This is a genomic window from Bacillus sp. AFS029533 (assembly GCF_002585125.1).
In the GTDB taxonomy this organism is placed as follows: domain Bacteria; phylum Bacillota; class Bacilli; order Bacillales; family Bacillaceae_G; genus Gottfriedia; species Gottfriedia luciferensis_B.
On record NZ_NUQC01000013.1, the window covers coordinates 1 to 115343 of the forward strand.

General features: G+C 32.2%; 108 protein-coding genes, 1 pseudogene, 1 riboswitch and 1 other annotated feature. Of the genes and pseudogenes, 92 read left to right on the top strand and 17 right to left on the bottom strand.

The features are described 5' to 3' along the window. Positions 1-401 precede the first annotated feature (401 nt). Complete coding sequence (locus COE53_RS06360) at positions 402-590, bottom strand: hypothetical protein (RefSeq protein ID WP_069032488.1); 189 nt, start codon at positions 588-590, stop codon at positions 402-404. A gap of 262 nt (positions 591-852) precedes the next feature. Here COE53_RS06360 and ilvE point away from each other — a divergent pair, with 262 nt between their 5' ends. The 9 genes and pseudogenes from ilvE to leuD all read left to right on the top strand — a co-directional run bounded on the left by ilvE (position 853) and on the right by leuD (position 11183). Beyond that, the gene (gene ilvE, locus COE53_RS06365; RefSeq protein ID WP_091021407.1) at positions 853-1743 is read left to right on the top strand and encodes a branched-chain-amino-acid transaminase; all 891 of its coding nucleotides are present in this window, start codon (positions 853-855) and stop codon (positions 1741-1743) included. A gap of 6 nt (positions 1744-1749) precedes the next feature. Continuing rightward, positions 1750-3417: a dihydroxy-acid dehydratase gene (ilvD, locus tag COE53_RS06370; RefSeq protein WP_069032490.1), complete on the top strand. Its 1668-nt coding sequence runs from the start codon at positions 1750-1752 to the stop codon at positions 3415-3417. Then, positions 3416-3652, top strand: a binding site (T-box leader). (Overlaps the previous gene by 2 nt.) A 99-nt stretch (positions 3653-3751) precedes the next feature. Continuing rightward, the gene (gene ilvB, locus COE53_RS06375; RefSeq protein ID WP_254664547.1) at positions 3752-5440 is read left to right on the top strand and encodes an acetolactate synthase large subunit; all 1689 of its coding nucleotides are present in this window, start codon (positions 3752-3754) and stop codon (positions 5438-5440) included. Then, positions 5440-5955, top strand: a complete 516-nt coding sequence (gene ilvN / locus COE53_RS06380) for an acetolactate synthase small subunit (RefSeq protein ID WP_025671139.1) — start codon at positions 5440-5442, stop codon at positions 5953-5955. Before ilvB ends, ilvN begins: the two co-directional genes overlap by 1 nt. A 39-nt stretch (positions 5956-5994) precedes the next feature. Continuing rightward, on the top strand, positions 5995-7005 hold the full coding sequence (ilvC, locus tag COE53_RS06385) for a ketol-acid reductoisomerase (protein WP_069032491.1): 1011 nt from the start codon (positions 5995-5997) through the stop codon (positions 7003-7005). A 3-nt stretch (positions 7006-7008) separates the two neighbouring features. Beyond that, positions 7009-8130: pseudogene (locus COE53_RS06390) on the top strand (2-isopropylmalate synthase); the annotation flags it as partial. 41 nt (positions 8131-8171) lie between these two features. Next, on the top strand, positions 8172-9239 hold the full coding sequence (leuB, locus tag COE53_RS06395; protein WP_069032492.1) for a 3-isopropylmalate dehydrogenase: 1068 nt from the start codon (positions 8172-8174) through the stop codon (positions 9237-9239). Then, positions 9236-10630 (top strand): 3-isopropylmalate dehydratase large subunit, encoded by a 1395-nt coding sequence (gene leuC / locus COE53_RS06400; RefSeq protein WP_069032493.1) that lies wholly within the window; start codon positions 9236-9238, stop codon positions 10628-10630. Before leuB ends, leuC begins: the two co-directional genes overlap by 4 nt. Next, entirely contained in the window at positions 10608-11183 is a 576-nt protein-coding gene (leuD, locus tag COE53_RS06405) for a 3-isopropylmalate dehydratase small subunit (protein ID WP_098947571.1), read from the top strand. The genes leuC and leuD overlap by 23 nt, the downstream gene beginning before the upstream one ends. Positions 11184-11331: 148 nt before the next feature. Here the strand turns inward: leuD and COE53_RS24265 are convergent, their stop codons facing one another. Further along, a complete protein-coding gene (locus COE53_RS24265) occupies positions 11332-12351 on the bottom strand; it encodes a barstar family protein (protein WP_254664539.1) in 1020 nt (339 codons plus the stop codon). Between the two features lie 315 nt (positions 12352-12666). Here COE53_RS24265 and COE53_RS06415 point away from each other — a divergent pair, with 315 nt between their 5' ends. The 11 genes from COE53_RS06415 to COE53_RS06475 all read left to right on the top strand — a co-directional run bounded on the left by COE53_RS06415 (position 12667) and on the right by COE53_RS06475 (position 22866). Next, the gene (locus tag COE53_RS06415) at positions 12667-13515 is read left to right on the top strand and encodes a DegV family protein (RefSeq protein ID WP_069032495.1); all 849 of its coding nucleotides are present in this window, start codon (positions 12667-12669) and stop codon (positions 13513-13515) included. Between the two features lie 909 nt (positions 13516-14424). Continuing rightward, positions 14425-15429 carry a zinc-dependent alcohol dehydrogenase family protein gene (locus tag COE53_RS06420; protein ID WP_069032496.1) on the top strand — a complete coding sequence of 335 codons (1005 nt, stop codon included), beginning with the start codon at positions 14425-14427 and terminating at the stop codon, positions 15427-15429. 187 nt (positions 15430-15616) lie between these two features. Next, positions 15617-16765, top strand: a complete 1149-nt coding sequence (locus COE53_RS06425; protein ID WP_025568442.1) for an acyl-CoA dehydrogenase family protein — start codon at positions 15617-15619, stop codon at positions 16763-16765. 29 nt (positions 16766-16794) lie between these two features. After that, a complete protein-coding gene (locus COE53_RS06430) occupies positions 16795-17946 on the top strand; it encodes a thiolase family protein (protein ID WP_025568443.1) in 1152 nt (383 codons plus the stop codon). 30 nt (positions 17947-17976) lie between these two features. Further along, positions 17977-18747, top strand: a complete 771-nt coding sequence (locus COE53_RS06435; protein ID WP_025568444.1) for a 3-hydroxyacyl-CoA dehydrogenase — start codon at positions 17977-17979, stop codon at positions 18745-18747. Positions 18748-18947: 200 nt separating this feature from the next. Continuing rightward, a complete protein-coding gene (locus COE53_RS06440; RefSeq protein WP_025568445.1) occupies positions 18948-19376 on the top strand; it encodes an SMI1/KNR4 family protein in 429 nt (142 codons plus the stop codon). Positions 19377-19547: 171 nt separating this feature from the next. After that, on the top strand, positions 19548-19769 hold the full coding sequence (locus COE53_RS06445) for a hypothetical protein (RefSeq protein WP_025568446.1): 222 nt from the start codon (positions 19548-19550) through the stop codon (positions 19767-19769). Between the two features lie 519 nt (positions 19770-20288). After that, on the top strand, positions 20289-20594 hold the full coding sequence (locus COE53_RS06455) for a hypothetical protein (RefSeq protein WP_069032497.1): 306 nt from the start codon (positions 20289-20291) through the stop codon (positions 20592-20594). A gap of 718 nt (positions 20595-21312) precedes the next feature. Further along, positions 21313-21738 carry an SRPBCC family protein gene (locus COE53_RS06465; RefSeq protein ID WP_069032498.1) on the top strand — a complete coding sequence of 142 codons (426 nt, stop codon included), beginning with the start codon at positions 21313-21315 and terminating at the stop codon, positions 21736-21738. Between the two features lie 218 nt (positions 21739-21956). After that, positions 21957-22163, top strand: coding sequence for a hypothetical protein (locus COE53_RS06470; protein ID WP_069032499.1), 207 nt, complete (start codon positions 21957-21959; stop codon positions 22161-22163). A 40-nt stretch (positions 22164-22203) separates the two neighbouring features. Then, a complete protein-coding gene (locus COE53_RS06475; protein ID WP_025568452.1) occupies positions 22204-22866 on the top strand; it encodes a DUF4085 family protein in 663 nt (220 codons plus the stop codon). Between the two features lie 258 nt (positions 22867-23124). Here COE53_RS06475 and COE53_RS06480 read toward each other — a convergent pair whose 3' ends face one another. Beyond that, positions 23125-23967 carry a hypothetical protein gene (locus tag COE53_RS06480; protein ID WP_069032500.1) on the bottom strand — a complete coding sequence of 281 codons (843 nt, stop codon included), beginning with the start codon at positions 23965-23967 and terminating at the stop codon, positions 23125-23127. A gap of 412 nt (positions 23968-24379) precedes the next feature. Between COE53_RS06480 and COE53_RS06485 the strand changes: the two genes are divergently transcribed. The 23 genes from COE53_RS06485 to COE53_RS06600 all read left to right on the top strand — a co-directional run bounded on the left by COE53_RS06485 (position 24380) and on the right by COE53_RS06600 (position 43588). Then, positions 24380-25405 (top strand): alpha/beta fold hydrolase, encoded by a 1026-nt coding sequence (locus COE53_RS06485; protein WP_098947572.1) that lies wholly within the window; start codon positions 24380-24382, stop codon positions 25403-25405. 35 nt (positions 25406-25440) lie between these two features. After that, positions 25441-26019 (top strand): TetR/AcrR family transcriptional regulator, encoded by a 579-nt coding sequence (locus tag COE53_RS06490; protein WP_254664540.1) that lies wholly within the window; start codon positions 25441-25443, stop codon positions 26017-26019. Positions 26020-26214: 195 nt separating this feature from the next. Further along, on the top strand, positions 26215-27435 hold the full coding sequence (locus COE53_RS06495; RefSeq protein WP_025568803.1) for a phospholipase D-like domain-containing protein: 1221 nt from the start codon (positions 26215-26217) through the stop codon (positions 27433-27435). 178 nt (positions 27436-27613) lie between these two features. After that, positions 27614-28645 carry an N-acetyl-gamma-glutamyl-phosphate reductase gene (gene argC / locus COE53_RS06500; RefSeq protein ID WP_029715327.1) on the top strand — a complete coding sequence of 344 codons (1032 nt, stop codon included), beginning with the start codon at positions 27614-27616 and terminating at the stop codon, positions 28643-28645. Positions 28646-28658: 13 nt separating this feature from the next. Further along, positions 28659-29882 carry a bifunctional ornithine acetyltransferase/N-acetylglutamate synthase gene (gene argJ, locus COE53_RS06505; protein WP_069032503.1) on the top strand — a complete coding sequence of 408 codons (1224 nt, stop codon included), beginning with the start codon at positions 28659-28661 and terminating at the stop codon, positions 29880-29882. Positions 29883-29896: 14 nt separating this feature from the next. After that, on the top strand, positions 29897-30667 hold the full coding sequence (gene argB, locus COE53_RS06510; protein ID WP_098947573.1) for an acetylglutamate kinase: 771 nt from the start codon (positions 29897-29899) through the stop codon (positions 30665-30667). Beyond that, complete coding sequence (locus COE53_RS06515) at positions 30660-31823, top strand: acetylornithine transaminase (RefSeq protein ID WP_098947574.1); 1164 nt, start codon at positions 30660-30662, stop codon at positions 31821-31823. Before argB ends, COE53_RS06515 begins: the two co-directional genes overlap by 8 nt. A gap of 157 nt (positions 31824-31980) precedes the next feature. Next, positions 31981-32448, top strand: a complete 468-nt coding sequence (locus COE53_RS06520; RefSeq protein ID WP_098947575.1) for an NUDIX domain-containing protein — start codon at positions 31981-31983, stop codon at positions 32446-32448. 143 nt (positions 32449-32591) lie between these two features. Then, positions 32592-33500, top strand: coding sequence for an aminoglycoside phosphotransferase family protein (locus tag COE53_RS06525; RefSeq protein WP_098947576.1), 909 nt, complete (start codon positions 32592-32594; stop codon positions 33498-33500). 536 nt (positions 33501-34036) lie between these two features. Then, positions 34037-34378: a hypothetical protein gene (locus COE53_RS06535; RefSeq protein WP_098947578.1), complete on the top strand. Its 342-nt coding sequence runs from the start codon at positions 34037-34039 to the stop codon at positions 34376-34378. A gap of 220 nt (positions 34379-34598) precedes the next feature. After that, on the top strand, positions 34599-35159 hold the full coding sequence (locus tag COE53_RS06540) for an SMI1/KNR4 family protein (RefSeq protein WP_025568793.1): 561 nt from the start codon (positions 34599-34601) through the stop codon (positions 35157-35159). 125 nt (positions 35160-35284) lie between these two features. Next, on the top strand, positions 35285-35464 hold the full coding sequence (locus COE53_RS06545) for a hypothetical protein (protein WP_025568792.1): 180 nt from the start codon (positions 35285-35287) through the stop codon (positions 35462-35464). 138 nt (positions 35465-35602) lie between these two features. Continuing rightward, positions 35603-35935: a hypothetical protein gene (locus COE53_RS06550; RefSeq protein WP_025568791.1), complete on the top strand. Its 333-nt coding sequence runs from the start codon at positions 35603-35605 to the stop codon at positions 35933-35935. A 163-nt stretch (positions 35936-36098) separates the two neighbouring features. Then, complete coding sequence (locus COE53_RS06555) at positions 36099-36674, top strand: suppressor of fused domain protein (RefSeq protein WP_069032512.1); 576 nt, start codon at positions 36099-36101, stop codon at positions 36672-36674. Positions 36675-36839: 165 nt separating this feature from the next. Further along, positions 36840-37190: a hypothetical protein gene (locus COE53_RS06560; RefSeq protein ID WP_069032513.1), complete on the top strand. Its 351-nt coding sequence runs from the start codon at positions 36840-36842 to the stop codon at positions 37188-37190. A 183-nt stretch (positions 37191-37373) separates the two neighbouring features. Beyond that, positions 37374-37841, top strand: a complete 468-nt coding sequence (locus COE53_RS06565) for a hypothetical protein (RefSeq protein ID WP_098947579.1) — start codon at positions 37374-37376, stop codon at positions 37839-37841. 171 nt (positions 37842-38012) lie between these two features. Further along, a complete protein-coding gene (locus tag COE53_RS06570) occupies positions 38013-38876 on the top strand; it encodes a hypothetical protein (RefSeq protein WP_069032515.1) in 864 nt (287 codons plus the stop codon). A gap of 219 nt (positions 38877-39095) precedes the next feature. Continuing rightward, entirely contained in the window at positions 39096-39707 is a 612-nt protein-coding gene (locus tag COE53_RS06575) for a hypothetical protein (protein WP_069032516.1), read from the top strand. A 435-nt stretch (positions 39708-40142) separates the two neighbouring features. Continuing rightward, positions 40143-41147, top strand: coding sequence for a serine hydrolase domain-containing protein (locus COE53_RS06580; RefSeq protein ID WP_098947580.1), 1005 nt, complete (start codon positions 40143-40145; stop codon positions 41145-41147). A 180-nt stretch (positions 41148-41327) separates the two neighbouring features. Further along, positions 41328-41996, top strand: coding sequence for a Type 1 glutamine amidotransferase-like domain-containing protein (locus COE53_RS06585; protein WP_069032518.1), 669 nt, complete (start codon positions 41328-41330; stop codon positions 41994-41996). A 162-nt stretch (positions 41997-42158) separates the two neighbouring features. Further along, a complete protein-coding gene (locus COE53_RS06590; RefSeq protein WP_025568784.1) occupies positions 42159-42383 on the top strand; it encodes a hypothetical protein in 225 nt (74 codons plus the stop codon). Positions 42384-42777: 394 nt separating this feature from the next. Then, positions 42778-43155 (top strand): barstar family protein, encoded by a 378-nt coding sequence (locus COE53_RS06595; RefSeq protein WP_084006753.1) that lies wholly within the window; start codon positions 42778-42780, stop codon positions 43153-43155. 94 nt (positions 43156-43249) lie between these two features. After that, positions 43250-43588: a hypothetical protein gene (locus COE53_RS06600; protein ID WP_084006754.1), complete on the top strand. Its 339-nt coding sequence runs from the start codon at positions 43250-43252 to the stop codon at positions 43586-43588. A gap of 500 nt (positions 43589-44088) precedes the next feature. Here the strand turns inward: COE53_RS06600 and COE53_RS06605 are convergent, their stop codons facing one another. The 4 genes from COE53_RS06605 to COE53_RS06615 form a co-directional block, all read right to left on the bottom strand. Further along, positions 44089-44574: a DinB family protein gene (locus COE53_RS06605; protein ID WP_098947581.1), complete on the bottom strand. Its 486-nt coding sequence runs from the start codon at positions 44572-44574 to the stop codon at positions 44089-44091. 87 nt (positions 44575-44661) lie between these two features. After that, the gene (locus tag COE53_RS06610) at positions 44662-45327 is read right to left on the bottom strand and encodes a nucleoside/nucleotide kinase family protein (protein WP_098947582.1); all 666 of its coding nucleotides are present in this window, start codon (positions 45325-45327) and stop codon (positions 44662-44664) included. Positions 45328-45354: 27 nt separating this feature from the next. Continuing rightward, a complete protein-coding gene (locus COE53_RS23870; RefSeq protein ID WP_175403445.1) occupies positions 45355-45531 on the bottom strand; it encodes a hypothetical protein in 177 nt (58 codons plus the stop codon). 301 nt (positions 45532-45832) lie between these two features. Next, a complete protein-coding gene (locus tag COE53_RS06615; RefSeq protein WP_098947583.1) occupies positions 45833-46912 on the bottom strand; it encodes a site-2 protease family protein in 1080 nt (359 codons plus the stop codon). 260 nt (positions 46913-47172) lie between these two features. Between COE53_RS06615 and COE53_RS06620 the strand changes: the two genes are divergently transcribed. The 5 genes from COE53_RS06620 to COE53_RS06640 all read left to right on the top strand — a co-directional run bounded on the left by COE53_RS06620 (position 47173) and on the right by COE53_RS06640 (position 56088). Continuing rightward, positions 47173-48642, top strand: coding sequence for a long-chain-fatty-acid--CoA ligase (locus COE53_RS06620; RefSeq protein WP_098947584.1), 1470 nt, complete (start codon positions 47173-47175; stop codon positions 48640-48642). 461 nt (positions 48643-49103) lie between these two features. Beyond that, positions 49104-49691 (top strand): M10 family metallopeptidase domain-containing protein, encoded by a 588-nt coding sequence (locus tag COE53_RS06625; RefSeq protein WP_025568465.1) that lies wholly within the window; start codon positions 49104-49106, stop codon positions 49689-49691. A 13-nt stretch (positions 49692-49704) separates the two neighbouring features. Then, complete coding sequence (locus tag COE53_RS06630) at positions 49705-50493, top strand: hypothetical protein (protein WP_139116333.1); 789 nt, start codon at positions 49705-49707, stop codon at positions 50491-50493. Between the two features lie 85 nt (positions 50494-50578). Then, on the top strand, positions 50579-51310 hold the full coding sequence (locus COE53_RS06635; RefSeq protein ID WP_025568463.1) for a hypothetical protein: 732 nt from the start codon (positions 50579-50581) through the stop codon (positions 51308-51310). Positions 51311-51924: 614 nt separating this feature from the next. Then, complete coding sequence (locus COE53_RS06640; protein WP_180242393.1) at positions 51925-56088, top strand: S8 family serine peptidase; 4164 nt, start codon at positions 51925-51927, stop codon at positions 56086-56088. Positions 56089-56107: 19 nt separating this feature from the next. On the opposite strand, the gene COE53_RS24270 is transcribed toward COE53_RS06640, so the two are convergent. Then, positions 56108-56236 carry a hypothetical protein gene (locus COE53_RS24270; RefSeq protein WP_286162542.1) on the bottom strand — a complete coding sequence of 43 codons (129 nt, stop codon included), beginning with the start codon at positions 56234-56236 and terminating at the stop codon, positions 56108-56110. Positions 56237-56493: 257 nt separating this feature from the next. Here COE53_RS24270 and COE53_RS06645 point away from each other — a divergent pair, with 257 nt between their 5' ends. Together COE53_RS06645 and COE53_RS06650 are read left to right on the top strand one after the other, a co-directional pair. Then, positions 56494-57942, top strand: a complete 1449-nt coding sequence (locus COE53_RS06645) for a HAMP domain-containing sensor histidine kinase (RefSeq protein ID WP_025568461.1) — start codon at positions 56494-56496, stop codon at positions 57940-57942. Beyond that, complete coding sequence (locus COE53_RS06650; protein ID WP_025568460.1) at positions 57939-58625, top strand: response regulator transcription factor; 687 nt, start codon at positions 57939-57941, stop codon at positions 58623-58625. Before COE53_RS06645 ends, COE53_RS06650 begins: the two co-directional genes overlap by 4 nt. Before the next feature lie 230 nt (positions 58626-58855). Here COE53_RS06650 and COE53_RS06655 read toward each other — a convergent pair whose 3' ends face one another. Continuing rightward, positions 58856-59797 (bottom strand): S66 peptidase family protein, encoded by a 942-nt coding sequence (locus COE53_RS06655; RefSeq protein WP_049813523.1) that lies wholly within the window; start codon positions 59795-59797, stop codon positions 58856-58858. 166 nt (positions 59798-59963) lie between these two features. Here COE53_RS06655 and COE53_RS06660 point away from each other — a divergent pair, with 166 nt between their 5' ends. The 8 genes from COE53_RS06660 (at position 59964) to COE53_RS06690 (ending at position 67492) form a co-directional block, all read left to right on the top strand. After that, the gene (locus COE53_RS06660; RefSeq protein WP_098947586.1) at positions 59964-61148 is read left to right on the top strand and encodes an amidohydrolase; all 1185 of its coding nucleotides are present in this window, start codon (positions 59964-59966) and stop codon (positions 61146-61148) included. 112 nt (positions 61149-61260) lie between these two features. Further along, on the top strand, positions 61261-62895 hold the full coding sequence (locus COE53_RS06665; protein WP_025568457.1) for a peptide ABC transporter substrate-binding protein: 1635 nt from the start codon (positions 61261-61263) through the stop codon (positions 62893-62895). A gap of 355 nt (positions 62896-63250) precedes the next feature. Further along, positions 63251-63925 carry an ankyrin repeat domain-containing protein gene (locus COE53_RS06670; protein WP_025568456.1) on the top strand — a complete coding sequence of 225 codons (675 nt, stop codon included), beginning with the start codon at positions 63251-63253 and terminating at the stop codon, positions 63923-63925. 68 nt (positions 63926-63993) lie between these two features. Then, positions 63994-64965 carry a DUF4822 domain-containing protein gene (locus COE53_RS06675; protein WP_098947587.1) on the top strand — a complete coding sequence of 324 codons (972 nt, stop codon included), beginning with the start codon at positions 63994-63996 and terminating at the stop codon, positions 64963-64965. A gap of 287 nt (positions 64966-65252) precedes the next feature. Next, a complete protein-coding gene (locus COE53_RS23875) occupies positions 65253-65402 on the top strand; it encodes a hypothetical protein (RefSeq protein ID WP_175403446.1) in 150 nt (49 codons plus the stop codon). A gap of 155 nt (positions 65403-65557) precedes the next feature. After that, positions 65558-66292: an SIMPL domain-containing protein gene (locus COE53_RS06680; protein ID WP_139116335.1), complete on the top strand. Its 735-nt coding sequence runs from the start codon at positions 65558-65560 to the stop codon at positions 66290-66292. Between the two features lie 392 nt (positions 66293-66684). Continuing rightward, complete coding sequence (locus COE53_RS06685; RefSeq protein ID WP_069032532.1) at positions 66685-67029, top strand: Na-translocating system protein MpsC family protein; 345 nt, start codon at positions 66685-66687, stop codon at positions 67027-67029. A gap of 52 nt (positions 67030-67081) precedes the next feature. Next, the gene (locus tag COE53_RS06690; protein WP_084006757.1) at positions 67082-67492 is read left to right on the top strand and encodes a phosphate-starvation-inducible protein PsiE; all 411 of its coding nucleotides are present in this window, start codon (positions 67082-67084) and stop codon (positions 67490-67492) included. 100 nt (positions 67493-67592) lie between these two features. Here the strand turns inward: COE53_RS06690 and COE53_RS06695 are convergent, their stop codons facing one another. Further along, on the bottom strand, positions 67593-68543 hold the full coding sequence (locus COE53_RS06695) for a glycine-rich domain-containing protein (protein WP_069032533.1): 951 nt from the start codon (positions 68541-68543) through the stop codon (positions 67593-67595). A 354-nt stretch (positions 68544-68897) separates the two neighbouring features. Between COE53_RS06695 and COE53_RS06700 the strand changes: the two genes are divergently transcribed. From COE53_RS06700 to COE53_RS06735, 8 genes are all read left to right on the top strand, one after another. Beyond that, positions 68898-69332 (top strand): VOC family protein, encoded by a 435-nt coding sequence (locus COE53_RS06700; protein WP_069032534.1) that lies wholly within the window; start codon positions 68898-68900, stop codon positions 69330-69332. A 244-nt stretch (positions 69333-69576) separates the two neighbouring features. After that, positions 69577-70008 (top strand): histidine utilization transcription antiterminator HutP, encoded by a 432-nt coding sequence (hutP, locus tag COE53_RS06705; RefSeq protein ID WP_025671549.1) that lies wholly within the window; start codon positions 69577-69579, stop codon positions 70006-70008. A gap of 107 nt (positions 70009-70115) precedes the next feature. Beyond that, positions 70116-71624 carry a histidine ammonia-lyase gene (gene hutH, locus COE53_RS06710; RefSeq protein WP_069032535.1) on the top strand — a complete coding sequence of 503 codons (1509 nt, stop codon included), beginning with the start codon at positions 70116-70118 and terminating at the stop codon, positions 71622-71624. A 17-nt stretch (positions 71625-71641) separates the two neighbouring features. After that, complete coding sequence (gene hutU, locus COE53_RS06715) at positions 71642-73300, top strand: urocanate hydratase (RefSeq protein ID WP_069032536.1); 1659 nt, start codon at positions 71642-71644, stop codon at positions 73298-73300. Between the two features lie 54 nt (positions 73301-73354). Then, entirely contained in the window at positions 73355-74578 is a 1224-nt protein-coding gene (hutI, locus tag COE53_RS06720) for an imidazolonepropionase (RefSeq protein ID WP_069032635.1), read from the top strand. After that, positions 74559-75518: a formimidoylglutamase gene (gene hutG, locus COE53_RS06725; RefSeq protein ID WP_069032537.1), complete on the top strand. Its 960-nt coding sequence runs from the start codon at positions 74559-74561 to the stop codon at positions 75516-75518. The genes hutI and hutG overlap by 20 nt, the downstream gene beginning before the upstream one ends. Positions 75519-76184: 666 nt before the next feature. Continuing rightward, positions 76185-76754, top strand: coding sequence for a dihydrofolate reductase family protein (locus COE53_RS06730; RefSeq protein ID WP_098947588.1), 570 nt, complete (start codon positions 76185-76187; stop codon positions 76752-76754). 57 nt (positions 76755-76811) lie between these two features. After that, positions 76812-77255, top strand: a complete 444-nt coding sequence (locus tag COE53_RS06735; protein ID WP_069032539.1) for a hypothetical protein — start codon at positions 76812-76814, stop codon at positions 77253-77255. A gap of 172 nt (positions 77256-77427) precedes the next feature. Here COE53_RS06735 and COE53_RS06740 read toward each other — a convergent pair whose 3' ends face one another. Then, positions 77428-78036, bottom strand: a complete 609-nt coding sequence (locus COE53_RS06740) for a hypothetical protein (protein WP_069032540.1) — start codon at positions 78034-78036, stop codon at positions 77428-77430. Between the two features lie 192 nt (positions 78037-78228). On the opposite strand from COE53_RS06740, the gene COE53_RS06745 reads away from it, so the two are divergent. The 6 genes from COE53_RS06745 (at position 78229) to COE53_RS06775 (ending at position 83964) form a co-directional block, all read left to right on the top strand. Then, positions 78229-78663 (top strand): hypothetical protein, encoded by a 435-nt coding sequence (locus COE53_RS06745; RefSeq protein ID WP_069032541.1) that lies wholly within the window; start codon positions 78229-78231, stop codon positions 78661-78663. 573 nt (positions 78664-79236) lie between these two features. Continuing rightward, a complete protein-coding gene (locus COE53_RS06755; RefSeq protein WP_069032543.1) occupies positions 79237-79941 on the top strand; it encodes an HAD family hydrolase in 705 nt (234 codons plus the stop codon). Between the two features lie 387 nt (positions 79942-80328). Further along, entirely contained in the window at positions 80329-81768 is a 1440-nt protein-coding gene (locus COE53_RS06760; RefSeq protein WP_139116336.1) for a hypothetical protein, read from the top strand. Positions 81769-81950: 182 nt separating this feature from the next. Next, positions 81951-82859 (top strand): DUF4240 domain-containing protein, encoded by a 909-nt coding sequence (locus COE53_RS06765; RefSeq protein WP_084006759.1) that lies wholly within the window; start codon positions 81951-81953, stop codon positions 82857-82859. Positions 82860-83199: 340 nt separating this feature from the next. After that, positions 83200-83475: a hypothetical protein gene (locus COE53_RS06770; protein ID WP_069032545.1), complete on the top strand. Its 276-nt coding sequence runs from the start codon at positions 83200-83202 to the stop codon at positions 83473-83475. A 210-nt stretch (positions 83476-83685) separates the two neighbouring features. Next, positions 83686-83964 carry a DUF3892 domain-containing protein gene (locus tag COE53_RS06775; RefSeq protein WP_175403451.1) on the top strand — a complete coding sequence of 93 codons (279 nt, stop codon included), beginning with the start codon at positions 83686-83688 and terminating at the stop codon, positions 83962-83964. Between the two features lie 236 nt (positions 83965-84200). On the opposite strand, the gene COE53_RS24275 is transcribed toward COE53_RS06775, so the two are convergent. Further along, on the bottom strand, positions 84201-84650 hold the full coding sequence (locus COE53_RS24275) for a hypothetical protein (RefSeq protein ID WP_254664542.1): 450 nt from the start codon (positions 84648-84650) through the stop codon (positions 84201-84203). A 242-nt stretch (positions 84651-84892) separates the two neighbouring features. On the opposite strand from COE53_RS24275, the gene COE53_RS06785 reads away from it, so the two are divergent. The 8 genes from COE53_RS06785 (at position 84893) to thrB (ending at position 96994) form a co-directional block, all read left to right on the top strand. Next, entirely contained in the window at positions 84893-85189 is a 297-nt protein-coding gene (locus COE53_RS06785) for a hypothetical protein (protein ID WP_069032547.1), read from the top strand. A gap of 14 nt (positions 85190-85203) precedes the next feature. Continuing rightward, positions 85204-87069, top strand: coding sequence for a terpene cyclase/mutase family protein (locus tag COE53_RS06790; RefSeq protein WP_069032548.1), 1866 nt, complete (start codon positions 85204-85206; stop codon positions 87067-87069). Between the two features lie 113 nt (positions 87070-87182). Then, positions 87183-87286, top strand: a riboswitch (SAM riboswitch). A gap of 81 nt (positions 87287-87367) precedes the next feature. After that, positions 87368-89194 carry a bifunctional homocysteine S-methyltransferase/methylenetetrahydrofolate reductase gene (locus COE53_RS06795; protein WP_069032549.1) on the top strand — a complete coding sequence of 609 codons (1827 nt, stop codon included), beginning with the start codon at positions 87368-87370 and terminating at the stop codon, positions 89192-89194. After that, entirely contained in the window at positions 89191-92568 is a 3378-nt protein-coding gene (metH, locus tag COE53_RS06800) for a methionine synthase (RefSeq protein WP_098947590.1), read from the top strand. Before COE53_RS06795 ends, metH begins: the two co-directional genes overlap by 4 nt. Before the next feature lie 129 nt (positions 92569-92697). Next, the gene (metA, locus tag COE53_RS06805; RefSeq protein ID WP_069032551.1) at positions 92698-93603 is read left to right on the top strand and encodes a homoserine O-acetyltransferase MetA; all 906 of its coding nucleotides are present in this window, start codon (positions 92698-92700) and stop codon (positions 93601-93603) included. Positions 93604-93733: 130 nt separating this feature from the next. After that, the gene (locus COE53_RS06810; RefSeq protein ID WP_069032552.1) at positions 93734-95038 is read left to right on the top strand and encodes a homoserine dehydrogenase; all 1305 of its coding nucleotides are present in this window, start codon (positions 93734-93736) and stop codon (positions 95036-95038) included. Continuing rightward, positions 95031-96089, top strand: a complete 1059-nt coding sequence (thrC, locus tag COE53_RS06815; RefSeq protein ID WP_217492988.1) for a threonine synthase — start codon at positions 95031-95033, stop codon at positions 96087-96089. The genes COE53_RS06810 and thrC overlap by 8 nt, the downstream gene beginning before the upstream one ends. Further along, the gene (thrB, locus tag COE53_RS06820; protein ID WP_069032554.1) at positions 96086-96994 is read left to right on the top strand and encodes a homoserine kinase; all 909 of its coding nucleotides are present in this window, start codon (positions 96086-96088) and stop codon (positions 96992-96994) included. Before thrC ends, thrB begins: the two co-directional genes overlap by 4 nt. A 354-nt stretch (positions 96995-97348) precedes the next feature. On the opposite strand, the gene COE53_RS24280 is transcribed toward thrB, so the two are convergent. Continuing rightward, positions 97349-97483, bottom strand: a complete 135-nt coding sequence (locus COE53_RS24280; RefSeq protein WP_091021372.1) for a hypothetical protein — start codon at positions 97481-97483, stop codon at positions 97349-97351. Positions 97484-97630: 147 nt separating this feature from the next. Here COE53_RS24280 and COE53_RS06830 point away from each other — a divergent pair, with 147 nt between their 5' ends. Then, the gene (locus COE53_RS06830; protein WP_069032555.1) at positions 97631-98005 is read left to right on the top strand and encodes a hypothetical protein; all 375 of its coding nucleotides are present in this window, start codon (positions 97631-97633) and stop codon (positions 98003-98005) included. A 12-nt stretch (positions 98006-98017) separates the two neighbouring features. On the opposite strand, the gene COE53_RS06835 is transcribed toward COE53_RS06830, so the two are convergent. After that, positions 98018-98578 (bottom strand): 3D domain-containing protein, encoded by a 561-nt coding sequence (locus COE53_RS06835; protein ID WP_025671360.1) that lies wholly within the window; start codon positions 98576-98578, stop codon positions 98018-98020. Between the two features lie 627 nt (positions 98579-99205). Between COE53_RS06835 and COE53_RS06840 the strand changes: the two genes are divergently transcribed. The 5 genes from COE53_RS06840 (at position 99206) to COE53_RS06860 (ending at position 107005) form a co-directional block, all read left to right on the top strand. Then, on the top strand, positions 99206-100987 hold the full coding sequence (locus COE53_RS06840) for a M3 family oligoendopeptidase (protein WP_069032556.1): 1782 nt from the start codon (positions 99206-99208) through the stop codon (positions 100985-100987). Positions 100988-101135: 148 nt separating this feature from the next. Next, on the top strand, positions 101136-102875 hold the full coding sequence (locus tag COE53_RS06845; protein WP_286143674.1) for an ABC transporter ATP-binding protein: 1740 nt from the start codon (positions 101136-101138) through the stop codon (positions 102873-102875). Beyond that, on the top strand, positions 102856-104691 hold the full coding sequence (locus COE53_RS06850) for an ABC transporter ATP-binding protein (RefSeq protein WP_098947592.1): 1836 nt from the start codon (positions 102856-102858) through the stop codon (positions 104689-104691). Before COE53_RS06845 ends, COE53_RS06850 begins: the two co-directional genes overlap by 20 nt. A gap of 11 nt (positions 104692-104702) precedes the next feature. After that, on the top strand, positions 104703-105350 hold the full coding sequence (locus COE53_RS06855) for a nitroreductase family protein (protein ID WP_069032559.1): 648 nt from the start codon (positions 104703-104705) through the stop codon (positions 105348-105350). Between the two features lie 266 nt (positions 105351-105616). After that, on the top strand, positions 105617-107005 hold the full coding sequence (locus COE53_RS06860; RefSeq protein ID WP_069032560.1) for an APC family permease: 1389 nt from the start codon (positions 105617-105619) through the stop codon (positions 107003-107005). 48 nt (positions 107006-107053) lie between these two features. Here COE53_RS06860 and pepF read toward each other — a convergent pair whose 3' ends face one another. Next, the gene (gene pepF, locus COE53_RS06865) at positions 107054-108865 is read right to left on the bottom strand and encodes an oligoendopeptidase F (protein ID WP_069032561.1); all 1812 of its coding nucleotides are present in this window, start codon (positions 108863-108865) and stop codon (positions 107054-107056) included. 217 nt (positions 108866-109082) lie between these two features. Here pepF and COE53_RS06870 point away from each other — a divergent pair, with 217 nt between their 5' ends. The 4 genes from COE53_RS06870 to COE53_RS06885 all read left to right on the top strand — a co-directional run bounded on the left by COE53_RS06870 (position 109083) and on the right by COE53_RS06885 (position 112320). Next, positions 109083-109604 (top strand): hypothetical protein, encoded by a 522-nt coding sequence (locus COE53_RS06870; RefSeq protein WP_069032562.1) that lies wholly within the window; start codon positions 109083-109085, stop codon positions 109602-109604. Positions 109605-109638: 34 nt separating this feature from the next. After that, positions 109639-110517 carry an ABC transporter permease subunit gene (locus tag COE53_RS06875; RefSeq protein WP_069032563.1) on the top strand — a complete coding sequence of 293 codons (879 nt, stop codon included), beginning with the start codon at positions 109639-109641 and terminating at the stop codon, positions 110515-110517. Then, positions 110514-111569: an ABC transporter permease subunit gene (locus COE53_RS06880; RefSeq protein WP_069032564.1), complete on the top strand. Its 1056-nt coding sequence runs from the start codon at positions 110514-110516 to the stop codon at positions 111567-111569. Before COE53_RS06875 ends, COE53_RS06880 begins: the two co-directional genes overlap by 4 nt. Positions 111570-111801: 232 nt before the next feature. Continuing rightward, positions 111802-112320, top strand: a complete 519-nt coding sequence (locus tag COE53_RS06885) for a hypothetical protein (RefSeq protein ID WP_069032565.1) — start codon at positions 111802-111804, stop codon at positions 112318-112320. 172 nt (positions 112321-112492) lie between these two features. Here COE53_RS06885 and COE53_RS06890 read toward each other — a convergent pair whose 3' ends face one another. Beyond that, on the bottom strand, positions 112493-112957 hold the full coding sequence (locus COE53_RS06890; protein WP_069032566.1) for an NUDIX hydrolase: 465 nt from the start codon (positions 112955-112957) through the stop codon (positions 112493-112495). A gap of 214 nt (positions 112958-113171) precedes the next feature. Between COE53_RS06890 and COE53_RS06895 the strand changes: the two genes are divergently transcribed. Both COE53_RS06895 and COE53_RS06900 read left to right on the top strand, forming a co-directional pair. Continuing rightward, on the top strand, positions 113172-113612 hold the full coding sequence (locus COE53_RS06895) for an NUDIX hydrolase (RefSeq protein ID WP_025569093.1): 441 nt from the start codon (positions 113172-113174) through the stop codon (positions 113610-113612). Positions 113613-113814: 202 nt separating this feature from the next. After that, complete coding sequence (locus COE53_RS06900) at positions 113815-114318, top strand: CcdC protein domain-containing protein (RefSeq protein ID WP_025569092.1); 504 nt, start codon at positions 113815-113817, stop codon at positions 114316-114318. Positions 114319-114452: 134 nt separating this feature from the next. Here COE53_RS06900 and COE53_RS06905 read toward each other — a convergent pair whose 3' ends face one another. Further along, positions 114453-115220 (bottom strand): HipA family kinase, encoded by a 768-nt coding sequence (locus COE53_RS06905; protein WP_069032567.1) that lies wholly within the window; start codon positions 115218-115220, stop codon positions 114453-114455. Positions 115221-115343 lie beyond the last annotated feature (123 nt).

A 115343-nucleotide genomic window follows, 5' to 3' on the forward strand; every position in this document is an offset into this window, starting at 1 on the left:
CGTTTTTTAGTCTACATGCAGTTTTAACAATTTAATTGCAGATTCACTAGATTTAATTGCAGATTCTCTAATTTTATTTGCAGTTCGCCATTTATTTGCAGTCGGCCGTTTATTTGCAGCTATTCAGCTCTTATTAGCTCAGATGGATCTGGATTCTTTACTTGCACTACCCTAAGATTTATTTGCAGCTATTCAGCTCTTATTAGCTCAGATGGATCTGGATCCTTTACTTGCACTACTCTAAGATTTATTCGCAGTCGGCCGCTTACTTGCAGCTATTCAGCCCTTATTAGCACAGAGGATTCCTATACTTGCACTACTTCAGACCAACAAAGAAAAAGAGGGTTGCCTAAATAATGGGCTACCCTCTTTTTGTTATCATACGATAAGAATTTCAATGTTTAATCATTATAGGCTCCAGTTAACACCTCACTTACAAAAGAATCGTTTTCCCATTCTTCATAAGAGAAATCTACTGAATACTCCTGATCGGATTTTTCGTCTTTAATCTGAATGTCAAAATGATTACTCATTACTTTCAACACTTCATTGATTTCGTTAACAGTCCCATTAATTTGTAAAGTAGCCATTTTTACTCGCCTCCGATTTTAATTTACAGAAAATTCTGTTTAAAGTAACCATATGATAATCCTTTTAAAAACATTTTTCAAGAGTAAAATTTTGTCGAAAAATTATTTTGAAAAAATGTAAAGGTTTTCATTGTTGATATACCAATATTTATACGACATTTGAATAAATTATGAATTTAAAATTTTCTAAAAACTTGTTGATTAATTTCGTAGATTGGAATAAAGTAAGTACAAATATTTTAACTCTTGAGGAGGATTAACCGTGACAGAGCAACAGATTTTTTTAAATGGTGAATTCGTTCAAAAACAAGATGCAAAAGTTTCTGTATATGATCATGGATATCTATATGGAGATGGAGTATTCGAAGGGATTCGCGTATATGATGGCAATGTATTTCGCTTAAAAGAACATCTCATTCGATTATATGAATCAGCAAAATCAATTTTATTAACAATTCCTTATTCATTAGAAGAGTTAACACAAATTGTTGTTGATACAGTAAATCGAAATAATTTACATAGTGGTTATATTCGACTCGTCGTCTCAAGAGGAGAAGGGAATCTTGGATTAGATCCAACTTCTTGTCCAAGAGCAAATGTAGTTGTCATTGCTGAACAACTAGCACTGTTTCCACAAGAACTATACGAAAATGGTATGGAAATTGTAACAGTAGCAACGAGAAGAAATCGAAGTGATGTATTAAATCCACAAATTAAATCTTTAAATTACTTAAATAACATATTAGTAAAAATTGAAGCGAAACTAGCTGGTGTTCAAGAAGCACTAATGCTAAACGATCAAGGCTTTGTAGCTGAAGGTTCAGGAGATAATGTCTTTTTAGTAAAAGGCAATAGGCTAATTACTCCACCGAGTTCAGCTGGTGCATTAGAAGGAATTACTCGAAATGCAATTATGGAATTAGGTGACACATTAGGTTACGAAGTTGAGGAAAAATTGTTCACTAGACATGATGTTTATATTGCCGATGAGGTTTTCTTAACTGGAACAGCGGCTGAAGTAATTGGCGTATCTAAGGTAGATGGACGAGTGATTGGTGATGGAAAACCAGGACCAAATACACAAAGATTATTAAAAGCATTTCGTCAATTAGTAGTAGAAGATGGAGAAAAAATTTACGTAAAACAAGGGTGATAAATTGTGCGAAGTGACATGATCAAAAAAGGAATCGACCGCGCGCCTCATCGTAGCTTATTACTAGCTGCAGGCGTAAAAGAGGAAGATTTTAATAAACCATTTATAGCGATTTGTAATTCATATATTGATATTGTTCCAGGTCATATTCATTTAAGGGAAATGGCAGATGTTGTAAAACAAGCGATTCGAGATGCTGGTGGCGTTCCATTTGAGTTTAATACGATTGGTGTCGATGATGGAATTGCAATGGGTCATATCGGAATGAGGTATTCTTTACCAAGTAGGGAAATCATTGCCGATGCAGCCGAAACTGTTATTAATGCACATTGGTTTGATGGCGTATTTTATATGCCAAACTGCGATAAAATCACACCAGGAATGCTAATGGCAGCTGTTCGTACAAATGTACCAGCAGTTTTTGTATCAGGTGGACCAATGGCAGGAGGATTATCTAAAGATGGAAAGGCTCTATCTCTTGCTTCAGTATTTGAAGGTGTAGGTGCTTTTAAATCAGGAAAAATGAGTGTAGAAGAATTACTCGATATTGAAAAGTCAGCATGTCCTACATGTGGATCATGTTCTGGAATGTTTACAGCAAATTCAATGAATTGCATTATGGAGATGCTTGGTGTAGCACTACCATATAACGGAACAATACTTGCAACTAGTAAAGACAGACATCAATTAATCCGTGATGCAGCTGTTCATCTAATGGATTGCATTGAAAACGATATAAAACCAAGAGATATTATTACAAAAGAGGCAATTGATGATGCATTTGCACTAGATATGGCAATGGGTGGATCGACAAATACTGTTTTACACTTAATGGCCATCGCAAATGAAGCAGGTGTTGATTACGACTTAAAGGATATAAATGAAGTAGCTAGAAGAGTACCTTATTTATCTAAAATTAGTCCAGCTTCGCACTATTCAATGCATGATGTTCATTTAGCAGGTGGTGTTCCAGCAATTATTAAAGAACTTACTACCATTCCTGGAGCAATCAATAGTGACCGCATTACAATTACTGGCAAAACGTTATTCGAGAATGTGCAAGAGGCTACAATCACCAATAGTGAAGTGATTCGTAAAAAAGAAAATCCTTATTCACAAACAGGCGGATTATCGATCTTACATGGGAATCTAGCCCCAGACGGTGCAGTTATTAAAGTTGGAGGTGTTGACCCTTCAATCCAAACCTTTATTGGTGAAGCAATTTGTTTTAATTCACACGATGAAGCAGTTGAAGCGATTGACAATGGTCTCGTTAAAGAGGGTCATGTCGTTGTCATTCGATATGAGGGTCCAAAAGGTGGACCTGGAATGCCTGAAATGCTTGCACCAACTTCATCAATTGTCGGAAGAGGTTTAGGAACAAAAGTTGCGTTAATTACAGATGGTCGTTTTTCAGGTGCTACAAGGGGTATTGCAATCGGGCATATTTCTCCAGAAGCGGCTGAAGGTGGACCAATTGGATGTATTGAAGATGGCGATGAAATCATAATCGATCTTTTATCAAGAAGTATCACATTATCAGTTTCAAACGAAACGTTAGAATCTCGTAAATCATCATATAAATTACATGAACCAAAAGTTAAAACGGGTTATTTAGCAAGATATGCAAAGTTAGTTACTTCTGCTAATACAGGTGGAATATTAAAAATATGAAAAAGCATTGAAAGAGAAAAGTAGTTATGAAAAGGATCTTCAGAGAGTCGGTGGCTGGTGTGAACCGATGACCTTGATTAATGAAACTCACTCTTGAGTGTCAGGCTGAATTAATTTGTAATGTAAGTCTGAACGTTGGTCACGTTATAGCCAGATTTTGGTTAGCCAAAATCCCAAAGTTAGGTTATTAACCTAAGAAGAAGGGTGGTACCGCGAAAAGTCTTTCGCCCCTTCAGCATCTGCTGAAGTGTGGAGTTATGGCTTTTTTTATTGCGAATAAATGGGTAAATTTTATCCGAAAATGGAGGGAAAAGTAGAAATGAGTCATCATTCGATGAGAACTCTGTCAAAAGAATTGTCAGGTGCAAATTTACTAATTGATGCTTTGAAAAATGAAAATGTTGAAATGATTTTTGGTTACCCTGGAGGGGCAGTATTACCATTATATGATGCACTTTATGATGCTGATATTCCTCACATTCTAGCAAGGCATGAACAAGGGGCCATCCACGCTGCAGAAGGATATGCACGAGTAACTGGCCGACCAGGAGTTGTCATCGCAACAAGTGGTCCAGGTGCTACAAACGTCGTTACTGGTTTAGCAGATGCAATGATGGACTCATTACCACTAGTTGTTTTTACTGGTCAGGTTGCTACAAATGTAATCGGAACGGATGCCTTTCAAGAAGCAGATGTTATCGGAATTACAATGCCAGTTACAAAGCATAACTACCAAGTGCGTAATGTTGAAGATGTTCCACAAATCGTAAAAGAAGCATTCCATATTGCTTCAACAGGCCGTCCAGGTCCAGTCGTCATCGATCTACCAAAAAATATGATGGTTGAAAAAGGAGTGAAAAAGGAAGAAGTAGAAGTTCAATTACCAGGTTATCAACCGACTTATGAACCAAATTATCTTCAAATTACAAAGTTAATAGGAGCAATTGAAAAAGCTAAAAAACCAGTCGTATTAGCTGGAGCAGGAATATTACATGCAAAAGCAGCAGATGAGTTTACTGAATTTATCAAAAAGTTCAATATCCCAGTTGTAAATACGCTTTTAGGTCTAGGTGGATTTCCAGCAAATGAGGAGTTATTCCTAGGAATGGGGGGCATGCACGGAACTTATACCGCAAATATGGCAATGTATGAAAGTGATTTACTAATTAACATCGGAGCAAGATTTGATGATAGGTTAACGGGTAATTTAGCACACTTTGCTAAAAATGCGGTTGTAGCACATATCGATATCGATCCTGCCGAAATAAACAAAGTTATTCCGACAAATATTCCAATCGTTGGATGTGCTAAGGAAGTTCTGAAAGTGCTATTAAAACAAAAAATAGATAAACAAAATCATAGTGAATGGTTAGAACTACTTAAAAGTCGTAAAGAAGCTTTTCCTTTACAGTATGAACAAAGTAGAGAAGTCATTAAACCACAAACTGTCTTAACTTTACTTCATTCGATTACAAATGGGAAAGCAACGATTTCCACAGATGTAGGTCAACATCAAATGTGGGCGGCTCAGTATTATCCTTTTAACGATCCACATAAATGGATTACTTCAGGTGGACTCGGAACGATGGGATTTGGTTTACCAGCTGCAATCGGAGCACAATTTGCAAAGCCTGATGAATTAGTTGTAGCGATTGTAGGTGATGCCGGTTTCCAAATGACATTGCAAGAATTGAGCATGATCAAGGAACATAATCTACAAGTTAAAATTTTAATATTAAATAACGCAGCTTTAGGAATGGTAAGACAGTGGCAATCAGCCTTTTATAATGACCGCTTCTCTAGTTCTCTATTAGACTGCCAGCCTAGTTTCACAAAACTTGCTGAAGCTTACGGTATTAAAGGGATGACAATCTCAGATCCAAATTTAGTTGAAAGTCAATTAAGAGAAGCAATTGAGTTTGATGGCCCAGTTTTAATTGATTGTCGAGTTCATCAAGCTGAAATCGTTACACCAATGGTACCACCTGGTAAAGGAATCCATGAAATGGAAGGGGTGAAATAATGAAACGAGTCATTACATCGACTGTATTAAATAACAGTGGCGTACTTAACCGAATTACAGGAGTGATCTCGAGAAGACGCTTTAATATCGAAAGTATTTCTGTAGGACATACAGAACAAGATCATATTTCAAGAATTACGTTTGTCGTTCATGTAGAGGATTTACAACAGGTTGAACAACTGATTAAACAGCTTCACAAGCAAATTGATGTGATAAAAGTAGCAGATATAACAGAAGAATCAGTTATTGCTAGAGAACTAGCCTTAATAAAGGTAAGTACAAATGCAGCTACAAGAAATGAAATATATAGTCTAATTGAACCATTTAGAGCCTCAGTTATTGATGTAAGCCGTGATCAGATTGTCGTTCAAGTAACTGGTACTTCTGATAAGGTAGAGGCTTTGATTGAGTTATTAAGACCTTTCGAACTAAAAGAAATAGCTCGAACAGGTGTAACCGCATTTACTAGATCCGCTAAACATAAGGAGCATGCTCAAAAGCTACTCTCTTATTAAATAAAAAAATAAAACTAAAATAATTGGAGGAATTTGAAAATGGCTAAAGTATATTATGGTACAGACGTAAAGGAAAATGTATTAGTAGGGAAAACGATTGCAGTAATTGGTTATGGATCTCAAGGTCACGCACATGCTTTAAATTTACATGAGAATGGTCATAAAGTAGTTGTTGGTTGTCGCCCTGGAAAATCATGGGACGCTGCAGCAAATGACGGACTACATGTAACTACAGTTGCAGAGGCTTCAAAAGCAGCAGACGTAGTAATGATTTTATTACCAGATGAGCATCAACCAACTGTTTATAAAAATGAAATTGAACCGTATCTAGAAAATGGTAATGCGCTTGCGTTTGCACACGGATTTAATGTTCACTTTGATCAAATTGTTCCTCCTGCAAATGTTGATGTATTTTTAGTAGCTCCAAAAGGTCCAGGACATCTTGTTCGACGTACATTTGTCGATGGTGCAGCGGTTCCAGCATTATTTGCTGTTTACCAAGATGTAACAGGGGAAGCAAAAAATGTAGCACTTTCTTATGCTGATGGAATTGGCTCTACTAGAGCAGGTGTTCTTGAAACAACATTTAAAGAGGAAACTGAAACAGATCTATTCGGAGAACAAGCGGTACTATGTGGTGGTGTAACTTCTTTAGTTAAATCAGGATTTGAAACATTAGTAGAAGCAGGTTATCAGCCAGAAGTTGCATACTTTGAGTGTTTACATGAGTTGAAACTAATCGTTGATTTAATGTACGAAGGCGGAATGAGCTATATGAGATACTCAATTTCTGATACTGCACAGTGGGGAGATTTCGTATCTGGTCCTAGAGTAGTAGCGAATGAGTCAAAATTAGCAATGAAAGATATTTTAGCAGAAATCCAAGATGGTACGTTTGCTAAGGGTTGGATTAACGAAAATAAAAATGGTCGTCCAGTATACAACGAAATTAATGAAAGTGAAAAGAAACATCAGTTAGAAGAGGTTGGAGAAAAACTTCGTGCAATGATGCCATTTATCCAAAGAAAAGAAAAGGTCGAGGTGAAATAAAAAATGAGTAAAATTCAGTTTCTTGATACAACATTACGTGATGGCGAACAATCTCCTGGGGTTAATTTAAATCGATTTGAAAAGCTCGAAATTGCAAGACAACTAGAAGCTTTAGGTGTTGATATCATTGAGGCTGGTTTTGCCGCTTCCTCAGAAGGTGACTTTTTAGGTATTCAAGAGATTGCGAGACAGATTCGTTCTGTCTCCGTCTCAAGCCTTTCTCGAGCAAAAGATTCAGATATTAAAACAGCATGGGATGCGTTAAAAAATGCTGCAGAACCGAGACTTCATATTTTTCTAGCAACAAGTGACATTCATATGAAATATAAATTAAACATGACGAGATTAGAAGTTTTGGAAACGGCTAAACATTGTGTGCAGCTTGCAAAATCCTTTTTTCCAAAAGTCCAAATTTCAGCTGAAGATGCCTGTCGTACTGATCGAGCATTTCTTGCCGAATTCGCAGAAACTGCCATTAAAGCAGGGGCTGATGTAATAAATATTCCAGATACTGTCGGTTACACAAGTCCTTCAGAGTACTACGACCTATTTAAATATTTACAAGAAAATGTACCGTCATATCATAAAGCCGTTTTTTCTTGTCACTGTCATGATGATCTAGGAATGGCAGTAGCGAATTCTTTAGCTGCTATACAGGCTGGAGCAACCCAAGTAGAATGCACCGTAAATGGAATTGGGGAAAGAGCAGGAAATGCTGCACTAGAAGAAATAGCCGTTGCACTACATATTAGGGAAGATGTTTACCGGAAAAATTCTAATTTACGATTACATGAAATTACGAAGACAAGTGAACTTGTTAGTCGTCTAACAGGTATGGTTGTCCAGAAGAATAAAGCAATTGTTGGTACAAATGCATTTGCTCATGAATCAGGTATTCATCAAGATGGCGTCCTAAAAGAACCGACAACATATGAAATTATACCCCCTTCATTAATTGGACTATCTACTAATTCATTAGTATTAGGGAAACATTCAGGACGTCATGCTTTTACTGACAAATTAAAAGAACTTGGATTCAACTTTCCAACAGAAATTATAAACAAAGCGTTTATTCAATTTAAAGCTTTGACAGATTCGAAAAAAGAAATTACAGATGCAGATTTATTAAACATTATTAGTAAGTGGAGCAAAAAGGAGGTTCTAAAATGAAATTAAAAATCGCATGTCTTCCAGGAGACGGAATCGGACCAGAAATTATGAGTTCAGCAGTACAGGTATTAGAACAGATTGCAAAATCTTATCAACATGACTTTACTTTTTCAACAAATTTATTCGGAGGTCACGCGATCGATGAAACAGGTACTTCATTACCGAAAGAAACATTAGATAATTGTTTAAATTCGGATGCCGTATTATTGGCAGCAGTAGGTGGACCAAAATGGGATCAAGGTGTTGAACGACCAGAAAGTGGCTTATTAAGATTAAGAAAATCACTTAATTTATATGCAAATATTCGACCAGTCGATGTTTACGATGAACTTGTAAATCATTCTCCGTTAAAATCTGAACAAGTCAGAAATGTAAGCTTTGTCGTCGTTCGAGAATTAACAGGCGGAATTTATTTTTCCGAACCTCGATTCCATAATGAAAATGAAGCAACGGATACTCTTTCCTATACTAGAGAAGAAATTGAACGAATTGTAACGTATGGATTTGAGTTAGCAAAAACTAGAAAAGGTAAACTTACATCAGTTGATAAAGCAAATGTATTAGAATCTAGTAAACTTTGGCGAAAAATTGTAAATGAATTAAGTTCAAACTATCCAGAAGTTGAGGTTGAGCATATTCTTGTTGATGCAGCAGCGATGGAGTTAATTCGAAACCCAAGAAGATTTGATGTAATCGTTACTGAAAATTTATTTGGGGATATTTTAAGCGATGAAGCTTCGATGATTACTGGTTCATTAGGAATGCTACCTTCTGCAAGTAAATCAGGCAAAGGTCCTTCATTATATGAACCAATTCACGGTTCAGCACCAGATATCGCTGGACAAAATAAGGCTAACCCTATAGCAATATTAAGGTCAGTGGCGATGATGCTTCGTGATTTTAACTTAGTTGATGAGGCAAACTCGATTGAAAACGCGATTGTCAATTCAATCAATAATGGCTATTTAACTGGTGACCTAGGTGGTAACAGTTCAACGATTGAATTTACAGAACAAGTAGTAAAGGAATTACAATTTCAAACAGTTGGAGGTACTATTCGATGAAACAAACATTGTTTGATAAACTTTGGCAAAATCATGTTGTAACTGGTGAAGTAGGTAAACCACAGCTTTTGTATATCGATTTACACTTAGTCCATGAGGTAACTTCTCCGCAAGCTTTTGAAGGATTGAGATTATCCAATCGAAAAGTAAGAAGACCAGAATTAACATTTGCGACGATGGATCATAATGTACCAACACAAAATCAATTAGTCATCACTGACTTAATTGCTAAACAACAAATGGATACGTTAAGAAATAATTGTCAAGAGTTCAATATTCCTTTAGCAGATATTACGGATGAGGACCAAGGGATTGTCCACGTAATCGGACCTGAACTAGGGTTAACTCAGCCGGGAAAAACAATTGTCTGTGGAGATAGTCATACATCAACACACGGCGCATTTGGTGCTTTAGCTTTTGGAATTGGAACAAGTGAAGTTGAACATGTTTTAGCAACACAAACTTTATGGCAAGTTAAGCCGAAGTCAATGGGTGTGAAACTTGATGGTAAGCTTCCAAAAGGTGTATATGCGAAAGATATCATTCTTCATTTACTAGCAACTTATGGTGTATCAATGGGAACTGGATTTGTTATTGAGTTTTATGGTGAAGCAATTTCAAATATGTCAATGGAAGAGCGTATGACTTTATGTAATATGGCGATTGAGGGAGGAGCAAAAGCAGGATTAGTTGCTCCAGATCAAAAAACTTTCGATTATTTAAAAGGTCGAAAATATACAGTAAATTCATATGATGAAAAATTAGTAGAATGGAAGAAATTATATACAGAAGAGGGAGCAACATTTGATAAAACAATTGAAGTGGATGTAGCAACCCTTGCACCTTACGTAACTTGGGGAACAAATCCTGGAATGGGCGTAAGAATTGATGAAGCCCTTCCAAAAGCCAAGGATGAGAACTACGAACGAGCTTATGAATATATGGGATTAAAACCAGAAATCACACCGAATGAGATTCCAGTTCAACACGTATTCATTGGTTCATGTACAAATTCTAGATTGTCAGATTTAGAGGAAGCTGCAAATTATCTTAAAGGAAAGAAAGTAAAATCTGATGTCCGTGCATTAGTTGTTCCAGGATCAAAAAAGGTTCGTAATGCAGCAATGGCAAAAGGACTACATAAAGTCTTTATAGAAGCAGGATTTGAATGGAGGGAAGCTGGTTGTTCGATGTGTCTAGCAATGAATCCAGACCAAGTACCAGCTGGAGAACATTGTGCATCTACTTCAAACCGAAATTTTGAAGGAAGACAAGGTAAAGGAGCAAGAACACATTTAGTCAGTCCAGTAATGGCAGCGGCTGCTGCGGTACATGGTCATTTTATTGATATTCGAAAGGAGCAAGCAAATGAAACCGTTACGTACGCATAAAGGCACAACTGTATCAATTATGTTAGATAATATCGACACAGACCAAATTATTCCAAAACAATATTTAAAGCGAATTGAACGAACTGGCTTTGGAGAATTTTTATTCGATGAATGGCGATATCATGATGATCGCTCACCAAATCAATCTTTTTCATTAAATAATGAGGAACGGAAAAATGCTTCAATCTTAATAAGTGGAAATAATTTTGGTTGCGGATCATCTAGAGAACACGCACCTTGGGCATTAAATGATTATGGATTTACAATTATTATTGCTGGTAGCTTCGCAGATATTTTCTACAATAACTGTATAAAAAATGGTATGCTGCCGATTGTCTTAAATGATGAGATTCGCTCACAATTATCTACATTAAGTGGGAATCAAGAAATTGAAGTCGATTTAGAAAAACAAGTCGTTAAAACAGTATTTGGTAACTTTGAATTTTCAATCGATCCTGTTTGGAAAGAAAAATTACTAAATGGCTTAGATGATATTGCGATTACGATGAAATATGAAAATGACATTGCAAAATATGAAAAATTACATGTATAACTAAAAAAGGAAGTGTCTTATAAGCCTGCAAACTTATTAGGCACTTCTTTTTTATCTGAATTCGTGTGAAAACAAGGGAATAAATAGGATGGTTAGTTAAGAATATTGAAAGAGCTCTGTCTAATTTGACTTTACTTCTAAAAACGTGTTAGTTGCATATAAAATTACAATGCCAATCGGGGAATTCCTGGTTATGTTCAAGAAGGTACTCGATCATAATTTTTGAATCATCTGGTAGTTTTCGCTCTAATTCTGACCAACCAATAAATTGAAGTTTCTTAGGTAACTCAACATGACATGTAATTATATCCCAAAAGTTGTCCCAATCTTCACTATAAGTATCTGGAAATGATAGTTTTTCTTTTAATACTTGATGCAATTCATGACTGTTGTTGATTAACGATACATCAATCGTTATACTTTTTTCTTCTGATCTGTTAAATTCTTTTAGAAAATCAGTAAAAAAATTTCTAATGACAAATCGATATCGATAAACTAAATATCCTAACACATTAAATAAAGCAAATAGGATGATCCATCCAGTATTTAATCTTTTATCTCGGTAGGTATTTATCGTTGTCCATATAGTGAATAAGGTTAAATAGATTGATAAGCCTACTAATAAAACAAATCCTGCAAATGTACTAAAAGTCCTATGTTTCATTTCGATATACCAATCACTATCTCCATTCCCGCTTGAGAAAAAGTCAGGAACTAACCATTTTGGGGACCATACAATTCTTTTATAATGAAATTCTGGCTCCATGTTTTCAGTATTATAAGAATTCAAATTTATTCCTTCATTCTTAATTTTCATCGAACTGAATATGCTTATTTCAGAAATATAATCGGTACTTACTATTATACTTTTTATATTTTTGATCAATTCTGGTGTCATTAATTCCTTGTTTGTTAATTCATCAGCTATTTGAGTAGAAATAATCGATAGTTCTTGTGATTTTTGTTCTTCGTTTATCCAAACGAAAGTAAAAATTAATAAAGATAATATAAGTACAGTAAACGCAATGTAAAGAATCCCTTTTGCACATAATTTTTGATTATTAAACAAATGGCTATTGATTGAGTACATTTCCTTTTCTAAGCCATAAAACTTGTAATCAAGCTTAATCGGTACTTTCTCTAATTTTCCTTCTGCATTTAATTCCACTAGATACCTCCAAAAATTCCATATAATTCCATTTTACCATAAAATTAAAAGTGAAATAATTCATAATTTTAGAAATGCTAATCAGTTTTTTAAATTATTTTATTTGAATTCGCTTTTTATTCATAGAAATTCAGACATACTTATTCAATTAAACTACCATGTTGTAGAACAAGTGAATTTTCAATGTACTTTTCGTAAAATTAATTTTAATTTTGTCGATAAAATTAACTTAAATGCAAAATAGTTGTTTGAATATTTAGATTATTGTTTAATAAGATTAAAAATACATTATTAATCTAGAGAGAGGTGATTAAATTGAACCTAAAAATAATTGTAGATAGCTCTTCTGATCTTCCATCTGAACTATTGATTAAATACGATATTTCAGTCATTCCATTAAGAGTCTATGACCAATTAGAAAAAGAGTATCTTGACGGAGTAAATCTACAATCACATGAGTTAATGCAAAGAATGAAAAATGGGGAGAACTTTACTTCATCTTTACCTTCTTATGATGCAATTTATCAAACTTTAGCCTCATGTAGTAAAGAGCAAAATTGTGTCTATCTTACTTGTTCTGGTGACTTATCTGGTACGTATAATTTTGCACAATTAGTAAAACTAGATATTTTAGAAAACAATCCAAATGCCTCTATTCATATTATCGATACTAGATCTGTATCACTTGGAATTTGCGTATTAGTTATGGAGCTGATAGAAGGCTTAAATAATAATGAATCTTTTGAAAATCTAATGAAACAATTAAATCAAAATATAAGTAAGATCCAACATATTTTTACGATAGAAGATCTCCAATATTTAATACGTGGCGGTCGTGTTGGTAAGTTTGCCGGATTTTTAGGTGGCATGCTTAATATAAATCCGATTATGGAAGTAAGCGAAGGGAAGTTTAAACCACTTGAAAAAGTACGAGGTCGAAAAAAAGCATTAAATCGTATGCTTGAACTAATGAAGACACGGAAAGATGAACTTAGTAAAAATGTTGGAGTTGTATATGGGGTAAAAGATGATTCCACCGAACAATTTATTAAACAATTAAAGGATCTAATTGGTAGTGAACAGATTATAGAAAACTCAGTTGGTTCAGCAGTCGGCGTTCACACGGGTCCTAGTGCAATAGGAATCTTTTTTCTTGCTAATTAAGAAATTCGTTTCGACTCTCAAGTGGTGAGAGTTTTTTTGTTTCGTAAAACTTTCAAATTTAAAATATATGGATATAACAAAAAAAGTTTAATAGGAATAATAACACATTCCTATTGTTTATAAAGAGACATGTTTATTGATGATAAAACAAGTTTTGACAAAGTGATTTGTAAAAATATTAGAAAACCTGTCATTTTTAAATAGAAAATCACTGCTATTTTGAATACAGTAGATTATTCCTGTGGAAATTAATTTTAGTAGGATAGAAGTTTAAGTTACTACTATTTCAATAGAAAGAATGTATGAAAAACTAAGGTAATCACATTCTGTAATTAAGGACTATTGGTGGATGGTCGTTTTTAACAACTGCAAATAAAAACATCAAAAGTGCAAACAAAATCACCTAATCTGCAATTAAAATTGTTAAAACTGCAAACAAATTATCTGAAACTGCAATTAAGATACTCCAATCTATATGCAACGTTCAAAATATGCTTAAAATCTAGCGAATCTTCTATAAAAAGCTTTCAATTAATACAAAAAAAGAATTACTTTGGAAATAAAGTGCAGTTTTTAATGAATATCGATCTATTAAGTTTCCTCACTCTAACAAAGGCATTTAATAGGAATTTCACGTACCGAATTGAATTGAATTGAATAAAAATACATAACTATTAGATAAAGAAAAACAGAAACAAAAATCTATTAAAATATAGAACCCTACCCTAAAAACTCATAAACTAAAACACCTAAATCTCATAATTCACTTCATACTATCCCCCACAATCATTCCTTGCTAATCATTTTACTAAACCGTATTTAACTTTTTTGGTAAAATAAAAATTGAGTAGTATTTATTAACCGTCTTTTTTACATATTTAAATTCGTTCAAGAATAGGAGTGAGGTAATTGAAAGCTTATATTTTAAGAGACACTAAAGGGCCAGAGTCACTAAAATTTGAAAATGTTGAGATTGGTGCTGTTCATCCGAATGAAGTTGTGATTAAGTTAAAGGCAGCATCGTTAAACAGACGTGACTTTTTTATAACGCACGGTATGTATCCTGGGATGAAATTGGACGGGATTTTAGGATCTGATGGTGCTGGAGTTATTGAAGCTATCGGTGAAGAAGTAACAGGATTTTCTGTAGGTGATGAAGTAATCATGAACCCGAGCTTAAACTGGGGGGATCGTGATGATATCAATTCTGATGAATTCACTGTACTTGGAATGCCTTCTAATGGTACATTTGCTGAATTTATTAAACTATCAGTTGAAAATGTTTATAAAAAACCTTCGTACTTGTCATGGGAAGAGGCTGCAGCAATACCCTTAGCTGCACTTACTGCATATAGAGCATTAATTACACGTGGTCAATTACAAAAGAATGATACAGTATTGATTCCAGGTATAGGTAGTGGAGTAGCATTATATGCATTACAAATGGCTGTTGCATTCGGTTCAAAAGTACTAGTTACATCGAGTAGCAATGAAAAAATTGAAAAGGCAATTGAAATGGGTGCGACTGCTGGTTTTAATTACCGAGAAAATGATTGGTATAAAAAACTTCGTAAAGAATTTGGATTTGTAAACCTTACGATCGATGGAGTTGGTGGTGAATCATTTAATCGATTAATTGATTTGACTGCTCAAGGTGGAAGAATCGTATCATTCGGTGCGACAAATGGACCAGTTCCTCAAACAGTCTTGCCAAAAGTATTCTTTAAAAATATGGATATTAGAGGGACTACCATGGGAAGTCCAAGAGAGTTTGAACAAATGTTGGCATTTTTTGAAGAACATAAAATTAAACCAATCATTGATCAATCTTTTGAATTTACGGATGTCATTAGTGCATTACAACGAATGGGTGAAGGAAATAATTTTGGTAAAATTACCGTTAAAATTGGTTAATTTGAATTGTTTTTTACAAGTTTGTCTTCAATCAAAAGAACTGAATTATTCAGTTCTTTTTTTTTTGCTCCTTGATAAATTACAATTAACATCATATGATTATTACAAATGTAATATTTAAAAAATTTAGTATTTTGAGTATTGTAAGCGTTTTATTAAAGTGATTAATTATTTTGGGGGGCTTATTATGAAACATTCTTACTTAACTAGAGAACATGAAATCTTCCGCACGGCTCTTAGAAAGTTCTTACAAAAAGAAGCTGTACCATTTTATGAAGAGTGGGAGCAAAACAGAATAATACCTAGAGAATTCTGGGATAAATTAGGAAATGAAGGATTTTTGTGTCCTTATGTTGACGAAAAATATGGTGGGTTAGGTGTAGATTTTGGCTATTCAGTCATAATTATAGAGGAACTTGAGAAAGTTGGTTCAAGTTTAGTTGGTGTAGCATTACACAATGATATAGTTGTACCTTATTTGACTGCTTATGCAAATGAAGAGCAAAAAATGGAATGGTTACCTAAATGTATTTCAGGTGAATATATTAGCGCAGTTGCGATGACTGAACCAGGTGCTGGATCAGATTTAGCAAATATTAAAACAACTGCAGTAAAAGAAGGGGATTACTATATTGTTAATGGTGAGAAAACGTTTATCACGAATGGTATTCTTTCAGACCTTATCATCATTGCAGTTAAAACTGATACGACAATTCGACCTGCTCATAAAGGAATAAGCTTACTAGTTGTCGAAAAAGATACAGTTGGGTTTTCTAGAGGAAAAAAATTAAATAAAGTAGGACTTCATAGCCAAGATACAGCTGAATTAATTTTCCAAGATGCTAAAGTGCCTGTAAAGAATTTATTAGGAGAAGAAGGAAAAGGCTTCTATTACTTAATGGAAAAATTACAGCAAGAAAGATTAGTAGTTGCTTTAGAAGCATTAGTTTCAGCTGAAGAAATGCTGAAAGTGACAACTGAATATGTAAAAAGTAGAAAAGCATTTGGAAAATCAATTGCTGGATTCCAAAATACTCAATTTAAACTTGTAGAATTGGCAACTGAAATTGAAATTGGCCGTACTTTCATTGAGGACTTAATTTATAAGCATATGGAAGGCATAAATGTTGTTAAGCAAGTATCGATGGCAAAATGGTGGATTACAGATTTAGGTAAAAAAGTAGCTTCAGAGTGTCTTCAATTGCATGGTGGTTATGGATATATGGAAGAATACGAGATTGCTAGACGTTTCAGAGATATTCAAATCATGTCAATTTACGCAGGTACAAATGAAATCATGAAGACAATTATTGCAAAACAAATGGGATTAAATTAATCCAGACTTAAAATTGGAGGATCAAATTTATGAGAGAAGTAGTTATTGTTGATGCTTTAAGAACACCAATAGGTAAAAGAGGCGGCAGCTTTAGCGAAACAAGACCTGATGACTTAGCTGCAATTGTACTAAAGGAATTAGTAAGTCGAAATGAATTTGATCCTAAAGAAATAGATGATGTGATTATGGGCTGTGTTACTCAGATTGGTGAACAGGCTGGTGATATTGGTAGAGTTGCTGCTTTATTAGCAGGTCTACCAATTGAAGTGCCTGGTGTTACAATTGACCGTCAATGTGGATCAAGTCAACAATCTGTCCATTTTGCATCACAAGCCATTTTAAGTGGAGATATGGACATTGTCATTGCAGCTGGTGTTGAAAGTATGACACGTGTACCAATGTTTTCGAACTTAAAAGGATCAAAATGGAATGAAAAACTAACGAATATGTTTGGTGAATTTAACCAAGGGATCTCAGCAGAACGTATTAATGAAAAGTGGAATATCAGTCGAAGTGAGCAAGATGAATTTGCTTATAATAGCCATCAAAAAGCATTAAAAGCAATGAAACAAGGCTATTTTGAAGACGAAATTGTTGCAGTTTCTGTTACGAATCAAGAAGGTGAGCTTGTTAAAGTTACAAAAGATGAAGGACCGAGAGAAAACTCTTCTATTGAGAAATTATCTTCTTTAAAGCCAGCATTTACTGAAGCAGGTTCCGTTACTGCTGGAAATGCAAGCCAAATTAGTGATGGTGCTGCAGGTCTACTTTTAATGAGCAAAGAAAAAGCTCAACAATTAGGATTTAAGCCAAAGTTTCGAATTATTGGGAGAACGGTAGTAGGATCTGACCCTCAATTAATGTTAACAGGGCCAATTCAAGCAACTCAAAAAGTTTTACATAAATGTGGTTTAACAATCGATCAAATCGATTTGTTTGAAATAAATGAAGCATTTGCTGCAGTTCCTTTAGCATGGCAAAAAGAATTAAATGTACCATTTGAAAAACTAAATATATTCGGTGGAGCGATCGCATTAGGTCACCCACTTGGTGCTAGTGGTGCAAGGGTGATGGTTACATTATGTAATGCTTTAGAGAAAACAGGCTCACGTTTTGGATTACAAGCCATCTGTGAAGGCCATGGTATGGCAAATGCAACGATTATTGAGAGATTAAATTAATAACCAACAACAAACTGGGGGATTTAAAAAATGAATATTCGTGATAGTATAGCAATCGTAACAGGTGGAGCTTCAGGACTAGGTGCAGGTACAGTTAGAATGATCGTAGAAAATGGTGGGAAAGCTGCTATTTTCGATTTAAATGAAGAAAGAGCTGCTAGCCTAATTTCTGAATTAGGTGAAGAAAATGTTTGTTTTGAAAAAACAGATGTTTCTTCAGAGGAGAGCGTAAAAAATTCAATTAGTAATGTATTAACTAAATATGGTTCATTTAATACAGTAGTAAACTGCGCAGGTATTGTATTAGCTGAAAAAGTAATTAAAAGAGACGGAATTCATTCATTAGAATCTTTCCAAAAAATCATTAATGTAAACTTAGTTGGTACATTTAACGTTATTCGTTTAGCAGCTGAGCAAATGATTAATAATGAACCTAATGAATTTGGTGAAAGAGGTGTTATTATTAACACCGCTTCAGTAGCAGCATTTGATGGCCAAATGGGGCAAGCAGCTTACGGTGCATCAAAAAGTGCAGTAGCTGGAATGACATTACCAATCGCTAGGGACTTATCAAGATACGGCATCAGAGTGATGAGCATTGCTCCTGGAATATTTGAAACGCCAATGTTTGATGTATTACCAGAAAAAGCTAGAGAATCATTAGGAAATATGGTTCCATTCCCATCACGTCTTGGTAAGCCATCAGAATACGCACACTTAGCGAAAAGCATTGTTGAAAATCCAATGTTAAATGGTGAAGTGATCCGTTTAGACGGTGCAATTCGTATGCAACCAAAATAAGAGGTATATGAGAGGCAGGAAGAGCAAGTTAACTTGTTCTCCTGCTTTTTTTGTAAATGGATGTAGTTGTATTAAAAGATCATTAGTTCAATATCATATACAGTTAAATATTTATAGCTTTTTTTATTATTTTAAAAGGAAAATTCAGAGAATTAGCAATGATATATAAAGGATTAAATTGTATAGGAGGTATGTAATATATGTGGAAAGAATTATTAAAAAATATATCTGAAGAGGCTGAATTTAATGAGCCAGCTACTCAAAATCAAATAGAAGAAATTCAAGCGAAATTCAATATTCAACTACCAAACGAACTAATAAATTTTCTAAAAGAAACTAATGGTATTGATGTTGCAGGGGTAAGAATATGGTCTGCAAAAGAAATAATTGAAGAAAATGTTGATCGAAGAACTGACGAGATCTTTAAGGATACGTATATGCCTTTCGACTGTTTATTATTTTTTGGTGATGCAGGTAATGGTGACTTATTCGGTTTCTCTATTGTAAATGGAGACATTCAAAGTAATAATATATTCGTTTGGAATCATGAGGACGATAGTCGTACATGGATTGCTCCTTATTTTGAGGAATTCTTAGTATGGTGGAGTGAAGGAACAATAAGTATTTAATTGAACTAACACTTGTGAAAATCAAAAACTACTAAAAGCGGCTTTTTTATTTTAAGAAACTGGCAGATAAGATGCATTAGGAAGTGAATTTTTCATGAGTCTTTTGATTGATTACCATTTTTTTACTTTATGATAAAATTAAAATTACATATACATATAGGAGAAATAAACATGAAAAATCCAGTCAGTGCTATGTACATAATATTTGGTCTATTAATTGTAACGCTAACTTATTTTAATAATTTTGTTGGACCTGTTATACTGAGAGGCTTTGGTTGGATCTTATTCGTTGTAGGAATTCTTAATATGTTTTCAACCTATTTCAATTCAATTCAACTTCCTTTAACTGATTTATTTAATACAGAAGAAAATGAAAAAAATGAAAGAAATTGATACTAACTTTCATAATATCTAAATAATTTTCTTATAAAACTTACACAGTGTATTAGTTGAACAACCTAAAGCTGCTTCGGTAGCTTTTTTCTATTCCAGCAAATAGCAGTTTAATGGCAAAAGGAAAGTGTTAATAAATCTTAAAATGTTAATTAATGGGGGAGAGTTTCATGCTTTTTTATAAATTACTTTCTATTTCATTGATGGGGTTAGGAATTTATTTAATGTTTATTTCACTATTCGCATCAAGATTCAAAATTGAATCATATACTCCCTATGGATCACAAATACTTATTCCTATATTTCAAAAGTTTAATATTGTTTGGAAAAGAATTATTTTATTTGTAATAGCATTATTTTTTGCCTTAATTAATTTTTATGTATTTTTGAAAATATGAACAGTGTAATTTCATATGAGTATTTTTTTACGTTTACACTTATTGAACTTATGGATAACTTTACTTCGATTTGTAGTTTAATAAGTAAACATCGAATAGTAACATTTGAGGTGTTGAGAAAATGTCTTTATTTAAGAAGTATGGAAAATGGATTTCTAAAAAAAATCCTAGACGACATGATTTAGCTGAATTACTGCTAGGGATAATTTTTGTACCAGCGATTATCGCTGGAATAGAATTAATTTATCACAGGTATTCTTCTTTTTGGTTTATGTTATTCTGTTTTTTATTTATAAATTTATATCTATTATCTGATAACTTAATTACGAGAATCATGGGTAGATTTAACGTGAAAATTTCAAAATGGATGCATCCTGTTATTCCATGGATTTTGGTGTGCGTTTATTTTGTTTTAAATGGTTTTTAATTTTAGAATATTATCGATTTTCATTAGTGAGTTAACTTATACAACTAAAACATGCTTAAGTTGAAGATCATAATCTGCTTTTTTGCACCAAATATACTGAATTCCCCCAAATTATAGGTTGATATAATTATCTTAAAATATTTGAAGGTCGAAAAAAATGAATAAAAATATAACCCTTTTATTAAGTATGGTGATGACACTCATTACTGCATTTATCCCTACAAACCCCAAAAAATTACCATATTACCATTGGTTTTCTACTAAAGCAATGCGATATTCTATTTTACTTTTATTTTGGAAAAACGACTCATAAGAGTCGTTTTTAAATTTACTTTTTATTATAAAAAAGGTCTGGTTTCCCACAATTTGGACACTCATATAAATAATGTTCTTGAATTTCACTACTAATATTTGAATTTTCATCATTACTGGAAACACTTGAATTACAATTTGGACAATTTATGCTTGATTTGGGGGATTTGTTTTTTTGATGATCCATCTTCATCCATCCTTTCTTTTTCCTGATAAATCTTTTATATATTACCCATTAAATTATATATCTTATTAAATAAATTAAACCTGTTTTGGCAGTGTAATAAACATTCAAGAGAAACTAAACAAATGAATAGATAGAATAATTTTTTGAAATCGTATAAAAATGGTAGCCACAAATATTGATTACTTCAAAATAAATTGGAATCAAGAGAGGCGGTAATGAATGGAAACATCTAATAAGGTAACAGTAAAAGCAACTATTAAAGTGTCGATTGAAAAAGTATGGGAATTTTGGACAGAACCCGAACATATTAAAAAATGGAATAGTCCTTCAGACGACTGGCATACACCAATTGCAGTAAATGACTTACGTGTTGGTGGAGAATTCTGTTCAAGAATGGAAGCAAAAGATGGCAGTTTTGGATTCGACTTTGGTGGGATTTATGATGAAGTAAAAAAATACGAGGTTATTGCATATACTCTAGGTGATGGAAGAAAGGTTAATATCACATTTAGTAGTAAAGAAAACGAAACGGAAGTCATTGAAACATTCGATCCTGAAACAGCTAATCCAGTTGATTTTCAACAACAAGGATGGCAAGCAATTCTAGATAATTTTAAAAAATATGCGGAACAAACAAACCTATAAGAATCTACAGAGAATGATGATTTTGAATCATTCTCTTTTTTTTGATTTATAAAGCTAATATTTACACCAAAAATAGAAAGTTTTAACCAAAAGATTAGTTGGATATAAGTATCTTAAATGATATGTAAAAAAGCAAAAATCCCCCAAATTACAAAGCTAGGAATATTAGATAAAATAAACTTAGAAATTATAATGATTATTTTATTAGGAGTGTCTGAATGACAAGGATTTGTATTCACTGTAAATCTGAAATGATAGAAAATTGTAATATAAAAGTTGAAAGTATGTATGGTCATGAAATTAAGATTTATCAAAAAGGGAAAAGATCTTTGAACAATATTTCTGTAAGCCATAAAGCAGCTGTTTGTCCAAATTGTGGCTATGTCGAATTATATATTGATGAATTTAATAAATTTAGAAAGTAGAATTTTCATGAGGCTTCTCAGCGAAATGGAGTTCAAACAAATGAAGTATTATTCAAAAGACTGGTATCACAAAATGCAAGTTTATGGTTTCTTGTTGTCCTTTCCAGAAACAAAAGTAGAATGGGATAAATCTATTAAGCGTTTTAAAGCGAATGGAAGCGATTATATTCAAAGCCGTAAAGAAGAATTAGAAATTATAAAAAAAGATTTACTTAAATTTCTCCCTGAGTCCCTCCATTCATATATTAATGATGGAACATTGATATCAATGTTTCCATCAGAAAAACTTAGAAAAATGATTAATCGTTGGAAGGACGAATACATCAAGAATATGGAGGATCTGGATAAAGAATATCTAATAAACTATAACTCGAGTAAAGATTTACTTCCATTAAACATTGTAAAATTAAATGAGATTTCATTACATGATTCAAATGTAAAATCTTTTGAAAAACCTACTAAAGAGACATTTGTAATCAACTTAGATTGTGAAGGTGGATTTAATGATTTTTCTGAAATCACTCTCACTTTTAATGGAGTTAAAGAAATAAGTATGCCTGAGAATATTAAAGGTGGTTTTTGGCTTTACGATGAAGTTTATCCATCAAATCCAGGTTTTGAATTTCATGTCCTATTCGACATTCCGTTTATCGAATTTAAGATTGTAGCTGAAGATATCGTAGTTGAAGGTAAGAATATTTAAAAAGAGTTGGTAAAATCGAAGTACAGAAAATTTGTAATTAGTAAGTAAAAATAGGGAAAAACGTGGTTAAACAATAAATAGTGAAGTTTTTTAGATGGTATATCCAATATGGGATTATTTGTTGAGATATTTCTATATTTAGATCAGTTTTCAATATTATAGTAAATGTATAAAAGTACTGAGTAAGGATTTGATATGCATTCATTCGATTAGAAGGGCTACTACTATGGTAGCCCTATTAAATGTTAAAAGACAGTACTAGTTAATGCTAGAAAACAAAGGATCCATATTCACTTTCCAAGGAGAAATAGGTGAAGTTCTCACCAATGTAAACGAAAGTTTAGTCCTAATTCGACCCCTATTTTTTATAAAAAGATTAACCTCAACTGGGATTTCAGTTTCTAATGAAAATGCCCCTGATTTCTTTATTTGAGGCAAAGTCCACTGTATTGCTTCTATTTTTTTTATTTTCTTAAGATCCTTTTTAATATTTTTTTGATTACTTATGGCAATTTTTTTAACCAAGCCTTTATCTTGGTTTTTAATAGAAACGAACAATACATTTAGCAGTTGAGAAGGTGGTAAGTTGTTCATATATTCATTAATCTTTCCAGCAGCTTTAAGGATCATCACATGATGAGATAAGTCTGCTTTACCTGTCCGATGTGTCGTGCTTCCCATAAAATGAATGCAAAAATGACCACAGAAACCGTTTGGAAGAGAACCTGCACCATGTGGCATTCCGTGCATGGACGCAGGGATTAGGTTTTCATCAGCTAAAATTAATACAGCCCTTCTTTTCCAACTCCAGTTCCCATCATATATTTCCTTCATGATCCTTGTATCTTCTCTTGTTAATGGCTGAACATCTGCATGCCTACTACCAGCTCTTCTTTGTACATTAAAGCTCTTACCAGTTTCCACATCTATTACAGTGAACAACGAGTATTTTGGGATTATTTTGTTAACAGCTTCCCAATCCTGAATTTCTATTTGAAAGCTAATTGGAGTGTATACAGGTTCGTTTGTCTTAGCGTAAGTAAAATCTGCAAAGCAAATTAATGAAAGGGACAAGATTACAATAAAAAAAACTTTTTTCACAGCTATAAATCAACTCCGATTTTTAGTAATTGATAATATCTATTTTGTGTTATTTTTTAGAAAAAAAAGCTAATAAAAATTTGGAAATATAAGATGATTAGTTTTTTTAGTACTTTACTCATACATCAATAGATACTATTTAAAAATTCTTATTGAACTAAGGAATTACTTAGTTGTACAACTCGACCGACTTTTTATTAAAAATTTTTGGAACGAAATTTCAGTTAAGAAAAATAAACAAACATAATTGGACTAACTAATAAATATCTTAAAGTAAATATGGGATTAAATGGAAAATTGATGTTTTCCGACATTGTTATATCCCCTAAGTAGAATTGACAGACCAAGATGCATAATATATTATGAGTGAGTAACTCACTCACTAAAAGATATTAGAAAGGAAAAACTCTAAATGACAAAATCCAATATTTTACCCGATATCTTTTTTCGTAAATTTAATCAAAGAAAAAATGAAAAGAAGTTAGAAATTAATACTGAATATATGATTAATGAAGAAAAGTATGTAACTATTGGGGGGATTGATCAATGGATTACAATCCGTGGAGAAGATAGAAGAAACCCTGTTCTATTATTAATTCATGGCGGTCCTGCTTCAACTTATACTATTTTTAGTTCTTTAATCCGTCCTTGGGAAAGGCATTTTACGATTGTTCAATGGGATCAGCGAGGTGCAGGAAAAACGTTTAAAAGGAATGGGAAAGAAGGCTGTGGTAAAATTACATTAAACCAGTTGGCAGAAGATGGAATTGAATTAAGTAGTCTAATTTGTGAGGAACTTAAGAAAGATAAAATTATTTTGGTTGGAAGTTCCGTCGGTAGTCTAATTGCTACATTAATGATAAAGAAAAGGCCAAATCTCTTTTATGCGTATGTAGGGACTGATCAAAACTGTTATGATTATGAAAATATTGCATATCAATTGGCCATTGATGCCTTGTCTGATACAGGGAATACGAGTGGACTGAAGAAATTTAAAGAACTAGGCCCAGATCAAACAAAATGGACACAAAAAGATTATGATAAAAGAAATCAGATTTTAGTAAAATCTATAAAAAATGTTCCTAATATGATCATGGACCTTATCTTACCTTCAATGCTTTCATCACCACAACATAATATGAACGATCTATTCGATATTTTTAAAGGGATGAAATTTTCGGGGGAGCAATTATTTAACGAACTAATGAATTTTAATTATGGAAGGTTAGGAACAGTATTTTCAATTCCTTTCTTTATTTTTCAAGGAGACAATGATATTATTACCCCTACGAAAAATGCAGAACGATTTTTGCAAGAAATCGAAGCGCCTTTAAAAGAGTTTATTTATATAAATAATGCTGGACATTTAGCTTGCTTTGCAAGACCCGAGCAGTTTTTAAATGAATTGATAAATAGAGTGAAACCATTAGCAATGTAATTAAGGAAGAATGTATAAAAATTGGAGTGAGTAAGTTGTTACCAAAAGATAATATTCAACAAACTGATCGAAAAGTGCTTATAAAACAATCAGCATTGAAAATTTTTGCTTTGAATGGTTATAAAAATACGAAAACAAGTGTCATTGCAACTGAAGCAAATGTTAGTGAAGGTTTAATTTTTCGCCATTTTCAATCAAAGGCAGAGTTGTTTTTTCAAATTATTGAAGGTTTAATGATTGAGTCTCAAAATGAGTTAAGTTCATTGCAGTTTTTCCAAGGAACTCCTTACGAACTATTAGAATTATTAACTGAAAAAATGTTAGACGAAAATCATAAATATGCATTTATGATTATCCAACAAGCGAGGAAAAACACCGAGGTACCAGAAAAAGTGACTGAATTATTATCAAAATATTCACCTGATTATTTAATTGATTTACTAATACCAATTTTTATAAAAGGACAAGAAAGTGGTGAATTCTTAAAGGAAGATCCACGAAAAATTTTAGTATGGTATTTTAATGTGATAAATAGTTTAACTATTCAAGATCTGGTTGATAATAAATTCGGTTTACCTACTACTGATTTTTTGATGAAAATGTTAAAGGCTTAATTGGAATTTGGTGATTGAAATAAAAATTCTCAGTAATAAGAGTAGTTAAAGGTTGTCTCATTAGACAGCCTTTTATTTTGTTCAAAAAATTAACTTTTTAAATTTAACAGTCCTTAAATTATTTAAAATAAATATGGATATTTAAGTCATTTTATTCAAAAAATACTCTTATGCCAAACTATGTAAGAGGAATCTATGAAAAAAATAGTAAAATTCATATTTAAAACTTTAGTACTCCTATTTTCACTATTGGTCATCTTATTTGCTTTAAATGAGATTGAAATGGAGAAAGCTCAAAAAAAGAATATTTTTGCTGAAAAGCCAATAACTTATCCAATGGGACATAGTGATTTGTCTATTTATACGAACGGAAGGGAGTTAAATAACCAATTATTTCATGATATTAGGAATGCAAAAAAGGAAGTGCATATTTACTTTTTTTCAGTTTCTAATGATCGTGTTTCACATGAATTTTTAGATGTCTTAAAAAAGAAAAGTGATGAAGGAATTCCAGTTTATTATGCTGTTGATCGTCTTGGTGGGATTTTATTAGAACGGAAAGAAAGAAAATCTTTAATTGATCATGGAGTACATTTTACCTATTTTAATAAACCGCAATTATCCTATTTTTTTGCATCGATAAATCACAGAAATCATCGTCGAATGACGATTATTGATGGAGAAATTGGCTATATTGGTGGGTTTAATATTGGAAAAAAGTATATAGATGAAAAAAAAGGGTTAAAACCGTGGGAAGATGTTCAGCTTAGATTAGTTGGCAGCGGTGTTGAAGGTTTAGAAAAACAATTTGTACATGATTGGAGAAAAAATTCAGACCAGAAAATTACTCAAATGGAGATCAGTAAAAAAATTGGAAGAAGCCAGCATCAATTTGTTTCTTATACTAAAATAGGAATTGAGCAAGAATATAGTAAATTGTTTAAACAAGCAAAACAGTCTATAACAATTTATTCTCCATATTTTATACCGAATAATAAAGTGATATGGGATTCATTATTAGATGCAGCAAATAGAGGAATCGAAGTAAAAATACTATATTCTCATAAGTCAGATGCACTTCTAGTACAACAAGCAGCATTTCCATATATAAAACAAGCATGGAAAAATAACATAAAAGTCTATGGGTTTAAAAAAGGCATTTTTCACGGTAAAGTAATGAACATTGATGATAAAGTACTAATGATTGGCACTACAAATTTTGATTCGAGGTCATTTCATTTAACGGATGAATTAAATTGTTATATTTACGATCAACAATTTATCAAACAGGTAGAACCAGAATTAGACGATGTATTTAATCATGCTTTTGAAATTACGCCTACTTATATTAAAAATTTACCGTTTAAAGAAAAAGTAAAAGAAAAAATTGCGAAAGTATTTGAGTATTATTTATAAGGTAAAAAACTAGTTATACTTTATTTTTATTTAAAGAATACAATAAAAAATAATGAAAGATTAATCAAGAAAAATGGTTAATCTTTTTTTATTTTTAAATATTTATAAAAATACAATTGATTTTATAATTATTCATAACTATAATGAAGAATATAATTTTATAAAAGGGGAAATTAAAATGAAAGTCGGTATTATTGGGGCAACTGGATATGGTGGTCTTGAACTCGTAAGATTACTATCAATGCATCCGGAAATAAGCGTTATGAATTTTTATTCAACATCAGATTATACAGAAGATTTGACTACTTATTATCCACATTTGTCTACTAGTACTAGTGGTGCAATAAAAAAGTGGAATAAAAATAAGTCGGTTTCCGAAAATGATATTTTGTTTTTTGCTACACCACATGGAGTTAGCAGTGAGTTAATGGGAGAAATCGATTTTTCGAAAACAAAATTGATTGATCTATCAGGAGATTTTCGATTAAAAAAAGAAGAAACATACCAAAAATGGTATAAACAGTCACATCCTTGCTTTTCAAAAACTAACCAATTTACATACGGACTATCTGAACTTAATCGAGAAGCGATCAAACAATCCAATAATATAGCTAATCCGGGATGTTATCCAACAGCAACGCTTCTCGGAGTCGCGCCTTTATTAAAGGCAGGAATTGTCCAAAAAAATTCAATTATAGTAGATGCTAAATCAGGAATTTCTGGAGCTGGAAAAACGGCTAATCAAACGACTCAATTTATGAATCGAAATGAAAATTTAACAGCCTATAAAATTACTGAACATCAACATATACCTGAAATTGAACAATTTATTGGAACAATTGATTCAAGCCAGGATTTTATAACATTTACACCACATTTAGTTCCAATGACAAGAGGGATTTTGTCAACAATTTATGCTACTTCAACACGTGAAATTAGTAACGAAGAATTAAAAGAAATGTATAACCAAAGTTATGATGATTCCTATTTTGTGAGAGTAAGAGACGGAGTACCTTGTACAAAAGATGTTTATGGTTCAAACTTTTGTGATTTATATGCTACTTACGACAAACGTACAAATCGAATCACGATCGTTTCGGTCATTGATAACCTTGTTAAGGGAGCGGCAGGGCAGGCAATTCAAAATATGAATTTAATGTTAGGTTTACCAGATGAAACAGGTTTACAATTTACACCAATATTTCCATAAGGAGAGATAAAAGTTGATAACAAAAGAAAAGAATATAAAAAAAATAAATGGAACAATTACATCACCAAATGGTTTTTATGCGAGTGGAGTTCATGCTGGACTACGTTATAAACGTAAAGATTTAGGATTAATTTATTCTGAGAAGCCAGCATCAGTTGCGGCAGTTTATACATTAAATTTATTTCCAGCTGCACCAATTGCGATTACAAAAAAGAGTATTGCATATAGTAATAAGCTTCAAGCGGTTTTAGTAAATAGTGGTTGTGCAAATGCATGTACAGGTAAAAAAGGAGAGGATGATGCTTATTTAATGAGAGCATGGTGTGCTGAGCATCTTAATCTACCAGAACATTTAGTCGCGATCGCTTCGACAGGTGTAATCGGTGAATATTTAAAAATGGATCGATTAAAAAGCGGCATCGACAAGTTAACGATCGGTAATAAGTTGGAGGATGGAGAAGATTTTGGTCACGCAATATTAACGACAGATACTGTTATAAAAACGACTTGTTATGAAGTATTGATTGACGGGAAAATTGTAACGATTGCTGGATCTGCTAAGGGTTCTGGAATGATTCATCCAAATATGGCAACTATGCTTGGTTTTGTGACAACTGATGCTACGATTAGTTCTGGTCAGTTGCAAACCTTATTAAAAGAAGTGACAGATCAGACATTTAACCAAATTACAGTTGATGGAGATACTTCAACAAATGATATGGTTTTAGTTATGGCAAATGGAGCTGTTGAACATGAGGAATTAACTGAAAGTCATCCAGATTGGGCGGATTTTGTAGCTGCATTTCAATTAGTTTGTGAAGATTTGGCTAAAAAGATTGCTAGAGATGGTGAAGGGGCAACTAAGTTAATTGAAGTAAATGTAAATGGAGCTTCTAGCCAAAAAAATGCAAATCAAATTGCTAAAACAATCGTCGGATCAAATTTAGTAAAAACAGCTGTTTATGGTGAAGATGCTAACTGGGGAAGAATTATTGGTGCCATTGGATATAGTGGGGTTGAAGGTAATTTTAATCAAATCGATATTTCCATTAATGGTGTAACGGTATTATTTGGAAGTAAACCAGTTGATTTTAATGAAGAAGAGGCTAAAAATGCTTTGAAAAATGAGATTATTTATATTGATGTCCATTTGCACGAAGGAGATGCACTTGGTACTGCATGGGGCTGCGATTTAACTTATGATTATGTGAAAATAAATGCAAGCTATCGCACATAAGGGGGAAATAAACATTGGAAACAGTCGTTATTAAACTTGGTGGTAGTTTAATCCATAACTTATCAAATACATTCTTTGAAAATATCAATCAATTAAAAATGAGTGGTAAAAAAGTCATCCTTGTTCATGGAGGCGGACCACTTATAAATAACTTATTATTAAAGTTTTCAATTCCAGTAGAAATGGAAGACGGCATTCGTAAGACTTCATCCGAGGTTTTAGAAATTGTAGAATATGTACTAAACGGAAAAATCAATAAAGATTTAACGATAATTTGTAATCAATATAATATTAAAGCGATTGGACTATCAGGATGTGACAATCTATTACTGGAAGCCTCACTTTATAATAAGGGAAAATTAGGTTGGGTTGGAGAAATTGAAGATGTCAATACGAATCTATTAGATTTACTACTTAACAATGATTATGTACCAGTTATTTCACCTGTCGGGGTGGATAAAATTGGCCAAAAATATAATATTAATGCTGACGAAGCGGCAAAAAGTATTGCCAAGGCAATGAATGCAGAGCTACTCTGCTTTATCACAAATACAAATGGTGTTTTAGATCTTGAACAAAAATTGATTGAAAAAATTACGCCAAGTGAAGTTGATAAATTAATCAATGAAAAAACAATTTATGGTGGAATGATTCCTAAAGTTACGAGTGCCTTAAATGCATTAAATGTAGTAAATTCAGTGGCAATTGTTGGTGAGAATTTCTTAAATGAAAATGGAACGATTAGCGGTACAGTATTTACAAAAGGAGTTGTGTTAAGTGAGTAATTTATTCCCAACTTATAATAAAAAACCAATTAATTTTCAAAATGGAAAAGGTACTTACCTATATGATGACGAAAATAACAAGTACCTAGATTTTTTAAGTGGAATTGCTGTTTGTAATTTAGGTCATTGTCATCCAAAAGTTATAAATGCACTAAAAGATCAAGTTGAATCGATTTGGCATGTATCAAATTTATTTACAATTAAAAAACAAGAAGAGGTAGCTAAAAATTTAGTAAAAAGCTTTAAGGATGGTTTAGTATTTTTCTGTAATAGTGGTACAGAAGCGAATGAGGCAGCTATAAAATTAGCAAGAAAACATTCAGGTAAATCTCATATTATCAGTTTTAAACAAAGTTTTCATGGACGTACTTTTGGATCAATGGCTGCTACAGGTCAGTCTAAAATTCATGAAGGATACGGTGAAATGTTAAGTGGTTTTACATATGTACCATATAATGATTTGAATGCTTTACAAAATGAAATTAATGAAAATACTGGAGCAATTATTTTGGAGGTAATCCAAGGTGAAGGTGGTGTCATAGTTGGTAATAATGATTTTTTTGAAGGGGTTCAAGCTCTTTGTAAAAAACATGAATTATTACTCATTGTTGATGAAGTACAAACCGGAGTGGGCAGAACAGGAACAATGTTTGCCTATGAACAAACTCCACTAAATCCAGATATTATTACGCTAGCAAAAGGTTTAGGGAATGGTTTTCCAGTTGGAGCAATGCTTGGTAAGAACAATCTAGCAAATACATTCTCGTTTGGTGCACATGGTTCAACTTTTGGTGGGAATTATTTAGCAATGGCTGCTGCATTTGAAACAGTCAATATTATTAATGATTTGCAATTTTTAAATAGTGTAAAAGATAAAGGACAGTATTTATTTGATAAATTAGCTGAGATAAAAGAAGAGTTTCCACAAATAATAGAAATCCGCGGAAAAGGATTAATGGTTGGTATCGAGTTAAATCTAACTGTGGATCAACTAGTGGAGCAATTTTTAAAGAATGGTTTAATCGTTGGTACTGCTGGCCCTAATGTATTAAGATTATTACCGCCGATCAATCTATCATACGAAGAAATAGATGAAGCAATCCAAATTATGAAACAAGTTCTTTCTTCTTATTTTTTAAATAGTCAAGTTAAATAATGGATAGTATTTTTTGACTAGAAGGCATTCATGGACCTATACCATGATGCCTTTTTATTATTTAGGTCTTTCTACTTGATTCATAAAAATAGATTGAAAGTTAAATTTATTTTTTAGATAATGGAATAATCACTTTGGGTGGGGGAGGAGCTAGGCTATGTATCATATTCGTGTAAGAGCATGTGCTTTAATTGTTGAAAATGATTCAGTTTTATTAATTCAATTTACAGATGAGGACGGAATTCACTATAATTTACCAGCTGGTGGTACCGAACCTGGTGAAACAATTATTGAAGCTGTAAAAAGAGAAGCATATGAAGAAGCAGATGTAGAAGTTGAGGTTGGGGAACTAGTATTTGTTTCAGAAAATGCACCCCTAATGACCGGTAATAAAATACATGGATTAAGTTTAATGTTCCGCTGTCATATGAAAGAAAACTCAATTCCAACGATGCCACCAAACCCAGATCCAAATCAAACTGGCGTAATGTGGATACCAATTAATGAATTAGACAATATCATCTTATATCCAAATATTAAAGATCAAATTATTCAATATGCAAAAGGTAAGTATCAAAATAATCGATTAATTGAAGAGCACAAATTAAAAGAACAACTAACTTGATTATTCTCTTTATCTTTCATTTAATGCAAGTTGAGTTCTCCATGTGATTTTTAAAAAAATGTAAGACTCAACTTTTCTATTTTTCCAGAGTAAGAGTACTTCAGTCCAACTCTACATTTATTCTATATAAAAAAGGTGATTAAATGATAACTCTTCCAGAACAGTTTATAAAAACGATTAAAGATATCCATAAAGAAAAAGGAGAAATTTGGCTGGAAAATTTTGAAGACTTATGTAATAGATGTGAAATTCGATGGAATATGAAAATATTATCACCATTTGAATTATCATATAATTTTGTAGCACCAATTTTAATTGATGGTCAAAAAAACGCAGTAATTAAACTATCAGTCCCCAATGAGGAATTTAATAGTGAGGTTGAAGCATTAAGAGAGTTTAAAGATAATGAATTCGTTAAAGTTATTGATTCCGACCTTAATGAGGGGATCCTAATTTTAGAACAACTATTGCCTGGTGACACTCTTGCTACAATTGAAAATGAACAAGAGGCAACGGGTATTGCCGTCAAAGTGATGAAAAATTTATGGAAAGCTGCACCTAAATACACTAATATACCTTCCATATTAAGTAGAGAAAATAGCTTAAGAAGAATCGTTGAAAAATTTCCTAATGGCTTAGGCCCTATTTCAAAAGAAATGCTATTAGATGCATTTGATATATTCAGAGAAATGAATCGTACACAATCTACAAAATACTTACTTCACGGCGACTTACATCATTATAATATATTAAATGCCGGAGAAAACTCATGGAAGGTTATTGATCCAAAAGGATTAATAGGCGAAAGAGAATATGACATCATCCAGTTTCTTTTAAACAACTTAGAGGGGAAAGATATTTTTACGACTCTAGAAAATCGAATTGATCTACTAGTAAAAGAATTGAATCTAAATAAAGAAAGAGTACTCCTATGGGGATATTCGCATGCTGTATTATCAACATGTTGGAGTTTTGAAGATGAAGGAACGAATAATGAATATTTTTTTCAGGCTATAAATGTTTTTAAAAATTTACATAAAAAATTTTATTAGTTTTTTATTAGCTGCTTTATCTAAACCTTTAGGTTCTGCAACTAAATTGCATTTTAATTAAATAAGAAACGATATGATATATAGAAGTCATAGAGGAGAAGTAACATGACTATATTCGTGATCATCACCGCATTATTAACGTTTACAGGACTAATAAGTTTATCATTTAAAGGTAAGGAGTGTTATTATAATGAGACTTTCAGTGGGCATAGTCCTGAAATTATAGGTGCAATATTTGAATCACTGATAAATTTATTGCCATGGTATTTAAAGAAAGTAGTCACTTTGCTTTTTTGCGGTTCAATATTCATAGCATGTATGTGTTACTTAATATTAGTAATTTAATAAGTTATTATTGTTGTAATTAAGTTGATTAACATGAGTTGAGTTGCCTTGGCAACTCTATTTTTATTCAACAAAATGGCAGTCTAATTCAATAAGAAACAAGGTATTTAAAGAAGATTTATAGAAACAAGATAATAGGAAGAATTTTAATGAGTATCTTCTCTTACAAATAAAATAGGAGTAAATCGATCATGAAATTGCGAGGTATTCTTTTAACTGTAATTGCTTTGACTTTATTATTTACAGGATATAGAGTTTTTTCTTCTACATACAAACCAGTAAATAATAGTACAACTTTCTCTGCTAAAGTAATAGATAAAATACAATCAAAAGATAAATATATCATTGAGGTAGTAGATGTTAATAACAATGATCGAACAGGAAAAGTAATTGTAAATGATGAAAATGTCTGGAATTTGATTGAAAATAAACGAGAATATTTTATGGTAGTAAACTATAAATCAAGTAAAATGTATACTCCTATATTCAGTGAAGGAAAAGCAACGTTACAACAGATTGATATTGTTAAATAAACTGGAATTGAATTTTAAATCATATTCAATATAAATAAATATTTACAATCTTATGTAACCAACACAATGCATTAGTTGAAGATCAAGAACAGCCAAAGGCTGTTCTTTTTTATTAAAGTAAATGGCAGATTAGTGAAATATGGATAGGCTAAAAAAAGAAACAAATAATGTTTTTTATCAAGTACAATATAGTTAATCATTACCTTTTAGGAGGAAGTAAATGGAGCTATTAAATAGAACTCTAAATGGACTGAAAAAAAGACTTGAAAAAGCTAACACAATTTATATCCAACATACTGAAGGAATGGTTTACGAAGTTACTTGTGATTTCAAAGCATCAGCATCTGAAAAAGCTTTAAAATTATTTGAGAATCAAACAGGCTATACGCTACCACAAGATTATAAGGATTTTTTAAAACTACATAATGGTTCAAGTCTGTTATATACACCTGATTATGGTGATGGTATTGAATTATTTTCAATAGAATACACGTTGGAACTGTATGAAAGTTGGAAAGAACACTCAGCATTTGAACGTAATTTATTTGCAATTGGAACATGTAAAGATGGATATTTACTAATTGACGCAGATCTTTGTAAACCAAAGCCTAATCGAGATGGGAATTATATACATTGGTTAATTGACGGCGGGTCTGAAGAAGATGTAATACCGTTGCATACTAATTTTGAGTTATGGTTAGATCGAATCATTGCGGCACAAGGTGATGATTACTGGAATTGGTCTATATTTTCCGCAGAAAACTATTATAAATATAAATAAGTTTCTTATTCTACTAAAGCAATGCTTTAGTTGAAAAAGTATTGTTTTTATTGTGAGCGGTATATTAAAACTACTTTCGGTTGCTTTGGTAGAAAGGACTGGTAAAGATAATTTAGGAGAAAAATATGAACTTTACACATCTTGCAGTTGCACCATTATATATTATTGTTTCATTAATTGGTTTAGGATATCTTATTTTTTGTTGGAAAGACAAGGGTTGTTTAAGTATGTTGTTCAAAATTTATTCCATTTTACACATAAGTATCTATTTTGTTGCACTTTATTTATATATAACAGGAAAGTGACACAAAGGGGGAAGCTATGAATTCAGAAATGTTAATATAATGGTATAAAAAACACAATATAGAAGACAGAACGATTAATGGATTTTGGACATACCTTGATAACTGGAGGAACGAGGATTCCGATTTGAATTTGGAGATTTGGATAAAAGATTAATTGAATTAGAGGTTAAAAAAATCCAGTTTACTCATATATTTAATTATAATGATTTTATTTATGTCCTTCTATGGATTTATTATAATGACGAAAATATAGGTTCATATAAATCTGTTTATACAATGGATGGAGAAACTGAAGATGATATTCTTAATTTCGATGATAACAGGTTTATAAAAAATCTCGTTGAATCAACCAATAATTCAATAGAAATAGCAGAGAAGGCTTTAATGGAAGGGATTTCTAGCGAAGTGGTTGGAAAAATTTCTGGGTTGAAGTCTTCACTTATAGCTGATATCAAGAGTAAAGTCTCATAAAAATCCCTATTCAACGAACGCATGGTTTAGTTGAAGAAAACGAGTTGCTAGCAGCTCGTTTTTTTATTTAACAAAATGGCAGGTTAGTTACATAAGGAATGATATAATTACGTTATTAGTACCAATGATTTTAAATAAAACATCTTTGAGTGGGGAATTAAAAATGAGCGTATCAACAGAAAACAAACAGATTGCTAAATTTGCACTAAAAGTATTTGGAGGTAAGCCTAAAGTTAATAAATATTGGGATGACAATAAAGCAAGTTCAATTGACATACTGTTTTCTAAAGATACTCAATTTGACGATAATGTATTTGCTTTTGCTACTCTTGGTCTTTCCGATTTTTCTATTGGTTATGAAAATTATGAATTGCCGCTAAGAGTTGAATTAGTGGGAGCAAGTGAATTTGAATGTTTCCCAAATCTACTGAGTTCCTGTGCGTTTTACATTATCAATTCTAATTATAAATGTTTCCCAGGAGCAATATTTGAGAATGTAGTTAGTATGTATTTGCCTCATAGTGACATGAAGCATATTTTATTTGTTAATCCTTATTTATGGGAAAATAAATTAGAAACATTAAATTTCGAGAAAAAGAAAGTTACTTGGTTAATGATTGCTCCTATTTCAAAAGAAGAAAAAAATTATGCAGAAGAATATGGAATAGAAGCTTTAGAAACTTTATTCGAAGAGAAACAAATCAATATTTTTGACTTGGAGCGCAATTCTTCAATCTAAATCCTTATTGAACTAAAGCATGCTTGAGGTGAATATCAGCTATCAATTCAGTTAGCTTTTTTTATTCTACAAAATGGCAGTTTAGCTGAATAAGGAATAATAAAATATGTTACTATTATGAAGTAATTAATGTTCTAATTTAAAAGTTCGAGAGAGGTAGTTTTAGTGAAAAAAGCTTTTTATTTAATTTATTTTTTACCGATTCCTTTTTTTACTACATGGTTTGACTTGAACAGAGTTCCGTATACATCTTATTTTTTATTATTTGCAACTCTTATTCTGGCGTTACTGCTAGTTCGATTAAGAATGAGTCGCTTTTTCATAGTAAATGCACTCGTGCTTTTATTATCTATTATTTTAGTGAAAATTTTTATACCAGAAGATGGTCCATATAAAATAATTGAAAGAAATTTTTCTCCAATTTTCTATTTTATATTATATTTTCTAGGTCAATTATTTATTAGGTTTATATTTCACGTTATAGCTATCAATAAATCAGTGACAAAAGTGCAGTAATTTTAATTCCTTTAAATTTAAAACCAAGAGTTTGAAGCTATACAACTAAAGCAGTGCGATAGTTGTAGATCAAGATCTGTTTCGGCAGTTCTTAATTTATTATATTAAGAGGAAGTTTAGTTCAAGTGTAAATGATAAAATAAATTTAAAATTATTATAAATTAATTAGGAGATTAATATTTAATGCCATTAATCCATGATTTTTATTTAGTACCAAAGGATGTAACATTAAAAAATGATATAATTGGTTACATGGATTCTATAATAGAATTTGGAGTAGCTCACGTTAAAATACAGGATGAACTTATTCTGTATATGAATGATACGATAAGTTGGGTACCATCAAAAAGAACACCTTTTACAAAGGGATTTAATGAAATGGGTCTAGATTATTACGGAATTACGATTTTCGATGAAAACTCAACAACTATTTTAAAAGACGTTCTACTTGGGTGGAGAATAATATTTGCTAGTGCTCCGAAAGTATTAATCTTAACAGGTATGTACGTTGAAGGTGATCATGAAGAAGATGGAGAGTACGAGAAAATTACTTTTAATCAAGATGAAGTTCTTCAACAATTGGATGCTTTAATCGCACTAATTGTTGAAGTCGAAAAGCATAGTCATAAAATTTATCATATAGGAATTTAAAATTCAAAATAAAACTAAATCTTATTCAACTAACGTATGCAATAGTTAAAGATTAAGAGCAGCCAAAGGCTGTTCTTTTTTATTAAAATAAATGGCAGATTAGTTGAATAAGAAGAACAGTAATCTTTATGATATCTTATCATTATATGAACATCTTGGGGGATAACATTTATGAAGAATTTTAAGCCAACGTTTTACAAAAATGTTGATGAAATCGCAGGTGAAAACGATTTTTTTAAGATTAGCATAGATTATAATGGGAATCTGGTTTTGCTAACAGTAAAGCAAGAGAAGGGAAAATATCTATATAAAATTTTTCATTTTATAAATGGAGAAATAAGAATAATTGAAATCCCTTCTGTTTCTTACTCTTTTGAATTTGCACAACCAATTGAGGAAAATTGGTTACTGGTTAGTTCACGAACTGACGATGACGAATGTCTAATTAACAATGCAACTATTTATGACGTTCAAGGCAACGCTTTGGAAACTTTCTCATTTGGCGATGCCATTGAAGATGTGCAAACTACTAAAAACTCAGATATTTGGGTGAGTTATTTTGATGAAAATATGGATTATGGATTAAGATGCTTTGATACTCAAGGATCACAAACCTTTAATTATATAGATTTTGTTAAACAATCAAATAATGAAGTTCCTTTTATTGCTGATTGCTATGCTTTAAATGTTACTTCAAATGAAACAGTTTTTATTTACTATTACTCGAAATTTCCTTTAGTTAAAATTGAAAAAGATAAAGATACTTATGAAATATTTAAAAATATTCCCATTCGAGGCAGCCATGCATTTGCTATCAAGAATGATTTTGCTTTGTTTAGTCATGATTATGGTAGAAAAGGTGAGGTATATTTATATTCGTTACAAAATAGGAGTAAGAATCTATTTTATACTCTGGATCAAGAGGGTAAATCTCTAAACTATGATTATGCTAAAGGTAGAGATAATAAATTATTCTTAACAAAGGATAAAGATATTTATCTAGTAGATATAGAAAATATATTAAGTGTAATTTAAATTGAAGTTTTCTAAAGAGTAAATGAACTATTTCTTACTCAACTAACGCACTGCGTTAGCCATCCATGAATCCTCAGATTCACAACAGTGAATGGTAGTTTATTTCGTACTCCCAAGGTAGTTGTATTAGGATCCTGTATCCAAAGTTGGAGCTTCAAAAAATATCCTTGAGTACCTTGAGTTTCATCATAGTTAAACAATAAGTGAGGTAAATAATTTATGGAATATCCAATAATGGAACCACCATTTGAAATAAAATCTTTTAGGGAATTAAGTGCTAAAGAATCGAAGGCACTTTTAAATTGGTTTGAGAGTCAAATACCTGTACGTCTAGATTTATTACAAAAAGCAATAAAACATACGACCGATGATTCAACTGAATTTCTAGATTTTAGTCCCTTATCATTGATACCATTGTGGCGTTGGTTCTTAGACCAAATTGAAATTAAGGAAAAGACACAAGAAGAAATCATGATCGAGAAATTGAATATTCCTGAACAACTTCGAAACATAATTGAAATAGAGACGCAAGAATTAAGTGTTGGAACACAAATTCTTGCGATGGATATTGCAATTTATACTGCTGAGGTATTAATAAGAAGTAATTCAGAAATAAAATGGGGAAGAATTAGAAAACCCAAGAGTTCTATAGATGTAAATCGTCCAGTTCTAATTAGTAATTCGTCTAAGGTGGTAATAAACCCGACTAATCAAATTAGCAATCTGACAGAGCGAATGGTGGAAATTGGAAATACTAACGAAAGAATACTTAAAGAAAAATATGAATCATGGGTTTATTTTTTCAGTAATAACCATTTAAAAGAATATTGAATAACTTTTATTAAATTTTAAAAATGTTGATTATTGCAAAAGAAAAAGGCATTTATTTCTAAATAAAAACAAGCTGAAAGACCGCATTTATTACTTGCTGTCTTTTTTAATTTTTAAATGAATATGATTATATCATTTTTTATGATTTAAATAGTAATCTTATTATATTTTAATCACTTCCGATGCAGCTAAATTTCTTTTGTTTATATTACCTATTATTTTTCTCAGAAAAAAGCAGGATGCCACTAACTATTTTGCCAAAAATAAAAGTGACTGCTCATACACTCCCAACTGAAATTAAACTAATGGAATGCGATACTTCAATAGAAGATCGCATTTTCTAATTCAACAAAATTGGAAGGTTAGTTGAACAAGGAAATCGAAATTAAATGTTGAATTTATAAACTTAAAAGAAGTAATAGGTGGATAAAGTATATGAGTGATAAATTCAAAGAAATAGTAAACTGGGTAGAGAATATAAATGTTCGAAATCGAAGTTCTGCTTCAGCTTTAATAATCATGAAAGATAATAATATAGTACTAGAAAATTATAATGGTTTTCATAGTAATTCTGATAATTCTATACCTGTAACATTAACATCTAAGTTCAATGTTGCTTCAGCAAGGAAATGTTATTTAGGATTAGCAGTTGCGTTTGCACTATATGAAGGGAAAATTAAAAGCCTTGATGATTATGCAATCGAATATTTTGATGAACTAGATGAAAAAATACTTGGAAAAACAACAATAAGACATTTAGTTACACATTCACATGGCTTGAATGAGACAGATAATGGATCAGCTTTTAGAGAATTTGAACCAGGTCAAGGATGGGCATATAGAGGGATTAACATATTAATGATGACAAATCTCATAAAAAAACTGTATAACAAAAGCTTTCCATATCTTCTAAAAGAAAGGGTCTTTAGACCATTAGGATTTAAAGAAACTAGCTGGGAAACAAAAGAAAATGAGAGTTTAGTTAAAGTAATTGATAATCCTGACAAAAAAGCATCATTTAAATTAGGATATTCAAATGATGGTTCCGAGTCTAACCTTCATGTCTCAACAAGAGAATTTGCATACTGGGGTAATCTTCATTTGAATAAAGGAAATCTAAATGGAAAACAGATAGTCCCCAATGAAGTTATTGAAATAGCAACTCAAGTTCAAAATTTTAATAATAAAAATAAAGATTTACCACAAAATGGCTTGTTTTGGTATGTTCAAGATATTCCGAGGAAAAAGAGTGAGATTGGTGATAGAGTACCACAAGGATCTTATCAAATATTAGGAATAACAGGTCCAACTATTCTAGTAATACCTAAATATAATGTTGTTGTTGCTAAAATGTATAACAAAAGATATAACTATGGTGGAGATCATTATCTTTATTATTTAAAAGAATTCAGTAATATAGTAGCAGATGCTTTTAAGTAATAGAGTAACATTCTAATGTAACTTACGCAGTGCGTTTGTTGAATAAAGAAGTTACATGAATAATTTTCCGATTCGCCCATTGATTAAATTGAAGTGTTCTAATCAGTCATAAAGCTAGGGTTGCTATTATAGAAGAATGAACAAAATTGAAATTACCAAACTAGGACAAGGAGTGAAGTTATGAAATTTCTGCTTACATCTGGAGGCATCAATAACAAAAGCATACTCGACGCGTTGGTAGATATGCTAGGCAAGCCAATTGCTGACTCCAACGCCCTGTGCATCCCCACTGCGATGTATGGACACCCTTGGGTTGGTCCTGGCGTCAAAGCTTGGGAGTTCATCAGTGGGAAAGAAGAAAATCCCATGGTCAGCCTCGGCTGGAAGTCAGTCGGCGTGTTGGAGCTCACAGCGCTGCCAAGCATCGACGAAAACCGCTGGAAACCACTGCTTCAGGAGACAGATGTATTGCTGGTGTCAGGCGGTGACGCCCTATACCTGAACCACTGGATGCGTCAATCTGGGCTGGCAGATCTTGTACTGTCACTGAACTCAGTCTATGTGGGAATGAGTGCTGGGAGCATGGTGATGGGACCTAACATAGGGGAATACTTCGTTGGCTGGACTCCGCCAAACGGTGATGATGAAACACTGGGACTGGTTGATTTTTCAATCTTTCCGCACCTAAATCACGAGATGCTGCCAGGAAACACCAGTGCTGCCGCAGAGAGATGGGCAGCAGGGATGCCGGGGCCGGCGTATGCGATTGACGATCATACCGCCATCAAAGTAATCGACGGAGAGGTTGAAGTTGTTTCCGAAGGGCATTGGAAACTGTTTTCGCCCTGATACTATTCCTCAGGAAACTGTTGCTAAATTAATATTGAAATAGATTGAGTTGCTCATTTTAACTTAAATAAGGATGGGCTATATTAAAAATTCATAACATAATGCAACTATCGCATGCAATAGTTGAACAACCTTTAATCTGCTTTGGTAGGGAGAATCAAATTGAATAGTTACATTTCATCAGGGGCTTGGTTTGTGCAAGTGATTGGTATTGGAATAATAGGAATTGCATATTTTCATACAAAAGACCGTCATGATAAAGCAAGAAAGAGAGGGAGTACATACTTTTCAGTAGAACTCTTTTTATTATTACCATGGTACATCGCTAAAAGTTTAATTTTCTTTTTAGGTGTATTTTTCATTTTAGTTCCTTTTAGTTCGTTGTAAAACTATTTAGAACTAATACAGTGCGTTAGTTGAAGATCACGATCTAGTATAATTTACAAAAAAGGATGTTTATATGGCACATTAATTGTAATTATTTATATAACTTCAATACTTGTATCATACTTTTTTCCGGGTACTTATGCTCCATTAGTGGGTATCGCTATTGGATTTCCGATACATGTACTATTATTACTAGATAAAATCCTTCAAAAACTAAATGAGATAGATAGTAAACTAGAAAAATAATAACTAAAAATCAACAAAATCGGCTAAAAAGTCGATTTTTTTTTGTGCTAACTGGCAATTTAGTTGAATAAAACATGGTAAAATATTGTTATTAATTTAATTAAAATAATTTTGTCCAAGCACTTTTTGAGATGTAAGGGGTAATAGGATGACAATTTTTGTACTGGGTTCTATTTTATTATTTTTTTTATTTGTCTTGCCTTATTTTATTGTATTTCTATCCAAAATTGAAAAGAAAAAAACTGAATCACCCACGTTGTACATTAATGTATCAACCGTACGAACTACCAAAGAATTGCACTCACTTTTGAAAAAAAAACTGAAATTTCCAGATTATTATAATGAGGACTGGGACTCGTTTTGGGAGATCATTTCTGGTGTCGTTGAGTTACCAAATAAAATCAGGTTTGTTGGGTGGTCAGAATTGGAGAGAAGATTCCCTGAAGATTCGAATATTATGAAAGAGTATCTTCTAGAACATAATCAGGAATTTCCCAATTGGAAATGTGAGTTCTTGTTCAACTAACACAATGCATTAGTTCAATAATTGGAGAGAGCTAATGAATAATACAATCATTTAATTTAATAATTAATGAATTATTTCAAATAGGAGAATATTAATGTCTAATTTTATTAATATCGAGAAATTCAAAAAGTGGGTAACTGAGAAAGATTTAGAAGATGAAACTATAAAAGGATTTTGGGAGAACTTTAATAGTTGGAAGGAAGAATACCCTGAAGAATTTAAAGAAACTTTTGAAGATGGATTTGAACTAGAAAAACTTTCAACATATATTAAATCAGTTTCATTTACATTTACTAACTGGCCAGATGACGATTATAATCACGTGATTATTCGTCTTAGCTTTGAATATGATGAAGAAATAGTAGGGGAATATAGAATGGTTTTTGAATATGAAACTGGTGAAATATTTGATGATGTATTTCATGTTTATTAATTAGTACCGTACTTTCTTGTTCAGCTAACGCATGCTAGAGTTAAATAAAAAACGCTACCAATTTAGGTAGCGTTTTTTATTCAACAAAATGGCAGATTAGTTCAATAAGAATTTCTAAGGACTTATTCCTCTCAGTTGTCTTAATAGTATCAGTAACTCTTGTGGGTGAAAAAAATGAAGAATTTGATTTTAATAAACATTTTTATTCCGGTAGTTGGATTTTTGATTTTCTCTTTAGAACCTGACCACTTTTCTTGGAAAAGACTGCTCGAACAAAGATTTAACACTTGTTGAAATGATAGTTCAATACCTCAAGGGGTGATAATTTGATATTTTTATATAGCCATATTTCATCTGCACTTGAGTGATATTCAACTATTGCAATGTGTTAGAATAAGTCCTACTTAATCCCAATGACTTAACTTATAAAAAAAAGCTACCGTCACTGGTAACTAGAACATATATATAAAACTAACCTCTAAAACTATATTCTTTGTTAATTATTTATTCGAGTGAGTGACGAGACCCCGTCCAATTAGATTTGCAGAAACAGGTTGTTTCCCGATTTCCCTTGCCCAAATTGATAATTGACCTATATGGTGAATTTCATGAGCGATTGTATGTCTAATGATTTCCCCCCAAGTATCCGTCACCGTTCTTCCATCTGGTAAGGTATCGTAAAATAAACGATTTTCCATTTCATTATCCCAGCTGTCTACAAAATTTTTCACTTCAATATGAAATTTCGCGTCCAATTCTCGAATTTTATCTAAGCTTTTATAATCATTAAAACTCTCCTGAAAATCAGATTTGCCTTGTAAGACACGAATCCAGCTCCACTCTACATCAACTATATGAAATAGTGTATGTAAAATACTTCCCATTCCACCAGATCGGGTCAACAGTAATTCTTCTTCACTTAACTCTTCACACCACCTATACCAATCATCTCTTACCGACCAATTATAGCTAAAAAACATTTGCAATTAAAACTCCTCCTAATATAGAAAATTAAGCTACTAAAATAATTTCATTTTTATGAAGTTACTTTATTAGTTAACGCATAGTAAAATTTATTTTTTATATACAAAACTCGGGTTATTTAAATCATTATTTTTAATAATTACATCGGCATTAAGTTGAGGTGAGTGATGCTCCAAATAGAGTTTCGAAGCTGCATGATACCTTTTAATAAACATTTCTTCGGCTTTATCATAGCTTCCAAATGCCTGTTCTTCACGGATAGCTCCTCTTTTTCTTGCAATATCAAATTCGGTATCTACGAATATTTTAAAATCGTACAGGTTATATAATTCCTTCTTAAATAAAAAGGTTCCATCTATAATAAAAATCATATCATTTGTTGCAACTTTTAAATCTGAATTAACATATTCATCCTTGAGCAAGTCAAAGGAAATTGTTTGATAATGCAAGTTGCCATTTGGACCTAAAGGTATTAAAAGCTTTTGCTTAAAAGACTCGTAATCATGGGCATCCTCATAATAACCTAAAGCAGATTCCTTCCCTCGTTTGTAACGAATTTCTCTCGGGTTATGAAAATGATCTATACTTGTTCTAATCACGTTTTTTTTCCTGTTTTTAAGTTCCTCAGCGATTTCATTAGCAATTGTTGTCTTACCAGATGCCGTGATTCCACTAACTCCCACTCGAATTGGATGATCTGTTTTTAAGCACAAAATTTTATTTACCAAATCAGAAATTAATTTGCTCCTTAACATGTATCCTCCTTATTAGCGAAGAACTTTTTAATTTGGTCCATTAATATTATTTGGACTAGTAGGATTAGTTGTATTTCTCCCAATTTCTTCATTAAGTGTTTGATTATCACTTTTAGTTGGAGCGCCGGTTCCAAACTTCTTTTCCATAAAAAAACCAAATGCAATCATAAAAATAACAAATCCCAAAATTATATATCCAAACAAAGTCGCATACCTCCTGTCATTATTAATTGTTATTTAGACAAAACTCAAATTTACACAAAATGTATGTGTATTAAAAAGCTCGTTATCGTTCTATCTTTATAGATATTCCATTTTTTTCCACTAAATTCCTTTTCCTTTTTAAAACTAAACTATCATTTAGCTCTAACAACGGCATATTATATGCCCTAGACAATACTTCAAATCCCGAAGGAAATGGGAAAAAGTCACGAATATCAAGGGAGCATTTAAAATAAAAGAACCTATCTTGAATAATTAACTTCAAAATAGGTTCTTTATTCTATTATCTACCTAAAACATGTTCAATTAACCCATAGCTCCAAAATCCAAGTAAAGCTAAACTACTTGCTAAAATGATATAGGCAATAAAAATTTGCCATTTTTTACGATTGCTAGAAACATAGTAAGTTTCTAACGTTTCTTGTTGTTTTAGTAAAGGTGAAATCCTCTTATGCTTAATTTCTTGAATCTTTTCATCAATATAAATTCTCCAGTCTAAGTCTGGTTCATGTAAACGTGCACGAACGGAACGAATTAGATAGTTTATTTCAAGGCGTTCCTTATGAATTTCTAATTCTAATTTCTTATTATCCTCAAAAAACGGGAAAAAGAAACGTTTTACAATCGTTCGATCAGAATAGACATTAAAGATCCCAAATTGAAATTGTTTAATAGTATGTTCGTATAGTTTTATTTTTTCCTTAATTACCTTTAACTGGTAAGCTTCTCGAATTCGTTTAATGAAGGTTGTAATACCTAAAATAATAATATAAAATGCGAGAAAACTAGGTTGATAAAATAAAAATACTAGCATCATCATAATACCGATAAACCAAAATATTGGAGGTAATACACTTAATATTCTCCCTCCATCTAGAGGAGAAATTGGAATTAAATTAAACAAATTAAGTATACAGCCTAAAGCAATGACTAATCCGAAAAATTCATTATGTGTGTAATGATAGAGAGGAATTGCTGGTAGAACTGAAATTAAGCCTAAAAACGGACCACCAAACGCTACATAAGATTCAGTTACAGCATCTTTTGGCATTTCTTTAAGTGAAATCACTGCTCCGACAAATGGAATAAAAAATGCTGGTGAAGTTGGTAGTCCCTTTTGTTTCGCAGCAATTAAATGCCCGCCTTCATGACAAATTAATAAGTAAACAAGAGCGAAAGCAAAATACCATCCAAAAGTAAATCCGTATACAAATAAATACAATATCATGCTTAAAAAAGATAAAAATTTTGCAGCTTTTAAGAACGGTAAAAGTAGCTTTAACTTAGTACCGATTAGTGCGATTACAATACCGATTCTTGTTAACGATTTTTTCGTTTTATTATTGATCATTGGTTGTGCCATTCATTTTCACCTTCTCGCTAATTATGATATGATTATGTAGTATAAAAATTATATCATTAAAGATTATTTGTTTGATAGAATAATAAAGAAATAGGGACTAAAGTCTGTCCTTTTACTGAATTAAAAAGAAAAAATTAAAGATGAATATAACAAAATAAATGAGTTTAAGTAAATGTTAGAGAGTTATCTTTCTAACTTTTGCATTTTTCTAGAATTATATGAAATACTCACAATGAAATTAACTAAGGATTGATAAAGTAATGAATATATTTGGGATGATTAAAGAAGTAGCAGATCATAAAGGTAAAAACATAGCTTATCGATACGATGGAAGCAGAACGAATTATGAAGAACTCATTTCATCGTGTGAGAACATAGCACAACTATTAGTTGAAAATATGATTGAAAAGGGAGATAAAATAGCGATTTTATTAGGGAATTCTCCTGAGTTTGTTCAAACCTATTTAGCAATCTTAAGACTAGGTGCGATTGTCGTTCCATTAAATCCAGCTTTTACAGAAAGTGAACTCAGCTATATTATAAAAGACTCTTCTACTAAACTTGTAATTTCAACTAGTGAGCAGGAGAAAAAGCTTAAAATTGTTAAAAAACAGTGCCCTACATTATTAAATATTATTTTAATAGATGAAATACAACCGACAGTGACAATAAAAAATCATTTAGAAGAAATTGAAATCCTACAAGATGATACGGCTGTTATTTTATATACTTCAGGAACAACTGGTAACCCGAAAGGTGCAATGTTGACTCATTTCAATTTAATTGAAAATGCAAATGATTTTTCAAAGTTAATCGAATTAAGTGAAAATGATCAGATGATCGCCGTCCTTCCAATGTTTCATTCATTTTGCTTAACATTATGTGTAAATATGATTTTGTTAAATGGGGCATCAACAATCATCATTCCGAAATTTAATCCAACTGAATTGGTTGAGGTAATCAAAAAAGAAAAAGCTACTTTAATTGCGGCGGTACCGACGATTTATAATTATTTATATCAATTAAAAAGTGCGACAGCAAACGATTTTAGTAGTTTAAGAGCATGTATTTCTGGCGGGGCATCTATACCAATCGAATTATTACAGTCAATTCAAGAAAAATACAATGTCCTAATTGTAGAAGGCTATGGATTATCTGAAACAGCTCCAGTTCTTACTTTCAATCCATATCGTGGAATTTGTAAACCAGGATCAGTTGGACTTGATCTACCTAGTGTTGAGACAAGAATAGTAAATGAAAATGGCGAAGAAGTTCCAACTGGTGAAGTTGGAGAAGTTGTTGCGATTGGACCGAATGTGATGAGTGGTTATTTAAATAATATAGAAGAAACTGAAAAAGCATTTTTTAACGGTTGGTTTAAAACCGGTGATCTCGGTAAAAAAGATAAAGATGGATATTTATTTTTATTAGATCGAAAAAAAGATGTAATTATAACGAACGGATTTAATGTTTACCCACGAGAAATAGAAGAGAGACTTTATCAACATCCTAATGTTCTGGAAGCAGCAGTAGTCGGAAAACCAAATCAATTAATAGGTGAAAGTGTGTCTGCTTATCTAGTCGTTTTAAATGATTCAATTTCTGAAAATGAGATCATTGATTTTTGTAAAAAAGCACTTGTATATTATAAAGTTCCTAAGGAAATTAATTTTGTGAAAGAACTACCTAAAAATAGTACCGGGAAAATTTTAAAAAGAAATCTTAGATAATTTTGGAGACCAATCAATTTGATTGGTTTTTTTGCGTTTTTGTAGATATTCAAAATAAATCCATGCTCTCTATTCTTTAACTAATCTTTCTTCAAATTTTTAAATCGTTAGTGAAAATATAATTCTTCTTTTTTTATTGGTATTAGATCTCAGAACACTATAAAGTTTTTCTCTTATAATTTAGTAAACTGGTTTTTTATCATGTTAAACCGTTATATTGGTTTGTTTTTATAGGTATTTTGTAGTTTTTTGATAATTTCATGTCCGAAGAAACTAGTAATTAGCACTATATAAAGAGTGACTTAACTAGTCTGAATTTCGTAATTTTGACACAATACACCAAACAAATAAATGCTAAATTTTGGTAAGATTTAAGAGGAATAGAAATCATTTTGCTGTTCTCTATTTCAAAGGATGTCCTAGGGAAAATAAGTTAAAAAAATTTATTTGTGGAGGGTATTATGAAAAGATTTGTAAAAAAAGCCTTATTATTAGGAATAACGTTTGTTTTTATGACTCCAATTAACGCAAAAGCTTATACCACATTTAATGGTCACAAGATGTCTTCTGGAATTGGAAACTACGGAAATAGTACAAAATTTTATTGGGTGGACTCATCGGCAAATACGTATTCTACTAAAATAGCAAATTCATTTGATCGATGGATATATTCAACAAAATATGCTGGAATTACAACACCAATTTCATATAGGAAGACAACTAGTAAAAGTGCCAGTACGGTTGATATTTATAAGGTCAAATCAATTGGAACAGGTATTGTAGGACAAACTATGTTTTTTGTAAATCAAACAAAAGTTAATCCGTCTGTACAAAATTGGTATTGGTCAAAAATCGAATTATCCGAAAGTTTATTGTCAAAATTTCCTCAATATCAACAAGTAACAATTAGTCATGAAATTGGACATGCATTTGGGTTAAGTCATGCTGCAAAGCAGTTAATGGATCCTGGTGCAGACTTAGCTTATTCTATTGGAATCGAATTTCCTAGAAAAGATGAATTCAATGGGATCAACTATCTTTATAAATAACGGAGGATTAAAAATGAATAAGAAGATGAAATCATTATTTTTTATTATATTATCAATTTCCTTCTTAACAGCATGTAATAATCAAACTCAAAGTAAGAAAAAAGAACCTACTACTTCAATATCAAAAGACATTAAGACTGATAATTCAATAGAAAATGAACTTATTAATGAGAACAATCAAGAATTTGTGGACAAAGTAAAAGTTGTAAATTCTGAACTTGCTTTTGCAGTTACGTACAATGATGTTAACCAATTAATGAAAGACTCAGAATTGGCCGTTGAGGGTGTAGTGTTGTCTACTGAGAATTATGTAAACATAGATAAAGCTACTGATATTGGTAATCCATTAACGAAATTATCGTTTAAAGTTAATCATGTATTAAAGGGAGATTCATCTTTAGAGGGTAAGAAAATAACAATTTTAGAGCAAGGTGGATATATTTCTGCAAAACAGCTTGGAATGAAAGATAAATTTCCAAATTTAACTGAAAAGGATTTGGACGAAACTTTTTTGGTAATACCAGACGGTCATAGACCATCGGTAAAAGGTGATGAATTTGTTGCCTTTTTATCAAGCGAGTCTTATTTTAATACTGGCTTTGATTTTTACGAATTTATAGCCGTATATCAATCAAAATTTGAATACGATAAAAACAGTCAAGAATATATAAGACCATCTGATGATTTTGCTGAAATGTTAAAAAAAGCAGATAGTCTTGATGAAAAAAAGGTAATTGAAGAGGAGATAAAAATTGAAAAAGAAATTAATGATGATGTAACTGAATTAGTGGAAGAAACGTGAGGGAATTAAATTAGTAGAATTATGCTTTTCAACTCTTTGTGCTTATGTGACTATTAAGTTAGTCATTTAACAAAGGGGATCGAAAATGAGAATGAAGATGTTTATTGTGTGTATAAGTTTAATGTGTGTATTATTGTCAAGTTGTGCAATTCCATCATCTAATGGCAACTATCTTGAATTGGATGATTATGATAAATTAACTTCATTTAGTGCACATAAAGGAGAAGTGTACTATATTGATTATTCTTTTGTTGTCAAAAAAGGCTATGTAGATTTAATTGTCTATAATAAAAAAACGAGAGATATTGTTTTCACAACATCAAATAAAAAGAAAGCAAAATATCAAGGTTCATTTAAAATACAAAGAAGCGGTATTTATATTGTCGAAATGGATGGTTATAAAGCATCTGGTGAATATAAATTCAAAATTAATAATGAAGCAATTGCAAAAAAAGAATCAACTATTGAACACATGGATGAAATGTTGTTAACGAATACAAAAAATCATGATTTTGAGATAGAGAGATGGAAGGATAAAAAAAATACTTATTACAATGTAACATTCAAAACAGATTATACTGGAGTAGAGTTGTGTACGTTTGATGGTATAAAGAATGAAAACAGCGGAATAATAGCAGGAAATTACGATCGGCAGGATGATCTTGTTGCATTACCAACAACAATTGATGTTTGGAAAAGTGCAAAAACGATGATTCATTTTAATATTCCAAATGAAAAAACGATAGGTGGTATGGTAATATGCTATATTCCTATTGAAAAAGATGGGGAAACACTTAGTAAAGGAAATCAAATATGATCGAATCCTCTTTCATTAATAAATGATAATGCAATGTAACGCATCTCTCTATTAGGTAAAAAGTCCAACTGAAAAAACTGAAAAAACGTCTAAACAAAATCCGAATGAAACAACAATAGAAGAAATTAAAAGTGCATTAAACAGATTTTAGAGAGATTGAGAGCAAATTTATGAAGCTATACTTCAACAAGGAGTATAACTTTTTTTTATGTTTTAATATAATTTCCTGTATTTTGAAATGAATTCCTACAAATCCCACAATTTTTAGTCGAAAAAACCTTACAAAAAACAACAAAAACTATCTTTTTGTGATTTTTTTCCCCTTTTTATTTCCAAAAAGCATTAAAAATGAAAATAATAAAAACTAGGTTAAAAATTTAAAAGAATAATCTGATTTTACTTAATAGATAAGTATAAAATGTAAATGTTTTTCATTTACTAAATTATAGATATGAACACTAGAAAAATAACAAGATTTATTGGGAATATTTGTAATTTTTGTAGAAAAATAAATGTGAATTTTATCTTAAATTCCCCCAATACACTTTATGAATTTGTCTGATTATAATATTAATTGTAAGATTTTTCAGAAAAGTGCAAAAAGGAGAATGCAGATGAATAAGCATAAAAACAAAAAAATCGTAAAGGTAATGACTGCTGGAGTAATCACTTCTAGCTTGTTTTCAGCTAGTTTAATTTCTGGTCATAAAACATTCGCAGTGACAAACTCTTCTGGCTCAAATACTAGTATTAAGGATATTGATAGTTATATCAAAAATATTTCCAATGCAGATCGAGAAATGATTCACAGCATGCAGGAAAATAATAATGCTGAAGGTCTAAAAATCTCACCTGACGTAGATTTAAATGTAGATACTCCTTTAAATGTAATTGTTCAGTTTAAACAAGCTCCATCAGAAATTGATTTTAAAATCAATCAAAAGAGCGGCCTTAATGCTTCTAAGCAGGATTCAATAGATAGGGTAGTGGAATCTCATAAAAAATTTAAAAAACAATTAAATGAAAATGAAAAATTAAAATCGATTGGTATTAAAAGAGAATACAAGAGTATCTTCAATGGTGTTGCAATGACGCTACCTGCTAATGAGGTAAAAGAACTTTTAACATTAGATACAGTAAATGCTGTTTATGAAGATCGAGAAATTACGGTGGAACCTTTCGTAGAACAAAATGGTGAGCCAACAAACAACGCTTCGATTAAATTAAATAATATGGAACAAATCGGTGCTGAAAAGCTACATAAAGAAGGTATTACTGGTAAAGGGATTAAAGTAGGTGTCATTGATACAGGTATTGATTATACTCATCCTGATATAAAAGATGTGTATAAAGGCGGATATGATTTAGTAAATAACGATTCGGATCCTATGGAGTCAACTTATGATGATTGGAAAAAATCTGGACAACCCGAATTAAATCCAACTTCAGGTGAACCTTGGTATACGGCACATGGAACACATGTATCAGGTATTATTGCGGGAACGGGTAAAAATAAATCCGATTTTGCCATAACAGGTGTAGCTCCAGAAGTAGAGCTTTATGGCTATAAAGTTCTTGGGCCATATGGTACTGGATCATCGAATACAATACTTGCAGGAATTGAAAAAGCTGTAGAGGATAAGATGGATGTCATTAACTTATCGTTAGGGGCACCTGTTGCTAACCCACTTGATCCATTGGCGGTTGCGATCAATAATGCTACATTAGCAGGTACGGTATGTGTTCTTGCTGCTGGTAATGCTGGACCTAACCAGTATACAATTGGTAGCCCAGCTTCATCTGCGCTTGGTATTACAGTTGGCGCAAGTAGCTCGCCTATTACGATCCAAACTAGTAATGCAGTCGCAACTTCAGCAACTGAAACCGCTAAATTAGACAATATGAGAATGATGGGTTCAGATTATACTAATCTAAATACGTTGAAGGAATCAAATCTTCCAATTGTTTTCGTAGGTAAAGGTCAAGTTGCAGATTACAATGGTAAAAACGTGAAGGACAAGATTGTACTGATTGAGCGTGGCGATTTAACTTTGAATGTAAAAATTAAGAATGCAAAGGCAAATGGTGCCAAGGCAGTAATCATATTCAATAATATTGATGGAGAGACGTATATTCCTTATTATTTCGGAAATAATTTTGACTTTATTCCAACCTTTAGTATTCCAAATGATCAAGGTACAAAACTTGTCAATATGTTATCTAAAGGTAATGTTAACGTAACGATGAATGATTTTGGATCTTTTGATACTGATGGTGATAAATTAGCTGACTTTAGTTCAAAAGGACCAGCAAGAAGGTATTATGACATTAAGCCAGAGGTCACTGCACCTGGTGTTGCAGTATTTTCTTCAATCCCTGCTTATTACAACGGAGTAGCTCATAAAGATGACTACGAACATGCATATGCGAGATTTGATGGTACTTCTATGGCTGCGCCACATGTTACTGGTTCTGCTGCTTTAATTTTACAAGCTCATCCTGACTATACCCCAGAGCAAGTTAAGTTAGCCTTAATGAATTCAGCAGATGCGTTAAATGGAAACTATAGTGTTTTTGAAGAAGGATCGGGAAGAATTGATGCAGATGAGGCTGTACATTCATCAATTCAAATTGGTGTGAAGGATGATGCACCAACACTTGATGAAAATGGCAATAAGATGATGATCCCAGAAACAGCTGGGGACCTAAGCTATGGTGCCATTGTATCGACAGATGAGGATTATACAGACAAAAAGACAATTGAACTGACAAACAATTCAGATGAAGAAAAAGTGTTTGATGTAAAAGTTCAATTTAATAATGTTGAAAGTTATGATAAGGACGCAGTAAAAAATGGCATTTCTTTAGACGTGCCATCTGAAGTTAGAGCTAAAGTACACGGCATGTCAAAAATCAAACCAAATCTTACTGTTCCAAAAACAGCTGAATTAGGAATTTATGAGGGATACATTACGTTTACAAATAAAGAAGATAGCAATGAAGTTTATCAAATTCCATTCGCCCTAAATAAGATGGAACAAGGGATAAAAGACGTTCTTTTAACAACAAAAGCTTTTAATACAAGAAGAGATTTACCATTCCCTATCTCAGGATCTACTGGAATTGCATTCTCTCTAAACAGTCGTATGGAGACAGTTGATGTAATATTAAAGAATGCCGACACCGGCGAGCAATTGGGAATCATTGACTCATTTGATGGTGGATATAATGAAGGTATGACATATGGTTTAGATGCTGGATTTAATGGTCTTTACTTCCCGTTTACAGGAAATCCTGACCAACCAGTTCATATTACAAAGGCACTTGCTTCTCCAGGAAGATATGAGATTGAAATTGTTGGAACAAACGAAGAAGGGAAAATATTTAAAAAATCTCAGCAAATTGTCATTGATAATACGCTACCAACGATGAAAATGAATATTCCAGGTGGAGTTTATGAAGTAGATGATACAGGTCTAAAAATTACAGGTAATATTTCAGATTCAAGTATTGATCAAATAAACAAAAATGGTGATAATATTGACCAATCAAAAAATACAGTTAAAGTAACGGGTGCACAAAATCCTATTGGTAATGTACCATTAGTCGTTGATCGTAATGGAAACTTTGAATACACAAGAAAAATCCAAGCAGAGAAAAATTTCTCAACAATGACATTATTAGGACAAGACATTGCAACAAACGGAATTCAAAATCACCCTAGTCAGACATACACTTTGGTTAAAAAGGGACAACCTTACATTAAATTAACAACTGATAAGTTTGACGCAAAATACGGTGATACTATTAAAGTAACTTTAAGTGAACATAATCTTAAAAATCTAATGGGTGGTGAGTTTACACTTACTTATCCAAAAGATGTATTTGAATACCAAAGCACAGAAATAAGTAGCGAATATGTTAATGCAGCAAAAGCTTTAGGGTTAACTGCAAACCTTACAGCTCAAGATCAAAAAACAGATACATCAAACAATTGGATAAAATTAACGACAAGTTTAGATGGACCTACTCCTACAACTGGAATCAATGCAAATATGCCAGTAGCTACGATTACGTTAAAAGTTAAAGATAAACCAAGCGTATATACAAAATGGGTTCAACAATTAGGATTCCAAACTGCTAAAGCGAATATTTTAGGTCAACCACAAATGACAATAAACAATAAATTTGGACAAGGAGTTAATATCATTCCATCTTATTCAATTCTTGAAGGCGGATTCCTACCAGATGGATTTGTACCTAGTAATTCGATTTGGTTAGATCCTAAAAAGGATTATTCAAAAGTAGGAGCAGAAGTGTATGTAATTGGTGGAACTGATGGGAAACGTTATGATGCAACCATCAACAGTGCTGCTAGATTCTCAGTACCTAATCTACCATTACTAGATCAATCTTACGAAATTGTTATCAAAATACCAGGTCATTTCGAAAGACATGTAAATGTTAATGAAATGGTAGATTCATATGATGCAATGGATGCTGGAAAATTAAAGTATTTCTACTATGCTACGATGAGAGCTGGAGATGTCAACAATGATAACGTCATTGATATACTAGATGCAGTCTATATCACTAGCAAACTAAATACAAATGATCGAAATGCAGATATCAATTTTGATGGAAAAGTTGATGCGAAAGATCTTGATTATGTTAAGAGAAACTATCTAATACAAAACCCTGACGTATCTGGAAAAATAAAACCAGTTACAAAATACAAAGGGAAAACGATTGATGATTATATTAAACCATTAGGGTAAGTTTTGTAGATTTTGGCCACTAGCTTTTATGCTGGTGGTTTTTTTTGTACTCATAAGGATTATCAGTAAGTAATAGTTTGCTCCTATCATTTAATCTTTGATAAATCTTTAAATCATTTGATTCATATCGTTCTTTTTGATTTTTCATAATCCACCTCCTTTCAATCTATCTTACATACAAATGAAACTAATAATTTGATGATTTTCTAACTATTTTATGAATTATGTGTTGTTTAGACTTATTTCACACAAATTTTACACTTTTTTAAGATTTATATGATATAGTTCACTTAATTTCAATTGAAACAATCTTTTATTTTTAGAGTGTGTAGTTTACGAAAGTAGCTAGCATGCTAAGAATAAAGATAATTTAAATAAAATTTTATTACCGAGCGAGTGAAAGAAATGTCAATTAAAATGAGGTTTCTGTTGTCTTATATTGGGGTGATTCTTTTTTCAATCACATTATTATTAGCAGCAGGTTTTTTAATAATTTTTGCAATAACAGGAGACGTAAAGTCAGTAGAAAATCTTTACAAAAAGACTTATGTACAAAAGCCTTTGACTACAGTTGAAGAAAGTGTGTTTCTTGATTTGAAGCTACTTGCTAAACATAATCCTCAGCAGTTACTTAATAAGAAGGAACTTAAAAGTATAGAGCATAAGAATATTTTTATTGTAGTTCGAAATGGAAAACAAATTGAGTACGCTTCCCCGTCATTAGATAAAAAAGTGTTGGAAAAAGCGCTACCTGGGTTTGAGGAAACGAATATTAATACTCGCGATACGATTAAAATTAAAGATTTGTTTTTTACGTATGTGAAATTTGATTTTTATTTTCCAAATCAAAGCCAAGGGAGTATTTTTGTCTTAAAGAAGGCAAGTTCATATGCCGAGGTTATTCGTAATCTTTTTCCAATTTTACTAGGTTTATTGCTTTTTTTATTTATCATAATCATCGGAATGTTAAACTATTTAGTTTCCCGAAGTATTATTAAGCCAATCTCAAAACTTAAAAATGGTGCAGAAAAAATTAAAGTTGGAGATTTGAATTTTGAAATTGATACAAATTCAAATGATGAAATCGGTGTATTAAATAAAGCTTTTGAGGAAATGAGAATCAAATTAAAAGAATCGATCAATCTCCAAATACAATATGAGGAAAATCGTAAAGAGCTATTGTCCAATATTTCGCATGATTTGAAAACACCGATTACTTCAATAATTGGATATGTGGAAGGGATAAAAGATGGGGTAGCTAATACTCCTGAGAAAATGGAAAAATATTTATCAACAGTTTACTCTAAAGCAAAGGATATGGATTCATTAATCGATGAATTGTTCTTATTTTCTAAATTGGATTTAAAGAAGGAACCATTTCACTTTGAAAATATCGAAATGAATAAATATATAGGAAGCTATATAGATGAAATTTATTTGGATTTACTGCAGCAAGGCATCAAAATAGAATTTAGTCAGGCAAATGAATCAATCAAGGTTACAGCGGATCGAGAAAAATTAAAAAGAGTGTTGTCAAACTTAGTAAGCAATTGTGTGAAATATATGAACAAAGAAGAAAAGAAAATTTCATTTTCATTAAATGAACAGTTAAATGAAGTAATTGTTGAAGTAACAGATAATGGTCAAGGTATTGATTCTACAGCTTTACCATTTATTTTTGAACGATTTTACCGTGCAGAACAATCAAGAAATTCGCAAACTGGAGGTAGTGGTTTAGGACTAGCAATTGCAAAACAAATTGTTGAAGAGCATGGAGGGAAAATCTGGGCAACTAGCGAGATCGATAAAGGGACAAGTATTTTCTTTTCCTTAAAGAAAGGTGAGAGAAATTGAAAGAAATATTACTGATTGAAGATGATATAAGCATTGCAGAATTACAAAGAGATTATTTAGAAATAAATGATTTTCGTGTAGATATTCAACATAATGGCGATGAAGGCCTTCAACATGCACTAAAAGGTAACTATGATTTAATTATATTGGATATTATGCTGCCAGGAAAAAATGGTTTTGAAATCTGTAAAGAAATACGTGCAGTAAAAAACATACCTATTTTATTTGTATCTGCAAAAAAAGAGGATATTGATAAAATTAGAGGCCTCGGTTTAGGTGCAGACGATTACATTACAAAGCCATTTAGCCCAAGTGAACTAGTTGCAAGGGTAAAGGCACATTTATCCCGATATGAAAGGCTGGCAGGGAACAATACCGTTTCAAAAACAATTTTCGTTCATGGAATATCAATCGATCGTTCAGCTCGTAAAGTTTTTATTAACGAAGTAGAAGTACCATTTACGACTAAAGAATTTGATTTAATGGTATTTTTTGTAATGAACCCGAACCAAGTTTTGAGTAAAGAACAGCTCTATGAAAAGGTTTGGGGCCTCGAATCAGCTGCAGACGTTTCAACTGTAACCGTCCATATTAGTAGACTACGTGAAAAGATAGAAAGAGATCCTACGAACCCTAAGTTTTTGGAAACAGTTTGGGGAGCGGGCTATCGATTTAATGTATAACGAAATTTTTAAACTATCACACTTGCTAAGACTTACGATAGGAGCAGTATTTGAAGTTTAAAGTATTCTAGTTAATATGGGTAGTTAGAAATAGTTTCAATGCGATGGTCCTTTGTAAATTATAATGTCTGGTGCCTTCCTATCGTTCAGCTTGTTTTTGATATCCCACCTGGGTGAGCAGGTGGGATTTACAATCTATAAAAATAGTACAACACATGAATATTAAATGTTCACTTTTGTGGTCGACACTCTTTCATTTGAATTCCAGGTTCAAATGAAATCGATTGATCGGCACCGTTCATCGTGACAGGGACTCCAAAGGGAACACCGTAATTTGGTGAACAATGACCGATATGAAATCCGCTTAAAACAGGTAATCCAAGCGGGACGATATGATCATTTACAATGTCCGCTATAGTTAGGGAGTTTTGGCGTTTTTTCGGTCCGCAATCATTGAAATTTCCTAAGATAATCCCTTTACATTCCTGAAGCTTATTTGCTAATCTTAATTGATTAATCATGCGATCAATACGGTAAGGTTCTTCTTGAATATCTTCAATAAATAAAATCTTTCCTTTTGTATCCACTTCATATGGTGTACCGATAGTGCTTGTTAAAACTGTTAGATTGCCACCGGTCATCGGGGCAGTGACAGAATGTGAAAATGCAGGGTATGTATCTACTTCAGAAGCGGTGAAGGTCAGACTGAGCGGTTCTAATAATTGCTTGAAAGACGCTAATGTCTTTGGTGGGACAGTATCTACACCACACTCTTGCATCATAGGCCCATGGAACGTTACTAGATTTGCTTTTTGTTGCAAAGCAATATGCAGAGCAGTAATGTCACTGTATCCCCAAAAGATTTTCGGATTGTTTTTGATGAGCTCGAAGTCTATGTCTTGTAGCAATCTTCCGCTTCCATATCCTCCGGTTGCACACAGTACCGCCTTTACTTCAGAGTCATAGAAGGCATCATGTAAGTCCGAAACTCTATTTGCATCACTTCCTGCAAGGTAGCCTCGTTTTTCAGTTACACCTTTTCCGATAAGGACATTGAGGCCGGCTTGTTCAATTTTTAGCTTCATCTTCATTACATTTTCAATGTTTGGTGGACTTGATGGTGCAATTATCATCACTGAATCTCCTGTTTTTAACGCATTCGGTTTATGCATAATGATCCCTCCCACTTGAAAATATCTTCTTTTATATATTCTATATCTAGCAGGAAATTCCTCATCTTAGGCTGTATTTTAAAAAAATATATTTACTTAAATTAGGAAGGGATTAATTGTACGAAAGAGAAATTAACAATTGAATACTAGCAAGGGAGTGGTTTAAGTGAAATCCTTAGAAAATGTAGAATTTAAAGCAGAGATTTCAAAAGAAAAGCTAGTGAAGTGGAGAAGACATCTACACAAATATCCAGAGCTTTCATTTCAAGAGGAAAAAACTTCTCAATTTGTATTTGATACATTGCAATCATTTGGAAATCTGGAGCTCTCACGTCCGACGAAATATAGTGTGATGGCAAGACTAGTTGGTGGAAAGCCAGGTAAAACGCTGGCTATTCGCGCCGATATGGATGCCCTGCCGATTGTTGAAGAAAACAGATTTAAATTCGCCTCAACAGTCCCAGGTGTGATGCATGCTTGCGGCCATGACGGGCATACGGCCATTTTACTTGGAGCGGCTGAAATCTTGGCAAAGCATAAAAATGAGATTAGTGGAGAAATCCGTTTCCTGTTCCAGCACGCCGAGGAACAATATCCGGGTGGAGCGGAGGAAATGGTGCAAGCGGGAGTTATGAATGGAGTAGACTATGTGATTGGCTTGCATCTCATGTCCGGTTTGGAAGTAGGCAAAATCGGTATCGTTTACGGACCTATGATGGCAGCCCCTGATGCATTCCATATTACAATAAAAGGCAAAGGCGGACATGCCGCGCATCCAGAAGATACTGTGGACAGTATTGCAATTGGAGCGCAAATTATAACGAATTTACAGCATATTGTTTCGCGGAAAACCAATGCATTTGCGCAACGGGTTCTGTCTGTTACCCAATTTCACGCAGGAACGGCTGATAATATCATTCCCGAAATTGCTGATATTGTTGGAACCGTCCGTTGCTTTGACGAACAACTGCGATATGATGCTGAGGTGCGAATTGAACAAATTGTAAAAGGAATTTGCGAGGCCCATGGAGCAAGCTATTCCTGCCATTACCGTTATGGGTACAGACCAGTTATTAATCATGATGCTGTCACAAAAGTAGTAGAACAAACAGCAATTGAAGAATATGGCAATGAATCTATTTCGTATATCAAACCATCTATGGGAGGGGAAGACTTTTCTGCTTTTTTACAAAAAACGGACGGTTGCTTTTTTAAAATTGGTTCAGGATCAGTGGATAGTGAAAGTACGCTTCCACACCATCATCCAAGGTTTACAATCGATGAAGAATCCCTTGTTATTGGAGTTAACATGTTTCTGAATGCAGCATGTAATCTTTTAAGTAAGGAATAAAAACTACTAATATTATTTTTCTGTTCGATAAATTGAACATTTAAAGAGGTAATTCGATGAATATACAGAATATTATAACTATTATATATGTTAAATATTGAGGAGGATTTCATTGAATAAACGATCTAAACGTTTAACCGCTTTACTACTAATCATGGGCATTACACTTCCAGGATGTGCCCCCCAAAAAGAAAAGGCATCAACAGCTGCGGGCTTGGGAAAACAACACACAAAACAAGTGCTGCGTTTAGTTGAAACATCTGAGCTTTCTTCAATGGACTCATCCCTTGTAGAAGACTCTACAACACTCAGTGTACTAAATAATGTTATGGAGGGGCTATACAGACAAGGAAAAGATAGCCAGCCAGTACCTGGAATTGCAAAATCCTATACAGTGAGTAAAGATAGAAAGACTTATCTTTTTAAACTGCGTGATGCAAAATGGTCTAATGGGGATCCAGTGACGGCACATGATTTTGAATATGCTTGGAAACGCACTTTGGATCCGACAACAGCTTCAGAATATGCCTACATAATGTATGATGTTAAAAACGCAAAGAAGATAAATGAAAAGCAACTACCTGTTGATCAATTGGGAATAAAGGCTATCGATGATCATACGTTAGAAGTACAGCTCGATAATCCAGTGCCGTATTTTCTAAGCTTGACCACACTTGCCCCTTTCATGCCTATTAATGAAAAGGTTGTAAAGGAGCAGGGCAAGAAATATGGTTTGGAAGCGAACACAGTTGTTTATGACGGTCCGTTTAAAATGAGTGAATGGAAGCACGAACAAAGCTTTAAGCTTGAGAAAAACACGGAATATTGGGATAAAAAGAAAGTAAAGCTGGATGAAATCAAGTTTAATATTGCGAAGGATAACTCCACAGCTATTAATCTATATGAGACGGGAGCAATTGATAGGGTCAGTCTTACAGCCGAATATGTGGACAAGTATAAAGACGATAAAGAATTTAAAACAGCACAAGAAGGAAGGCTTATTTACTTAAAGCTAAATAACCAAAATCCTATTTTAAAAAATGTGAATGCGCGTAAAGCGATCGATATGGGCTACGACAAAAAAGGGATTACGGACGTACTCTTAAATAATGGGTCTACACCAGCTTACTATTTTGTAGCCAGACATTTGGCGTATGGTCCGGATGGAAAGGATTTCAACGATACTACAGGGGACTTCAATAAAACAAATATTGCGATGGCAAAGGAATATTGGGAAAAAGCCAAGCAGGAGCTTGGAAAACAAAGTGTAGCTTTAGAGTTTCTAATTGCAGAGGACGATAATAATAAGAAAATTTCCCAGTATATGAAATATGAACTTGAAAAAAATCTACCTGGTTTAACAGTGAACATCAAAATGCAGCCTGCACAGACTAAATTTGCGATGGAAGATAAGCTCCAGTACGATATTTCTCTTGCAGGATGGGGACCGGATTATCCTGATCCGATGACATTCTTGGATAAATGGGTGACGAACAATAACATAGCGTACTCGAATCCAAAGTATGATGAATTGATCACAAAAGCAAAAACGACACTCCTACAAGATCCGAAAGAACGATGGAAGGCTTTAGCAGATGCTGAAGAGCAATTGCTTGGAAAGGATGCAGCTATTTCACCTATGTATCAGAATGGCGTGGCTTATTTAGAGAAATCGTATGTGAAAAATGTTTACAATCATCCGTATGGGGTGAAAAACTCCTACAAATGGGCGTACATAAAAAAATAAAATGCTTATAGTTTATTTTGAGATAAACTATATGAAATACGAAAAATAAAGTGATTAATTATCACAAATTTCATTTGAAGGAACTTACAAAACAATAGAAAATAGCTAATACTTATGACTGTCTAATTAGGCAGTCTTTTTTTAGTTCAAAAAACATGGCCAATTTATAAAGAAATATTATTAAAAATTTTATACTTTTTTAATAATTTGTTTAGAAGGAGTTTTCATTTAAGGATTAACATAGATTTCATACCAACAATGGTCTAACTTATTAGAAAGATTGGAGGGAAATTTCCCAGGAATAAAGTGATATTTTCATAGTGATTAGTAATGGAAAAGGAGGACGTTATATTTTATGTGGAAGTTACTTGCAGTAATAACCAGCTGCATACTTTTGCTAAATGGATGTGCCTCATTTGCTAAGGGGGAAGAAAAAGTGAACGAACAATTATTTCAAGCAGCTAAACGAGGAGAAACTGATATCGTTAAAAAGTTGATTGAGAATGGTGCAAATATTAATGCACAGAATTCTAATGGACAAACTGCCACGATGATTGCAACTTATCAAAATGATTTCAAAACTGCAAAAGTACTGATTGATGCAGGCGCAGATGTCAATATTCGAGATCACATGAAAAACAATCCTTTTTTATATGCTGGTGCTGAAGGCTTTATTGATATTCTAAAGCTTACAATAAAAGCTGGTGCTGATCCAGCCATTACGAACCGGTATGGTGGAACAGCATTGATTCCCGCCTCAGAACATGGATATGTAGATGTGGTCAATGAACTTCTTACGAATACCGAGATTGATATTAATCATGTTAATAATTTAGGATGGACGGCCCTTTTAGAAGCAATTATTTTGAACGATGGAAGTGAAAAACAACAGCAAACAGTACAATTACTTATTGAGAATGGAGCAGATGTTAATTTGTCTGATCGTGAAAATGTTAGCCCCATACAGCATGCGCGTGAAAGAGGTTTTAAAGAAATCGAAGAGATTTTGCAAGTAACAGGTGCTAAATAAGGTAAGTTTTTGAATAAATGGAGAACATATATAAAACGATAAAATGAACATTGAGGAGACAATTAAAATTGAATAATAAAACAAAAACAATTTCATCTATATTACTCGGATTAACATTAGTAGTAACAGGTTGCAATACAGCTGCTGACGCACAAGTAGAGCAAGGTAAACAAAAGCAAGAAAGAGTATACAAAGCTCCCAAAAAAGTAAAGAACAAATTAACAAAAGGCCAGGTCATGGCTAATATTTTAAGTAGCACAAACTGGCAAGGTACAAGAGTGTATGATAAAAATCATCATGATTTAACAAAAGAGAACGCAAATTTTATTGGACTTGCTAAATATGATGCAAAATCGGGCAGATACGAATTTTTTGATGCAAAAACGGGTCAAACTCGTGGGGATAAAGGTACATTCTTTATTACAAATGATGGTAAAAAACGAATTTTAATTTCTGAATCAATGAATTACCAAGCTGTAGTCGATATGACAAAACTAAATAAAAACGTATTTACTTATAAAAGAATGGGGAAAGATGCAAACGGGAATGATGTAGAAGTATATGTTGAACATGTTCCTTATAAAGAAAAACAGCTTTCTTTTACAGATCCTGATAAAAAATTAGATTCTAAAACAGGCGAGATTGTAAAAAACGTTGATGGTGATAAAATTTTAGGTAGAACACTTTGGAATGGTACAAAAGTTCTAGATGAACAAGGGAATGATGTAACGAAATATAATACGAATTTTATTAGCCTTGCAAAATTTGATGGATACACTAATAAATATGAGTTTTTCAATCTTGAAACAGGTAAAAGCCGTGGTGACTATGGATATTTCGATATTGCCCACGAAAATAAAATTAGAGCACATGTTTCAATTGGAGCAAATAAGTATGGTGCTGTTCTTGAATTGACTGAGCTTAATAAAAATAAATTTACTTACAAAAGAACAGGCAAAGACAAAGATGGTAAGGATATAACAGTATTTGTTGAGCATGAACCTTATAAAGGTGATTTTAAACCGATGTTTAGTTTCTAATAAACTTAAAAAGGGATGGAGAAATCCATTCCTTTTTTTATGTATAAATAATTTTCAATAAAAATGTTAAATTTCCCCCAATACAATTAATATTTAAATTACTGGATTTAGAAGGTATTCCAACCTGTAATTAACAAATAATTGGTATTTTTAACATTCTTTTTAAGATGAAATTGTTAAAATTCCCCCAATAGTATTGAAAGGTATTATCTTGTTTAATTAAAATGTGGATTGATTTTCACATAATTAAGACGCTTCCAATCTATCATTTAAAAAGGGGAATTCAAATGGAAAACAATTCTACATATTACAATGGCAGTGTACCAGAATATGAAGTACCAATAGAGATTGGGAAACAAAAAGACGATGAAGATATCTTGGTTGAAGATGAATCAATAATAAATGATGAGAAAGCATCAACGTTTATTATTGAGTAAATTTAAATTGCAAAAGCTTGTAGACAGTGGGATTTTCCCGTTGTTTACAAGCTTTTTTGATTAGATCCTCATAACAATAAGTCGAACTAATCACAGAAAAAGCCTTCCATACATAAAATAAATGGGCACAAATACAATATTTCATCTAAAAGGATGTGAGGAAGATTTATCCATTAAATCATTATAACTTAGCAGGCATGCGATATGATTATTCAACCCCTCAATATCAAAGTGCTATCCGATCAGGCAATTTGAATACTAATTATACGATTAAAGCAACAGGAAAAGGTGAAGTATCAGTAAAGCCCGACCAGTCGTTTGTACTATTAGGATCAGTAGTAGAAAATATGAAAGTACAAACGGCTCAAACAGAGAATGCAATCATTTCGAATAAAATAATAGAAGCATTAAAAGGAATAGGGATTAAACAAGACGAAATTGAAACGAATTCATATACAATTGATCGAATCGTTGATTACCAAGATTCACAGCAAATTTTTAAGGGGTATCGGGTGAGTCATATGTTCAAAGTAATCGTGAAGGATCTTGCAAATGTTGGGAAAGTGATTGACGTTGCAGTTGAAAATGGAGCAAATGAAGTTCGAAATCTTACATTCGAAGTATCAAATCCCGAACCATATTATGGAGAAGCACTACAAAAGGCCACTTTAAATGCAAAAATGAATGCAGAAAACATCGCGAAATCCCTAGGGTTATCGATTAATAACATACCGATTTGGTTGGCTGAAGAAGGAATTCAAGTTGTACGTCCGATGTCTTCATTAACAATGACTGCAGCAGCATTCAGCGGTCCAACTACGCCAATTCAAGAGGGTCAAATTAAAATAACTGCTTCAGTGCAGGCAATGTTTAATTATGTAAGTTATTAAATGGTTAAAATTCGAATTAGACAGAAATATATAAATATAACATTATAATTGTTAATTTAAACAGATAGAGATATAATAAATCCGGATGATATGGAAACATGATAATGTATTTGTTATGGATCTATTAAATTCATTTAACTTAAATTGGATTGGTATATTAGTAAATTTTTTTGCTAATTAACTATTCCACCAAGAAGACAGTAAGCCTATGAATCGGCTAATTGTCATCCTGGTGGAATTTTTTTTTTGAAAAAAGTGGGAAGTGAAGTGATTTTGAGAAATGTAATAGAAACTAAGATGATATTCCTCGTCTTTAGTAAATAGGTTAAAGAATTCTGTGTAAAGATAAGCTATAACATTTTAAAAAAAATGGAAATTGAGGCGAATAAGTAATGTCAAAAAAAATACATGAATTTAATGATCTGATGAGAAAACTTCGGAAAGATTTGTTTGGAAAAGGTCCAGAGCGGATTCATACGGTGTTTGTTGAAAACATGGCCATTTCAACATTATATGGTAATTTGACTCCAACTGAAAAATTTATTTCTGGAACAATGAACGGGGCAGAAATGGTTCATACTGCACGAACAAAAATGATTCAAGATTTATATTTAAATAACCCACCAAAAGGTTTAGAAGAACTTGTTGGCGCAAAATTAGTCCATCTATTTTCAGATATGAAAGTTGAAGAAAATATAGGGATTTCGGTTTTTGTGTTCGATCGAAATATTATATAGAAGAAGCAAAAATGATAAGTGTTTTTCATAAATAAAAAACTGGGGGAGACAAATGATTGGAATGAGTTGGTTTAAAAATCGTAAATTGTTGATCAAGCTTTATCAAACCTTATTAAATATATCATTATTATTACTGAGCCTAATTCTTGCTTACTTCCTTTTCAGAGAACTTTATTATATTTTTAATGATATTTTATTGGAAAATAAAAATGTTCATCAGATTTTTGGAAAAGTTTTAATATTTTTCTTATATTTTGGATTTATATCAATTATTGTTCAATATTTCAAAGAAAATTATCATTTTCCTATACGCTATCTTCTATATATAGGGATTACAGCTACAATTCGTTTTATTATTGTAAATAATGGAGAATCGTCACATAATTTTTGGTTAGCAATCATTATTCTAGTGCTAACAATTAGTTATATCATTTTACCTTTTGGGGAAACGAAAAATGGTTGAATTAATCATAGGAGAAGTCAAATTTTCTAAAGTTAAGACAATTTAACCCAACCTAAAGGTTGAGTTAATGTAATTATACATGAATGACAATATTCATAGATCAACTTGAACAACCTGAACTTGAGCAACTCGAACTAGAACACGAAGAATGAGAACTACTAGAACATGAAGAATGTGATGAACTTGAGCATGAAGAGTGCGTGTTATGATGTTGACTATCACTATTGTTTGAACCATCATTTGTACTTTCATTTAAAGCAAAAAAAGTATTTGTAGCTAAAAATGCAGAATTAATATGACCATCATCTGATTTTTTGCTAGTAGATGAACGATTAGTCGAGCTTGGGAACGATTTTTGTGATAGGTGTTTAGTTCTTGCTTCTTCATTTTCTTTTTCTACTAAATTTTTTTGAATTCTAGCAAACTCGTTTAAAAAATTATTTTTAGTTTGTGAGTTTAAATGTGAAACGAAACTTTTTGTTTGAATTGTTTTGCTCGATAAATATTCTTGAACTTTAGTATTTTTATAATTAACAAATAAATTTCCTAACATATAGGTATTTACAGATGTCGTTTCAAACAAAGTATTATATAACAAATTGAAAACAGCCCTAGCATCGCTTCGATCGGTTATCGTTACATCATCCTTATGAACATTTGGTTCATGGTGTATCATTTCACCACAAAAAGTCTTGCAAAAATTAGGATAACTTTTCGTAAATAAAATCATTTCGTGCCAGATTTTATCAACTTCTTGACTATACATTTGAATGTTTTCAAAAATTGCTGCCATTAAGAAAAAGCGCTTTAATTCCCTTTCAATAAAGGAATACTTTTCGCTGCTCCAACCTTCTTTTTCAATAACTCTTTCTTTAACATTAGCTAGGAAATCCATTTTCCATGCGTTTTCTAGTCTAGAAACTAATGTTAAATCAGCGAAGTTAGAATTTACCTTTAAGTCGTTTATATTAAACTGAATAGAAAGATCTTTATAGTATGCATTATCATTTTTTAAATTCTTTTTAAAAAATCTTCCAAAAAATTTTTTCATATAAACCTCCTTTTATTTATTTTTAATCTAATTATATAATTAAAAAATTAACAAAAGAAGAAAATTGTTAAGATTAGGAAATTATTGAATTGTGAACTAACAAACCTTGCATAAAAACTGTTTATGGAAGAAAGTCCAAAGGTTGATCGTTAAATCTAGTTTTTTCATTCTTTATTAACGTCGGTTTTATTTCAATTAACTGCAAAGTTTTTTGATATGTAAAAATATGGTACAATCTATATCTATTCACAATTTTTTTAGGGCTAAATCTTTAGTTGAAATAGATATTTCGAACTGGTTTGTTTAAAGTTCTATAATTAGGTAATTTAAATTTGTTTGGAGGGTTTTATAGAGATGACACAAGAGCCTGTAATACCGGTTGTATCAGGGCAAAGAATTACTCCATTTCTAACGTTTAGCGGCAATGCGGAGGAAGCGATGAATTATTATGTTCGTACTTTTCCGAATTCAAAACTCGTTTCTCTTCGAAGATTTACGAAAGATGACCGAGGTGTAGAAGGGAAAATTATGAATGGTATCATTGAAATTTTAGGACAGTCTTTTATGGTTTTGGATATGGAAAAAGAACATTGTCCTGAATTTACTTGGGCTGTTTCCTTTTATTTAGAATGCAAAGATGATGCGGAGTTTGATTTAATTTTTGGTGGCTTGAAGAGTGATGGGAAAGTACTAATGGGGCCAGTAGAAATGAATGATTTTAGTAAGGTTACATGGGTGACTGATTGTTTTGGTGTTACTTGGCAGCTAGTGTTAAGAAAAAAATCTTAACAAACGGCGAATGATCCCTTTTTTGTTATTCAACCAAGTTATTTTTATTATGACAAGTAGACAAATAGACAAGTTTTCTTAAATAATAAATCATTGGTAAATAATTTGAATATTTACATAAGTTTCAATAAAAAAATATTTTTTAAAAATAATAATCTGAATATATTGAAGTTTACTAATTGTTGGCATATAATGTAATCAGATACTAGTTTATTAGAGAAAGTAATTAAGAGGTATTAGCGATATGGCAGAGCAAAGTCAACGAATTGGTCGAACAGCTATGATGCTTGCTTTGACCGATCAAGAAGAAGAATTAATGAAAAATGAAAACGTTGTATGGTGTGTAGGTAAGGTCGGTACAATGGATGCTCAAAAGGTCGTTGCCGCGATTGAAACCGCTGCCAAACAAAATGGTGTAATTAATGGAGCTCTATATAGAGAAGTTCATTCATTATATCATGCAACACTTGAAGCAATTCAAGGCGTAACAAGAGGTCATGTTCAATTAGGTGATGTTCTTAGAACAGTAGGACTTAGATTTGCTGTTGTTAGAGGAAAGCCTTATAAAAACGTGAACGAGGGTGACTGGATAGCAGTTGCACTATACGGTACGATTGGTGCTCCAATTAAAGGATCGGAGCATGAATCAGCAGGACTCGGCATTAATCACATATAATCGCCCATAGTTTATTAGATGATAGGGGGCTATGATTCGTAAGTTACTATTTACGTCTCATAGCCTCTTTCTGTGTTTTTTTTGACAAAATTCGGAGGTGTTTTTTAATGGTAACTTTAACTGGTAATAGCTTAACAATGGAACAAATGAAAAGTATTTTATTCGATAAGGCATATGTAAAAGCAGGAGAAGAGAGCTTAGTTGCGGTAAAAGCTTGTAGAGAAAAGGTAGAAGAAATCGTAAATAATGGCAAAGTCGTATATGGTATCACAACAGGTTTCGGAAAATTTAGTGATGTATTAATTGAAAAAGAAAATGTTTCAACACTTCAATATAACTTAATCGCTTCTCATGCATGTGGTGTTGGTGAACCGTTCCCTGAATTAGTTTCAAGAGCGATGTTAGTACTTCGTGCAAATACAATGTTAAAAGGTCACTCTGGCGTGCGTTTAGTAGTAGTTGAAAAATTACTTTCATTAATTAATGCTCAAATTCACCCAGTGATCCCATCTCAAGGATCATTAGGTGCTAGCGGAGACTTAGCTCCTTTATCTCACTTAGCTTTAGTTTTACTTGGTGAAGGTGAAGTTTTCTATAAAGGAAAACGTATGGAAACAGCAGAAGCTTTAGCAAAAGAAGGAATTTTACCAATTACGCTAGAAGCTAAAGAAGGTTTAGCTTTAATTAATGGTACGCAAGCAATGACAGCAATGGGCATTCTTACTTACCTTGAAGGTGAAGAATTAGCTTATCAAAGTGAATTAATTTCTTCTATTACATTTGAAGCATTAAATGGTATTACAGATGTTTTTGATGAAAGAATTCATATTGCTCGTGGATATAAAGAACAAATTGAAGTAGCAGAACGTTACCGCAATATTTTAGCAACAAGCCAATTAACGACTAGACAAGGTGAAATCCGAGTTCAAGACGCTTATACATTAAGATGTATCCCTCAAGTTCACGGAGCAAGTTGGCAAGTTCTGAACTATGCAAAAGAGAAATTAGAAATCGAAATGAATGCTGCGACTGATAATCCATTATTATTCGGTGATGATGTATTCTCTGGTGGGAATTTCCATGGTCAACCAATCGCATTTGCAATGGACTTCTTTAAATTAGGTGTTGCTGAGTTAGCGAATATTTCTGAAAGACGTATTGAGCGTTTAGTTAACCCACAATTAAATGATTTACCACCATTTTTAAGTCCAGAACCAGGATTACAATCTGGTGCAATGATTATGCAATACGTGGCTGCTGCTTTAGTTTCTGAAAATAAAACTTTAGCACATCCAGCAAGTGTTGACTCAATTCCTTCTTCAGCTAACCAAGAAGATCATGTAAGTATGGGTACAATCGGTGCACGTCATGCTTACCAAATTCTACAAAACGCTAGAAGAGTTTTAGCAATCGAATGTATTTGTGCAATGCAAGGTGTTGAATATAAAGGAATTGACAAAATGTCTGAGACAACTAGAAAGTTTATGGAAGATGCTCGTAAAACAGTTCCATCAATTACTAGAGATCGCGTATTCTCAAAAGACATTGAAAAATTAACAACTTATTTAAAAGAAAATTTCTTAGCACGAAACTATACAAAACAAACACAAATATAAGAAGAGGTGGAATTAAAATGGAAATCACAAAAGGATCTTTAAAAGCGCCAAAAGGTACTGAATTAAACACTAAAGGTTGGATTCAAGAAGCAGCACTTCGTATGTTATTAAACAACTTAGACGAAGAAGTAGCAGAAAGACCAGAAGATTTAGTCGTATATGGTGGAATCGGTAAAGCTGCAAGAAACTGGGAAAGCTTTGATGCAATTATTGAATCACTAAAGAAATTAGAGAGCGATGAAACTTTATTAGTTCAATCAGGTAAACCAGTTGCAGTTTTTAAATCACACGAAGATGCACCACGAGTATTATTAGCAAACTCTAACTTAGTTCCTAAATGGGCAACTTGGGAACACTTCCGTGAATTAGATGAAAAAGGCTTAATGATGTACGGTCAAATGACTGCTGGTAGCTGGATTTACATCGGTACTCAAGGGATTTTACAAGGTACTTATGAAACTTTTGGAGAAGCTGCTAAACAACATTTCGGTGGAAGCTTAAAAGGTACAATTACAATTACTGCAGGTCTTGGCGGTATGGGTGGAGCTCAACCGCTAGCTGTAACGATGAATGGTGGAGTTGTAATCGGTATCGATGTAGATGAAACAAGAATTCAACGTCGTATCGACACTAGATATTGTGACGTATTAACTCACGATTTAGAGGAAGCATTACAACTTGCTACTGAAGCTAAAAACGAAGGAAGAGCTTTAGCAATCGGCTTAGTAGGCAATGCAGCTGAAATTTTACCTCAATTAGTTGAACGTAATTTTGTACCTGATTTAATTACTGATCAAACTTCAGCACATGATCCATTAAATGGTTATTTACCAATCGGAATGACAATGGAAGAAGGAAAGAAACTTCGTGTCCAAAATCCAGATGAAGTCATTAAACGTGCAAAACATAGTATGGCAGTTCATGTTGAAGCAATTTTAGCAATGCAACAACGTGGTGCAATCGCATTTGATTACGGTAATAATATTCGTCAAGTTGCGTTAGATGAAGGCGTTAAAAATGCATTTGATTTCCCTGGTTTCGTACCTGCATTTATTCGTCCATTATTCTGTGAAGGGAAAGGTCCTTTCCGTTGGGTAGCACTTTCTGGTGATCCAGAAGATATTTACAAAACAGACGAAGTAATTTTACGTGAATTTGCTGATAACGAGCATTTATGTAATTGGATTCGTATGGCTCGTGAAAAGGTTGCATTCCAAGGTTTACCATCACGTATTTGCTGGTTAGGCTACGGTGAGCGTGCTAAATTCGGTAAAATCATTAACGAAATGGTTAAAAATGGCGAATTAAAAGCTCCAATCGTAATCGGTCGTGACCACTTAGATTGTGGATCAGTAGCATCTCCAAATCGTGAAACAGAAAGCATGAAAGATGGTAGTGATGCAGTTGCTGACTGGCCAATCCTAAATGCACTTATTAATGGTGTAAACGGCGCAAGCTGGGTAAGTGTACACCACGGTGGTGGAGTAGGTATGGGTTACTCTTTACATGCTGGTATGGTAATCGTTGCTGACGGTACTGATGCAGCTGCAAAACGTATCGAAAGAGTATTAACTTCAGATCCAGGAATGGGTGTAGTTCGTCACGTTGATGCAGGTTATGATTTAGCTGTTGAAACTGCGAAAGCAAAAGGCGTAAACATCCCAATGATGAAGTAGGTGTTTGAATTGAAAGCAGATATTCTATTAACAAATATTGGTCAATTATTAACTATGGATCATGGTGATGGTCCAATTCATGGAAAAGACATGAGTAATCTACCTGTTCTAGAAAATGCGGAAATCGCATGGAAAGATGGGCAAATTATTTATATCGGACAAATGAACGAACAAAAAATTGATGCAAAAGAAGTAATTGATTGCCAGGGAAAACTAGTCACGCCAGGATTAGTTGACCCTCATACTCACGTGGTCTTTGGAGGATCACGTGAGCATGAAGTTAGTTTGAAATTACAAGGTGCTTCATATTTAGAAATATTAGAAATGGGTGGCGGAATCCATTCTACTGTAAGTCAAACTAAATTAGCATCTCATGACGATTTGAAAAAGAAAACGATTCATCACTTAAACAGAATGCTTTCATTTGGTGTAACAACAGTTGAAGCAAAAAGTGGTTATGGACTTGATGAAGAAACTGAATTAAAACAACTCCGAGTTGCTAAGGAATTACAAGCGGAGCATGATATTGATTTAGTTTCAACTTTCTTAGGTGCGCATGCAGTACCAAAGGAGTATAAAGGAAATGAAGAAGCTTTCTTAGAAAAAATGCTTTCTTTATTAGATGTTATTAAAGAAGAAGAACTTGCTGAATTTGTAGATGTATTCGCTGAAACAGGTGTATTTTCAGTTGAACAATCAAGAGAATTTTTATTAAAAGCAAAAGAACAAGGCTTTAATGTTAAAATTCATGCCGATGAAATAGATCCTCTAGGTGGCACTGAAATGGCAGCTGAAATTGGTGCTATTTCTGCTGATCATCTATGTGGAGCTTCTGAACAAGGCGTTGAAATGCTTGGTAAGAGCAATACAATCGGTGTCATTTTACCGGGAACTACTTTCTATTTAAATAAACCTGAATTTGCACCTGCAAGAGCGATGATTGAACATAACGTAGCAGTTTCATTAGCAACTGATTTCAATCCAGGAAGCTGCCCAACTGAAAATTTACAATTAATCATGACAATCGCAATGCTTAAATTAAAAATGACGCCTGAAGAAATTTGGAATGCCGTTACGATTAACTCATCATACGCGATTAATCGTGGGGACCAAGCTGGTAAACTTAAAATTGGTCGTAGGGCAGATGTCGTTATTTGGAATGTACCAAACTATACTTATGTACCTTACCATTTTGGTGTAAATCATGTAGAATCAGTATTTAAGAATGGTAAATTAGTAGTAAGTAGGGGTGAACACGATGTCGCTATCACATCTTAAAAAAGCAGGAGATGCCATTTTCATTGATTCAAAAGTCACAAAAGCCAACGAAATCATCTCTGCATGGAATGGAACAGAAGCATCAAATTTCTCAATAATTGGTGTACCATTATCTAAAACATCAATTAGTCATTCAGGCGCAAGCTTTGCACCTGCTTCAATTCGAAAAATGTTAAGTAGCTACAGTACTTATCATATTGAAGACCAAATTGATTTAAAAGATTACAAAGTTACTGATTTTGGCGATATTACGATGCATGTGACTGATTTTGAAGAGTCTAGAAATCGTATTAGATCGACAATCTCTGAATTGCTAGGTCAATATAAAGAAACGATGCCAATCATTTTAGGTGGGGATCACGGAATTAGTTTTCCAAGCATTTCAGCTTTTGCACAAGAACGAGGAACAGTAGGCGTAATCCAATTTGATGCTCATCATGACCTAAGAAACACTGAAGATGGTGGACGTTCAAACGGTACACCTTTCCGTAGCTTAATTGATGAAGGCATTCTAAAAGGTGAACACTTAGTTCAAATTGGAATTAGAAATTTTTCAAATAGTGCTCCATACACTGAATTCGGTGTTAATAACGGAGTAACAATCTATTCAATGCGCGATGTTCGTGAATTAGGAATCTCAAAAATTATTAAAGAGAGTATCAACCATTTAGTAGACAAAGTAGATGCAATTTACATTAGCCTTGATATGGATGTACTAGACCAAGCATTTGCTCCTGGTTGCCCAGCGATTGGGCCTGGAGGAATGGACAGTCAAACGCTATTAGATGGCATCTGTTATCTAGCATCACACCCAAAAGTTTGTGGAATGGATATTGTTGAACTTGACCCAACAATTGACTTCCGTGACATGACAAGCAGAATCGCAGCACATGTTATCTTAAACTTTCTTGTTGAGAAGGTTAAGCTATTAAATAAGTAAAATGTAAAACTCGTAAACTTAGTTGTTTGCGAGTTTTTTTGCTTTTTATGGGGAGGGGTGTGAATAAAGGTAGGGCTGCAAATATACCTCGAAGTGTAAATAAAAGATGGGTGACTGCAAATAAGGGATAAGTGACTGTAAATAAAATTTGTAACAGTGCAAATAAGAGATGTGAGACTACAAATAAGAAGGGATAAGTGACTGCAAATAAAATTTGTAACAGTGCAAATAAGAGCCCTCGGGCTGCAAATAAAGGTCGAAGTGCAAATAAAAGATGTGAGACTACAAATAAGGGATAAGTGACTGCAAATAAAATTTGTAACAGTGCAAATAAGAGCCCTCGAGCTGCAAATAATGGTGAGGTGCAAATAAAAATAAAGAAATTGCAATTAAAATAGGAAAAAGTACAATTAAAAATAACAAAACTACAATTAAAATTGTGATAGCTGCAAATAAAAATTTCAAGAATACAAATAAAATTAATCAAAGTGCAAATAAACCTAGAATTCACGTTCTAAAATAGTAAAATCACGATGTTTTTAGTTCTTTTAAACCATTAAATACATATTTGATAGCACCAAGCCAGCTTGTTATAATTAAAATAAGAACAAATATTCGATTTCGTTATAAGTGTGAGCTACAAGAACGAAAGAAGGAGGAACAATTTTGTCAAATAACATAAAACAGAGAAAAATAATTTTAGATCTAGCTGTTACTTTAGATGGTTTTATAGAAGGGAAAAACGGAGAAGTTGATTGGTGCATAATGGATCCCGAAATGGAATTCACAAATTTCTTAAATCAAATTGATACGATTTTATATGGTCGAAAAAGCTATGATTTGTGGGGGAATTATATTCCCAATATAGATGACGCTGAATCTGATAAAGAAATGTGGGATTTAGTACATAGTAAGAAAAAATATGTGTTTTCCAGAACTCAAACAAAAGATGAAAATAATGCAACATTTATAAATGAAAATATAATTGAAGAAGTAAAAAAATTGAAGGGAAATCCCGGCAAAGAAATCTGGTTGTATGGAGGATCAAGCCTTATTACATCATTTATAAATTTAGGTCTAGTAGATGAATTTAGATTATCAATTCATCCCGTAATATTGGGTGAAGGAAAGCCTTTGTTTGTTGACATTAAACAGAGAAAGAATTTAATCATGGTGAATACAAGAACGTTTTCTTCAGGAGTTGTGCAGGTGACTTATCATTTGGATGAAGAATGACCTTGTTTAAAAGCAACATTTATATTTGGCTATATGTAATTAAATAAGGGGGTAATAATGATACTTCTTAATGGTATTACTGGATTCTATGAAAAACAAAATGAACCTCCTAAAACTGATGGTAAACAATTTAAAAGATTGTGTTTCAGTATTATAAACCAAAATAAAGGAACTATTTTGAACTTTCAAGAACCACAGATAGCTTCAAATTTTTATTCAATGGAAGTGAAAATTTCCAATAAACATTTTTCCATACTTTTGAATGCTCATTATCCATTTTTAGCCTTTGCTTCAGCTGTTAATTTTGGAGAAATTAATTTTATAGAAGTTCCTCATCTAAAAGAAGAGTTTAGCCCATTTTATATAGTACTGAGTACAAAGGTACTAAATGAACCACTCTTATTAAAAAGTGAGAATGAATTGAATAAAGCAGAATTAAATCAAATAGCATACTGGAAACCTGAAAGAATAGGTGAAGTCTTATTTAATCATTGGGACTAATTTTAAAATAGGCTCTGTTAAATTAAAATGTTGTTTTTTGAATTTAAAAAAAGGTTGTCTAATAAGACAACCTTTAAACGCTTATGTAATTCTAAATCTGTTAGTTCGAAAACGTAGTAACAAGAACAGCTAATTTTAGCCCGTCTTTTCTTTGCTTATTGTAACACTTTGCCTATTTAATAAAATCAGCTCTAAGTAAGTAGACAACATCATAGTCTCTTATTTCATCGATATGTTTATTAACATCTCTATAAAAATCATCAGTAAGCGAATCCATACGACTTCCATCTTTTTTATAACAAATGCTAGCTAAAACTATATTATGTTGAATAGGGTTGTTTTCTGTTTGGTTACTTCCTGAAATACTCGTAACACCTTCTAATCCATCTTTAAAAATCGTTTCCACCTGATTACTTGCACTTGTTGAACCATCACTATTAATACTTATATTAAACAAAGATTGATTTTGATTAGTTGGTGTTTTAGAAGTAGTAAAAATAATTGTGCCGTCCTCTTTAATCCCAGAAGTAATATGATTGATCTTATCTCCAACTAATTTACCAAATTCATATTTTTCAATCCAAACAGATAATTCCTTGTAATTACTTGCAACATTGAAGTCATAAACAAAAGATTTATCCGAGGTTGTTGAAAGTATTGCGTTTTCTCTTTTTGTCAACTTAACTTCAGAAATAGTATTGTTTGATTTTTGGATTTTAGTACAAGCACTCAAAGAACAAAATAACATAATTAGTATTGTTGTGAATATAATCTTTCTCATTTATACCTCCAAACCTTAATATTTTAAATTATAACCCAAATATTGGTAAAATTGTTACAAAACTTTATTCAATTAACTTGGTATTTAGTTGAATAAGAAAATAAATTTAATCTATAGAGCCGTAAAATATACTATATTACAATGTTCTTATTCAGCTAAAGCAAATAGCGGAGAAGATAAGGTGGATTAATCATGAACTCATGGAAATATCAAACAACAAACGATTACTTTGATTACTTAGACTTTCACGATTGTATCGTTGAAGAAATAAAAATAGAAAATAATATTGTTACTATATATTTTGAGTTTATTTACATCTCTAATGATCATCCTCTAAATCCTTATAAAGTAGCAAAATCAACAGATAAATGTAAACTGACTTTTTACAATGTAAAAATAAGTAAAGCAATTATCTATTTAGATGATGAACAGGAAAAAGAAGTTCAACTGATCGATTTAGATGGAATGGAATTATTAGAGGTTAAGCAGCGACTTGTTGAAAAAGATTTCATTTATGAAATTTTTGGTACTGACTGGAAAACACATAATTTTTGTAGCATTAAACTTAAAGCGAAAAGTTTTAAAGTTGAGTGGAATGAATTCACTGGAGATGCATGGTATGAATGACTGATTTTTTAGTATACCGGTCTCTTACAATGAGGTGAAAAGCTATGAGTAATGAAGTCAAAGAAGAATGTAAAAAAGATCTCGAGGGTCTTCATGTATTTTTAATTGTCATTGTGTTTTCATGTTTACAATACTTTTTTCATTTGTCCGATTTCATTATGTTAATTCTGTCTGTTCTCTATGTTTTTATCATTGTTTATTTTGTTGATAAATGGAAAACTAAAGAAATTTTAAGGTATTTTACTTTGTTAATCATTGTTTATTTTATAAATAAATTATTTTTTTTATAGATAATGATATCTTAAGTAACTGAAACTTCATTAATAGGGGTACAAAAAAGAGGATGATCTATGGATCTTCCTCTTTTTTGCTAAAAGAATAGTAGCTAAAAGAATGTAAATAAATTTTTACAGTAAATTGGCAAAACAAACTTTACGTTTACTTTTATATTATTTTAAGAAGAAATTAGGGACACTTAGCAAATTAGCATATATAATTAGTAAAGCCGAATCAATAGGCGTTTTGGAAAATTTATAACTATATGCTTCAGTTGGAAAGTGAGATAAATTAATTATGAAATATGATTTAGTTTTTGATTTAGACGATACATTAATTCAAACCCAAGCCGCATTTCGGCATAATGTAGATTTGTGTTCGAATCTAGTACATCAAGCGCTAGATGAAAAAGTAATAATAAATGACATTAAAGAAGTTTTTAATAAAATTGATCTAGAACTAATAAAAGAATTGGGTTTCAGTAAAGCGCGATATCCTTATGCATGGGAATCAACTTTAGATTTATTGGCAACTCGTTTTAATATAGAGATCTCAAGTATTGTCAATGATCAATTACAATCATTAGCAAAAACGATATTTAAAGTAAATATTCCACTGCAAAATGATACATTTATAATAGAAGAATTATCAAATCGCAAAGATGTAGCAAGTATGACTATATTGACTTTAGGTGAAAAGGACGTACAATCAAAGCGAGTAATGGATACTGGTTTAGTACATCATTTTGATAACGTATTTATAACAAGTAAAAAAGATAAAAGTACCTATCTTGAGTTAAATGAAAAATTAAGTAATCCAGTTATGATCGGTAACTCTCTTAGAAGTGACATTGTCCCTGCTTTAGATGCAGGGATGAAAGCAATTCATATTATAAGAGATTCATGGTCTTATGACGAAATAGAACATAATCATAGAATAGATAGTATTAAGTCATTAGTCGAGATTAAATTACTTTTATTTGGTAATTTGGTAAAACTCTAAAGGGTGTTTTTTAGTTCGTTTTATTGATTGATAGTTCAATTAACATTACTAGCTAATAAGTAATTATTAAGTATGCATTAGTAGGATAACAAATGGAGGATGATCATTAATCGATCATCCTTTATTTTATTTTTAGATGGATAATTGAATATGGTTTATGCAGAATTATTATTCAACATAATGGCAGGAAAGTTGCAGCAGAAAAGGATAATTAACCTAATATTTTTTTGTAACTTTTAATCCTTATGTATTTAAATGATAGATTATCTTTTTTAATTTAACATTAGATTTCATACTTTCGGATTAGGGCAATTCTATTCAAAAATGTAATTTTACATATATTCCCATATAACATGAGGTGGTATACTTATTTTGGGAGGGGAAGAAATGAAAGATTTAAAAAGGATCATTATCACGCTAATCACCTTGTCATTTTTAATTACTACTTCACATGTATTAGCAATGGATACGGGAACTGGTGAAAAGGGGAGCGTAACGAACCTAAATGCTACACATAAAGACCATATTGTTACACTTACATGGGATTGGAATGCAAGTGATAGTTACACAATTGAACGTAACGGTGAAATTTTAGATAATGACGTTTGGGGTAGTGGGGAATATAAAGATTCAAATTCAGTGCAAGATGATATTACATATACTTATACGATTTGGGCAAATGGGTTTGATGATAAAAAATCTGTAACAATTACGATTGAAAAAGATACAACGCCACCACCAAATGTTATTTTTGATGATTATCCAGTCATTGATAATCATTTTATTCGTTTTGCATGGCGAAACCCAACATACACACCAGATTTAGAGTCTGTAGACATTTATATGAATGGAGAATTGTTAACAAACTTGGGTACTGGTGCATTAAATGGCGGTGTTTATACCGCAAATAATTTAGAAGCAAATACTACTTATTTGTTAAAATTATGTCCAAAAGATAAATTAGGAAATGTAGTCCCATATATAGATTGTTCACAAAAAACGGTTAAAACAACGAATGAGAACAGACCTCCAGGTGAAATTAAAAATGGTAGGATCCAATATGTACAAAAAAATCTCATGTACAATATGGCCACAAGAACAGACTCTAGCGATAAGTATATGGATTTCTCTTGGGATTCCCCATCAGATGCAGATTACGTTGGAACTTATCTAACATTGCCTAATGGGAAAAAGATTTACATTCCAGGAAGGCCTAATTACGGTGGTTTTTATGAATACAAACCTGACACGGTATTTAAGGAACAAAAGTTTATTCTTCAAACTGTAGATTATAATGGAAACATCTCAAAAGGAAAAACATTAATTTGGGATAATCCATTACCACCAGGTCCTGTAACGAATGTGAAAATTAAAGAAACGAATGGGATCGTTACAGTTTCATTTACGCCACCAGTAGATCATGATTACAGTTTTACAAGAATTATCTTACCTAATAAAAAAGAAATTGGTTTAAATAAAGGAACAAACACTTATAGTTATAAAGGGAATCTAGTAGTTGGACAATCCTATAATTTTGTATTCTCTACGTCTGACGTAGATAAACTATCAGTGTATGCTCATTACTCACCAGAAGTAACAATTACGATAACACCGAAAGCTACAGTGGTTAATAAATACTATTATTTGAAATCAGCGGCTACTCTTAGAACACTTTCGGATGGTAAAGGGAAGGTAGTAAAATCAATTCCAAAAGGTAAGAAGATATACGTTATTAGCTCCGGGTATGGCTTGAAACATGATTATGTTTATGTAAAGTATTCAAATAAGTATACCGGCTATATTACGAAATCAACCGTGAAATTTTAGGCTCTCTTAAACTTAAATGTTGATAGTTGCGTACTGAAAAAGACTGTTAATTATGATATTATCCCCTTATAGTAGACACGCGAAAAAACCTATCCGTTAAAATGGATAGGTAGTCTACTATAGGGGGATTTTATTATGGCTTTAAAAGGAACAAACGGTAATAGACGGAGGATCTAAACAATATGAGTAAAAAAGGTATTGAACTTGGAGATATCTATGCATGTAAATTACCAGATGGAAGATATGGAACGATTAAAGTTATAAATAGAATAGAAAAGTCATATTTAATTTTTGTTTCAAAGTACATTGACATTAATTTACCAACCATAGAAAACAAAGAAATAAATGAGATTTTGAGATCAAATAGATTTCTATATGAAAATGAAGAAGCTTTACTTTGGAAAGATGGAAAGATGTACAAAGATATGATTTATATAGGGAATTCTCCTATTTCGGATTATGAAAAAAGATTAGTCAGTTCATCATACGGAGGAAAGTGGCATCCAAGTATTGCTAATCCAGTATATTATGAATGGCGCTGGTTACATGACAGAGAAAATTTTGAAAGAGAAGTTCTAGAAAGTCAAAAGATAGAAAGAGAAGAATTTCTAAATAAACCTCAAAAACCTAAAAAAATGATGAACGAAGAAACATTTTGGTCAATCATTTCACTTCTGGATGTAGAAAGTTCAATTGATGGTGAAGAAATCATTCAACCAGCCGTAGAAGTGCTTACTAAAATGAGTGTAAAAGATATAAAACAATTCGAAGAAACACTTTCATATAAATTATATTTACTAGATACGAAAGAACACGCTAAAAACATAGGCGAAAATTCATACAGTGAAGATGATACATCGTATTTTTCACCAGATTTATTTTTGTACAAAAGATGCTTAGTAATATCTAAAGGAAAAGAGTTTTATGACCATACATTGAATAATCCGATCAATATGCCAAAAGATTATTCCTTTGAAATGTTACTGTCCTTAGCTTCTGTTGCATATGAAATGCGAATGAAGAAAGAGTTTGAATATATACCAGGTTGCGATTATGAAACTTTCTCTAATTTGGAAGGCTGGAAATCATAAAATAACTTGGTTCTTATATAACTACCTTGTTTGTTCTATTTGTAACGATTTTACTTATATTTTTAAAATCTACTAATTCTATATTACCGTCCTTTAAAAACTAAAGGAAGTTTTACATATATGGTTCAATACTTTTATTCATTAGTTGTGTATGGATTAGTTAAGTCATTTAATTGAAGAGAACATGCTATCGTTGAAAATCATGAGTAGCCCAGTGTGGCTCTTTTTTTTAAAAACATAATCACAGTTTAGCTGAACAAAGAAACCGAAAAATGGAAATATATGTTAATATATTAAATAGCAAACATAAAAAATAATAATTATTAGAAGAGGTGAAACAATGAAAAATTTCAGTTCAATTTCACTAATATTATTAATCATTGGATTGGTATTGTTTGGAATAATTTATGTTGTTCCAGGCTTCAACGAACTTATTGCTTTAATTGGTTTTATATTGTTATTATTCGGAGCGATCTGTAGCTTTATAGCAATTTCCAAAAGAGAAAGAGGCAACACAAAGTTTTTTGCAGTATCGTCGTTTTTTATCATATTTTTATTGATTACTTGGTTTGAACCTTTTCTAATCCTACGTATGTTAACTTGGATTAAAAATTAAAAAACGAAATAGCTTCTAACCAACTAAGCATGCAATTCTTCTATTAAAATTAGAGAATTTAATTAAGATGTACAGACTGGAAAATCAGGGGGATTTCACTTTATCCTTCATCTTTGACTAATTAGTTTTACATCCTTTATCAAGTGGCAAAACTAATGATAAAAGGAGGATGTAAAAGTGACTCAAGATCGATTTGAAGAAGCATATGAAATGTATAAAAATCAAAGTGATGACGAACAATTGATGGAAGATGAATCAGTAAATCAGGACAAGGAACATATTGTTGCTGTTCGTAAAAATGAAGATGGTGATTTAATTGGTTTTAGAACAAGTTTTAATCGTGAACTAGATTATCTTCAAGCTCTGCAGGAAGCAAAAAGTGGAAATTTAGCACATGTAGATTTAATCCATAAGTATGGTCGTGACATCATTAGAAGTGAACCGGATGGTATAACAGAGAATAATTTGAGTAATTTACCAGAGTTTTAAGACTAAAAAGCCTATAAAAAACGAAGTAAACCCACTAGGGAATTTTCCTCGTGGGTTTTTTATTCGATCTACTCATTTGTCGTCAATCTTGTAATAGAAGTCAAATGAAATTGAGTGAACAAAAAATTATAGAGTTCAATATCAACATTCTCAATCATGATGAGGCATCTTCTATTTAAATCTTAGTATAGCTTGTCCACACTTTTAAAATATTAGTCTATAAGTGGGGAAGTCACTTATTCAGTTTGACTAAGTCTATTTAATCTTGGCAATTGGAATTGTGCAGCGTTTGCTTCTTCAGTTCCAGCGCCTTCGTTGTGTTCGGAATCTGTTCTGATTCTGCTTCTTTTGATTTTGCTGTCTCTGATTTTAATTCCTTGCTGTCCGCCTAATTCATCGTTATCTCTTCCAGCAATACCGCTTCTACCATTTCCATCTGCAAATTGTGAACGATCATTTGCTGTTTGGCTATTGTCTCTAGCATTTTGTCCGCCTTGATTTGCGTTCATTCCAACATTTCGATTAATTTGTCCTCCGCCTTCAGCTCTTTGTTCGACCTGGATGCGATTCTCTTTAATTTCAATGTTGAAAAAATTAAAATTGATTGAACCATCTGGATTAGCTGCTGCAAGCACCTCTTGAATTTCTTCTTTTAAAGCTTTGAAATCTTCAAATTCTGCTGCCATTGTAAAACACTCCTTTCTATCAATACTCTCACTATATTCACTTTTAATAGTTTCTGATTAGACATTTAATAGATTAGTCAATATATTAAATATTTTTGAGAAAAAAGTTTAAAGTAAATTATTTATTTCCCCTGAAATTCCCACTAGAAAATGTTGTTTTTTTCAAGTAACAGTTACTAATTACACAGAATAATTCATTATTTCACATTTAAATCATAGATTAATAATGGAGTGTGATCTAATTGAATCCTTTTTTAATAAAAATAGTGAAATCATTTTGCGGTGTAATTGTTATCGATCTGTTATTACTTATTTATTGCTTGTTACTAGGTAGCTATTTTCATATTTTACATTCATTTACTTGGTTCGGATTTAAAATAATTGTTTTACCTTTTAGTCTATTAGCATTTATTATTTCAATTGTTTATTTTAGTAAAAAGATAGAAGTCGAAGTATCAGAAGAAATTGATGAACTTGAAGAAATTGAAATTGAGCATTCAACAAGAATGGAAAAATACCATCAGCCAGAAAAAAATTGAACTGAGGTGGTAAAATGGACCTCGAAAATATTGTTTTACGAAATATTGAAGAGCGGATCAAACGTCTAAGAGCGAAACAAGATGAAGATGGTTCTTGGGAATATTGTTTTGAAGGTTCATTAATGACGGATAGTTTTATGATTTTATTAATGAATGATCTTGAATACAAAAATCAAAAGGTAATTAATGGGATTATTGATCGAATCATTAATCTTCAGCATCCGAATGGAGCTTGGAAATTATACGAAGATGAAAAAGATGGAAATATAAATGCAACAGTACAAGCTTACATAGCTTTATTAATCTCAAAAAAGTATTCAAAAGAACATTCGAGTATGAAAAAAGCTGAAAAATTTATTCGTGAGAACGGTGGTATTAAAAAAACACATTTTATGTTAAAAATGATTCTGGCTACTCATGGTTTGATTGAATATCCAAAATTATTTTATTTTCCAATGAGTTATTTTTTGCTCCCAGATAAAATGCCGTTAAGTTTATTTGATTTAAGTAATTATGCTAGAGTTCATTTAGTTCCAATGATTCTTTGTATAAATAAGCGATTTAAATTGAAATTGGATGACGATCTAAATATCGATCATCTTCTGGAAACTAGCGAGGTAGATTGGTTTTACGAAGAACGAGGGAGTTTTTATCAATTTTTACTTGAAGAAGGTAAGAATCTAGCTTCATATCCTCTCTATTTTCACCAAAAAGGATATGAAAAGGCTGAAAGATTTATTCTGGATCGTATCGAAACAAATGGAACTTTTTATAGCTATGCTAGTTCTACATTTTATATGATTTATGCTTTAATGGCTTTAGGCTATGAATCTGCTTCATCTGTCATTCAAAATGCACTACAAGGACTTCTTTCGTATGCAACCGATACAGAAGCCGGACTTCATATTCAAAATTCGCCATCAAAGGTTTGGGATACTGCATTATTGTCATATGCAATTCAAGAAGCTGGTTACCAAATAAATGATCCGATTGTTGCGAAATCAATTAGTTATTTAAGTAAAAAACAACAGAATTTGAATGGTGACTGGAAGGTTCATGCTAAAAATTTAAGTCCTGGTGGTTGGGGCTTTTCTGATGTTAATTCGTTTATTCCAGATAATGATGATACTGGAGCAGCTTTACGTGCAATTACAAGAAGTGCTTTGGATCAGTCCACATTACATGAAAGTTGGTTAAGGGGTGTTCATTTTTTACTTGGACTTCAAAATGACGATGGTGGTTGGGGAGCTTTCGAAAAAAATGTAACAAATAAATGGTTAACATTATTACCAATTGAAAATGCAAAAGATGCAATTATCGATCCTTCAACTGCAGATTTAACTGGACGTATTTTAGAATTTATTGGAAATTATACGACGGTTTCAAACGATGATCCGATTGTGAAAAAGACGGTTAATTGGCTTTTAAAAAACCAAAAATCAAATGGTAGTTGGTATGGTAGATGGGGTATTTGTTATATTTATGGAACTTGGGCAGCGATTACTGGCTTAAGAGCCGTTGGAATTCCTAAAAATCATGAGGCGATTAAAAAAGCTGAAAAATGGTTAGTTAGTATTCAAAATGAAGACGGAGGTTGGGGAGAATCGGGTCTTTCAGCTGTTAAAAATAAATATATTTCTTTAAAATATAGTACACCTAGCCAAACAGCATGGGCAGTTGATACTTTACTTTCAATTCGTAATAAGGAAGATGAAGTAATTAGAAAAGGGATTAAATTTTTAACTACTCAAAGTGAATTGACTAATAAAGCATTAACTTATCCAACTGGATTAGGTTTACCTGGTCAGTTTTATATTCACTATCATAGCTATAATGAAATTTATCCGCTATTAGCACTAGCACACTTTAAAAATAGTTAAATAATACTATTATGTAAACAAAATATATTTATTTTTGGAAATCTTTCCATAAATGTCTTTTCTTAATCATATAAATATAGTAAACTGTTTTTATATTAAATATAACTAAATAATCCTTATCGAGAGTGGTGGAGGGACTGGCCCTTTGAAACCCGGCAACTTTAGCGAAAGCTAAAAAGTGCTAAATCCAGCATGTTTAAAACATGAGAGATAAGGCGTAATCTGTACTTAAACGTCATTCTCTCATTTTTTTTGAGGGAATGGCGTTTTTTATTTTATCTAAATGGGAAGTGATTGAATGGGTTTATTAGAAAAGTTAAAAGATGGAATTGTTTTAGGTGACGGTGCAATGGGAACGCTTTTGTATTCTGGCGGACTTCACAGCTGTTTTGAAGAACTTAATATTACAGAGCGTGATCGAATCATTCATATACATGAACAATATATAGATGCTGGCGCAGAAGTGATTCAAACTAATTCGTACGGTGCTAATGCTGGAAAACTGAGACAATATGGATTAGAAAAGCTGGTTAAGCAAATTAATCAAATGGCTGTTAGAAATGCTAGAGCGGCTTCAAAAAGAAGAGCATTAGTAATTGGCGGTATAGGTGGAATGAAATATGTAGGTTCTACTTTTACGACAGCTTTAGAACGTGAAATGATGTTGCTTGAGCAAGCTTCAGCTTTACTAGAAGAAGGCGTAGATGGGATCATGCTTGAAACATTTTATGATGAAAATGAATTATATGATGCTGTAAATCTATTAAGAGGAAGAACGGATTTACCGATCATTGCACAAGTAACACTACAAGAAATTGGTGTCATGCAAAGTGGTCAATATATCGAAAAAATTCTTCCTAATTTAATCGATTTGGGTGCAGATGTTGTTGGAATCAATTGTCATCTAGGACCACTTCATATGTTGGAGTCATTAAATACTGTCTCATTACCAACGAATGGTTACTTATCGGCATTTCCTAATTCGGGATTACCACTATACAATGAGGGAAAATACGTATACAAATCGAATCCAGAATATTTTGAAGATATGGCAAAACCATTTATTGAACAAGGTGTAAGACTTATCGGTGGATGCTGTGGTACAACACCAGCACATATCGCTGCTTTACGAAGTAAGATTGATACTTTACAGCCTGTTACAAAAAAAGATGTAAAAAACAGAACAATAAAAATTACAATCCCTAAGCAAGAAGAACAAAAGAATGAAACATTAGCAGAAAAGGCAAAAAAGAGAACGACGATTATAGCAGAGCTAGATCCACCAAAAACATTACAAACAAGAAAGTTTTTTGAAGGAGCGAAAGCATTACATAGCGCAGGGGCTGATGCAATTACGCTAGCAGATAATCCATTAGCTTCACCTAGAATTTCGAATGTGGCGATGGCATCACTTCTTCAAAGATTGGATGTACCAGTTTTGACGCATTTAACTTGTAGAGATCGTAATATGATTGGACTTCAATCTCATTTAATGGGACTTTCAACTTTAGGTTTAAATGAAGTTCTTGCAATAACAGGTGATCCAGCAAGAGTAGGCGATTTTCCAGGTGCAACTTCAGTATATGATGTAGCATCACTTGAACTTATTCGAATGATTAAGGAAATGAACGATGGAAGGTTATATTCTGGTAAAAGTTTAGGAACTGGAACGAGATTTTCTGTCGCTGCTGCTTTTAACCCGAATGTTCGAAAGTTTGATGCCGCAATTAAAAGGCTTGAGAAAAAGGTTGAGGCGGGAGCGGATTACTTTTTAACTCAGCCAATTTATGATTTTGAAACGATTGATAGGTTATATGAATCAACTCGTCATATTAAACAGCCAATTTTTATTGGGATTATGCCACTAGTTAGTAAGAAAAATGCTGATTTTATCCATTATGAAGTTCCAGGAATTACATTATCCGATGAGGTAAGAAACAGAATTTCATCAGTTGAACCTGAGAGAGCAGTTGATGAAGGTAAAAAAATTGCAAAAGAGCTTATTGATTATGTTAAGGATAAATTCAACGGGATTTATTTTATCACTCCATTTTTGAAGTATGAAATTACAGAGGACTTAATTCAATTTACTAAAAGCAGCAATAAAGAGGAGATTCAACTATGAAAACATTAGACGTAGCATTAAAAGAAAAAATATTACTTCTTGATGGAGCAATGGGAACGATGATCCAGCAAAGAGATTTAACAGCAGAAGACTTTGGTGGGGAAGAATACGAAGGCTGTAATGAATATTTAGTTGTGACTAGACCCGATGTGATACAAGAAATCCATGAAGAGTATATAAACGCAGGTTCTGACATTATCGAAACGAACACATTCGGAGCAACAAATATTGTTTTATCGGATTATAATTTACAGCATTTAGATATTGAACTAAATGAAATTGCAGCAAGGATTGCAAAGCAAGCTGTTGTGGCATCCGGTAAAGATGTATATGTTGCAGGTGCGATGGGGCCAACGACAAAAGCAATTAGTGTAACAGGTGGTGTGACTTTTGATGAATTAATTACTGCTTATAATCGACAAGCAACTGGATTAATAAATGGTGGTGTAGATGTTTTATTAGTTGAAACTTGTCAAGATATGAGAAATGTTAAAGCTGCTTGTATTGGGATTAGTAATGCATTTAACGAATTAAATAAAAAATTACCAGTTATGATTTCCGGGACGATTGAACCAATGGGGACAACATTAGCAGGTCAAACAATTGATGCTTTTTATTTAGCCATTGAACATATTTCTCCTATTTCAATTGGATTAAACTGTGCAACAGGACCTGAGTTTATGAGAGATCATGTTCGTTCATTGTCAGAACTATCTGAAACTTTTGTTTCATGTTATCCAAATGCTGGTTTACCAGATGAAGATGGACATTATCATGAGTCACCAGAATCTTTAGCACACAAAGTACGCGATTTTGCTGAACAAGGTTGGATTAATATTATCGGTGGTTGTTGTGGAACAACTCCTGAACATATTAGGGCAATGAAAGATGCGGTAAATGGAATAACTCCTCGTCAACCTAAAAAAAGAGAGGATCATGCTGTTAGTGGTTTAGAATCACTTCGATATGACGATAGTATGAGACCACTTTTCGTCGGCGAAAGAACAAACGTTATTGGATCACGTAAATTTAAAAATTTAATTGCAGACGGAAAATTTGAAGAAGCTTCAGAGATTGCTAGAGCTCAGGTGAAAAAAGGTGCCCATGTCATCGACGTCTGTATGGCAGATCCAGATCGTGATGAAGTTGAAGATATGGAAAATTTCATTAAGCAATTAGTTAATAAAGTAAAAGTACCCATCATGATTGATTCAACTGATGAAAACGTAATTGAATTAGCACTAACTTATATTCAAGGTAAAGCGATTATTAATTCAATTAATCTTGAAGATGGGGAAGAGCGATTTGAGAAGATTTTACCTTTCATTCATAAATATGGTGCTGCAGTTGTAGTTGGTACGATTGATGAAGATGGAATGGCTGTATCAGCAGAAAGAAAATTGGAAATTGCAAAAAGAAGTTATCAACTATTAACTGAAAAATATAAAATTCGTGCGACAGATATCATATTTGATCCACTTGTTTTCCCTGTTGGAACAGGTGATACGCAATATATCGGTTCTGCAAAAGCGACAGTTGATGGAATTAAATTAATTAAAGATGAATTTCCAGAGTGTTTAACGATTTTAGGTTTAAGTAATATTTCATTCGGATTACCAAATGCTGGTCGAGAAGTGTTAAATGCCGTTTTCTTATATCATTCTACAAAGGCTGGTCTTGATTATGCGATTGTAAATACTGAGAAACTAGAACGATTCGCTTCAATTCCTGCAGAAGAACGTGAGCTTGCTGAGAATTTATTATTCCATACGTCTCAAGAAACATTAGATAAATTTGTTGAGCATTTTAGAAATTCAGTGAAGAAAGAAGAAAAACCGAAAGAACAGCTTCCAATTGAAGAAAGATTAGCTGCATGTGTAATTGAAGGTTCAAAACAAGGATTAATAGAAGATCTTCAAGCTTGTCTCGACCGTGGTGACACACCGTTAAATATTATTAATGGTCCACTAATGACTGGGATGGATGAAGTTGGAAGACTTTTCAATAATAATGAGCTAATCGTAGCTGAAGTATTACAAAGTGCAGAAGTAATGAAAGCATCTGTAAACTTCTTAGAGCAATTTATGGAGAAAACGGAAAGCTCTAGAAAAGGGAAGGTTATTTTAGCTACAGTTAAAGGTGATGTTCATGATATCGGAAAGAACCTAGTTGATATTATCTTGACGAATAACGGATTTGATGTTGTCAATTTAGGTATTAATATTCGTCCAGATGATTTAATTACAAAGATTCGTGAAAACAAACCAGACATTATTGGATTATCAGGCTTATTAGTAAAGTCAGCTCAACAAATGGTTATTACTGCTGGGGACTTAAAAAGTGCAGGGATTGACACACCAATATTAGTAGGTGGGGCTGCATTAACTAGAAAATTTACTGAAAACCGTATTCAGCCAATTTACGATGGATTAGTTGTTTACTCAAATGACGCGATGACTGGTTTAGACTTAGCAAATAAAATTGTTAATCCTAATGAATTAAAAGCATTAGAAGAAAAGAAAAAGGCAATTAAAAAAATAGACAATGTTATTGAATTACCTGTTCATGAAATTAATACAACAAGATCAGCAATACAGAAGTCAGATTGCTTAGTTCCTTCATCATTAAGTAAAACAGTCATAAAAAATATTCCGGTAGCTCAAGTGGCACCATTTATTAATTATCAAATGCTTATAGGTCATCACTTAGGTGTTAAAGGTAAATGGGAAAATCAAGAGCGTGGCCAAGAGTTATATGAGTTAGTGCAAGAATTCTTAAAAGATGGAAATGAATATTTTGACTGCCAAGTAATCTATCAATTTTTCCCTGCTCAAAGTGATGGCAATGATGTCATTATCTATGACTCTGAAACGAAAAAACCGATTGAACGTTTTCAATTTCCGAGACAAAGAAAAGAACCAAATCTTTGTATCAGCGACTTTTTAAATCCTGTTGGTGAAGAGATGGATTATGTTGGATTCTTCTCTGTTACATCGGGTCCACGAGTAAGAAATATCGCCGAAAGATTGAAACAAGAAGGGGAGTATTTAAAGAGTCACGTTTTATTCTCATTAGCTTTAGAATTAGCAGAAGGATTAGCCGAAAAAACTCATATGCTGATGAGAGAAAAATGGGGATTCCCAGACCGTCCAGATTTCACAATGTCTGAGCGTTTTAAAGCAAGATATCAAGGAATTAGGGTTTCATTTGGTTACCCTGCTTGTCCAAACCTAGAGGATCAAGAAAAGCTATTTAAGTTAATTAACCCAAATGAAATTGGGATTAATTTGACAGAAGGATTTATGATGCTACCAGAAGCATCTGTAACTGCAATGGTATTCTCGCATAAAGATGGAAGATATTTTTCAGTTTAATATCTGAGAATAATTATTCAATTGATTCAATAAAACCAAAATTTAGTTTAGATATTTCAAATAGGTAGTAGAAATAGTTCATGCATCAATCTACTACCTTTTTCTTAAGAAAAAAGAGGAGTGGAAAAAATGCCTATAATTATCAACAAAGATCTACCTGCAACGGAAATACTAACGAAAGAAAATGTATTCTATATGACGAAAGAGCGAGCGGAATCACAAGATATAAGACCGCTTCAAATAGGCATTTTAAACTTAATGCCAACTAAAATTGAAACTGAGACGCAATTATTACGTTTAATTGCAAATTCACCTTTACAAGTAGATATCGATTTAATAGGTACTGAATCATACAAGCCCAAAAACGTTTCAGAAGAGCATGTTTCAAGCTTTTATAAAACAATTACACAAATTCAAAATACAAAATATGATGGCTTTATTATTACCGGTGCTCCAGTAGAGACATTGGACTTTGAAGAAGTTGAATATTGGTCGGAACTTAAAGAAATCATGGATTTCACAAAAGAAAATGTAACTTCTACATTGCATATATGTTGGGGTGCACAAGCAGGTCTCTATCATCACTTTGGAGTACCTAAATACACATTAGATAAAAAAATGTTTGGTGTTTTCGCACACTCGGTAGAGGATCGCTTTGTGAAACTAGTACGTGGCTTTGATGACGAGTATTATGTACCACATTCAAGACACACGGAGGTTAAGAAGGAAGACATCGATCAAATAGGGGAATTGAAGATTTTAAGTCTATCAGATGATGCTGGTGTCCATCTTGTCACTAGTGAGGATGGAAAGCAAATTTTTGCAACTGGACATCATGAATATTGTATTAATACTTTAAAATTAGAATATGAAAGAGATGTACAAAGAGGAGCGGGAATTGCTATTCCAAAAAACTATTTCCGAAATGATAATCCCAAAAAACAACCGATTGTACGTTGGAGAAGTCATGCTAATCTCCTTTTCTCAAATTGGTTAAATTATTACGTTTATCAAGAAACCCCTTACAATTTATAGTTTTATATTTTCAATTTCATAATTTTGTCAATTACTAAAAAAAAAATTGGAAAATTTAAAAAAGTGTTTGCTATTTTCATAAAACATTCCCATAATGGTAATATTATCAAATTTTAACGGAGGAGATCATATGAAGGACTGTATATCTATCGGCCTATTAGGACTTGGAACTGTTGGAAGTGGTGTTGTAAAAATTGTTGAAGATCATCAGGACAGATTAGCCCATCAAATCGGTTGTTCTGTTCAAGTAAAAAAGATTCTTGTTAAGGACCTTGAAAAGGAACGCTCAATTTCAATTCAAAAAGATTTATTAACGACTGATGCATATGAAATTTTAGATGATGCAGAAGTAGATGTTGTAGTAGAGGTAATGGGTGGAATTGAAGATGCTAGAAAGTACATACTCCATGCCCTTCGTAATAAAAAACATGTAGTCACAGCTAATAAAGATTTAATGGCTTTATATGGTACTGAATTACTCCGTGTAGCAAATGAGAATAAATGCGATTTATTCTATGAAGCTAGTGTTGCTGGTGGTATCCCTATTATTCGTAGTCTAGTAGATGGTTTAGCTGCAGACCGTGTAACTAAATTAATGGGAATTGTAAATGGAACGACAAACTTTATACTTACAAAGATGAGCAATGAAGGAAAAGCATATGAGGATGTCTTAAAAGAAGCACAGGAACTCGGCTTTGCAGAAGCAGATCCAACATCAGATGTTGAAGGATTAGATGCTGCGAGAAAAATGACAATCTTAGCTAAATTAGGTTTTTCAATGGATGTTGAACTAGAAGATGTGCAAGTACGTGGAATTAGTTCAGTATCTTCAGAAGACATCGATTTTGCTAAATACTTTGGTTATACAATGAAATTAATCGGTTATGCAAAGAGAAACGATAATCGAATTGAGGTTAGTGTTGGGCCAACTTTAATAGCGCATAATCATCCATTAGCATCTGTTAGCAATGAATTTAATGCAGTTTATGTATATGGTGAAGCTGTAGGAGAAACAATGTTCTATGGACCAGGTGCGGGTAGTTTACCAACTGCAACTGCAATCGTATCAGACTTAGTTGCGGTAATGAAAAATATGCGACTTGGTGTAAACGGTACAAGTGCTGTGTTACCACAATATCCAAAAGAAATTAAAGAAGATCATGAAATCTATTTTAAATCTTTCTTCCGCTTTACAGTAAAAGATCAATTAGGTTCGTTCGCTGAAATTACTTCAATTTTTACAGAATCTGATATAAGCTTTGAAAAAATTATTCAAGTTCCATTAAAGCATAAAGGTCTTGCTGAAATCATCTTAGTAACACACCATGCGTCATATTCAGCATACAAAAAAGTATTGGAAAATTTAGAAACATCTGATGTTGTCGATGAAGTACGAAGCTATTATCGAATTGCAGGTGAAGATCTTGATGTATAAAGGATTAATCGAAAAATATTCAAATTTATTACCAATAAATGAAGAAACACCAAAATTAACTTTAAATGAAGGGAATACGCCATTACTATTTTTACCTCACTTATCAGAGGAGTGGGGAATTGAATTATATGTTAAGTTAGAAGGGCTAAACCCAACAGGTTCATTTAAAGATCGTGGGATGGTAATGGCAGTTGCTAAGGCAAAGGAAGCAGGAAGTTCAGCAATTATTTGTGCATCGACAGGTAATACATCTGCTGCCGCTGCTGCTTATGCTGCAAGAGCTGGTATGAAATGTTTTGTTATTATTCCTAATGGCAAAATTGCATACGGTAAACTTGCGCAAGCTGTCATGTATGGAGCACATATCATTAGCATCGATGGAAATTTTGATCACGCATTACAAATGGTAAGAAAAATTAGTGAGTCTGAACCAATTACACTAGTAAATTCTGTAAACCCATATCGAATCGAGGGCCAGAAAACAGCTGCATTCGAAATTTGTGAGCAATTGGAAGAAGCTCCAGATATATTAGCAATTCCAGTTGGAAATGCAGGGAATATTACAGCTTATTGGAAAGGATTTAATGAATACAATTTATCAAAAGGTTATCAATTACCTAAAATGCATGGTTTTCAAGCAGAAGGTGCAGCACCAATTGTTAATAATAAAAAGATTGATAATCCCGAAACAATTGCAACAGCAATTCGAATTGGTAACCCAGCAAGCTGGGATCACGCGGTAAATGCAATTGGGCAATCAAACGGTGCAATCGATAGTGTATCAGATGAGGAAATCCTACAAGCGTATAAATGGATTGCATCAAAAGAAGGCGTATTTGCAGAACCAGGTTCATGTGCAAGTATTGCTGGAGTATATAAACAAGTACAATCTGGTGTCATCAAAAAAGGCTCAAAAGTAGTAGCCATCTTAACAGGTAATGGATTAAAGGATCCAGATATCGCAATTCAATCAAGTAAAATTGAGCCAATCCTGTTACCGAATGAAGAAAAAATTGTATTAGAACATTTACAAGGTGTGGTTTCGATATGAAAAAACTTTTACAAATAACAGTTCCTGCAAGCACTGCAAATGTAGGACCTGGTTTTGATTCGATCGGTATCGCGTTAGATCGATACTTAACAATTGAGGTTTATGATCACGATCAATATAGCTGTGAGGGATTTAGTGAATATTTAAAAGATATTCCACTTGATCATACAAATTTAATCTTAAAAACAGCAATTGATGTCGCAAAAGCAAATCATAAAACTTTGCCAACATGTCATTTAAAGCTTGAAAGTAATATTCCCTTAACAAGAGGTTTAGGAAGTAGTGCCTCAGCAATAGTAGGTGGCATTATACTAGCGAATGAACTTTGTAATCTTCAATTATCTCTAGAAGAACAGCTTAGAATCGCAACTGCAATTGAAGGTCATATGGATAATGTCGGAGCTTCACTTTATGGTGGCTTAGTTATTGGGACTTTTATAGATGGAAAAGCATATATCCAACACTCGACATTAAATAAAGTGTCAGTAGTAGCAATTATACCAAAATACGAATTAGAAACTGTTCATGCAAGAAATATATTACCTTCAACGATTCCTTATAAAGATGCTATACAATCTAGCAGCTTTAGTAATCTGTTAGTATCAGCACTATTAACGGAAAATTGGGCATTAGCAGGCGATATGATGAAACGAGATCTGTTTCACGAACCATATCGATGCAAAATTGTAAAAGAGCTAGAAACCCTAAAACAAATCGAATTACCTGAATATGTACATGGATTCGTATTAAGTGGCGCCGGTCCGACAGTACTAGCATTTGTTTCGATCGAAGGTTGTACTGAAGCAATTGACTATTTTACACGTTTATTTCCAAATTGTGATGTAAGTGAAATAAAAATAGAAAACAAAGGTGCAAAAGTAAAACATTCAATCCACTCGAATTAAAAGAAAGGCACTCAACTATGGAGAGTTGAGTGCTTTTTTATTTTTAAGATTAAATCTGAAGTGCAAATAAACAAGGTAGAGCTGCAAATAAAATCAGTGAAACTGCAAATAAAAAAGGTGAAACTGCAATTAAAATCTGTGGAGCTGCAAATAAAATAGCGGAAACTGCAATTAAATCTGTCAAGATGCAATTAAAAAAGCTAAAACTGCAAATAAAAATTGTCAAACTGCAATTAAAAAAATCGAGACTGCAAATAAAATCACTAAAACTGCAAATAGGAGCATGAATTATGAATAAACTAAGCGAAAATCACGGGAATAAACAATAAATAAGAATAAGGAATCAATAATTCTTTATTTTTCTCGTTCTTTCATATATTTTTCCGCAAGTAATTGTTTAACTTGATTATATGTCAAACCAGAATTTGCATTTTTTCTTTTCACTTCGTTTATGTCAGTTCCAGTTATCGTAAAACGTTTATCTTTCATTTGGTTTCATCTCCAAAACAAAATTATATAATCTTATTATTTATTAGTTAAATGGAAAATATCCAAAAGGATTGATTAAAAGAGCAATTAAATTAATTAGTAAGATATGTTAAAATTATAAAGATAAATAGAGTAGGAGATAAAACCATGCATGAGATTTTCTTTGGGTTATTAGGTTTCATATTTCGCTTAATATCTTGGTTTGTTATCGAAATAATCGCTCAATTTTTCTTTGATTATTTGCCAAAAAAATTTTTTGGTTATTCGTTTTATGAGAAAGATGTGGAATTGATTGAAAAGAGAATTACTATATTGAAAAAAGAAGAGTGGTTTAAACCATATGAAATGTATTTACTAGAAATATCACAAAGAAAGAGTATTCAAAGGTTAATTTTAAAAGCAAATATGCATGAAATTATATCTATTGTTGAAAAGAGAAATGAATTCTTAACTGAATTAGATCGGCGATTATTTGACCTAAATCCAAATGGAAGTAGAAATAGAAAAACGAGCCTAGATTAAAGGCTCGTTTTCTTATTTTTTATAAACTTTTACAGTAACTGTTTTAACTCCCCATTTTTGGGCATTTTTCTGACTTGGGATAAATACATCAATTTTATTTCCTTTTAGAGAACCACCAGTATCTCCAGCAATTGCATAGCCATAGCCTTCTACATATACTTTAGAACCTAAAGGAATTACTTTTGGATCAACAGAAATAACTTTTGCTTTTGGATTCTTTTTTAAATCTATGCCAGTAGCTGTTTTACCACTACATCCTTTACAGCTACCAGTGTAAGCTGTAGCTTTCATTTTAATTACTTTATAAGGTGTAGCAGCTTTAGCTGTTGTTTTTTTAGTTGTTGTTGTTTTTTTCTTAGTTGCCGGTTTAATTTGTAATACTTGATTTACTTTAATTAGGTCTGATTTTAAATGGTTCCAAGATTTAATCTGAGAAACTGTTACCTTTTGTTTTTTTGCGATAGCAGATAAAGTATCACCAGATTTAACTTTGTATGTTGCTGCGTATGTATTTGTCGTAAATCCCATTGTTAGAATAACAGTAGTAACAAAACATGTCATTAATTTTTTCATATTTCCCGCTCCTGTCCATCTTCTATGTATAATACTTTACCATGGGAATGTGACAGTAAGATTTCAGTAGTTTTATTTTATATTACAAATATATTACCTTTTTTTATAATTTTCTATAAATTCTGCATAATAACTACAGTTCATTTCGACATAGTTCCAATTTAAGAATGTTCATCCCTGATTTATGAGCAAAGATCCTTGATTTTAAGGGCTAAAAGAGGTGAATTGAAAAGTGAATAGGAAGATAGTTAATCAGTAAAAACTGTTCAATCAGGTAATAAATAGTCTAGAAAAACATACTTTTTTAGGACAATTGAGATGGGTTTTATTAATTTAGAATTAAAAACTATGTAACATTTAGTGATGTTTTGTAATATTTGCTTTTAATTTAAGGCTAAACAGAAACTGAATTTTAGTTCTAAAAACTTCTAAATTTTACTAAAAACTAACTCAAACTGAATCGTGCTAAACATTTCTTTCTATTATAAATAGACAAAATGTACGATTACAGCAAAATTCAACAAGCTTGTGTAGGATTTAAAATTGGTAAAAGTAGTATGATTAGACTAAATATTTTGAATAATGTATAATAACAAATGTACTTAAAAAACCAAAAGGTGGGGTCGTATGTCAACAAATACATATTCACTTACATGGGATTTAGATGTTTTCTTTAAAGGAGGCAGTGAATCTCCTGAATTCGCATCATACATAATAGAAATTACCAATTTAGTAGAAAGAATTGAAAAACAAGTTTCTTTGTTTTCTGCTCCTAAAAGTAGTGATGAAGTTGAGGAATTAGCTGATATCATAGGTAATATTGAAGTAATAGGTAAGAAATTATCGCAAGCTAGTGGGTTTGTTAGCTGTTTACAAGCTCAAAATATGGCTGATCAAAAAGCTAATTTATTAAGAGGAAAGTTAACGCAGCTATATGCAACATTTTCTACGTCTTTAACAAAATTCCATAGTCAACTAACGAAAATTGAAGATTCTGTTTGGAAAGATATTTTAGAAACTGATGAGTTTAAGGGAATTTCTTTCGCATTAAATGAGCGTCGTCAAAATGCTAGTGAATTATTATCAGTTGAACAAGAGGCATTAATTACTGCCCTTTCAGTTGACGGATATCATGGTTGGGGCCAAATGTACGATACTGTTGTTGGAAAAATGCAGATCGAACATGATGATAAACTTTTATCTGTTGGTCAAGCATCAAATCTATTTTCTTCTAAGGAACGCAATGTGCGTAAAGAGATTTTTGAAAAATGGGAAGAAACATGGGGAGAAGAGTCAGATTATTTCGCTAAAATATTAAACCACCTTGCAGGTTTCCGTTTAAGTGTATATGGACAACGTGGATGGAATAATGTATTAAAAGAACCATTATCAATCAATCGTATGAGTCAAGAAACACTTGATTCAATGTGGGGTGCGATAATCGACAATAAAGCGCCATTTGTTGAATATTTAGAAAGAAAAGCTAAATTACTAGGCGTAGATAAATTAAGTTGGTATGATTTAGATGCGCCTGTGGCTGATATTGATTCTACCGTTTCATATTCTGAAGGTGCAGAATTTATATTAGATCAATTTGGTAAATTTGGTGAAGAGTTAACTAGTTTTACAAAGATGGCTTTCGAAGATTCTTGGATTGAAGCGGAGGATCGTGCAGGTAAACGTCCAGGAGGTTTCTGTACAGGATTTCCTGAAAGCAGCCAATCACGTATTTTCATGACATATTCAGGTACACCTTCGAATGTTTCAACATTAGCACATGAATTAGGTCATGCTTTCCATTCATTTGCGATGAAAGATGTTCATACACTTAATAAATATTATGCGATGAATGTTGCTGAAACAGCTTCTACATTTGCAGAAATGATTGTAGCTGATGCAGCTGTTAAAAATGCGAGTTCCGATCAGGAACGTTTAGCTCTTTTAGAAGACAAAATTCAACGAAGTGTAGCATTTTATATGAATATTCATGCTCGCTTCTTGTTTGAAACGCGTTTTTATGAAGAGCGTAAAAATGGTGTTGTAAGTAAAAATAAAATAAATGAACTGATGGAAGAAGCTCAAAAAGAAGCGTATTGTGGGGCTTTAGAAGAGTATCATCCACATTTCTGGGCATCAAAACTACACTTTTATATTACAGGTGTACCGTTCTATAACTTCCCATACACATTTGGATACTTATTCTCATTAGGAATTTATGCAAAAGCATTGGAAGAAGGAAAGAGCTATGAACAGAAATATATTGCTCTTTTAAAAGATACAGCTTCTATGACAGTTGAAGAATTAGCTCAAAAACATTTAGGTGTAGATTTAACAAAACGTGATTTTTGGGAGAAGGCAGTAAAACTATCTCTTAAAGACGTTGAAGAATTTTTATCAATCACTGAATGATAACTTTCTATGAGGAGGACTCGTTTAATTACGAGTTCTTTTCATGTTTTAAATGCCTTTATTAACATTTTTGTAGATTTATTAAAAAGAGATAAGAAAATACGGAGGGGTTTTTAATCATTACCTCTTTAGTAGGGGAGTGACTAAAGTGAATAGTTTTAAATTTTTAAAACCATATAAAATAACAATTTTCGCAAGCATAGTCTTTTTACTATTAGAATTAGTCGTTGAATTATTTCAACCATATATTTTATCTAATATCATTAACAATGGAATAGTTCACAAAGACATGGCTTATGTTACAAAATGGGGAATCGTCATGATCGTGTTATCGATCGTTGCTTTTATTGGAGGAGTATTAAATACTTTTTATGCAACTCATATTGCTCAAAGCTATTCATATACGTTAAGGAAAACATTATTTGAGAAAGTACAAACTTTTTCATTTACGACGTTTAGTTATTTACCAACTTCATCAATCATTACTAGATTGACAAATGACGTTTCACAATTACAAAGTGCCGTATTTATGAGCTTAAGAATTATTTTGAGAGCACCATTAATCGTAACTGGTAGTGTCGTAATGGCATTAATTTTGAATTGGAAGCTTTCATTTATTCTATTTTTAATTTTACCTTTTTTATTTATCTTCCTAAATTGGATGGTTAAAAAAGGTAGAAGGCTATTTAAGAATGTTCAAGATAATGTGGATATTGTAAATAGTGTGCTAAGAGAAAATTTAGTTGGAATGAAATTAATTAAGGCATTCGTACGAAATGACTATGAAAATAATCGATTTCAACATATAAATCAAAATTTAAAACAAAAAACCTCAGTTGCTTTACGAACAATGGAAATTACGATGCCAGTCATGCTTCTATTTATGAATGCTGCGGTTTTGATTGTATTGTGGTTTGGAAATAGTAAAGTACATTCACATGAAACAAATATTGGAGATATTGTTGCAATCGTAAATTATATTTCTCGTATTACTTCATCATTTACTGTTTTTTCATTTATTATTAGTGCATTTTCAAGAATGAGAGCTTCTTCTGAACGGATCGATGAAATATTAACGATTGAAGAAGACTTTGTAGAAAAGAATGAAGGAAACCAACTTACAGATCGATTGGAAGGAAAAATTCAATTCCATCAAGTTTCTTTCAGTTATCCTAACTCTGAAAAAGAGGTGTTAAAAAATATTTCATTTGTTGCATATCCTCAAACAACAATTGCGATATTGGGCTCAACAGGGTCTGGAAAAACTTCTTTATTCCAATTAATCCCTCGCTTATACGATGTTAATTCTGGAACAATCTTAATTGATGATCAAGATATACGTAAAATAAACAGTAAGCAACTGAGAGGACAAATTGGATATGTACCACAAGAAGCTTTACTATTTACAGGTACAATCAAAGAAAATTTACTAATGGGTAGAGAAAGTGCATCAGATGAGGAAGTTTATTTAGCTGCTAAACATGCACAAATTCACGATTCAATTTTGACTTTCCCAAATGGATATGAAAGTTTAATTGGTCAAAAAGGAGTTAACCTTTCTGGTGGTCAAAAACAAAGACTTTCGATTGCAAGAGCGATTCTTAGAAAACCTAGTATCTTATTACTTGATGATAGTACTAGTGCATTAGATTTAAAAACCGAAGCTAGTTTGATTGAAGCTCTAAAAAATTACGACTGCACCACATTAATCATCACTCAAAAGATCAGCACAGCAAAAAATGCAGATAAAATATTAATTATAGATGAGGGTGAGCTTGTAGAAGAGGGTACACATGAATCTTTATTAAAAAGTTCAAAATTATATAAAGCAATCTACTATTCACAATATGGAAGGGAGGAAATTCATAATGTTAAAGGAGCTAACTAAACCTTTCCAATATAAACACTTACAATTATCAAAGGAAAAGAAGAAAAAGGAAGCTTCTCGAGCAGATAACGTTTCCTCAACATTGAAAAGAATATGGTCTTACCTAGCATTAATGAAAGGTAAATTAGTTGTCGTACTTTTAATGGTTTTAGCAAGTTCTGTACTCGGTTTATTAGGACCTGTATTAGTTGGCTATTCAATCGACCATTATATTCTAAAAGATAATTTAAGTGGTTTAAGTTGGTTAATCGTTGCTTTAGTGTTTATTTACTTAGGCTATTCAGCATCATTGTTTTTACAAAATTTTTGGATGATCGATATTGCTCAAAACACTGTAACAAAAATGAGGACAGAATTATTTAATATGTTTCATAAATTACCTATGTCATTTTTTGAAAAAAGACAACATGGAGAGTTAATGAGCCGTGTAACAAATGACTTGGAAAATGTAAGTTCGACTTTAAATACATCAGTAATCCAAGTTTTTTCAAGTGTTTTAACTTTAATTGGTACGATTTCAGTGATGCTTTGGTACAGTCCAATCTTAACTTTACTGACTTTATCAATTGTTCCAGTTTTAATAATTGGTATAAAATGGATTACGCACCGTACTGGCCAACTCTATAAAATCCAGCAACGTAACTTAGGTGAGTTAAATGGATTTATTGAAGAAACTGTTTCAGGCCAAAGAATCATCAAAACTTTTTCTCAAGAAGATAAAATGATTCGAGATTTTTTAAATAAAAATGAAAAATTGAAAAACTCAGGATTTTGGGCTTTTATCTTTGCCGGATTTATTCCTAAATTCATGAATGTATTAAACAATGTAAGCTTTGCAATCATTGCAGGTATTGGTGGCTACTTTGCCTATAAAGGACATATCTCGATTGGTACAATTGTTGTATTTACTGAGTATTCAAGACAATTTACTCGACCACTAAACGATTTATCAAATCAGTTTAATACATTACTTTCTGCTATTGCTGGTGCTGAAAGAGTATTCTCAATCATCGATGAAGATATTGAAGCGATTGATGAATCCCACATAATTAACGATCAAAAAGTTATTCAAGGTGAAGTTGAGTATAAAAATGTTAATTTTTCTTATGGGAAGGATTCAAATACATTAACAAATGTTTCATTCAAAGTATCACAAGGTGAGACAATTGCTCTAATCGGACCAACTGGTGCAGGTAAAACTACAGTAGTAAATTTACTTTCGCGCTTTTATCAAATCAATAGTGGTGATATACTCATAGATGGTGTAAGTATTGGACAATATTCTAGAAAAAATTTGAGACAGCAAATGGCATTTGTTTTACAAGATTCATTTTTATTTAAAGGAACAATTCGAGAAAATATTCGCTATGGTCGTTTAGATGCAACAGATGAAGAAGTAGAAGAGGCTGCAAAGCTTGCCAATGCACATAGTTTTATTATGAAATCTTCAAAAGGATATGATACAATCTTAAATCAAGATGATCAGCAAATTAGTCAAGGTCAAAAGCAACTTCTCTCAATTGCTCGAGCTATTCTAGCAGATCCTGCAATTTTAATTTTAGATGAAGCAACAAGTAGTATTGATACAATTACTGAAATTAAAATTCAAGAAGCTTTACAAAGACTAATGCAAGGCCGAACAAGCTTTGTCATTGCTCATCGACTAAATACAATTAAAAATGCTAATCAAATACTTGTTTTGAAAAATGGAATGTGTATAGAGAGAGGTTCACATGAAGAACTAATTGATAAACAAGGATTTTACTATGAATTAGTAAATCATCAAGGGATGAGTGAAGATCAGCATATACAATAAAGGGTGGAAGCATGGATTACAATTCGTTTAAAGAAATTATTCACGGAAGAAGAAGTATTCGAAAATTTACTGATCAAGCAGTATCAAATGAAATAATTGAAGAAATTATTGACTGCGCACGTTATGCTCCAAGTGATACAAACTCACAAACTTGGGAGTTTATCATTATTAAAAACACTGACAAAATTAAAAAAATTGAAGAGATGACATGGGATTCTCTACATGAAGTTGCTGAAAAAGCAAAAGAAAAAGGATTAGAAAAAGAAGGTAAACTATTAGTTCGTTCTTTTGGTCCTTATGCAACAGCATTTAGAGAAGCACCAGTTTTAATTATTTGTTTAGCAACACCTTATGAATCAAAATTCAGAACAAAAATATTTGATCCAATTGGCTTTGTTGAAAATGAAGTTTGGAAAGAAGAAGGAATTAAAAGCAGCTGCTTAGCATCACAAAACCTAATGTTAGCAGCCCATGCATTAGGCTTAGGAACATGTCCAATGACAGGTCCAGTCTTACTTGCTCAAGATAAACTAAGAACGTATTTAGAAATTGAGGAAAACCGCGAAATTAACATGGTTATTTCACTTGGATATCCATCTGAACCAGCGAAAAAACTTGCACGTAAAGAAGTTGCAGAAATTATTCGTTACGTTGATTAATAAAATTAAGTAACCCACGAGGAAATTACTCGTGGGTTTTTTGTATTTTTATAGAACAATCGACTGGATATTGAATAGAATATCTCTTCGATTAACAAAGTTCATTGCCTGCTTGATCAATAACTCGCATTTAAAGATGAAATTTTAGATCAATTCAAAATATTATATTAGTATAAAATAACGATTGAATTTATATTAATATATTTGTATAATTACTCAAGTGATTAATAAGTAGAAGAATTTTTTCTGAAAGGTGCAGTATCATCATGAATTCGACTAAAAAATTAGGGGTAATGGGTTTATCATTTTTAAGTATAAATGCAATATTAGGTTTACGTAATATTGCTTTTGCTTCAACAATCGGTCCTTCAGCTTTATTTTATTGGATTGCTGCAGCGTTAATTTATTTTATTCCAATTGGATTGATTGTAGCAGAGTTATCTACAACCTATCCAAATCAAGGCGGAATGGGTGTTTGGGTTCGAAAAGCTTTTGGCGAGAAGGCGTCATTTTTATGTTCGTGGTTTTTTTGGATTGCTAATTTTACGTATTATCCGTCACTTTTATTAACTACAACAATTGCGATTGCATATGGAATTAACCAGCCACAAATGGCAAGTCATCCTATGAAAACAGCTATTATATCTAGTATTATATTTTGGATTGTTACATTACTTACATTAAAAGGTACTAAAATGAGCGGAAGGCTTGCATCGATCGGGGCTCCACTTGGCGTATTAGTACCTGCTATTTTAATATTTGGCTTTGGATTTTATAGTATGTTTAGCGGTGAACCAAGCGCTACCCACTTTACACAAAGTACAATCATGCCAAATAATTTATCATTTGGAACGATCATGTTTTTATCAACACTAATGTTTGGTTTTTCAGGGGCAGAAATGCTAGGAACGATTGCAGGTAATGTAAGAAACCCACAAAAAACATTTCCTAGAGCAATTTTAATTACATCAATTATTATTGCATTAGTATATATACTTGCAACAGTTGCTTTCCAGTTTGTCATTACAATTTCATCTGACCAAACTGCGACGGCACTTTACTTATTTGCGGATAAAATAACTTCACAATTTGGACTGGATTTTTCACTTTCTCAAATTTTAGGAATCTGCTTTGTATTAGCATTTGTAGGATCTCTTTCATTTTTAATTTTGAATCCAAGTGTAATGATTGCTGAAAGTGCAAAAGAGGTACTTCCTAAAAATTTATTAAAAGAAAATAAAGATGGTATGCCATCAATTTTAATATTAGGTCAAGCAGCGGCAGTAACGCTAATTTTAATCCTATCTGCATTTGTACCAAGTGTCTCAAAGGCATTAAATATGTTAATTTTAATGTCAACATTGGCATTTTTTATTCCTTATGTATTTTTAATTAGTGCGTATCTTAAACTTCGTATGACTGATAAAAAAATAAACAGACCGTTTAAAATTAAAAGTAATTCACTAGCCATTTTCGTTGCACTCATTGGAATGATTTCAGTAGTTGGAACAATCGGTTTAACGCTTATTCCAGCTCCAGATACGACATTACTAGAATATTTACCTATCGTACTTGGACCAATTTTATTTGGATGTATTGGATTTATACTTTACACTAATGGAACGAAAGGTAAAAAGAAACAAATGAAAAACTAATAAAAAAACCTAAATTATTTTGAAATAATTTAGGTTTTTTTGATGTTTTTAGAAAAGAGACTCTAATTCAGTCACTAATGAACCAACATACTCAACAGCTTCCTTGATTGGTGCACTTGTTGTTAGATCAACACCTGCCATTTTTAATAGTTCAACAGGTTTTTTCGATCCACCTGTTTTTAATACTTCAATCCATGAATCAATAACAGGTTGGCCTTCTGAAGCAATTCTTCGTGAAATTGCAGTAGATGCAGTCAATCCAGCAGAATAAGTATATGGATAAAGTCCCATATAATAATGAGGCTGGCGCATCCAAGTTAAACTTGCACCTTCATCTATTTCAACAGAATCTCCCCAAAATTCTTTCAGAACATTCCCTTTAACTTCACAGAAGGTCTTCGCTGTAAGAGGCGTACCTTTTTCAGAAAGGTCATAAACTCTTCTTTGGAACTCACCTTCAAGTAAATGAGTTACAAAATTATGATAATAAGTACCTAGTAATTGCAGGATCACCCAACGCTTCATTTTTGGATCATTCGTTTGTTTTAATAAATATTGGCCTAATAACATTTCGTTAAATGTCGAAGGTGCTTCTACGAAATACATAGAAGGACGTGTATTTACAACACGTTGATATTTGTTTGCATAATAAAAATGACCAGCATGCCCTAGCTCATGAGCAAGGACAAATGCATTTCTCATCGTATCCTGCCAGCTAATTAAAATATATGGATGCACTCCATACGGACTAGAGCAAAATGCACCTGTTGATTTTCCAACATTATCGGAATAATCAATCCAACGCTCATCAAACGCTTTTTCCATAATTGAAACATAGTCAGGTCCCATAATTTCTAGTGATTTTAAAATCGTTTCTTTTGCTTCTTCATAAGTAGTGCTTGGGTTGAAATCTGGATCTAGTGGTGCTTTTAAGTCATAGAAATGTATCGTTTCAAGTCCAAGTTGTTTTTTCTTTAAGTTAGCTAGTCTACGCATATGTGGAGCTAATTCCTTAAAGATGATATTTAATTGATTATGATACATTTCTAAAGATACTTTATGATCTTCAAGTAGCATTTGCGTAACTGAGTCATAATTACGTAATTTACTTAATGCGACTTCCTTTTTTACTTGAGTAGCATAAATCGAAGCATATGTATTTTTGTATTGGGTAAGTGTTTTAGTAAAAGATTCATACGCTTGTTTACGCACTGTTTGATTTGGAGAGAATTCATATAAGTTTTCGAACATGGCAAACGAATTTTCTAATTCTTTTCCATTTTCATCTTCAAAGGAATCGAATTTTAAATCAGCGGCCTTACTTGTTTGGTAAATTCGATATGGGGCAGAAGTAACTTCACCAAGCGCAGCTAAAGCCTCTTCAGTTTCAGGGAGTAATATATGTTTTTTAGATGCAATAATTTCTTCTAATAATAATTTAAAGACCTCAATTTCATTTTCTTCCTTAATAAATCCTTCTAACATTTCGTTATTTAAATGTAAAAGCTCTGATTGAATAAACGTTAAAGTTGTATTTGCTTTTGTACTTAAGCTAGAAAATTGTAAACTATCAGATTGATTTTGAGAATCTGAACCATCTCCAGACTGAAGTAAGCTTACATATGTACCACAACGAATTAATTGAAGCATAATCGATTCATAAGTTAATAAAGCCTTTTTTAAAGATTCAGCAGACTTAAGGACAGAACCTTTTAGCGATTTCGCCTCTACTAGGTCATTCTCAATTAGTTCTAAAGCAACTAGCCACTCTGCACGAGTCGGAAATAAATCCTCTAATTTCCATGTCATTTCTGTTGGAACCTCAGCACGTGTTAAACGTTTTACTAACATTTTTTCCATCAAATTGCCTCCTTTATTAGTAGTTGGTACGAATCTATTATACTGTATAAAAACAAATAAATGGTGGAATTATTCGATAAAATAGAAAATTATAACAATTTCACTGCACAAGCCGTCATTATTTTGATAAAATTAATTGTATTTGGTTAAAAATTTTAACTTTTATAAAAAAAAATGGAAATAAATTTTATTCCTTTGAAAGGGGTTTTTTAATCGAATGAAAAAATTTAAAATGGTCTGTTTACTAACCTTGGCAACTATCGTACTTTCAGCTTGTACTATTAAAAAGCCTCCACAAAATTTAGCTATTAAACCACAAGGTACTTATGATTTTAAAACCGTCGGGATTAAAGTAGAATCATCACTTCCTAAAAATGCTAAATTTAATCTTTTGTTTAAAGATGATGATACAAAGAAAGTAATCTACGAAACTACTATTAAAACAGATGAAAATGGTACTGCAAATAAGAAAGTTTTATTAGATACAAAAAATAAAAACCTAACTGGTTTATTATTTTTTAAGCCTGAAAACCAACCAAAAAACATTCAAGACAAATTCGGTAAATATGGTGAAAACATTCGATCCACTACAGAAGGTTATCGAGTTGGGAAAAAAAATAACCAAAAATATATATATATTAAACAGTACGGTACATTTTGGAAATTCGGTAAATTAAGTGATGGAGGTTTTCTAGTATTTAGTAAAGATAAGATAAAGCAAGAAAAGGAGGGGAAATAATACACAATTAGGCGAAAGAGATTGTGTAGAAAACATGATACAAACAAGTAGAATTATATCTAAATATCTTCTTCAGTTTTGTTTAACCATATTCGGAATTGGATTAATTACGGCTACTTCTTTTACTCTATTTTTACCAAAAGGGGAGCGACTGGTTGAGTTTTGGAATCAACTACAAATCTTTTTTTGGAGTTTTTTTTACTTCGATAATTTAGAAGTTTACTTAAAAGAATTTCAATATGCTCCTTTTTCTTCCGTATTTTTAGAGCCATATATTTATTCTTTTACGATTCTTTTATCAGCGTTTTTACTTTCAATTTTCGTGGCATTATTTATTGCTTATATAGTTAATTTAGGCCCAAAATCATTTAGAAAAATAATGAATAGTATCCTATTTTTCCTACAATCTATACCAGATGTAGTAATGATTTGCGTATTTCAAATTTTCTTTTTATGGATTTTTAATAAAACAGGCGTTAAAATTGTGGACCCAGTAAATGGCTTTGAATCGAAAGCTTACGCATTACCAATCTTCCTTGTATCAATCATTCCTACTATTCAACTTTTCCAAATGTTATTTCTAGCAATACAGGAAGAAAAAATTAGAGACTATGTAGAGTATGCAAAAGCAAAGGGACTGTCTAATTCTTGGATTATTATCCGTCATATATTACGAAATGTTGCGATTACTTTATTAAGTAATAGTAAGCTAATATTTTGGATGATGATTTCAAATCTATTAATAGTAGAGAAGTTCTTTAATATGAAGGGCTATTTTTCATTTCTATTTAATAACAGCAGTTCGCCTGAAATCTTTTTTATGGCGCTAGTTTTACTATTTATCCCATTCTTTTTGCTAGAGATTTTGTTTAAACAAATTGTTAATAGAATGAAAGGGGGACAAGCTATATGATAAAAAATAGAAAATATTTACCAATTATAATTGGAAGCTTTATCATACTTGGCTTAATCACCTTTAGTTTTATTTATACTTACTTTATTAAGGATACGATCAAACCAGCCCCTGCTTTGTTATACAATGCAGAAGGTAAATTAGTAGATACATATGGTTATCCTCCAAGTTCGAAATATCTTTTTGGTGTCGACCGATTTGGAAGAGATGTATTTTGGATGGTAATTGATGGTGCAAAATACACTTTATCCATTGCCATCGTTGTAGGACTAATGAGAGTCATATTTGGTAGTTTACTAGGCACATTTTTCGGATTCATGAATCAAAGATTATTAAAAATTATTGAACCAATTTTAAATGCATTTCGTTTTGTCCCAGCTGTAATCATTATATTTCCATTTTTTGTGAAATTAAATGACGTTCCAGAAGCAGCAAAAGAAAAAACGATTGCAATTCAAATAACACTACTAATTATTATTTCAATACCAATATTGATGAATTCAATAGGTGAAGAAGTAAGAGATTTTTTAAAAAATGATTTTATTACTAGCTCTAGAGTCATTGGTGCACGAAATGGCTGGATCCGCCGTAAACATGTCATACCATATTTAAGAAGCCGAATTCTTTTATTATTTGTACAACAGACTATTCATACTTTATTTTTACTAACCCAATTAGGGGTTTTTAAACTTTTTATTGGTGGTGTAAAAGTTCTCTACTTAGATCTAGGTGTCGATCGGCCGATGTCACAAGCTAATGAATGGTCTGCGATGATTGGTGCTAATTACATCGAGTTATCGATTGATTCATGGGTAATCATTGGTCCAAGTATCGCTTTTATCGTTTCAATATTTGCTTTTAATCTTATTAAATTGGGAATTGAGCGCTTAATGGAAAACCAAACAGTGCAAAAAAAGAAGAAACCTCTCAGAAATGAAAATTTATATCCTGGATTAAATGATTTCGATTTTGTAAATAAAGAAAATTTAGATGAAGTTAATAGGATTTTAGAGGAAGAACCTAAAACGAATGGACAGCTTTTAACAAGATAATAGCTTAATAGAAGGCATTTGTTCTAAATTAAGAATAGAGTGAGTTAATACGAAAATGGAAATAAAGAAAATCCAACTATTGTTTGTGTTCACAGCCTTGCTGGAAATGCAATTTATAGTTTTGAAGAATTAGCAAAAAATCTAGTAAATAAATTTCATTTGATTGTGTTCGATCATTACATTTGTGGAGTTTCTAACTAATCAACTAATTACATAACAGGAGTCTAATTTTATGAAAAAAATAATTCCAGTTTTAATGCTAGTATTAGTCATATTGACTGGTTGTAATTCTGATACTATTTACACACCTCTTTATGATGGGAAAAAATTAATTATTGGTGTTATAGGAAATATTCCGAAAGTAAGAGAAGAGAATGTGAAATTCAAACATATTAATTTGGATAAAATCGAAGAAACTAAGAATCTTTCCTCGGAATTTGATGCCATAATAATAAAGAAGGAACATCTTTCTAAAGTTGCCAATCATAAATATCTAGCTATTTATCAACATTCTGGTCTTCCATTTTTCTTTATGGATTCAAAAAAATCATTTGAATTAATTATTAATGGACAAATATCCTATAAAGATGCGCCTGATATGGTTGACCAATCCTATGCCACGGGTATTTTGGATGAAAATCATTTCTGTGGATATGGACTATACAATGACAAAGTAAACGATCTTAACATAAAGGATGTATATACACGAATTTTTAAAACAATTGATTCTAGCAAATGTTTCAACGATTAAGACATAAAATATGTGAGTTTGTAGGAGTGTATTGAAATAACTACTCTGAAATATGTTAAGTGAAAAAAGCATATAGCATTCTACTAAAAGAGTGAAAAACCCAGATCTTAATTGTTCTGGGTTTTTCACTCTTTATGAATTTCCTATTCCATAAAAGCCTCTGTTGAGTTAATTATTTAATAATTGGATGTCTATTATCTTCTTCCCAATCAATTATGAATGATTTTTGTCGTGGATTTAAGTTAGTAGGAAGCTCTGTCTTTCTGAAAAATCGATGTTCTCTGCTTTCAATATCCTTTTGTTTTAATTCTCCAGTAAATTGTTTAGATAAAAAAATTATTTGAACGCTGAATGCTTTATCTCCATTAGGGTACTGAACAAAGCATTTTTCACCTGAATAGATACCAAACAACTCTAATCCCGTTACAGTAAGTCCCGTTTCTTCAAGAGTTTCCCTTTTTGCCGCCTCCTCAAAAGTTTCTCCAATTTCCATAATTCCACCTGGTATGCACCAATTGTCTTCGTCTGTTCGGTGTTGCAACAATATTTGTTCATTTTCCTCTATAATGATCCCACAACCTATTGTGAATAGGGTTTCGTTTCCAATATATTTCCTCATATTTTTGATATAATCCATGTGAAAATCTCCTTCATCGTACTAATCCTTCAAAATTCGACAGAAGGAATAAAATTTCCTTCTTTTTTAGCTAACCTTCCATTGAGCGGAATAATTGATCATTTCATCCATAGACATAAAAAAGATGCATTTATTTGAAAAAAGGTCTCTTTAAGTTTTAATAGAATATTTAAAAAGTATTATTTAGGAGTTAGATGAAGAAAGGGGAATTCTTTTGTTATCTAAGGAAAAAAATACAGAAAATAAGTTTTCACCACCCAAACATATTATTTCAGCAGCGACAATTGTAATAAATGAACAAAATCAAATTTTATTAATTAAGGGTCCACAACGAGGTTGGGAAATGCCAGGTGGGCAAGTTGAAGAGGGGGAATCATTGAAAGAAGCTGCAATTAGGGAAACAAAAGAGGAAAGTGGAATTGATATTGAAGTTTTGAAATTTTGTGGAGTATTTCAAAATGTTAGTGGATCAATTTGTAACACATTGTTTTTAGCTAAACCAATTGGTGGAAAGTTGACAACATCTTCAGAAAGCATAGAAGTGGGATATTTTCCTATTGAGGAGGCCTTAACTATGGTAACTTGGAAAAATTTCAAACAAAGAATTGAATATTGTTTGAATGAAAACAGCCATCCCTTTTATATAGAGTTTTAATATTCAACTAACAGATTTCATTATTTTAGCATACATAAAATATGACAATATCACTTTCAAAAATAGATCTTTCTCCTAATATATGAATTTCTAAAAGCTTTTCTTAATTTCGTTTTGACTTCTTATCTCTTTATCTGAGGAATATACATTAAAATGTTTAATGTTTTTCAACACTTAAAATATTACAATTGCGGGGGAATATATGAACGCTTCTTCTTTTTATATGATTGTTATTATGGTTGCTGCATTGGTATTATGGCGAAGAACGAGAGCTATGTATCACCCAATTAAAGGAAGAGGAGTTCGCCTTCTTCTCCCAATGCTATATTTACTGATCCCTAGTATTCCCATTGTTTTGAATCCGAATGCTCATGCAGCTAGCTGGGTATGGATTTGTGCACTTCTCTTTGGAGTTATTTTATCTATTCCACTTATTTGGACGACAAATTATGAACTCCGATCTGATCAACAAATCTACGCTACAAAGAACAAAAGTTTCATCGTCGTCTTTGTTATAATCTTTATTATCCGATTTGTACTTCGCGATTATTTAAAGTGGCTCGGCAATGAGACTGAGGCAGCACTTTTTATGACCGTTGCAATCGGATATATTTGCCCTTGGAGAATTATTTCATTTCTCAAGTTTCGTCAAATATATATTAAAAGAAACTATAATAATAAAGAAACCCTTCAGAAAAATATCTGAAGGGTATTTTGGTTTTTTTAATAGATTCACTCCTGATAATGAAATGTTAATAAAAATAGATATGTCTCCGAAATACTGCAGTAAAAATACCCATAATAATCATATTGATAGACGAATAATATCTTCCATCGTAACTAATTCAAATATTTTTTTACAAATGTATAAACTGATTCAGCAAGTGTTTTTTTGCGCTCCTTCAGATATTTAAAAAGTGCTACTTTGTTTTCGTTTGAAACATTCCAGTCTACTGGTATATCCTGAATAACTTCTTCGATTGAGACATCAGATAATGCTAAGATTTTTTCAATATAAGACGTTATGATGTTTAAGTCATTTAACATATCTACCGTCCAAACATGAACGATTGATTCCTTTTTAAACTTTTTGGATTTTTGAAGAGTTTCTGCATTCCATTTGTATCCTCCTGGAAAACATTTTCCATGATCAATCATATGAATGTCATACTGTCCATCTGGGTGTCGTTTTAAAAGTATATTGCTTTTAGTGCGGTCTGCATCATGCACCCAATAATCGAAAACGAGAATTCCAGCCAAAATATGGGGATTATTTAATTCATTTATAGTCGGACGAGGAGGTTTTTTTGCAAGGCCAATACAGTTATCAATAAAAAGGCTAGCAAACTGTTTACCTGGTTGGTAATGAGAAGAAAATTTTTTGGGTATTTGCTGAATTTGCTTTTCAGTCATCGTTACAATTTCAAAAGGTACAACAGGCAAATTCAACAGTTGACCTAATCTAGCGACAACATATTCGTTTACAAGTTCCCTTGTTCCATGGAAATTATTTTTACATTTAACAGCATAACGATTACCATCACTAAACAAAAATAAATGTGCAGCTTTTCCTGGTAGCGTTTCTATATATCTTATCGGTACAATCAATGATATAACTAAAACCTCCTTATTAAGTAGAACATATTACTATATTCTATATAAGTAGAAGGGTATTGGACAAAAGAATTAATGAACTAGAAGAATTTTTTTCTTTTCACAATTTCATATTCG

Coding starts and splice junctions, on each gene's coding strand:
- COE53_RS06360 (WP_069032488.1), bottom strand. CDS start 590: ATGGCTACTTTACAAATTAATGGGACTGTTAACGAAATCAATGAAGTG.
- ilvB (WP_254664547.1), top strand. CDS start 3,752: ATGAGAACTCTGTCAAAAGAATTGTCAGGTGCAAATTTACTAATTGAT.
- ilvN (WP_025671139.1), top strand. CDS start 5,440: ATGAAACGAGTCATTACATCGACTGTATTAAATAACAGTGGCGTACTT.
- ilvC (WP_069032491.1), top strand. CDS start 5,995: ATGGCTAAAGTATATTATGGTACAGACGTAAAGGAAAATGTATTAGTA.
- leuB (WP_069032492.1), top strand. CDS start 8,172: ATGAAATTAAAAATCGCATGTCTTCCAGGAGACGGAATCGGACCAGAA.
- leuC (WP_069032493.1), top strand. CDS start 9,236: ATGAAACAAACATTGTTTGATAAACTTTGGCAAAATCATGTTGTAACT.
- leuD (WP_098947571.1), top strand. CDS start 10,608: ATGAAACCGTTACGTACGCATAAAGGCACAACTGTATCAATTATGTTA.
- COE53_RS06425 (WP_025568442.1), top strand. CDS start 15,617: ATGAAACATTCTTACTTAACTAGAGAACATGAAATCTTCCGCACGGCT.
- COE53_RS06430 (WP_025568443.1), top strand. CDS start 16,795: ATGAGAGAAGTAGTTATTGTTGATGCTTTAAGAACACCAATAGGTAAA.
- COE53_RS06435 (WP_025568444.1), top strand. CDS start 17,977: ATGAATATTCGTGATAGTATAGCAATCGTAACAGGTGGAGCTTCAGGA.
- COE53_RS06440 (WP_025568445.1), top strand. CDS start 18,948: ATGTGGAAAGAATTATTAAAAAATATATCTGAAGAGGCTGAATTTAAT.
- COE53_RS06445 (WP_025568446.1), top strand. CDS start 19,548: ATGAAAAATCCAGTCAGTGCTATGTACATAATATTTGGTCTATTAATT.
- COE53_RS06455 (WP_069032497.1), top strand. CDS start 20,289: ATGTCTTTATTTAAGAAGTATGGAAAATGGATTTCTAAAAAAAATCCT.
- COE53_RS06465 (WP_069032498.1), top strand. CDS start 21,313: ATGGAAACATCTAATAAGGTAACAGTAAAAGCAACTATTAAAGTGTCG.
- COE53_RS06470 (WP_069032499.1), top strand. CDS start 21,957: ATGACAAGGATTTGTATTCACTGTAAATCTGAAATGATAGAAAATTGT.
- COE53_RS06475 (WP_025568452.1), top strand. CDS start 22,204: ATGAAGTATTATTCAAAAGACTGGTATCACAAAATGCAAGTTTATGGT.
- COE53_RS06485 (WP_098947572.1), top strand. CDS start 24,380: ATGACAAAATCCAATATTTTACCCGATATCTTTTTTCGTAAATTTAAT.
- COE53_RS06495 (WP_025568803.1), top strand. CDS start 26,215: ATGAAAAAAATAGTAAAATTCATATTTAAAACTTTAGTACTCCTATTT.
- argC (WP_029715327.1), top strand. CDS start 27,614: ATGAAAGTCGGTATTATTGGGGCAACTGGATATGGTGGTCTTGAACTC.
- COE53_RS06520 (WP_098947575.1), top strand. CDS start 31,981: ATGTATCATATTCGTGTAAGAGCATGTGCTTTAATTGTTGAAAATGAT.
- COE53_RS06525 (WP_098947576.1), top strand. CDS start 32,592: ATGATAACTCTTCCAGAACAGTTTATAAAAACGATTAAAGATATCCAT.
- COE53_RS06535 (WP_098947578.1), top strand. CDS start 34,037: ATGAAATTGCGAGGTATTCTTTTAACTGTAATTGCTTTGACTTTATTA.
- COE53_RS06540 (WP_025568793.1), top strand. CDS start 34,599: ATGGAGCTATTAAATAGAACTCTAAATGGACTGAAAAAAAGACTTGAA.
- COE53_RS06545 (WP_025568792.1), top strand. CDS start 35,285: ATGAACTTTACACATCTTGCAGTTGCACCATTATATATTATTGTTTCA.
- COE53_RS06555 (WP_069032512.1), top strand. CDS start 36,099: ATGAGCGTATCAACAGAAAACAAACAGATTGCTAAATTTGCACTAAAA.
- COE53_RS06565 (WP_098947579.1), top strand. CDS start 37,374: ATGCCATTAATCCATGATTTTTATTTAGTACCAAAGGATGTAACATTA.
- COE53_RS06570 (WP_069032515.1), top strand. CDS start 38,013: ATGAAGAATTTTAAGCCAACGTTTTACAAAAATGTTGATGAAATCGCA.
- COE53_RS06575 (WP_069032516.1), top strand. CDS start 39,096: ATGGAATATCCAATAATGGAACCACCATTTGAAATAAAATCTTTTAGG.
- COE53_RS06580 (WP_098947580.1), top strand. CDS start 40,143: ATGAGTGATAAATTCAAAGAAATAGTAAACTGGGTAGAGAATATAAAT.
- COE53_RS06585 (WP_069032518.1), top strand. CDS start 41,328: ATGAAATTTCTGCTTACATCTGGAGGCATCAATAACAAAAGCATACTC.
- COE53_RS06595 (WP_084006753.1), top strand. CDS start 42,778: ATGACAATTTTTGTACTGGGTTCTATTTTATTATTTTTTTTATTTGTC.
- COE53_RS06600 (WP_084006754.1), top strand. CDS start 43,250: ATGTCTAATTTTATTAATATCGAGAAATTCAAAAAGTGGGTAACTGAG.
- COE53_RS06610 (WP_098947582.1), bottom strand. CDS start 45,327: ATGTTAAGGAGCAAATTAATTTCTGATTTGGTAAATAAAATTTTGTGC.
- COE53_RS06615 (WP_098947583.1), bottom strand. CDS start 46,912: ATGGCACAACCAATGATCAATAATAAAACGAAAAAATCGTTAACAAGA.
- COE53_RS06620 (WP_098947584.1), top strand. CDS start 47,173: ATGAATATATTTGGGATGATTAAAGAAGTAGCAGATCATAAAGGTAAA.
- COE53_RS06625 (WP_025568465.1), top strand. CDS start 49,104: ATGAAAAGATTTGTAAAAAAAGCCTTATTATTAGGAATAACGTTTGTT.
- COE53_RS06630 (WP_139116333.1), top strand. CDS start 49,705: ATGAATAAGAAGATGAAATCATTATTTTTTATTATATTATCAATTTCC.
- COE53_RS06635 (WP_025568463.1), top strand. CDS start 50,579: ATGAGAATGAAGATGTTTATTGTGTGTATAAGTTTAATGTGTGTATTA.
- COE53_RS06640 (WP_180242393.1), top strand. CDS start 51,925: ATGAATAAGCATAAAAACAAAAAAATCGTAAAGGTAATGACTGCTGGA.
- COE53_RS24270 (WP_286162542.1), bottom strand. CDS start 56,236: ATGAAAAATCAAAAAGAACGATATGAATCAAATGATTTAAAGATTTAT.
- COE53_RS06645 (WP_025568461.1), top strand. CDS start 56,494: ATGTCAATTAAAATGAGGTTTCTGTTGTCTTATATTGGGGTGATTCTT.
- COE53_RS06655 (WP_049813523.1), bottom strand. CDS start 59,797: ATGCATAAACCGAATGCGTTAAAAACAGGAGATTCAGTGATGATAATT.
- COE53_RS06670 (WP_025568456.1), top strand. CDS start 63,251: ATGTGGAAGTTACTTGCAGTAATAACCAGCTGCATACTTTTGCTAAAT.
- COE53_RS23875 (WP_175403446.1), top strand. CDS start 65,253: ATGGAAAACAATTCTACATATTACAATGGCAGTGTACCAGAATATGAA.
- COE53_RS06685 (WP_069032532.1), top strand. CDS start 66,685: ATGTCAAAAAAAATACATGAATTTAATGATCTGATGAGAAAACTTCGG.
- COE53_RS06690 (WP_084006757.1), top strand. CDS start 67,082: ATGATTGGAATGAGTTGGTTTAAAAATCGTAAATTGTTGATCAAGCTT.
- COE53_RS06695 (WP_069032533.1), bottom strand. CDS start 68,543: ATGAAAAAATTTTTTGGAAGATTTTTTAAAAAGAATTTAAAAAATGAT.
- COE53_RS06700 (WP_069032534.1), top strand. CDS start 68,898: ATGACACAAGAGCCTGTAATACCGGTTGTATCAGGGCAAAGAATTACT.
- hutP (WP_025671549.1), top strand. CDS start 69,577: ATGGCAGAGCAAAGTCAACGAATTGGTCGAACAGCTATGATGCTTGCT.
- hutH (WP_069032535.1), top strand. CDS start 70,116: ATGGTAACTTTAACTGGTAATAGCTTAACAATGGAACAAATGAAAAGT.
- hutU (WP_069032536.1), top strand. CDS start 71,642: ATGGAAATCACAAAAGGATCTTTAAAAGCGCCAAAAGGTACTGAATTA.
- hutI (WP_069032635.1), top strand. CDS start 73,355: ATGGATCATGGTGATGGTCCAATTCATGGAAAAGACATGAGTAATCTA.
- hutG (WP_069032537.1), top strand. CDS start 74,559: ATGTCGCTATCACATCTTAAAAAAGCAGGAGATGCCATTTTCATTGAT.
- COE53_RS06735 (WP_069032539.1), top strand. CDS start 76,812: ATGATACTTCTTAATGGTATTACTGGATTCTATGAAAAACAAAATGAA.
- COE53_RS06740 (WP_069032540.1), bottom strand. CDS start 78,036: ATGAGAAAGATTATATTCACAACAATACTAATTATGTTATTTTGTTCT.
- COE53_RS06745 (WP_069032541.1), top strand. CDS start 78,229: ATGAACTCATGGAAATATCAAACAACAAACGATTACTTTGATTACTTA.
- COE53_RS06755 (WP_069032543.1), top strand. CDS start 79,237: ATGAAATATGATTTAGTTTTTGATTTAGACGATACATTAATTCAAACC.
- COE53_RS06760 (WP_139116336.1), top strand. CDS start 80,329: ATGAAAGATTTAAAAAGGATCATTATCACGCTAATCACCTTGTCATTT.
- COE53_RS06765 (WP_084006759.1), top strand. CDS start 81,951: ATGAGTAAAAAAGGTATTGAACTTGGAGATATCTATGCATGTAAATTA.
- COE53_RS06770 (WP_069032545.1), top strand. CDS start 83,200: ATGAAAAATTTCAGTTCAATTTCACTAATATTATTAATCATTGGATTG.
- COE53_RS06775 (WP_175403451.1), top strand. CDS start 83,686: ATGTATAAAAATCAAAGTGATGACGAACAATTGATGGAAGATGAATCA.
- COE53_RS24275 (WP_254664542.1), bottom strand. CDS start 84,650: ATGGCAGCAGAATTTGAAGATTTCAAAGCTTTAAAAGAAGAAATTCAA.
- COE53_RS06790 (WP_069032548.1), top strand. CDS start 85,204: ATGGACCTCGAAAATATTGTTTTACGAAATATTGAAGAGCGGATCAAA.
- COE53_RS06795 (WP_069032549.1), top strand. CDS start 87,368: ATGGGTTTATTAGAAAAGTTAAAAGATGGAATTGTTTTAGGTGACGGT.
- metH (WP_098947590.1), top strand. CDS start 89,191: ATGAAAACATTAGACGTAGCATTAAAAGAAAAAATATTACTTCTTGAT.
- metA (WP_069032551.1), top strand. CDS start 92,698: ATGCCTATAATTATCAACAAAGATCTACCTGCAACGGAAATACTAACG.
- COE53_RS06810 (WP_069032552.1), top strand. CDS start 93,734: ATGAAGGACTGTATATCTATCGGCCTATTAGGACTTGGAACTGTTGGA.
- thrC (WP_217492988.1), top strand. CDS start 95,031: ATGTATAAAGGATTAATCGAAAAATATTCAAATTTATTACCAATAAAT.
- thrB (WP_069032554.1), top strand. CDS start 96,086: ATGAAAAAACTTTTACAAATAACAGTTCCTGCAAGCACTGCAAATGTA.
- COE53_RS24280 (WP_091021372.1), bottom strand. CDS start 97,483: ATGAAAGATAAACGTTTTACGATAACTGGAACTGACATAAACGAAGTG.
- COE53_RS06830 (WP_069032555.1), top strand. CDS start 97,631: ATGCATGAGATTTTCTTTGGGTTATTAGGTTTCATATTTCGCTTAATA.
- COE53_RS06835 (WP_025671360.1), bottom strand. CDS start 98,578: ATGAAAAAATTAATGACATGTTTTGTTACTACTGTTATTCTAACAATG.
- COE53_RS06840 (WP_069032556.1), top strand. CDS start 99,206: ATGTCAACAAATACATATTCACTTACATGGGATTTAGATGTTTTCTTT.
- COE53_RS06850 (WP_098947592.1), top strand. CDS start 102,856: ATGTTAAAGGAGCTAACTAAACCTTTCCAATATAAACACTTACAATTA.
- COE53_RS06855 (WP_069032559.1), top strand. CDS start 104,703: ATGGATTACAATTCGTTTAAAGAAATTATTCACGGAAGAAGAAGTATT.
- COE53_RS06860 (WP_069032560.1), top strand. CDS start 105,617: ATGAATTCGACTAAAAAATTAGGGGTAATGGGTTTATCATTTTTAAGT.
- pepF (WP_069032561.1), bottom strand. CDS start 108,865: ATGGAAAAAATGTTAGTAAAACGTTTAACACGTGCTGAGGTTCCAACA.
- COE53_RS06870 (WP_069032562.1), top strand. CDS start 109,083: ATGAAAAAATTTAAAATGGTCTGTTTACTAACCTTGGCAACTATCGTA.
- COE53_RS06875 (WP_069032563.1), top strand. CDS start 109,639: ATGATACAAACAAGTAGAATTATATCTAAATATCTTCTTCAGTTTTGT.
- COE53_RS06880 (WP_069032564.1), top strand. CDS start 110,514: ATGATAAAAAATAGAAAATATTTACCAATTATAATTGGAAGCTTTATC.
- COE53_RS06885 (WP_069032565.1), top strand. CDS start 111,802: ATGAAAAAAATAATTCCAGTTTTAATGCTAGTATTAGTCATATTGACT.
- COE53_RS06890 (WP_069032566.1), bottom strand. CDS start 112,957: ATGGATTATATCAAAAATATGAGGAAATATATTGGAAACGAAACCCTA.
- COE53_RS06900 (WP_025569092.1), top strand. CDS start 113,815: ATGAACGCTTCTTCTTTTTATATGATTGTTATTATGGTTGCTGCATTG.